96 protein-coding genes and 1 pseudogene (2 of these 97 only partly in view) are annotated in these 113,858 nt (G+C 67.5%); 59 read left to right on the top strand and 38 right to left on the bottom strand.

The features are described 5' to 3' along the window. On the bottom strand, positions 1–1,178 hold the 5' portion of the coding sequence (locus ACSFA5_RS30720; RefSeq protein ID WP_435447833.1) for a pyridoxal-phosphate-dependent aminotransferase family protein. The gene continues 64 nt to the left of window position 1, outside the view; only the first 1,178 of its 1,242 coding nucleotides appear in the window; its start codon is at positions 1,176–1,178; its stop codon lies beyond the left edge, outside the window. Between the two features lie 121 nt (positions 1,179–1,299). Here ACSFA5_RS30720 and ACSFA5_RS30715 point away from each other — a divergent pair, with 121 nt between their 5' ends. From ACSFA5_RS30715 to ACSFA5_RS30690, 6 genes and pseudogenes are all read left to right on the top strand, one after another. Then, entirely contained in the window at positions 1,300–1,995 is a 696-nt protein-coding gene (locus ACSFA5_RS30715) for a GntR family transcriptional regulator (protein ID WP_435447832.1), read from the top strand. 20 nt (positions 1,996–2,015) lie between these two features. Further along, positions 2,016–5,102 carry an FAD-binding and (Fe-S)-binding domain-containing protein gene (locus tag ACSFA5_RS30710; protein ID WP_435447831.1) on the top strand — a complete coding sequence of 1,029 codons (3,087 nt, stop codon included), beginning with the start codon at positions 2,016–2,018 and terminating at the stop codon, positions 5,100–5,102. A gap of 59 nt (positions 5,103–5,161) precedes the next feature. Continuing rightward, entirely contained in the window at positions 5,162–6,403 is a 1,242-nt protein-coding gene (locus ACSFA5_RS30705; RefSeq protein ID WP_435447830.1) for a YbfB/YjiJ family MFS transporter, read from the top strand. Next, positions 6,400–6,936: a methylated-DNA--[protein]-cysteine S-methyltransferase gene (locus tag ACSFA5_RS30700; protein WP_435447829.1), complete on the top strand. Its 537-nt coding sequence runs from the start codon at positions 6,400–6,402 to the stop codon at positions 6,934–6,936. Before ACSFA5_RS30705 ends, ACSFA5_RS30700 begins: the two co-directional genes overlap by 4 nt. A 282-nt stretch (positions 6,937–7,218) precedes the next feature. After that, positions 7,219–11,376, top strand: a pseudogene (locus ACSFA5_RS30695) (ESPR-type extended signal peptide-containing protein); the annotation flags it as partial. Continuing rightward, positions 11,377–12,180, top strand: a complete 804-nt coding sequence (locus ACSFA5_RS30690; protein ID WP_435447958.1) for a YadA-like family protein — start codon at positions 11,377–11,379, stop codon at positions 12,178–12,180. It begins immediately after the preceding pseudogene. Between the two features lie 34 nt (positions 12,181–12,214). Here ACSFA5_RS30690 and ACSFA5_RS30685 read toward each other — a convergent pair whose 3' ends face one another. The 8 genes from ACSFA5_RS30685 to ACSFA5_RS30650 are packed head-to-tail and all read right to left on the bottom strand — an operon-like array spanning position 12,215 to position 20,282. Further along, a complete protein-coding gene (locus tag ACSFA5_RS30685) occupies positions 12,215–13,264 on the bottom strand; it encodes an ABC transporter permease (protein WP_435447828.1) in 1,050 nt (349 codons plus the stop codon). Then, positions 13,261–14,766: a sugar ABC transporter ATP-binding protein gene (locus ACSFA5_RS30680; RefSeq protein ID WP_435447827.1), complete on the bottom strand. Its 1,506-nt coding sequence runs from the start codon at positions 14,764–14,766 to the stop codon at positions 13,261–13,263. Before ACSFA5_RS30680 ends, ACSFA5_RS30685 begins: the two co-directional genes overlap by 4 nt. Before the next feature lie 7 nt (positions 14,767–14,773). Next, the gene (gene torT / locus ACSFA5_RS30675) at positions 14,774–15,856 is read right to left on the bottom strand and encodes a TMAO reductase system periplasmic protein TorT (protein ID WP_435447826.1); all 1,083 of its coding nucleotides are present in this window, start codon (positions 15,854–15,856) and stop codon (positions 14,774–14,776) included. A gap of 54 nt (positions 15,857–15,910) precedes the next feature. Continuing rightward, on the bottom strand, positions 15,911–16,888 hold the full coding sequence (locus ACSFA5_RS30670) for a 5-oxoprolinase subunit C family protein (RefSeq protein ID WP_435447825.1): 978 nt from the start codon (positions 16,886–16,888) through the stop codon (positions 15,911–15,913). Next, positions 16,878–17,789, bottom strand: a complete 912-nt coding sequence (locus tag ACSFA5_RS30665) for a 5-oxoprolinase subunit B family protein (protein WP_435447824.1) — start codon at positions 17,787–17,789, stop codon at positions 16,878–16,880. Before ACSFA5_RS30665 ends, ACSFA5_RS30670 begins: the two co-directional genes overlap by 11 nt. Further along, complete coding sequence (locus tag ACSFA5_RS30660) at positions 17,786–19,201, bottom strand: acetyl-CoA carboxylase biotin carboxylase subunit (protein ID WP_435447823.1); 1,416 nt, start codon at positions 19,199–19,201, stop codon at positions 17,786–17,788. Before ACSFA5_RS30660 ends, ACSFA5_RS30665 begins: the two co-directional genes overlap by 4 nt. A gap of 4 nt (positions 19,202–19,205) precedes the next feature. Further along, positions 19,206–19,454: an acetyl-CoA carboxylase gene (locus ACSFA5_RS30655; RefSeq protein WP_435447822.1), complete on the bottom strand. Its 249-nt coding sequence runs from the start codon at positions 19,452–19,454 to the stop codon at positions 19,206–19,208. A 45-nt stretch (positions 19,455–19,499) separates the two neighbouring features. Next, a complete protein-coding gene (locus ACSFA5_RS30650; protein WP_435447821.1) occupies positions 19,500–20,282 on the bottom strand; it encodes a 5-oxoprolinase subunit PxpA in 783 nt (260 codons plus the stop codon). 239 nt (positions 20,283–20,521) lie between these two features. Between ACSFA5_RS30650 and ACSFA5_RS30645 the strand changes: the two genes are divergently transcribed. Further along, positions 20,522–21,448 (top strand): LysR family transcriptional regulator, encoded by a 927-nt coding sequence (locus ACSFA5_RS30645; RefSeq protein ID WP_435447820.1) that lies wholly within the window; start codon positions 20,522–20,524, stop codon positions 21,446–21,448. 39 nt (positions 21,449–21,487) lie between these two features. On the opposite strand, the gene ACSFA5_RS30640 is transcribed toward ACSFA5_RS30645, so the two are convergent. The 3 genes from ACSFA5_RS30640 to ACSFA5_RS30630 all read right to left on the bottom strand — a co-directional run bounded on the left by ACSFA5_RS30640 (position 21,488) and on the right by ACSFA5_RS30630 (position 25,812). Continuing rightward, positions 21,488–23,428, bottom strand: coding sequence for a hypothetical protein (locus tag ACSFA5_RS30640; RefSeq protein WP_435447819.1), 1,941 nt, complete (start codon positions 23,426–23,428; stop codon positions 21,488–21,490). 169 nt (positions 23,429–23,597) lie between these two features. After that, positions 23,598–24,845, bottom strand: coding sequence for an MFS transporter (locus ACSFA5_RS30635; protein ID WP_435447818.1), 1,248 nt, complete (start codon positions 24,843–24,845; stop codon positions 23,598–23,600). 79 nt (positions 24,846–24,924) lie between these two features. Beyond that, entirely contained in the window at positions 24,925–25,812 is an 888-nt protein-coding gene (locus ACSFA5_RS30630; RefSeq protein ID WP_435447817.1) for a LysR substrate-binding domain-containing protein, read from the bottom strand. 78 nt (positions 25,813–25,890) lie between these two features. On the opposite strand from ACSFA5_RS30630, the gene ACSFA5_RS30625 reads away from it, so the two are divergent. Next, the gene (locus tag ACSFA5_RS30625; RefSeq protein ID WP_435447816.1) at positions 25,891–27,066 is read left to right on the top strand and encodes an MFS transporter; all 1,176 of its coding nucleotides are present in this window, start codon (positions 25,891–25,893) and stop codon (positions 27,064–27,066) included. Next, positions 27,063–27,719, top strand: a complete 657-nt coding sequence (locus ACSFA5_RS30620) for a pyridoxamine 5'-phosphate oxidase family protein (protein ID WP_435447815.1) — start codon at positions 27,063–27,065, stop codon at positions 27,717–27,719. Before ACSFA5_RS30625 ends, ACSFA5_RS30620 begins: the two co-directional genes overlap by 4 nt. 45 nt (positions 27,720–27,764) lie before the next feature. Here ACSFA5_RS30620 and ACSFA5_RS30615 read toward each other — a convergent pair whose 3' ends face one another. From ACSFA5_RS30615 to ACSFA5_RS30605, 3 genes are all read right to left on the bottom strand, one after another. Beyond that, complete coding sequence (locus tag ACSFA5_RS30615) at positions 27,765–27,923, bottom strand: HHHH-motif protein (RefSeq protein ID WP_435447814.1); 159 nt, start codon at positions 27,921–27,923, stop codon at positions 27,765–27,767. A gap of 145 nt (positions 27,924–28,068) precedes the next feature. Further along, positions 28,069–29,367 (bottom strand): MFS transporter, encoded by a 1,299-nt coding sequence (locus ACSFA5_RS30610; RefSeq protein WP_435447813.1) that lies wholly within the window; start codon positions 29,365–29,367, stop codon positions 28,069–28,071. A gap of 75 nt (positions 29,368–29,442) precedes the next feature. After that, positions 29,443–31,302: a M48 family metallopeptidase gene (locus tag ACSFA5_RS30605; protein WP_435447812.1), complete on the bottom strand. Its 1,860-nt coding sequence runs from the start codon at positions 31,300–31,302 to the stop codon at positions 29,443–29,445. Positions 31,303–31,524: 222 nt separating this feature from the next. Here ACSFA5_RS30605 and ACSFA5_RS30600 point away from each other — a divergent pair, with 222 nt between their 5' ends. From ACSFA5_RS30600 to ACSFA5_RS30485, 24 genes are all read left to right on the top strand, one after another. After that, complete coding sequence (locus ACSFA5_RS30600) at positions 31,525–32,322, top strand: SDR family NAD(P)-dependent oxidoreductase (RefSeq protein WP_435447811.1); 798 nt, start codon at positions 31,525–31,527, stop codon at positions 32,320–32,322. A gap of 22 nt (positions 32,323–32,344) precedes the next feature. Next, the gene (locus ACSFA5_RS30595; RefSeq protein ID WP_435447810.1) at positions 32,345–33,202 is read left to right on the top strand and encodes a CmcJ/NvfI family oxidoreductase; all 858 of its coding nucleotides are present in this window, start codon (positions 32,345–32,347) and stop codon (positions 33,200–33,202) included. A gap of 10 nt (positions 33,203–33,212) precedes the next feature. Further along, the gene (locus tag ACSFA5_RS30590; RefSeq protein ID WP_435447809.1) at positions 33,213–34,544 is read left to right on the top strand and encodes an LLM class flavin-dependent oxidoreductase; all 1,332 of its coding nucleotides are present in this window, start codon (positions 33,213–33,215) and stop codon (positions 34,542–34,544) included. Positions 34,545–34,604: 60 nt separating this feature from the next. Continuing rightward, complete coding sequence (locus ACSFA5_RS30585) at positions 34,605–35,819, top strand: multidrug effflux MFS transporter (protein WP_435447808.1); 1,215 nt, start codon at positions 34,605–34,607, stop codon at positions 35,817–35,819. Next, positions 35,819–37,276 carry an MFS transporter gene (locus ACSFA5_RS30580; RefSeq protein WP_435447807.1) on the top strand — a complete coding sequence of 486 codons (1,458 nt, stop codon included), beginning with the start codon at positions 35,819–35,821 and terminating at the stop codon, positions 37,274–37,276. Before ACSFA5_RS30585 ends, ACSFA5_RS30580 begins: the two co-directional genes overlap by 1 nt. Positions 37,277–37,296: 20 nt before the next feature. After that, complete coding sequence (locus tag ACSFA5_RS30575) at positions 37,297–37,998, top strand: paraquat-inducible protein A (protein ID WP_435447806.1); 702 nt, start codon at positions 37,297–37,299, stop codon at positions 37,996–37,998. Continuing rightward, a complete protein-coding gene (locus ACSFA5_RS30570; protein WP_435447805.1) occupies positions 37,995–38,753 on the top strand; it encodes a paraquat-inducible protein A in 759 nt (252 codons plus the stop codon). The genes ACSFA5_RS30575 and ACSFA5_RS30570 overlap by 4 nt, the downstream gene beginning before the upstream one ends. Then, a complete protein-coding gene (locus ACSFA5_RS30565; RefSeq protein ID WP_435447804.1) occupies positions 38,750–40,408 on the top strand; it encodes a PqiB family protein in 1,659 nt (552 codons plus the stop codon). The genes ACSFA5_RS30570 and ACSFA5_RS30565 overlap by 4 nt, the downstream gene beginning before the upstream one ends. Next, positions 40,405–41,031, top strand: coding sequence for a PqiC family protein (locus ACSFA5_RS30560; protein ID WP_435447803.1), 627 nt, complete (start codon positions 40,405–40,407; stop codon positions 41,029–41,031). Before ACSFA5_RS30565 ends, ACSFA5_RS30560 begins: the two co-directional genes overlap by 4 nt. A gap of 406 nt (positions 41,032–41,437) precedes the next feature. Beyond that, positions 41,438–42,064 carry a response regulator gene (locus ACSFA5_RS30555; protein ID WP_435447802.1) on the top strand — a complete coding sequence of 209 codons (627 nt, stop codon included), beginning with the start codon at positions 41,438–41,440 and terminating at the stop codon, positions 42,062–42,064. A gap of 57 nt (positions 42,065–42,121) precedes the next feature. Beyond that, complete coding sequence (locus ACSFA5_RS30550; protein ID WP_435447801.1) at positions 42,122–44,140, top strand: ATP-binding protein; 2,019 nt, start codon at positions 42,122–42,124, stop codon at positions 44,138–44,140. A gap of 339 nt (positions 44,141–44,479) precedes the next feature. Continuing rightward, positions 44,480–45,070, top strand: a complete 591-nt coding sequence (locus tag ACSFA5_RS30545) for a fimbrial protein (protein ID WP_435447800.1) — start codon at positions 44,480–44,482, stop codon at positions 45,068–45,070. A gap of 105 nt (positions 45,071–45,175) precedes the next feature. Next, entirely contained in the window at positions 45,176–45,880 is a 705-nt protein-coding gene (locus tag ACSFA5_RS30540) for a fimbrial biogenesis chaperone (protein ID WP_435447799.1), read from the top strand. Between the two features lie 32 nt (positions 45,881–45,912). Next, the gene (locus ACSFA5_RS30535) at positions 45,913–48,513 is read left to right on the top strand and encodes a fimbria/pilus outer membrane usher protein (protein ID WP_435447798.1); all 2,601 of its coding nucleotides are present in this window, start codon (positions 45,913–45,915) and stop codon (positions 48,511–48,513) included. 55 nt (positions 48,514–48,568) lie between these two features. Continuing rightward, positions 48,569–49,729 carry a fimbrial protein gene (locus tag ACSFA5_RS30530; RefSeq protein ID WP_435447797.1) on the top strand — a complete coding sequence of 387 codons (1,161 nt, stop codon included), beginning with the start codon at positions 48,569–48,571 and terminating at the stop codon, positions 49,727–49,729. Positions 49,730–49,740: 11 nt separating this feature from the next. Further along, on the top strand, positions 49,741–50,511 hold the full coding sequence (locus ACSFA5_RS30525) for a winged helix-turn-helix domain-containing protein (RefSeq protein ID WP_435447796.1): 771 nt from the start codon (positions 49,741–49,743) through the stop codon (positions 50,509–50,511). Next, positions 50,508–51,323: a winged helix-turn-helix domain-containing protein gene (locus tag ACSFA5_RS30520; RefSeq protein ID WP_435447795.1), complete on the top strand. Its 816-nt coding sequence runs from the start codon at positions 50,508–50,510 to the stop codon at positions 51,321–51,323. Before ACSFA5_RS30525 ends, ACSFA5_RS30520 begins: the two co-directional genes overlap by 4 nt. A gap of 23 nt (positions 51,324–51,346) precedes the next feature. Beyond that, positions 51,347–53,188: a hypothetical protein gene (locus tag ACSFA5_RS30515; protein ID WP_435447794.1), complete on the top strand. Its 1,842-nt coding sequence runs from the start codon at positions 51,347–51,349 to the stop codon at positions 53,186–53,188. A gap of 11 nt (positions 53,189–53,199) precedes the next feature. Further along, positions 53,200–53,694 carry a hypothetical protein gene (locus ACSFA5_RS30510; protein ID WP_435447793.1) on the top strand — a complete coding sequence of 165 codons (495 nt, stop codon included), beginning with the start codon at positions 53,200–53,202 and terminating at the stop codon, positions 53,692–53,694. 53 nt (positions 53,695–53,747) lie between these two features. Further along, positions 53,748–54,485, top strand: a complete 738-nt coding sequence (locus ACSFA5_RS30505) for a Crp/Fnr family transcriptional regulator (RefSeq protein ID WP_435447792.1) — start codon at positions 53,748–53,750, stop codon at positions 54,483–54,485. A gap of 193 nt (positions 54,486–54,678) precedes the next feature. Continuing rightward, positions 54,679–56,898 carry a type I secretion system permease/ATPase gene (locus tag ACSFA5_RS30500; protein WP_435447791.1) on the top strand — a complete coding sequence of 740 codons (2,220 nt, stop codon included), beginning with the start codon at positions 54,679–54,681 and terminating at the stop codon, positions 56,896–56,898. Next, positions 56,895–58,367, top strand: a complete 1,473-nt coding sequence (locus tag ACSFA5_RS30495) for an HlyD family type I secretion periplasmic adaptor subunit (RefSeq protein ID WP_435447790.1) — start codon at positions 56,895–56,897, stop codon at positions 58,365–58,367. The genes ACSFA5_RS30500 and ACSFA5_RS30495 overlap by 4 nt, the downstream gene beginning before the upstream one ends. 99 nt (positions 58,368–58,466) lie before the next feature. Next, positions 58,467–61,427 (top strand): calcium-binding protein, encoded by a 2,961-nt coding sequence (locus tag ACSFA5_RS30490; protein ID WP_435447789.1) that lies wholly within the window; start codon positions 58,467–58,469, stop codon positions 61,425–61,427. A 221-nt stretch (positions 61,428–61,648) separates the two neighbouring features. Then, on the top strand, positions 61,649–63,250 hold the full coding sequence (locus tag ACSFA5_RS30485; RefSeq protein WP_435447788.1) for an MFS transporter: 1,602 nt from the start codon (positions 61,649–61,651) through the stop codon (positions 63,248–63,250). A gap of 217 nt (positions 63,251–63,467) precedes the next feature. Here ACSFA5_RS30485 and ACSFA5_RS30480 read toward each other — a convergent pair whose 3' ends face one another. Next, on the bottom strand, positions 63,468–64,001 hold the full coding sequence (locus tag ACSFA5_RS30480) for an HD domain-containing protein (RefSeq protein ID WP_435447787.1): 534 nt from the start codon (positions 63,999–64,001) through the stop codon (positions 63,468–63,470). A 230-nt stretch (positions 64,002–64,231) separates the two neighbouring features. On the opposite strand from ACSFA5_RS30480, the gene ACSFA5_RS30475 reads away from it, so the two are divergent. The 3 genes from ACSFA5_RS30475 (at position 64,232) to ACSFA5_RS30465 (ending at position 68,390) form a co-directional block, all read left to right on the top strand. After that, on the top strand, positions 64,232–64,738 hold the full coding sequence (locus ACSFA5_RS30475; RefSeq protein WP_435447786.1) for a sigma-70 family RNA polymerase sigma factor: 507 nt from the start codon (positions 64,232–64,234) through the stop codon (positions 64,736–64,738). Positions 64,739–64,829: 91 nt separating this feature from the next. Further along, complete coding sequence (locus ACSFA5_RS30470; RefSeq protein WP_435447785.1) at positions 64,830–65,840, top strand: FecR family protein; 1,011 nt, start codon at positions 64,830–64,832, stop codon at positions 65,838–65,840. A 129-nt stretch (positions 65,841–65,969) separates the two neighbouring features. Continuing rightward, a complete protein-coding gene (locus ACSFA5_RS30465) occupies positions 65,970–68,390 on the top strand; it encodes a TonB-dependent siderophore receptor (protein WP_435447784.1) in 2,421 nt (806 codons plus the stop codon). Positions 68,391–68,408: 18 nt separating this feature from the next. Here the strand turns inward: ACSFA5_RS30465 and ACSFA5_RS30460 are convergent, their stop codons facing one another. Then, on the bottom strand, positions 68,409–70,463 hold the full coding sequence (locus ACSFA5_RS30460) for an alpha/beta hydrolase family protein (RefSeq protein ID WP_435447783.1): 2,055 nt from the start codon (positions 70,461–70,463) through the stop codon (positions 68,409–68,411). Positions 70,464–70,550: 87 nt separating this feature from the next. On the opposite strand from ACSFA5_RS30460, the gene ACSFA5_RS30455 reads away from it, so the two are divergent. The 3 genes from ACSFA5_RS30455 (at position 70,551) to ACSFA5_RS30445 (ending at position 72,942) form a co-directional block, all read left to right on the top strand. Continuing rightward, on the top strand, positions 70,551–71,207 hold the full coding sequence (locus tag ACSFA5_RS30455) for a response regulator (RefSeq protein WP_435447782.1): 657 nt from the start codon (positions 70,551–70,553) through the stop codon (positions 71,205–71,207). Continuing rightward, positions 71,204–72,601, top strand: coding sequence for a HAMP domain-containing sensor histidine kinase (locus tag ACSFA5_RS30450; protein ID WP_435447781.1), 1,398 nt, complete (start codon positions 71,204–71,206; stop codon positions 72,599–72,601). Before ACSFA5_RS30455 ends, ACSFA5_RS30450 begins: the two co-directional genes overlap by 4 nt. 131 nt (positions 72,602–72,732) lie before the next feature. Continuing rightward, entirely contained in the window at positions 72,733–72,942 is a 210-nt protein-coding gene (locus tag ACSFA5_RS30445; RefSeq protein WP_435447780.1) for a VOC family protein, read from the top strand. 12 nt (positions 72,943–72,954) lie between these two features. Here ACSFA5_RS30445 and ACSFA5_RS30440 read toward each other — a convergent pair whose 3' ends face one another. The 8 genes from ACSFA5_RS30440 to ACSFA5_RS30405 form a co-directional block, all read right to left on the bottom strand. Further along, positions 72,955–74,379: an MATE family efflux transporter gene (locus ACSFA5_RS30440; protein WP_435447779.1), complete on the bottom strand. Its 1,425-nt coding sequence runs from the start codon at positions 74,377–74,379 to the stop codon at positions 72,955–72,957. Then, positions 74,376–74,957: a DUF2239 family protein gene (locus tag ACSFA5_RS30435; protein WP_435447778.1), complete on the bottom strand. Its 582-nt coding sequence runs from the start codon at positions 74,955–74,957 to the stop codon at positions 74,376–74,378. The genes ACSFA5_RS30440 and ACSFA5_RS30435 overlap by 4 nt, the downstream gene beginning before the upstream one ends. A gap of 61 nt (positions 74,958–75,018) precedes the next feature. Then, positions 75,019–75,462 (bottom strand): MarR family winged helix-turn-helix transcriptional regulator, encoded by a 444-nt coding sequence (locus tag ACSFA5_RS30430; RefSeq protein ID WP_435447777.1) that lies wholly within the window; start codon positions 75,460–75,462, stop codon positions 75,019–75,021. Between the two features lie 5 nt (positions 75,463–75,467). Beyond that, a complete protein-coding gene (locus tag ACSFA5_RS30425; protein ID WP_435447776.1) occupies positions 75,468–75,833 on the bottom strand; it encodes a GIY-YIG nuclease family protein in 366 nt (121 codons plus the stop codon). Positions 75,834–75,893: 60 nt separating this feature from the next. Continuing rightward, positions 75,894–76,400 (bottom strand): hypothetical protein, encoded by a 507-nt coding sequence (locus ACSFA5_RS30420; RefSeq protein WP_435447775.1) that lies wholly within the window; start codon positions 76,398–76,400, stop codon positions 75,894–75,896. 208 nt (positions 76,401–76,608) lie between these two features. Further along, positions 76,609–76,944: a hypothetical protein gene (locus tag ACSFA5_RS30415; protein ID WP_435447774.1), complete on the bottom strand. Its 336-nt coding sequence runs from the start codon at positions 76,942–76,944 to the stop codon at positions 76,609–76,611. A 16-nt stretch (positions 76,945–76,960) separates the two neighbouring features. Continuing rightward, entirely contained in the window at positions 76,961–77,932 is a 972-nt protein-coding gene (locus ACSFA5_RS30410) for a hypothetical protein (protein WP_435447773.1), read from the bottom strand. Positions 77,933–78,008: 76 nt separating this feature from the next. Beyond that, on the bottom strand, positions 78,009–78,698 hold the full coding sequence (locus tag ACSFA5_RS30405; RefSeq protein WP_435447772.1) for a hypothetical protein: 690 nt from the start codon (positions 78,696–78,698) through the stop codon (positions 78,009–78,011). 383 nt (positions 78,699–79,081) lie between these two features. Between ACSFA5_RS30405 and ACSFA5_RS30400 the strand changes: the two genes are divergently transcribed. The 5 genes from ACSFA5_RS30400 to ACSFA5_RS30380 all read left to right on the top strand — a co-directional run bounded on the left by ACSFA5_RS30400 (position 79,082) and on the right by ACSFA5_RS30380 (position 84,749). Beyond that, positions 79,082–79,876: a LuxR C-terminal-related transcriptional regulator gene (locus tag ACSFA5_RS30400; RefSeq protein ID WP_435440231.1), complete on the top strand. Its 795-nt coding sequence runs from the start codon at positions 79,082–79,084 to the stop codon at positions 79,874–79,876. Positions 79,877–79,884: 8 nt separating this feature from the next. Beyond that, positions 79,885–80,862 carry a sensor histidine kinase gene (locus ACSFA5_RS30395; RefSeq protein WP_435447771.1) on the top strand — a complete coding sequence of 326 codons (978 nt, stop codon included), beginning with the start codon at positions 79,885–79,887 and terminating at the stop codon, positions 80,860–80,862. A 79-nt stretch (positions 80,863–80,941) separates the two neighbouring features. After that, positions 80,942–83,317, top strand: a complete 2,376-nt coding sequence (locus tag ACSFA5_RS30390; RefSeq protein ID WP_435447770.1) for a Tex family protein — start codon at positions 80,942–80,944, stop codon at positions 83,315–83,317. An 89-nt stretch (positions 83,318–83,406) separates the two neighbouring features. After that, positions 83,407–83,679 carry a type II toxin-antitoxin system Phd/YefM family antitoxin gene (locus ACSFA5_RS30385; protein ID WP_435447769.1) on the top strand — a complete coding sequence of 91 codons (273 nt, stop codon included), beginning with the start codon at positions 83,407–83,409 and terminating at the stop codon, positions 83,677–83,679. Beyond that, a complete protein-coding gene (locus ACSFA5_RS30380; RefSeq protein ID WP_435447768.1) occupies positions 83,676–84,749 on the top strand; it encodes a patatin-like phospholipase domain-containing protein in 1,074 nt (357 codons plus the stop codon). The genes ACSFA5_RS30385 and ACSFA5_RS30380 overlap by 4 nt, the downstream gene beginning before the upstream one ends. Here ACSFA5_RS30380 and ACSFA5_RS30375 read toward each other — a convergent pair. The 5 genes from ACSFA5_RS30375 to ACSFA5_RS30355 are packed head-to-tail and all read right to left on the bottom strand — an operon-like array spanning position 84,713 to position 91,250. Next, complete coding sequence (locus ACSFA5_RS30375; protein ID WP_435447767.1) at positions 84,713–85,075, bottom strand: hypothetical protein; 363 nt, start codon at positions 85,073–85,075, stop codon at positions 84,713–84,715. The genes ACSFA5_RS30380 and ACSFA5_RS30375 overlap by 37 nt on opposite strands. Continuing rightward, positions 85,072–85,455: a RidA family protein gene (locus tag ACSFA5_RS30370; protein ID WP_435447766.1), complete on the bottom strand. Its 384-nt coding sequence runs from the start codon at positions 85,453–85,455 to the stop codon at positions 85,072–85,074. Before ACSFA5_RS30370 ends, ACSFA5_RS30375 begins: the two co-directional genes overlap by 4 nt. After that, positions 85,452–86,957, bottom strand: coding sequence for an efflux transporter outer membrane subunit (locus ACSFA5_RS30365; protein WP_435447765.1), 1,506 nt, complete (start codon positions 86,955–86,957; stop codon positions 85,452–85,454). Before ACSFA5_RS30365 ends, ACSFA5_RS30370 begins: the two co-directional genes overlap by 4 nt. Positions 86,958–86,977: 20 nt before the next feature. After that, positions 86,978–90,073, bottom strand: coding sequence for an efflux RND transporter permease subunit (locus ACSFA5_RS30360; protein ID WP_435447764.1), 3,096 nt, complete (start codon positions 90,071–90,073; stop codon positions 86,978–86,980). Continuing rightward, positions 90,066–91,250, bottom strand: a complete 1,185-nt coding sequence (locus tag ACSFA5_RS30355; protein WP_435447763.1) for an efflux RND transporter periplasmic adaptor subunit — start codon at positions 91,248–91,250, stop codon at positions 90,066–90,068. Before ACSFA5_RS30355 ends, ACSFA5_RS30360 begins: the two co-directional genes overlap by 8 nt. A gap of 228 nt (positions 91,251–91,478) precedes the next feature. On the opposite strand from ACSFA5_RS30355, the gene ACSFA5_RS30350 reads away from it, so the two are divergent. The 6 genes from ACSFA5_RS30350 (at position 91,479) to ACSFA5_RS30325 (ending at position 97,338) form a co-directional block, all read left to right on the top strand. Next, positions 91,479–92,192, top strand: a complete 714-nt coding sequence (locus tag ACSFA5_RS30350; protein ID WP_435447762.1) for a response regulator transcription factor — start codon at positions 91,479–91,481, stop codon at positions 92,190–92,192. Next, on the top strand, positions 92,185–93,606 hold the full coding sequence (locus ACSFA5_RS30345; protein ID WP_435447761.1) for a sensor histidine kinase: 1,422 nt from the start codon (positions 92,185–92,187) through the stop codon (positions 93,604–93,606). The genes ACSFA5_RS30350 and ACSFA5_RS30345 overlap by 8 nt, the downstream gene beginning before the upstream one ends. Positions 93,607–93,998: 392 nt before the next feature. Next, positions 93,999–94,268 carry a hypothetical protein gene (locus ACSFA5_RS30340; protein WP_435447760.1) on the top strand — a complete coding sequence of 90 codons (270 nt, stop codon included), beginning with the start codon at positions 93,999–94,001 and terminating at the stop codon, positions 94,266–94,268. 115 nt (positions 94,269–94,383) lie between these two features. Further along, positions 94,384–95,364, top strand: coding sequence for a tripartite tricarboxylate transporter substrate binding protein (locus tag ACSFA5_RS30335; protein ID WP_435447759.1), 981 nt, complete (start codon positions 94,384–94,386; stop codon positions 95,362–95,364). Between the two features lie 50 nt (positions 95,365–95,414). Then, positions 95,415–95,714, top strand: coding sequence for a YciI family protein (locus ACSFA5_RS30330; RefSeq protein ID WP_435447758.1), 300 nt, complete (start codon positions 95,415–95,417; stop codon positions 95,712–95,714). A 103-nt stretch (positions 95,715–95,817) separates the two neighbouring features. Next, entirely contained in the window at positions 95,818–97,338 is a 1,521-nt protein-coding gene (locus tag ACSFA5_RS30325; protein WP_435447757.1) for a methyl-accepting chemotaxis protein, read from the top strand. 1 nt (position 97,339) lies between these two features. Here the strand turns inward: ACSFA5_RS30325 and ACSFA5_RS30320 are convergent, their stop codons facing one another. Continuing rightward, entirely contained in the window at positions 97,340–98,476 is a 1,137-nt protein-coding gene (locus ACSFA5_RS30320; RefSeq protein WP_435447756.1) for an iron-containing alcohol dehydrogenase, read from the bottom strand. 133 nt (positions 98,477–98,609) lie between these two features. On the opposite strand from ACSFA5_RS30320, the gene ACSFA5_RS30315 reads away from it, so the two are divergent. After that, positions 98,610–99,533, top strand: a complete 924-nt coding sequence (locus ACSFA5_RS30315; RefSeq protein WP_435447957.1) for an alpha/beta hydrolase — start codon at positions 98,610–98,612, stop codon at positions 99,531–99,533. Positions 99,534–99,600: 67 nt separating this feature from the next. After that, positions 99,601–100,461 (top strand): YbgC/FadM family acyl-CoA thioesterase, encoded by an 861-nt coding sequence (locus ACSFA5_RS30310; protein WP_435447755.1) that lies wholly within the window; start codon positions 99,601–99,603, stop codon positions 100,459–100,461. Between the two features lie 3 nt (positions 100,462–100,464). Here ACSFA5_RS30310 and ACSFA5_RS30305 read toward each other — a convergent pair whose 3' ends face one another. Further along, the gene (locus ACSFA5_RS30305; protein ID WP_435447754.1) at positions 100,465–101,367 is read right to left on the bottom strand and encodes a hypothetical protein; all 903 of its coding nucleotides are present in this window, start codon (positions 101,365–101,367) and stop codon (positions 100,465–100,467) included. A 143-nt stretch (positions 101,368–101,510) separates the two neighbouring features. Then, complete coding sequence (ygfZ, locus tag ACSFA5_RS30300; protein ID WP_435447753.1) at positions 101,511–102,464, bottom strand: CAF17-like 4Fe-4S cluster assembly/insertion protein YgfZ; 954 nt, start codon at positions 102,462–102,464, stop codon at positions 101,511–101,513. Between the two features lie 114 nt (positions 102,465–102,578). On the opposite strand from ygfZ, the gene mltG reads away from it, so the two are divergent. The 6 genes from mltG (at position 102,579) to ACSFA5_RS30270 (ending at position 107,219) form a co-directional block, all read left to right on the top strand. After that, entirely contained in the window at positions 102,579–103,601 is a 1,023-nt protein-coding gene (gene mltG / locus ACSFA5_RS30295; RefSeq protein ID WP_435447752.1) for an endolytic transglycosylase MltG, read from the top strand. Next, complete coding sequence (tmk, locus tag ACSFA5_RS30290; protein WP_435447751.1) at positions 103,598–104,266, top strand: dTMP kinase; 669 nt, start codon at positions 103,598–103,600, stop codon at positions 104,264–104,266. The genes mltG and tmk overlap by 4 nt, the downstream gene beginning before the upstream one ends. Beyond that, on the top strand, positions 104,263–105,276 hold the full coding sequence (locus ACSFA5_RS30285; protein ID WP_435447750.1) for a DNA polymerase III subunit delta': 1,014 nt from the start codon (positions 104,263–104,265) through the stop codon (positions 105,274–105,276). Before tmk ends, ACSFA5_RS30285 begins: the two co-directional genes overlap by 4 nt. Continuing rightward, the gene (locus ACSFA5_RS30280; RefSeq protein ID WP_435447749.1) at positions 105,273–105,653 is read left to right on the top strand and encodes a PilZ domain-containing protein; all 381 of its coding nucleotides are present in this window, start codon (positions 105,273–105,275) and stop codon (positions 105,651–105,653) included. Before ACSFA5_RS30285 ends, ACSFA5_RS30280 begins: the two co-directional genes overlap by 4 nt. Positions 105,654–105,735: 82 nt before the next feature. Continuing rightward, positions 105,736–106,542, top strand: a complete 807-nt coding sequence (locus ACSFA5_RS30275) for a TatD family hydrolase (RefSeq protein ID WP_435447748.1) — start codon at positions 105,736–105,738, stop codon at positions 106,540–106,542. Further along, positions 106,539–107,219 (top strand): ankyrin repeat domain-containing protein, encoded by a 681-nt coding sequence (locus ACSFA5_RS30270; RefSeq protein ID WP_435447747.1) that lies wholly within the window; start codon positions 106,539–106,541, stop codon positions 107,217–107,219. The genes ACSFA5_RS30275 and ACSFA5_RS30270 overlap by 4 nt, the downstream gene beginning before the upstream one ends. A 119-nt stretch (positions 107,220–107,338) precedes the next feature. Here ACSFA5_RS30270 and ACSFA5_RS30265 read toward each other — a convergent pair whose 3' ends face one another. The 5 genes from ACSFA5_RS30265 to ACSFA5_RS30245 form a co-directional block, all read right to left on the bottom strand. Further along, positions 107,339–109,969, bottom strand: a complete 2,631-nt coding sequence (locus tag ACSFA5_RS30265; RefSeq protein WP_435447746.1) for an AAA family ATPase — start codon at positions 109,967–109,969, stop codon at positions 107,339–107,341. Then, positions 109,966–111,090, bottom strand: coding sequence for a metallophosphoesterase family protein (locus tag ACSFA5_RS30260; protein ID WP_435447745.1), 1,125 nt, complete (start codon positions 111,088–111,090; stop codon positions 109,966–109,968). Before ACSFA5_RS30260 ends, ACSFA5_RS30265 begins: the two co-directional genes overlap by 4 nt. 106 nt (positions 111,091–111,196) lie before the next feature. Further along, a complete protein-coding gene (locus ACSFA5_RS30255; RefSeq protein WP_435447744.1) occupies positions 111,197–111,379 on the bottom strand; it encodes a hypothetical protein in 183 nt (60 codons plus the stop codon). A gap of 108 nt (positions 111,380–111,487) precedes the next feature. Continuing rightward, positions 111,488–112,300: a peptidoglycan DD-metalloendopeptidase family protein gene (locus ACSFA5_RS30250; RefSeq protein WP_435447743.1), complete on the bottom strand. Its 813-nt coding sequence runs from the start codon at positions 112,298–112,300 to the stop codon at positions 111,488–111,490. A 101-nt stretch (positions 112,301–112,401) separates the two neighbouring features. Continuing rightward, complete coding sequence (locus tag ACSFA5_RS30245; protein WP_435447742.1) at positions 112,402–113,208, bottom strand: class I SAM-dependent methyltransferase; 807 nt, start codon at positions 113,206–113,208, stop codon at positions 112,402–112,404. 644 nt (positions 113,209–113,852) lie between these two features. On the opposite strand from ACSFA5_RS30245, the gene ACSFA5_RS30240 reads away from it, so the two are divergent. After that, positions 113,853–113,858 carry the 5' end (the start) of an amino acid adenylation domain-containing protein gene (locus ACSFA5_RS30240; RefSeq protein WP_435447741.1) on the top strand. The gene runs 7,350 nt beyond the window's last position, so 6 of the gene's 7,356 nt are visible here — the first part of the coding sequence; its start codon is at positions 113,853–113,855; its stop codon lies off the right edge, out of view.

Here is a 113,858-nt window from a genome sequence, read left to right as displayed (position 1 = left end):
ACGCCGCTGCCGGCCAGCTCGATGCCTGTCAGCTTCATGCCCATCTCGACGCCCGCGACCATGGCCACCAGCGTCAGGTCGTTGCTGTCGCCCAGGTGGCCCATGCGGAACATGCGGCCCTTGAGCTTGCCCAGGCCCGTGCCCAGCGACAGGTCGAAGCGCTGGTGGATCAGTCGGCGCAGCGCATCGGCGTCCACGCCCTCGGGCGTGATCACGCCGGTGAGCACCGGCGAGTACAGGGCAGGGTCGGCGCACTGGATCGGCAGGCCCCAGGCCGTGACCGCCGCGCGCACGCCCGCGGCCCAGCGCTGGTGCCGCGCGAACACGTTGTCCAGCCCTTCGCCGAGCAGCATGTCCAGCGATTCGGACAGGCCGTAGAGCAGGTTGGTGTTGGGCGTGTAGGGCCAGTAGCCGTCCTTGTTCATCTCGACGATCTCGCCCCAGTCCCAGAAGGCGCGCGGCAGCCTGGCGTGCTTGGCGGCTTCGAGAGCGCGCGGCGAGAGCGCGTTGAAGCTGATGCCCGGCGGCAGCATCAGGCCCTTCTGCGAGCCGCTGACGGTCACGTCCACGCCCCATTCGTCGTGCCGGAAATCGGCGCTCGCCAGGCCCGAGATGCTGTCGACCAGCAGCAGGGCAGGGTGGCCCGCCGCGTCGATGGCCTTGCGCACCGAGGCGATGTCGGAGGTAACGCCGGTGGAGGTCTCGTTGTGCACCACGCACACGGCCTTGATCTTCTTTTCGGTGTCCTTGCGCAGGCGCGCCTCGATCAGTTCAGCCTGCACGCCGCGTCGCCAACCGGGCGCGTTCGGCAGTTGCGCGTCGGTGCCGGTGAACGAGAGGAACTCGGTCGACAGGCCCAGGCGCGTGGCCATCTTCTGCCACAGCGAGGCGAAGTGGCCGGTCTCGAACATGAGCACGTGGTCGCCGGGGCTCAGCGTGTTGGCGAGCGCGGCCTCCCACGCACCGGTGCCCGACGCCGGGTAGATCGCGACCGGGTGCTTCGTCTTGAAGATCTCCTTGATGTCGCCCAGCACCTTCAGCCCCAGCGTGCCGAACTCGGGCCCGCGGTGGTCGATGGTGGGCAGGCTCATGGCCCGCAGGATGCGGTCGGGCACCGGGCTCGGGCCCGGAATCTGGAGGAAGTGGCGACCGGTGGGATGGATGTCGAGTTGCAGCATGGACTGTCCTTTCGCTTTTCAGTTTTGCATTCAAAACTTGTTTTTGATTCATGGTTTACCCTTGTTTCATTCGGTTGTGACGCTTCTTTTTTGCATTCAAAATGCAATCGAGGACAAAACCATGACCGCTGAAATCATCGAAATATCCAGGCTCGCCTTGCACGACCAGGTGGCCTCGCGGCTGCGCACCATGCTGGTCGAAGGGCACATCGCGCCCGGCGCCAAGCTCAACGAGCGCGAGCTGTGCCTGCAGCTGCACGTGTCGCGCACGCCGCTGCGCGAAGCCATCAAGCTGCTCGCGGCCGAAGGGCTGGTCGACCTGCTGCCCAACCGCGGCGCGGTGGCGGTGAAGCTCACCGAGGCCGATGTGCTCGACACCTTCGAGGTGCTGGCCATGCTCGAGGGCATGTCGGGCGAGCTGGCCGCCAGGCGCATCACCGACGAAGAGCTGGCCGAGGTGCGCGCGCTGCACTACGAAATGATGGCCTGCTTCTCGCGGCGCGACCTCTCGGGCTACTACCGGCTGAACGCGCGCATCCACACCGCCATCAACGACGCGGCGGCCAACCCGGTGCTGTCGAACACCTACCGCTCCATCAACGCCCGCGTGCAGTCGCTGCGCTTTCGCACCAACCAGAACGAGGCCAAGTGGAAGCACGCGGTGCAGGAGCACGAACAGATGATCGACGCGCTGGCAGCGCGCGACGCCGCCGCCATGCGCAAGGTGCTGGTGGCACACGTGCTGCGCAAGCGCGACACCGTGCTGGAGCTGCTGCGCGCGGGAGAGATCTATCCCCAGGCCACCAAGGCGAACTGACACCCCCCACACCCAACACCATGCGCACAGAGCCCGCCAGCCACATGCAGCCAGCCGGAACCGTTCTTCCGCCCAACGACACCTGCGAGCTGCTCGCGCGCCGCCTGCGATCCGACACGCAGGGCGAGGTGCTGTTCGACGACGCATCGCGCGGGCGCTACGCCACGGACGCGTCGATCTACCAGATCACGCCGGTCGGCGCCTTCGTGCCGACCAGCGAGCGCGACATTGCCACCGCCATCGACATCGCGCGCGACCTGAAGGTGCCGGTGCTCGCGCGCGGCGGCGGCACCAGCCAGTGCGGGCAGACGACCGGCGCGGCGCTGGTCATCGACAACAGCAAGCACTTTCGCCGCGTGCTCGACGTGAACCTGGAAGAGGGCACCGCCACGGTGGAGCCCGGCCTGGTGCTCGACCACCTGAACGCGCAGCTCAAGCCGCACGGCCTGTGGTACCCGGTGGACGTGTCGACCAGCGCGCAGGCCACGCTGGGCGGCATGGCGGGCAACAACTCGTGCGGGTCGCGCTCCATCGCCTACGGGAACATGGTGCACAACGTGCTGGGCGCGAGTGCGTGGCTGTCGAACGGCGAACTGGTCGAGTTCGGCCCTATCGGCCCGACCGGTTCGCTCGGCGTGCGCGCCGCGGGCATCGCGCAGTTCGTGCGCGGGCTGGCGCGCCAGCACCGCGAGCAGATCGCCGAGCACTGGCCCAAGGTGATGCGCCGCGTGGCGGGCTACAACCTGGACATCTTCGACAACCAGAGCGAGCGCCCCTACACCGCCGACGGCAGCGTGAACCTGGCGCACCTGCTCATCGGGTCCGAAGGCACGCTGGCCTACACGCGCAGCCTGAAGCTCAAGCTCGCGCCGCTGCCGCGCGCCAAGGTGCTGGGCATCGTCAACTTCCCGACCTTCCATGCGGCCATGGACGCGGCGCAGCACATCGTCAAGCTCGGGCCGACGGCGGTGGAGCTGGTCGACCGCACCATGATCGAGCTGGCCCTGGCCAACCCGGCCTTCAGGCCCACGGTGGAAACCGCGCTCATCGGCAAGCCGGCGGCCATCCTGCTGGTGGAGTTCTCGGGGGCGGACAAGGCCGCGCTGCTGCCGCAACTCAGGCAACTGGTCGAACTGATGGGCGACCTGGGCCTGCCGGGCAGCGTGGTCGAGATGCCCGACGATGCACGCCAGAAGAACCTGTGGGAGGTGCGCAAGGCCGGCCTGAACATCATGATGAGCCTGAAGGGCGACGGCAAGCCCGTGAGCTTCATCGAAGACTGCGCCGTGCCGCTCGAGCACCTGGCCGAGTACACCGATGCGCTGACCGAAGTCTTCGCCCGGCACGGCAGCCGCGGCACCTGGTACGCGCATGCCTCGGTCGGCACGCTGCACGTGCGCCCGATTCTCGACATGCGGGTGGACGGCGCCACCAAGATGCGCGCCATCGCCGAAGAGGCCAGCGCGCTGGTGCGCAAGTACAAGGGCGCCTTCAGCGGCGAACATGGCGACGGCCTGTGCCGCGGCGAGTGGATCGAATGGCAGTTCGGCCCGGCCGTCAACGAGGCCTTTCGCGCGATCAAGCGCAAGCTCGACCCGATCGGCCTGTTCAACCCCGGCAAGATCATCGACCCGCCGCGCATGGACGACGGCGCGCTGTTCCGCTTTGCGCCGCCCACGGCGCCCAAGCCGTACCGACGCATCGAACTCAAGCCCGTGCTCGACTGGTCGGCCTGGAACGTCAATGCCGACCCGGTGACCGAGGTGACCACCGCGCCCGGCACCGGCGGCGACAGCACCGGCGGCCTGGCCAAGGCCGTGGAGATGTGCAACAACAACGGCCACTGCAGAAAGTTCGACGCCGGCACCATGTGCCCCAGCTACCGCGTGACCCGCGACGAGCAGCACCTGACGCGCGGGCGCGCCAACACGCTGCGCCTGGCGCTGTCCGGCCAGCTGGGCCCCGACGCCTTCACCGGCGAGGCCATGCACGACGCCATGGACCTGTGCGTCGGCTGCAAGGGCTGCAAGCGCGACTGCCCGACGGGCGTGGACATGGCCAAGATGAAGGTCGAGTTCCTGGCCCACTACAAGAAGCGCCACGGCCACACCCTGAAAGACCGGCTGGTGGCCCACCTTCCCGACTACGCGCACAAGGCCAGCCGCGTGCCGTGGCTGCTGAACCTGCGCAACAGCGTGCCCGGCGTGGCATGGCTCGGGGAAAAGCTGCTGGGCTTTTCGGCCAAGCGCTCGCTGCCCGCCTGGCGCAGCGACACCTTCTGGCGCGCCAGGGCCGACGAGCCCGGCCTGTTCGTCGAGCGCGACGTGGCACTGGCCATTGCGCGGCGCGGCGGCAAGGCGGCGGTGCTCTTCGTCGACACCTTCAACGGCACCTTCGAGAGCGAGAACGCCTTCGCCGCCGCGCGCGTGCTGCAGGCCGCCGGCTACGTGCTGCACACGGTCGAGAAGCGTGGCGGGCACCACTGCTGCGGGCGCACCTTCCTGGCCAGCGGCATGGTCGCGCAAGCCAAGCAGAAGGCCGAGGCGCTGATCGATGCGCTGCTGCCGCTCGCGCGGGCCGGCGTGCCCATCGTCGGGCTGGAGCCTTCATGCCTGCTCACGCTGCGCGACGAAACGCTGGCGATGGGCTTCGGAGAAAAGGCCGAGATGGTGGCCAGGCATGCGCTGCTGTTCGAGGAATTCATTGCGCGCGAGATCAAGCTCGGCCGCTTCGCACTGGCGCTGAAGCCTGCGACCCAGCCCATCCTGCTGCACGGCCACTGCCACCAGAAGGCCTTCGGCGCGGTGAGCCCGGTGATGGAGGTGCTCAAGCTCATTCCGGGGGCGCAACCCGAGCTCATCGAGAGCTCATGCTGCGGCATGGCCGGCAGCTTCGGCTACGAGGCCAGCCATTTCGAGGTGTCCATGCAGATGGCGGAGGCCAGCCTGCTGCCGGCCATTCGGAAGCACCCCGACGCCATCGTGGTGGCCGACGGCACCAGCTGCAGGCACCAGATTGAAGATGGCGCGCGGCGCGAGGCGGTGCACGTGGCGGTGCTGCTGGAGCGGCATCTGCTGCACGGCGACCCGGTGGCCGACGCGGCTTGAACGGGGCGCCCTGCGCGACGGCGCAGGGTGCCGCAGAATAGGCGCGCCACCCCGCTCCGATGTCGAACACGTCCACGCCCACCGCCTCCATGAAGTCTTCGCAGCCCACGCTGCGGCTTGCCTTCGCGCTCTCGATGGGCGCGGCGGTGTCGCTGGGCATCACCCGTTTCGCCTACGGCTTGCTGCTGCCGCCGATGCGCGACGACCTGGGCTGGAGCTATGCGCTGGCCGGCGGGATGAACACGGCGAACGCGGTCGGCTACCTGATCGGCGCGTTGATCACCCCGGCGCTCATGCGCCGCTTCGGCGTCACGCGGCTGCTGGTGGTGGGCGCGGTGCTGGCCAGTGTGTTCATGGCGGGCAGCGGCTTCGTCACGGCCGCACCGGCCTTGCTGCTGCAACGCCTGCTGGCCGGCGTGGCGAGCGCCTGGGTGTTCGTCGCGGGCGGCTTGCTGGCGGCGCGGCTCGGCGAGGTCGACGCAAGAAGCGGATCGTCGCGCGGTGGCCTGCTGCTGGGCATCTACTACGGCGGCACCGGCTTCGGCATCCTGCTGTCGGCGCTGCTGGTGCCGCAGGTGCTGAAGGCCGCGTCCGACGTGCCGCACGGCTGGGCCTGGGCGTGGTGGGCGCTGGCCGTGGCCAGCGTCGCGGCGACCTGCCTGCTGGCATGGGCAGGCCGGGCCATGCCCGTCAGCCCGCCGCACACGGCGTCGAGCGCTGCGGCGGGCACCGTGCCACCGGTCGCGCTGCGCCGCTTCGGCTGGGCGCTCGCGGGCTATGCGCTGTTCGGCATGGGCTACATCGGCTACATGACCTTCGTGATCGCGCTGCTGCGCGAGCAGGGCGCCGGCGCCTCGTTCGTCACGCTGTTCTATGCCTTGCTGGGCGTCGCCTGCGTGGCCTCGTCGCGGCTGTGGGCCGGGTTGCTCGACCGCTACCGTGGCGGGCAGCCGCAGGCGCTGCTGAACGGGCTGCTGGGCGTGGCCACGCTGTTGCCGGTGTTGAGTTCGTCCGCGCCGGTGGCGCTGATTTCGGGCGTGCTGTTCGGCGGCGTGTTCCTGTCGGTGGTGGCCTCGACCACCGCGCTGGTGCGCCACAACCTGCCGTCGTCGCGCTGGGCGCAGGGCATCAGCATGTTCACCATCGTCTTCGCGCTCGGGCAGATCGTCGGACCGACGGTCACGGGCTGGATCTCCGACGGACCGGGCGGACTGGCGCGCGGCCTGGTGGCCTCGGCCATCGCGCTGTGGCTCGGTGCGGTGCTGGCGTCGCGCCAGCATGCGCTGCAGGAGGCGCAATGACGGGCTTCGCCTTGTTCGAGACCTCCATCGGCGTGTGCGCCCTGGCGTGGGGACCGCTCGGATTGGTCGGCGTTCAACTGCCCGCGGACGACGGCGAGCCGGCCACCCGCTTGCGCATGAAGCAGCGCTTTCCGGCGCTGAGCGAAGGCCCGCCGAACGAGACGGCGCAGCAAGCCATCGTGGCCATCCAGGGCCTGCTGCAAGGCGTGCACGACGACCTGATGCACATCGCGCTCGACATGCGCGGGATGTCGGCGTTTCACCAGCGCGTCTACGCCATCGCACGTCGCATTCCGCCGGGGCAGACGCGCACCTACGGCGAAATCGCGCAGGAGCTCGGCGACAAGACCCTGTCGCGCGCCGTGGGGCAGGCCATGGGCCACAACCCCTTCGCACCCGTGGTGCCATGCCACCGTGTGCTGGCCGCGGGCAACAAGCCCGGTGGCTTTTCCGCAGGCGGCGGTGCGTTGACCAAGCTGCGCATGCTCGGCATCGAAGGCGCGCGGCCGAACGGAATGGCTTCGCTGTTCTGACACGGATGCAGCAGGCTTCGTGCACGCGCTTTGCCGCAGCCGCTGGCCGTCTGCGTTAGCACTTTCGCACGCACGTTGCCCCTGGCGCGTTGGGCATATACAGTCTGCGCGTTCGGATCTTTGTGTTCGCGGCATCAATTGAGCTGACGATGTGCTCAGGCCGGCACGTGAAGGCCGCGACGTCTAGACAAGGCCGGAGACAACCACCCGACCTGCTTTTCCGGGGAGATCGGCAAGCGCTGACAAAAAGCGCTGTCGTTGTTCGTGAAAAGAGGGTGTGAAATGAACAAGACATTTCGCAGCGCGTGGAATGCGTCACTGGGTGCCTGGGTTGCCGTGCCGGAAACCAGCCTGACGCGAGGCGAGCCCGGCCGCGAGGGCAGGCGTTCATCCTCGCTGTTCGCCGTGTCGGCAGTGGTGTTCGTCGTGATGCAGGCCTGGCCCGAATCGGCATTGGCCAACCTCATCCTGATGGATGCCTCCTGCGCGACGGGCGCCAGTGCGGCGCCCGGGCGGGTCAATCCGGGGGGCACGAGCAACGGTCCCGACGGCAGCGGCTCTCCTGCGGCGGATGGTTCCGGCACCTATTCCACCGTGGCGGGTTGCAATGCCAGCGGCGGCGGTGTGTCGGCGGTCACGGCGTACGGTGCCTTTGCCAGCACCACGGGCATCGGCGGCTCGGCTGTCGGCTTTCTGAGCGTGGCCGGTCGCTGGTCGACGGCCTTCGGGCTGGAGGCATCGGGCAGCGGAATTTCGAGCGTGGCCATGGGATTCGGCAGCAACGCGTCGGCACTCAATTCCGTGGCGATCGGCGGTGCCGGTGGCAACGGAACGACGCCGCTGAGCGTTGCGAACTCGACCACGGCGTCCGGTGCGGGCGCGATCGCCATCGGCGCCAATGCGACCAAGGGCGCGCAGGCCGCGGCGGCGGACGGCATCGCCATCGGAGGCCAGGCCAGCGTCGCTGCCGCAGCCACTTCCGGTATTGCCCTTGGGCGTGGTGCGACGGTAGGCGGTGCCTTCGGCATCGCCCAGGGCGACGGCGTGACCAGCGGCGCGACCGGGCAGAACGTGGCGATCGGCTCGGCCGGCACCACCGCGAACGCCGGCACCGCCGCGGGCGGCGCCGTGGCCGTCGGCCGTGGGCAGAAGGCCACGGGCAACGGCGCGGTCGCCATCGGCGACCCCAACACGTCGAACGGCACGGGCGCCGTGGCCGTGGGCGCAGACAACACCGCCGCCGGCAGCACGGACGGCTCGACCGCCGCCAACGGCGCCGTGGCGATCGGCAATGCCAGCAACGCGATCGGGCAAGGCTCGGTGGCGCTGGGCAACAAATCGAACGCCGCCGCCGCAGGTACCCTTGCCCTGGGCGACGCCGCGACCGCTTCCGCGGCGAATGCGATCGGCCTGGGCACCGGTGCCAATGCGAGTGCGGCGGGTGCGGTTGCCATCGGCAGCGGGGCCGCCGCCGCGTACGCCAACAGCGTTGCACTGGGCGCGGCAAGCCAGACCTCGGCATCTCTGGCGGCGCTGGAGGGCACCGCGGCCTACACGCCGTTCGCGGGCGCGGCCATTGCCGGCGCAACGCCGGCCGGCGAGGTGTCCGTGGGCGCCGGCGGCACCGAGCGCCGGGTCACCCACGTGGCTGCCGGCGGCGCGCCGACGGATGCGGTCAACGTGAGCCAGTTGTCCACGGCCACTGCGTCGTTGTCGACCGGGGTGAGCACCAACGCCAGCGGGATCACGAGCCTGTCCACCGGGCTGAGCACGACGAACAGCAACGTGAGCAGTCTGTCGACCTCGACATCCACGGGTTTGAGCACCGCGACCAGCGGGATCACAAGCCTGTCTACGGGCCTGAGCACGACCGACAGCAATGTGATCAGCTTGTCGACCTCGACCTCGACGGGGTTGAGCACGGCCGCCAGCGGGATCACCAGCTTGTCGACGGGCCTGAGCACCACGAACAGCAACGTGGGCAGCCTGTCTATCGGTGTCAGCACCGCCACCAGCGGGATCACAAGCCTGTCTACGGGGCTGAGCACTGCAACGAGCAGCATCGGGAGCTTGTCGACCTCGACATCCACTGGACTGAGCACGGCCGCCAGCGGGATCACCAGCTTGTCTACGGGGCTGAGCACGACGAACAGCAACGTTAGTAGCTTGTCGACCTCGACCTCGACGGGGCTGAGCACGGCCGCCAGCGGGATCACCAGCTTGTCGACGGGCCTGAGCACGACGACGAGCGGTATCGGCAGTCTATCGACGGGCTTGAGCACGACGAACAGCAATGTCGGGAGCCTGTCGACTTCGACGTCGACCGGGTTGAGTACCGCGGCCAGTGGGATCACAAGTCTGTCGACCGGCTTGAGCACGACCGACAGCAATGTGACCAGCTTGTCGACCTCGACCTCGACGGGGTTGAGCACGACGAACAGCAATGTGGGCAGCCTGTCGACTTCTACCTCGACGGGGCTGAGCACTGCAACGAGCAGCATCGGGAGTTTGTCGACCTCGACATCCACCGGGCTGAGCACCGCGACCAGCGGGATCACGAGCTTGTCGACGGGGCTGAGTACGACAAACAGCAATGTGAGCAGCTTGTCGACTGGTGTCAGCACCGCAACCAGCGGCATTACCAGCTTGTCGACGGGGTTGAGCACGACGAACAGCAACGTGGGCAGTCTGTCTACGGGCCTGAGCACGACGAACAGCAACGTTAGTAGCTTGTCGACCTCGACCTCGACGGGGCTGAGCACTGCAACGAGCAGCATCGGCAGCTTGTCGACTTCGACGTCGACCGGCTTGAGCACTGCCACCAGCGGCGTAGCGAGCCTGTCGACAGGCCTAAGCACCACGAACAGCAACGTGGGCAGTTTGTCTACTGGTGTGAGTACGGCGACCAGCGGTATCGCGAGCTTGTCGACCGGCTTGAGCACGACGGACAGCAATGTGGGCAGCCTGTCGACTTCTACCTCGACAGGGCTGAGCACTGCAACGAGCAGCATCGGCAGCTTGTCGACCTCGACATCCACCGGGCTGAGCACCGCGACCAGCGGGATCACGAGCTTGTCGACGGGGCTGAGTACGACGAACAGCAACGTCGGGAGCCTATCGACCTCGACATCCACTGGACTGAGCACGGCCACCAGCGGGATCACGAGCTTGTCGACTGGTGTGAGCACCGCGACCAGCGGAATAACGAGCCTGTCGACCGGCCTGAGCACCACGAACAGCAATGTGAGCAGTTTGTCGACCGGTGTGAGCACGGCAACCAGCGGGATCACAAGCTTGTCTACGGGCCTGAGCACAACGAACAGCAACGTCGGGAGCCTGTCGACTTCGACGTCGACTGGATTGAATACTGCAACCAGCGGCATCACAAGCTTGTCGACGGGGCTGAGCACGACGAACAGCAACGTGGGCAGTCTGTCGACCGGTGTCAGCACTGCGACCAGTGGCATCACGAGCCTGTCTACGGGCCTGAGCACGACGAACAGCAACGTCGGGAGCCTATCGACCTCGACATCCACTGGACTGAGCACGGCCACCAGCGGAATAACGAGCCTGTCGACAGGCCTCAGCACCACGAACAGCAACGTAGGTAGCTTGTCGACTGGTGTGAGCACCGCAACCAGCGGCATCACCAGCTTGTCGACGGGCCTGAGCACGACGAACAGCAACGTAGGCAGTCTGTCGACCGGTGTCAGCACTGCGACCAGTGGCATCACGAGCTTGTCGACCGGGCTGAGCACGGCCACCAGCGGAGTAACGAGCCTGTCGACAGGCCTCAGCACCACGAACAGCAACGTAGGTAGCTTGTCGACCGGTGTGAGCACAGCGACCAGCGGCATCACCAGCTTGTCGACGGGCCTGAGCACGACGAACAGCAACGTGGGCAGTCTGTCGACCGGTGTCAGCACCGCGACCAGCGGCATCACGAGCATCTCGACCGGCCTGAGCAGCACGAACAGCAGCGTCGGCAGCCTGTCGACCTCGACATCGACGGGCCTGAGCACCGCCACCACCGGCGTCGCAAGCCTCTCCACCGGCCTGAGCACCACCAACAGCGGCCTGAGCAGCCTGTCCACCAGCGTGATCGGTGCGACCACCGGCTACAACAGCCTGTCGACCGGCCTGAGCACGGCCAACGCCAATGTCGGCGACCTGAGCACCACGATCAACAACATCAACACCACGGGTACCAAGTACTTCCATGCCAACTCCACCGCCAGCGATGCGACGGCCAGCGGGCAGGAGGCGGTGGCCATGGGGCCGCAAGCGACGGCCAGCGGCACCAATTCCTTCGCGGCCGGCAGCGGCGCCAAGGCCACGGCCGATGGCGCGGTTGCAGTGGGCTTCGGGGCGCAGGCGACCGGCGCCAATGCGATCGCCATCGGCACGGGCGCATTGGCCACGGGCTCGCAGGCCATCGGCGTGAATGCCCGCGCGGGCGGGGGCGGCGTGGCGCTGGGCGACGGCGCGGACGCCGGTGGCACGCCACTGAGCAAGGCGGCGAACATCGCGCAGGGCACGGCGATCGGCTTCGGCGCGGTGGTGCAGCAGACCGGCGGCGTGGCGCTGGGCGCCAACTCGGTGGCGTCCACTGCTGCGGGCGTGGCCGGCTACGTGCCCGCCAGCGCCACGCCGCAGCAGGCCGCCGCCATTCGCGCGACCTTCAGCACGCAGGCCGCGGTGTCGGTGGGGGACGCGGGCAGCGGGCAGTTCCGCCAGATCACCGGCGTGGCCGCCGGCACGGCCGACAGCGACGCCACCAACGTCGCGCAGCTCAAAGCCACGGCCAACGCGGTGGCGGCCGGCGGCGTGCAGTACGCCACCAACCCGGACGGCTCCATCAACTACAACCAGGTGACGCTGGGCAACGGGCAGGCGCCCAACGGCACGCGCCTGAGCAACGTGGCGCCGGGCGTGCTGCCGAACGACGCGGCCACCGTGGGGCAGGTGGCGAGCGCGCAGAACCAGTTGCAGGGCCAGGTGCGCGACGTCGCCCGCATCGCGTACTCGGGCGTGGCCATGGCCACGGCCATGAGTTCGCTACCGCAGGCCATGACGCCGGGCAAGAACCTGATGTCCGTGGGCGTGGGCTATTACGCGGGCTACAGCGCCCTGGCCGTCGGCTATTCGCTGCGCTCCAGGGACGGCAACTGGGTCTACAAGGTGAACGGCGCCATCAGCGCCCAGCGGTTCAACCTCGGGCTCGCGGTGGGGTACGAGTGGTGATGGCGGGGCTCGCGCGCCCTCGGGCGCGCGGCGTTCAGTGGCTGGCGCGCGCGCCCATGCGGTGGCGCAGCTGGTCGGCCACCACGGCCACGATCAGCAGCACGCCCAGCACCACCATCTGCAGGTAGGAGCCCACGCTGGCCAGGTTCATGCCGTTCTGCACCAGGCCGATGAAGATGGCGCCCATCACCACGTTGGGCACGCGGCCGATGCCCCCGCGCAGGCTCACGCCGGCGATCACGCAGGCCGCGATGGACTCCAGCGCCACCGTGCCGCCCAGGTTGGCCTCGCCGGTTTCCACGCGCGCCGTGAGCAGCAGGCCGCTCACGGCCGCGAGGCCGGCGCACAGCAGGTAGGCCATCAGCAGCACACGGCGGGTGTCGATGCCCGACAGCGCCGCCGCCTTGGCGTTGCCGCCCACCGCCAGCAGGTGCGTGCCGGTGGGCATGCGCGCCATGAGCACGCCCATGCCCGCCACGCACACGGCGGTGACCAGAATCGGTATCGGAATGCCCAGCAGCGTGCCGAAGCCGAACAGCTCGCTGAACGCGCCCGGCATGCCCGACACCGGCACGCCGCCCGTCAGGTACAGCGCAAAGCCGAAGCCGATCGACTGCACGCCCAGCGTCACGATGAACGGCGACACACCGATGAACGCCACGCCGATGCCGTTGACGAGGCCCACCGTCAGCCCGGCGAGCAGCCCGCAGGCGCACCCGGCGATCACCACCACCCAGGTGGCGTCGGGCAAGGCCGCGCCGAGGGCCTGCATGGCCAGCGCGGACACCACCGAGGTAATGGCCATCACCGTGCCCACCGACAGGTCGAAGCCGCCCGTGACCAGCGCCAGCATCTGGCCCATCGACACGAGGATCAGGTACACCGACTGGCGCAGCAGGTTCACCAGGTTCTGCACCGTGAGGAACTGGTCCGACAGCGTGCTGAACACCACGAAGGCGATGAGCAGCATGAAGGGCAGCACGCCCAGCCTCAGGAACAGCTCGCGCAGCAGGCCGAGCGCACGCCCGCCCGGGCCGGAAGGGGTGGTCGCGGCGGCGGCGGAGGCGGTGGAAGACGGGGTCATGGCTTTCTTTCGCTGGAACCGAAAAACAGATTGAGCACGGCGCTCTCGCGAATGCCGTCGCCCTGCAGCTCGCCGGCAATTTCGCCGCGGCACATCACGTAGACGCGGTGGCTCAGGTGCAGGACCTCGGGCAGGTCGGACGAAATCACGACCACCGCCGCGCCGCTTTCGCAGAGCTTCCTGATCACCTGGTACAGCGCGCTGCGCGTGCCGATGTCCACGCCTACCGTGGGCTCGTCGAACACATAGAGCGCGGCCTCGCGTGTCATGCCCTTGCCGAACAGCACCTTCTGCTGGTTGCCGCCCGACAGCAGGCCCACCGGCCGATCGAGGTTGCGCGGCGCGAGTTCCACGCGCTCGGCGGCCACCGTGGAAAGCCGGCGGCCGAGGCGGTTTCTCAGCCAGCCGCCGCGACCGCGCAACGGCCCGTGCACCAGCGGCAGCGTGATGTTGGCGCGCGACGTGAAGCCGAGCACCAGCCCTTCGCCCTTGCGATCGGGTGGCAGGTAGAACAGGCCCTCGTCGAGCAACTGGCGCACCTTGGCGCCCGTGCGCGGCTGGCCCTTGAACAGCACGCAGCCCTCGCTCACCGCGTCGAGCCCGTAGATCGCTCGGAAGAGTTCGGACTTTCCGCACCCGACCAGCCCCGCCAGTCCCACCACTTCGCCGCGCCGCACCGTGAGGCTCGCATTGCGAACGCTGTTGGGCGAACTCAAGCCCTCCACCTGCAGCACCACCTCGCCGGGATTGCTGGCGATGAGCGGATAGATCTGCGAAATGGCGCGCCCGCTCATCAGCTCGATCAGCCGGTCGGCGCTGGTCTCGCGGGCCTGCACCGTCGTGACCTTGCGGCCGTCGCGCAGCACGGTGATGCGGTCGGCAATCTGCGCAATCTCCTGCATGCGGTGCGAGATGTAGACGATGCCCACGCCGCGCGCCTTCAGCCGCGCCACCAACTCGAACAGGCGCTGCGTCTCGGTGTCGGTGAGCGAGGCGGTGGGTTCGTCCAGGATCAGCACCGACACCTCGCCGCGCAGGCCCTTGGCAATTTCCACCATCTGCTGCTGCGCGCGCGACAGGCCGGAGACGGGCGCGTCCACGTCGATGTCGAAGCCCAGGTCGGCCAGCATCGCGAGCGCGCGCCCGCGCACGGCGGTGCGGTCGAGCAGGCCCGCCTTGCGCGGCTCTTCGCCCAGGCTCAGGTTCTGCGCCACCGAGAGCGTGGGCACGAGCGAGAACTCCTGGAACACCGCGCTGATGCCGTGGCGCCGTGCGTCGTGCACGTTCGCCAACCGCACCGGCGCGCCGTGCATGCGAATTTCGCCGGAAGTCGGCACGTTGGCGCCGGCCAGCAGCGAGATCAGCGTGGACTTGCCGGCCCCGTTCTCGCCGAACAGCACGTGCACCTCGCCGGCGCGCAGCTCGAAGTCCACGCCGTCGAGCGCCAGCACGCCCGGATAGCGCTTGCCCAGCCCGACGGTCTGCAACAGAGCCGATGACATGGGGCGCTTACTTGACCTCGAACACCGGCTTGAAGCCCGGCGGCGGCAGGATGTCGTCGAGCTTCACCGTCTTGATGTTGCCGCTGTCGACCACGAAGATCTTCGGGCCCACGTGCTTCACCACGTCCTTGTTCTCGAGCAGGCGCACGGCCTGGTCGACCGCGATGCGGCCTTGCACCACCATCGAGTCGGCAGGCGAGGCCACGATGCGGCCCTTTTGAATGCCGTCGTACACGCCCGGCGTCATGTAGAAGGACAGCACCTGCACCTTCTTGTCCAGGCTGCGCGAGCGCAGGATGCCGGTGGCCGCCTCGGCCGTCACCGCGGTGCCGGCCACGTAGGCGAGGTCGGGGTTGGCCTGCAGCACGTCCTCGACCAGCTTGCTCTGCGCTTCCTTGCCGGTGTCGCCGTACTTGGGGTCGAGCACCACCACGGCGCTGCCCTTGACCGCTTCCATGAAGCCCTTGTGCGCGGCCTCGACCCAGCCGGCGCCGGCCGGGCCGGGGAACCAGCCGACCTTCACCGCAGGCGAGCCGGCCGGGTGCTTCTTCGCGAGGTACTCGCCGGTCGTGTGGCCCATCGTGTAGAACGACACGAGCGACTTGGCCGACAGGTCGGGCGAGCTGATGCCGTTCACCAGGTCGATCACCGGCACCTTCCTGGCGGCCGTGGCCTTGATGACGTTGTTGAGCCCGTCGCCCGAAATCGCGCCGATGATCACCGCGTTTGCGCCGCGCGCCACGCAGTCCTCGATCTGCGAGACCTGCTTGGCCAGGTTGGTGTAGCCGCCCGCGTCGACCACCTGCAGCTTCACGCCCTGGCGCCGGGCCTCCTCGATCACGCCGTAGTCCACGCCCAGCCAGTAGGCGTCCTTCATGTGCGGGAACGACACGCAGATGTCCCACTTCTTCGAGGCCTTGGCCAGCGGCGTGTAGTCGATGGGCTTTTTCGTGCCCTCGGCCGAGAAGGCGGGCTCGGTCGCCTCGGCCTTGTAGGGAAACCAGTCGGCGGCCGAGGCACCGCCGTGCCACAGCAGGGTGGCGCCGAGCGAAGCGGCGATCAGGGAGACGCGCAGGGGCGAGCTGTTCATGAAGAACTCCTAGGTGGGCAACAGTGAAAGAAAAGGAGGAAAGCGGCGGGCGCTTCAGGGCGCGAGCGCGGCCCGCAGGCGGTTCAAGCGTTGTCGTCGCTCGGCGCGCGCTTCCAGCGCCTGGGCCATGTCGACCTGGACGAAGCGCGCCTTGTGGTTGGGCTGCATCTGGGCGATGAGGTCCATGTCCGCGCTGATCACGGTGCCGACCATGGCGTAGCCGCCGCCCGAGACCGCGTCGCGGTGCAGGATGATCGGCTCGCGCCCGCCCGGCACCTGGATCGAGCCGTAGGGGTAGCCCGCATCGACGATGTTCGACGGATCGGCGCCCGCGCCGAAGGGCGGCTTGCGCTCCAGGAACGCCAGCGGCGTGCCGTTCTTGTAGCGGTATCCGATGCGGTCGGCCTCGGAGCCCACGGTCCAGGTGTCGGCGAAGAAGCTGCGCACCGACACCTCCTGCAGCCGGTGAAAGTAGATGCCGGGCAGCACGCGCAGGGCCACTTCCTTCGTCAGCACCGGCAGCAGTTCGGCGCTCGCGGCGCGCCCCGCACGGGCATGGGCCGAGGGCGTGCCCACCGGCAGCCTGTCGCCCGCCAGAAGCTTGCGGCCCTGCAAGCCGCCGAACGCGCCCAGCCCGTAGGTGGAGCGGCTGCCCAGCACCACCGGCACGTCGACGCCGCCGGCCACGGCGATGCACATGCGCGCCCCGAGTTTCATGAAGTCGAAGCCCAGCGTGTCGCCGGCCTGCACCGCGAACGATGCGTTGCGAGGCACTTCTGCGCCGTTGAGCCTGACCTTGGCTTCCGCACCCGTCACGGCCACGATGGCCGGCGCATCGAAGCGCAGTTCGGGCCCGAGCAGCGTGCTCTCGATGACCGCCGCGCCCTCGTCGTTGCCCACCAGCAGGTTGGCCAGCACCAGGCTTTGCTGGTCGAGCGCGCCCGACAGCGGAATGCCCAGGTGGTAGTAGCCGGGTCGGCCCGCGTCCTGCACGCTGGTCGCGAGGCCGGGCTTGAGCACTTCAATCGCCATGGAGCACCTTCAGCAGTTGTCGGTTGTAGCCGTCGGGGTCGGCCAGGAATTCGGCCAGCGAGAACGACACGGGTTCGATGCGCAGCGTGTAGGTTCCGGCGTCCACCTGCGCCACCAGCCGGTCGTACTCGGCGCGGTCGATGGGTTTCCACTTGACGATGTCGCCGGGCCGGAAGAACACCATCAGCTCCTTCAGGTACGACAGGCGCTGCGCCGGGTCGAAGATGGGCGCGGGCGTGACGCCGAACATCTGGTAGCCGCCTGCGCCGCGCACCGAGTAGATGCAGCTGAAGCAGCCGCCGTGGCCCAGCGTGAGCCGCGGCGTGTCGGTGCGCGGGCTCAGGTACTTGGGCACCTGGATCTGCCGCTCGCGCTCGACCATCTGGAAGAGGAAGGGCAGGCCCGCCACGAACCCGACCATCGACACGAACCAAGGCGCGCCCGAGTGCGCGGCGATGAAGGCGTCGACCGAGGCGTGGCCGTTGATGCGCGCGGCGTATTCGATGTCGGTGCTCGCCGGGTCCTGGTGGCGCTCGCGAAAGCGCATGAGCGTTTCGTGCGTCCACGGGTCGTTGTAGAGCACCGGCACCTCGACGATGCGGGTCTGCATGCGCAGGTCGGCATCGCCCAGGCCGGCCTCGATGTCCTTCAGCGCGGCGAGCAGCACGTCGGGCACGATCAGGTCGGGGTCGAAGCGCACGAGGTAGGCCGCGTTGGCGGGGCAGATCTCGGTGACGCCCGCGATCTCGCCCGCGTCCACGCGGCGGCGCAGCTCGTTGCAGATGGCCATGCCCTTGAAGAAGGCGGGCAGCGACATTTCTTCGCTGATCTCGACGAACAGGTGCTCGTCGCCGCCGAAGCTGTAGCGGGCTTGCGCGGGGAGCGTGCTGGGGGCGGTCATGCGGGCACCTTCGGGGTTGTCGCGGCAGCGCCAGGCAGGGGTGCGGCATCGGCCAGCGGGTTCTCCGCGAGCCAGGTTTCCAGAAAGCCGGTGTGGAAGGCGGCCCGGGCAACGTGGGCGTCCTCGCACAGCGCGCGGTGCAGGGCAATCGTGGTGTGGATGCCTTCCACCTCGAGCTCGCCGAGCGCGCGCCGCATGCGGGCGAGCGCGCTGGCGCGGTCGGTGTCGTGCACGATGAGCTTGCCCAGCAGCGAGTCGTAGTAGGCCGGCACGGTGTAGCCGGGGTAGAGCATGGTGTCGAAGCGCACGCCCGGGCCGCCCGGCACCACCAGCTGCGACACCAGCCCCGGGCTGGGCATGAAGTTCTTCGCGGCGTTTTCGGCGTTGATGCGCACCTCGATGGCGGCGCCGTTCAGGCGAATGTCCTCCTGCTTCAGGCGCAGCGGCTGGCCCAGCGCGATGCGCAGCATTTCCTTCACCAGGTCGATGCCGGTGACCATCTCGGTGATCGGGTGCTCCACCTGGATGCGGGTGTTCATCTCGATGAAGAAGAACTCGCGCGTGTCGTCGTCGTACAGGTACTCGAGCGTGCCCGCGCCGCGGTAGGCCACGGCGTTGGCCAGGCGCAGCGCCGACTCGCACAGCGCGGCACGTGTGGCCTCGCTGATGGCGGCCGAGGGCGCCTCTTCCCAGACCTTCTGGCGCCGGCGCTGCAGCGAGCATTCGCGCTCGAAGCAGTGCACCACGCGCTGGCCGTCGCCCAGGATCTGCACCTCGATGTGGCGCGCCTGCCGGATGAAGCGCTCCAGGTACACCTCGCCGTTGCCGAAGGCGGCCAGCGCCTCGGCGGTGGCGGTGGCGAACTGCTGGCGCAGCTCGGTGGCGTCGTTCGCCACGCGAATGCCGCGCCCGCCGCCGCCGGCAGAGGCCTTGATCATGATCGGGTAGCCGATGTCTTTCGCCACCTCGACGGCCGTGTCGGCGTCCGCCACCACGCCCACGCTGCCCGGCACGGTGGGCACGCCGGCCTTCATGGCCGCGGCGCGCGCGGCGGCCTTGTCGCCCATGGTGCGAATGGCGTGCGGCGTGGGGCCGACGAACACCAGGCCTGCGGCCTCGATGCGTTCGGCGAAGGCGGCGTTCTCCGACAGAAAGCCGTAGCCGGGGTGCACCGCGCCGGCACCGCTGTCGGCGGCGGCCTGCAGGATGGCGTCCACGTTCAGGTAGCTCCTGGTGGCGTGCGCAGGGCCGATGCGCAGGGCCTCGTCGGCCATCCGCACGGCCAGGCTCTGCGCGTCGGCGTCGCTGTACACGGCCACCGTTTTCAGGCCGAGCTCTTTCGCGGCGCGGACGATGCGCACCGCGATCTCGCCGCGGTTGGCAACGAGCAGTTTGTCGAATGCGGCGGTCATGGGCTCAGGCGGTCTCGATGACGGCCAGCACCTGGCCGGGGTCGACCGGATCGGCGTTCTCGACCGCGAAGCGCACCAGCCGCCCGGCCGCGTCGGCCGTGACCTCGCTGAACTGCTTCATCACCTCGACCAGGCCCAGCACGTCGCCCACGGCCACCGTGTCGCCCTCGGACTTGAACAGCGGTGCGTCGGGCGCCGAACGGCGGTAGAAGGTGCCCGGCAGCGGGCTCAGGACTTCATGGGTAGCGGACATCTGTGCACTCCTGGAACAACAAGAACGGGAACGAAAGCAGGTAACTCAAGCGGGCGCGGCGGCGGCGGCCAGCCCGGCCACCTCGATGCCGTGGTCGGCCAGCGCGCTGCGCGTGGCCTGCACCAGCGCCAGCGCGCCGGGCGTGTCGCTGTGGATGCAGACCGAATCGAAGCCGATAGCAACATCCTTGCCTTCGACGGTGCGCACCAGGCCTTCGGTGCAGGCGCGCACCACCTTGGCGGCCACCGCGCCGGGGTCGAGCGCGCCGACGCGGCGGGTGAAGACGATGGCGCCGCTCAGGTCGTACTCGCGGTCGGCATAGAACTCGCGAACCACCGGCTGGCCCATGTCGCGCGCCACCTGGAAGGTGAGCGAGGCTTCCATGCAGAACAGGCGCAGCGTGGGCTCGATGCGCTGCAGGGCCGTGACCAGTGCGCGCGACAGCGCCTCGTCGCGCGCCGCATGCATGTAAAGGGCGCCGTGCGGCTTGATGTGCTGCAGCCGCAGGCCTTCGAGCTGTGCGAATTCGCGCAGCGCACCCAGCTGGTAGACCATGTCGTTGACCAGCTCGTCGGCCGGCGCGTGGATGTGGCGGCGCCCGAAGCCCACCAGGTCGCGAAAGCCCGGGTGCGCACCGATGGCCACGCCGTGTTCGCGGGCCAGGGCCACCATCCTGCGCATGATGTTCGGGTCGCCGGCATGGAAGCCGGTGGCAATGTTGGCCGAGCTGATCAGCGGCATCAGCTGCTCGTCGACGCCATCGCCGATGGTCCAGGGGCCGAAGCCTTCGCCCATGTCGGAGTTCAGATCGATCAGCGTTTTCTTCACGGAGCGCAGCCTTTGGTTCGTGGGCACCGCCGAAGGAGCGGTGCAGGACGAAACGAAGATTAGTGAGCCGCCTTCGTGCTGGAAAGCATTGTTTTCAGGCGGCCCGGTATCTGAAAAACAGATGCTGCGATGCGGCGCAAGGGGCGCTACGCTGGAGGAAGTGCGATTTTTCGATATCGGGTTTGCGCCTGTCGTACCCCGCCCGAACGCATTCGGCAATACCCCGACAAGGCTGCACCATGTCCCTGACCCTTCGCCAGCTCAAGTACTTTTCCGCCGTGGCCGAGGCCGGGCGCATTTCGCATGCGGCCCTGCAGCTCAACATCTCGCAGTCGGCCGTGACCACGGCCATCCGCGAGCTGGAGGACATGATGGGCCGGCAGCTGTTCGAGCGGCATCCCCACGGCGTGGAACTCACCAAGGCGGGGCGGCGCTTTCTGAGCCATGCGTATGCGGTGCTGGCCGCGGCCGACGAGGCGCTGCGCATGCCGCACGAGGGCGCGAGCGTCGAGGGCGCCATCACCGTGGCGGCGAGCTACACGGTGCTGGGCTACTTTTTGCCGCACCACCTGCAGCGCTTCGAGCAGCTGCATCCGCAGGTGACGGTGAAGGTGCACGAGGTGGCGCGCGAGGCCATCGAGGAAGGGCTGATCACGCAGCGCTACGACCTGGGCGTGATGCTGACGTCGAACGTGGTGCTGCGCGAGCTGTCGCTCGAAACCTTCTTCGGATCGCCGCGCCGGCTGTGGGTGCCGGCCAAGCATCCGTTGCTCGACAAGGCCGAGGTGACGCTGGCCGACGTGGCGGCCGAGCCCTACATCATGCTCACGGTGGACGAGGCCGCGGCCACCGCGCTGAAGTACTGGAGCAAGACGCCGCTGCAGCCCAGGGTGCGGCTGCGCACCAGCTCGGTGGAGGCGGTGCGCAGCACGGTGGCCAACGGCCTGGGCGTGACGGTGCTGTCGGACATGGTGTACCGGCCCTGGTCGCTGGAGGGCAAGCGCATCGAGACCATCAACCTGCGCGACACGGTGCCGACGATGAACATCGGGCTGGGCTGGAAGCAGGGCATCGAGTTCTCGCCGGCCATGACGGCGTTTCGCGAGTATTTCCGCCAGCAGTTTCTGGAGCCCGCGGCGGCGCGCCAGGTGCGCAGCCGGGGCTGAAGAAAGCGCCCGGCGTTCACCGTGCGCACCGGTCCTGGGTCAGGGCGCGATCTTGCGAATCAGGTTGTTGTTCAGCTCGGCGACATAGAGAACTCCGTTGCCGTCGATCGAGATGCCGGCAGGCCGGTTGAACGACGCGGCCGAGCCGATGCCGTCGGCGTGGCCGGGTTGGCCGCTGCCCGCATAGGTGGTGACGACACCGGCTGGCGTGATCCTGCGGATCAGGTGGTTGTCGCCGTCGGCGACGTAGGCGTTGCCGCTGCTGTCGGACGTGACGTCGAAAGGCGTGCGGAAAGAAGCTGCGGCGCCGGTGCCGTTGGCCGCGCCTGCGCTCGTGCCGCCGGCAAGGGTGGTCACGACGCCCGCGGGGGTGAGCTTGCGGATGAGGCTGTTGTCCCGGTCCGCGATGTAGAGATTGCCGCTGCCGTCGAATGCCAGTCCCATGGGGTAGTAGAAGGTGGCCGCGGCGCCCGTGCCGTCGGCACGGCCGGAGCTGCCGCCGCCCGCCAGCGTGGTCACCACGCCGGCGGGCGTGATCTTGCGAATCGCGTTGTTCTGGGCGTCCGCGACATACAGGTTGTCGCTGCCGTCCAGCGCAAGGCCGCTCGGTCCCCTGAACCTCGCGGCCGCGCCGGTGCCGTCCGCCAGCCCCGGCACCGCGTTGCCGGCCAGCGTGGAGACGAAGCCGGCCGGCGTGATCTTGCGAACCGCGTGGTTCGAGGTGTCGGCGACATACACGTTGCCGGCGCTGTCCACCGCGATGCCGATGGGGTCGTTGAACGTGGCGGTGGCGCCGGGCCCGTCGGCATTGCCGGCGGCCCCGCTGCCGGCGAGGGTGCTGACGACGCCGGCGGGGGTGATCTTGCGGATCTTGCGGTTGCTGTAATCGGCAACGTACACATTGCCGCTGCCGTCGACGGCCGTGCGGAAAGGGTCGTTGAACGAAGCCGCCGTGCCGGTGCCGTCGGCAGCGCCGGGGACGAGCTTGCCCGCCAGCGTGCTGACGACGCCCGCGTTCGCACAGCTGACGCCCACGTTGGCGACATCGGCTGATACGCCGCTGCCGCTGCCGCCGGAAACCGAGCACTCCAGTCCGACCGGTTGCGTGCCCACGGTGACCGCGTAGCTGCCGTTGTAGGCAATCGGCGTGGCAAAGGCGAAGCTGCCGTCGGCGGTGACGGTGAGCGCGTCGCCGCCGTTGTCCAGCAGCGTCACCTGCTTGCCGTTCACCAGGCCGGTCACCGTGCCGCCGATCTTGTAGGTGTGGGTCGAGCAGACGATGCGGATGCTGTCGACGGCGGCCGTCACGTCGGAACCCGTTCCGGTACCGGCCGCCAGCGAGCAGGTCTGGCCGGCCGGCTGCGTGCCCACGGTGATCGAATAGCTGCCCTTGTAGGCCACGGGCGTGGCGAAGCTGAAGCTGCCGTCGGCCTTGACCGCGAGCGCGTCTCCGCCGTTGTTGAGCAGCGTCGCTTGCTGGCCGTTGGCCAGCCCGGCCACCTTGCCGCCGATGCTGAAGCTCTGGGTCGAGCAGACGATGCGGACGTTGTCGATGTTGGCCGTGACCCCCGAGCCCGAGCTGGTGCCGCCCGCCAGGGAGCACGTCTGCCCGGCCGGCTGCGTGCCGATCGTGATCGCGTAGCTGCCGTTGGCGACCACCGGTGTCGCAAAGCCGAAGCTGCCGTTGGCGCTGACAGCAAGTGCGTCACCGCCGTTGTTGAGCAGCGTGACCGCCGCGCCGCCCGCAAGCCCGGACACCGTGCCGGCGATGCTGTAGCTCGCCGGCGAAACGGGTGTGGAAGCCACGGGCGCCGGCTGCGGTGCGACGACCGGGAAAACAGCGGGGGATCCGCCACCACCACCGCCGCCGCCGCAGGCCGCGAGGCCCAGCAGCAGGGTGGCGCCCCATGCGTGCGCGAGAGGCGCAGGCCTCGCGCGGCGTGCGGAAATGGTCGAATCAAGGCCGGTTCGAATTGACATGTCGTTGCTTGCGGCGCGCTGCGCCGGCGGGTTGCTGCTGCACATCCGGCATGCCTTTTCTTCAGCGCCGGTACTTGCAGGCAGACTAGCCGCGCGCACGAATTTGAAACTGAGCGTATCTAAGCGTGTCTCGAAGTTTCCGCGCCTTGCTTGCTGCGGCGTTCCGGCTTCAGGGTGCGCATGCAGTGCTCGAATGCCCGGTCGCGGGTGCCGGCAGCCGGTGCAGCGTCGCGATGCGCGAAGCGAAGATGATCGCGGCCTGCAGCACGAAGCCCGCGAGCGCCAGCAGCAGACAGGCCGGCTCGCCCCACGCGGCACCGACCATGCCGCCCAGCGCCGCGCCCACAGGCCGCGCACCGGTGTTGATCGTCAGGAACACGGCCGACACGCGGCCCAGCATGGACGGCTGCGCCACGCTCTGGCGCAGCGTGGTCGAGGTGATGGTCCACACCATCGGCCCCGCGCCGAACAAAAAGAACGACAGCGCGGCCAGCGCGGCGCTCGGCACCACGAGCGTGGCGGCCATGGTCGCCGCCGCGAACACGGCGACGGCGGGGCCGACCTGTATCGCGCGGCCGAACGGCAGCCGTGCCACCACCCGCGCAGTCAGCAGCGCGCCGACGACCATGCCCGCGCCGTACATCGCCAGCGTGAAGCCGACCGCCTGCGCGCCCAACCCCAACACCCGCACCGCATAAGGCACGTAGCCGGCCTGCAGCACGAACCACGAGACGTTGAAGACCGCGCCAGTCATCAGCATGGGGCGCAGCAGCGCGTGCCGCCAGACGAACTGCGCGCCGTCGCGCAGCTCCACCAGCGGATGCCGGCCGGTGGCGGGTGCGCGCGGCGCTTCGGCCAAGCGCCACAGCAGGCCCACGGCCGCAACCGACAGCACGGCCGCCAGCACGAAGGCGGCGGGCGCGCCCGCCCAGGCCACCAGCGCACCCGCGAGTGCCGGGCCGGCCGTGAACGCCGCGCTGCGCGCCAGTTCCAGCCGCCCGTTGGCCGCTGCCAGCGACTCCCGGTGCACCAGCGAAGGCACCAGCGCGGGCGCGGCGACGCTGAAGCCGACCGTGCCCACGGCACCCAGGAAGCCGAGCACCGCTAGCCAGCCGATGCCCAGCTTCGACGCGAGCAGCAGCGCAAGGAGCACGAGCAGCGACGCGGCCCGCAAGGCCTCGGCCGCCAGCATCAGCGTGCGGCGCGACATGCGGTCCGCGAGCAGGCCCATCGGCATCGAGACCAGCAGGAAAGGCAGCGTCTGCACGGCCGCCAGGAAGCCGATGTCGCCCGGCCCCGCGCCCAGCGCGAGCACCGCGACCAGGGGCACGGCCGCAAGGCTCAGCTGCTCGGCGGACTGGGCCGCGAGGTTGGACCACGCGAGCTGAAGAAAAGAACGCGGCAGGGCGGTGGGCATGCGATGAAGAGGCGTTCGGGAAAATGCCATCTTCAGGTTCCATCTGCATGCGCGCTGGCCGTTTGCGGACCTGCGATGGCTACGTGGCAGCCGCTTGCATTTCCTCGAACCACTCGGCCACGTACGCCGCTTCCGGTGCGGCGTCGGGCGCCAGGCCGTAGTAGTAGCGGTCCAGCGTCATGCGCAGCGCGGGCAGCGGCGACTGCAGGCGGCCCGAGGCCAGGTCGTGCGCCACCAGCGAGGTCGGCGCCAGCGCGATGCCGAGTCCGTCGACCGCGGCCTGCAGCACGAAGTGCAGGTGGTCGAACTGCAGGCGCCCCGCCGGCCTCGCGCGGGGCGCGCCGAACTGCTTCTTCCAGGCGTCCCAGTCGTCCTTGCGCGTCTTGGCCGACAGCAGCACGTGCGAGGCGAGCGCGCGCAGGTCGGCCAGCGGGTGCGCATCGAACAACGCCGGTGCGCCGACGACCATGACTTCGTCTTTCAGGAACGGCCGCAACTTGATGGCGCGTGGCCAGCCGTCGCGCCCGCGGCGCACCGCGATGTCGAAGCTGCCCGTGGCCTGCTCGGGCATGACGGTGCTGGTGACCACCTGCGGCTCGATGTCCGGAAAGCGCTCGACGAACGAGGGCAGGCGCGGAATGAGCCATCGCACGGCAAAGGAAGGGCGCACGTTGATGCGCACCGCGCGGCCCGCGCCTTGCGCCTGCAGGGCGCGCGCCGCCGCGCCGATCTGCGCCAGCGCGGGGTCGACCTCGGCGAAGAACTGCTGCCCTTCCGCGGTCAGCGCGACCTGGCGGACGCGCCTCTCGAACAGCGCGACGCCCAGGAACTCTTCAAGGCTCTTGATCTGCCGGCTGACCGCACTGTGCGTGACATGCAGTTCGAGCGCGGCGCGCGTGAAGCTCAGGTGGCGGGCCGCCGCGGCAAAGGCGCGCACGGCGTTGAGGGGAGGCTGTCGAAGCGGCATGTGTGCAATTTTCTCACGCATGGCGGGCGTTTATGTCGTTTGTCAGCCGAGCGCGGTGCGGCGCACCATCGGGCCTCGATGTCCAGCACCACACCCGGCTCAGCCGCAATTCCCCCGACCCCCACCGACCTGAATTCGCGCCATGCGGCCATGGCGCTGGGCCTTTCGCTGCCCGCCGACGTGGTGCTGTACCTGCTGCTGCCGATGTACGCCAGCCAGTTCGGCGTGACGCTGGCCGAGGCCGGCATGCTGCTCGCGGCCAACCAGCTGGTGCGCATTGCGGGCTACGGCTTCGTGGCGCGGTTCTATGCACGCCACGGCGACCGGCTGACCTGCACCATCGCCGTGCTGGCGGCCGCTGTCTGCGGGGTGGGCTATGCCACGCTGTCGGGTTTCTGGGCGCTGCTGCCGCTGCGGTTGACCTGGGGCCTGTGCTTCGCGGCGCTGAACCTGTCCACCCAGGCGCTGGCCACGGCCGACCCGGTGGGCGCGGCGCAGCGCAACGGCCGTTCGCGCGCCTTCATCGCCATGGGGCCGGTGCTGGCGCTGCCGCTGGGCGCGCTGCTGGCGCACTGGAGCGGGCCGCGCGCCGTCTTCGGCATCCTCGCGGTGTTCTCGCTGCTCGCGTGGTTCGTCACGCGGCGGCTGCCGGCGGCGCCGCATGCGGTGGGCAAGCCCACGCGGCGATTCAAGCGGCCCAACAGCCTGGACAGCTGGTCGTTCATGGAAGGGCTGGCGCTCGACGGGCTCTTCATCGTCGGCCTGTCGTACCTGGGCAAGGACCTGATGCCGGGCGGCGCGGTGATCGTGGCCGGCTTGCTGATGGCGCTGCGCTACCTGGCGGAGATTTTGCTGAGTCCGGTGGGCGGCCACATGGCGGAGCGCTTCGGGGCCGAGCGGCTGCTGGTGTGGCTGTCGCTGGTCACGGCCGTTGCGCTGGTCGGCTTCGGCCTGGGCTGGCTGTGGAGCTGCGCGGCGCTGATCGTGGTGCTGCGCGCCCTGCAACTTCCCTTGCTGCCGCCCATCGTGGCCCGCCGCACGCCCGGCCCCGAGCGGGTGCAGGCGCTGGCGGCGCGCTCGGTGTGGCGCGACATCGGCGCCGGCACCGGGCCGCTGATCGCCGGCCTGCTGCTGCCGGTGGCGTCGCCGCCGTGGATCTACGGCGTGGCCGCGGCGCTGCTGGCGCTGACGGCGCTGGCCTGCGGCTGGAGCGCGTCGCAACCCTCACTCGACATCCAGGAACGAAGCACATGACCCTCTCGCACGTCTCGCACGTCTCGCACGTCTCGCACGCCTCCCATGCCATCGACACCGTGGCCCGGCTCGAAGCCCTGTTCGGCCAGCCCGGCGAGGCCTCGTTGAAGAAGGAGGTGCCGTACCTGCACCCGGCCTACCAGGCGCTGATTGCGGCGTCGCCTTTCGCGGCGCTGGCCACCCTCGGCCCCGGCGGGCTCGATGTGTCGCCCCGCGGCGACCCGCCGGGCTTCGTCGCGGTGCAGGACGAGAAGACGCTGCTCATGCCCGAGCGGCGCGGCAACAACCGCATCGACAGCCTGCGCAACATCGTGGCCGATCCGCGCGTGGCGTTGCTGTTCCTGATTCCCGGGGTGGGCGAAACGCTGCGGGTGAACGGCAGGGCGCAGATCACCGTCGAGCCGGCGCTGCTGGCGCGCTTTGCCATGGAGGGCAAGCCGCCGCAATGCGTGATCCGCATCCGAGTGGACACGGTGTTCTTCCAGTGCGCCCGGGCGATCCAGCGTTCGAAGCTGTGGGCGCCGCTGCCGCCGGATGCGAAGCGCGAGGTGCCCACGCCGGGAGCCATTCTTTCGGCGTTGACCGAGTCCGCGTTCGACGGTGCGACGTATGACCAGGAGTTGCCGGCGAGGCAACGCGCGACCCTGTATTGAAAAAGCCCGCTTGCGCGGGCTCTGCATAGGGTTCTGCCGGGGCGATCAACGCACCCAGTGGCACACGCGGTGGTGATGGCGCGCGTCCCACTTGCACACCTTGTGCGGGCGGTGGTTGGGTGCTGCCGAGGCCATGCTGGGGGCCAGCACGGCAAGGCCGGCGAAAGCGAGGATGCTGGAGAGGATGAGCTGCTTGGTCTTCATGTGGTTCTTTCTAAGCAATGGCATCGAGGGACGAGGGGTGCGTCTTTCAACGGGCGCCCTCGTAGAACGAGCCGAGCCCAGGTTCAGATGACGACCGTTTACAAATTTGCCGCGAAAGATCTCGCTGACGGCCAAGCACTCGGACTCAGGCCCGACCGGCCGCCACGGCCTGCTCGGTGCGCGAGTCGTGCCCGATGATCAGCACCAGCGCGAACGCCACCACCGACAGCAGCGCAAGGAACACCACCGCATAGACGTCGTTGCCCATCCGGTCCTTCAGCGCGCCGAAGATCGTCGGGCCGATGTAGCCGCCCAGGTTGCCGATGGAGTTGATCCAGGCGATGCCTGCCGCCGCCGCGGTGCCGCTCAGGATGGCGGTGGGCAATGTCCAGAAGGTGGGCAGCGCGCTGAAGATGCCGAAGGCGGCCAGCGTCACCGCGGCCATCTTCGGAATCGGCGCACTGGTTTGCGAAGCCAGCACCAGGCCCACGAAGATGCAGGCCAGCGGAATCAGCAGGAACCACTTGCGCTCCTTGCGTGCGTCGGACGCACGCGTCCAGAACAGCATGGCGATGGCGCCGACCAGGTACGGGAAGGCGTTGATGAAGCCGATCTGCACATTGCTCAGCCCGCCGAAGCCCTTGATGATCTGCGGCAGGAAGAAGCTCAGGCCGTACAGCGGCACGGTGATGCCCATGTACACGAAGCCCAGCCCGATCACGCGCAGGTTCAGCAGCGACTGCTTCCACGTGATCTTGTTGATCGACTCGCGGTTGCGGCGCTCCGAATCCAGCGTCTTCTGCAGCCACGTGCGTTCCTCGTCGCTGAGCCACTTGGCGCTTTTCGGGCCGTCGGGCAGGTACGCCAGCACGAAGAAGGTCAGGATCAACGCGGGAATCGCCTCCAGGATGAACAGCCATTGCCAGCCGTGCATGCCGCCCACGCCGTCCATGTTGAGGATGTAGCCCGAGATCGGCGAGCCGATGACGGTCGAGATCGGAATGGCGAACATGAACCAGCCCACGATGCGCGCGCGGTACGCCGCCGGGAACCACAGCGTGATGTAGAAGATCACGCCCGGAAAGAAGCCGGCCTCGGCAATGCCGAGCAGAAAGCGCACGACGTTGAAGCTGGTCGCGCCGCCCACCCAGGCCTGCGCCGCGGACAGGATGCCCCAGCTGAACATGATGCGGGCGATCCAGCGGCGCGCGCCGAAGCGCTCCAGCGCCATGTTGCTCGGCACCTCGAACAGGAAGTACGCCAGAAAGAAGATGCCGGCCGCGCTGCCGAACACGGCGGCGGTGAAACCCAGGTCCTTGGACATGGCCGCGCCGGCAAAGCCGAGGTTCACGCGGTCGAGGTAGGCGATGAAGTAGCTGACCATCAGCAAGGGCAAAAGTCGCCAGCTGATTTTCGAGATGGTTTTCTGTTCGATGGGGTTCACTGCATGTCTCCTGTTATGTAGGGGTTTTGTGGAGCCTGTCCGGTGACAGGTGGGGCGCCTGGAGCGCCGGTTGGATCATGAGGCAGTTTGTTCTTTTTGCTGCGCCCTCATGATCTGGTGCCGCTGCCAGTAGCGGCCGACCGCACCCTTGAAGTTGTCTTTCTGCTTGCCGAGTCCGACCAGCTTGACCTTGGTGGTGCGCGCGCCCAGCAGCCCCTTGTCGTGGTGGGCCACGACCAGCGTGTCGCCGAAGCTGCTGTCCTTGTAGGTCAGGCCTTTCACCTCGTCCCACGGGATCGACGAGCCGCCGTCGGCGCTCGGGCGCAGGCCCTCGTGATTGATCTCGATGTTCCCGCCGCTCTTCAGCGCGAAGGTGACCGGCGGAAAGTGGCGCACCACCACGGCGCGCTCTTCCTCCGTGGCCGGCTCGTAGCGGTAGGCCAGGCTCAGTTCGTGGTCATGGACGAAGCGTTGCTCGTACTCGGCCCACAGGCGCTGCTCGATGGCGACGGCGGTCTCCATGTCGTCGGCCCAGCTGGCCTCGGGCACGGTCGAGACGATGACGCCATAGGCACTTTCAGGCACATGGTGGTCGACATTGCGCATGCGTTCGAGCAGCGGCGGATGGCTGTCGAAAGGGTGGGGCACGTCGGCGGTCTTCATCGTCTCGATGAACGCTTCCGAGCTGGCATAGGGCGGCAGCCCGGAGGCCACGAAGCCCGCGATGCCCAGCGCGCCGTCGTGCTGGCGGTTCTGGGCAAAGAGCTTTCGCTCGACATCGTTGCGGTAGCTGGCGTAGGCCGAGATCTTGATCAGCGACTGCACGATGGCGCTGGGGGCCGTGAGGCTTGCAGCCACGCGGTCGGCCTTGTGCTCGCGCTCGCGGCTGTCGCGCGCCAGCGCGAACTCGAAGATCATCCGGTAGAGGCGCAGCAGGTAGTGCGCCACGATGGTCAGGCCGGCGCTGCGCATGTGCCAGGTGTACAGGTCGAACTGCCGCAGCTTGGGGCCCAGCGCGGCGCTGCTGCGGGTGTCGCCGCCGCCCAGGTGGGCCAGCTCGTGCGCGAGCACCGCGTCAGCTTCGGACTGGTCGAGCACGCGCAAGAGCGGAATGCTCACGAACAGCGTTCGGCCCTGCAGGATGCGTCCGCCGACCTCGCAGCGCGCTTCGGTCACGAAGAAATTGGTGTCGATGCCCGCCACGATCTGGTCGGGCGGCGCGGTCTTCACGCGGCCGGCGAGCTGGCGGATGCGCTCCCACAGGCGCGGCGCATCGGCCTCGGCGATGAGCTCGCCGTCGATCGCGTTGACGGACGGCATCTTCTTGAACAGTGTGTAGACCGCATAGAACACGGCGGCCGCGGCGGCGATGCCGGCAATGGCGATCAGCTTGACGTAGTAGCTCTGCCAGAAGTAGGCGGTGAGCCAGAACGAGAGCCACACCAGCATCGAACTCTGCAGCACCACCTCGACCGCGCTGGAGACCGTCATGAGTCGCCAGCCCGCGACGAAGCTGGCATAGCGCATGCCCCGGTTGGCGAAGGCCAGTGCGCCCAGCACCAGGGCCGCCGCCAGCAGCGCCGCGCCGAGCGCCAGCGTCCACACGGCGGCACGGTCGGCCCAGTGGAACTGCCAGTGCATGGAATAGGGGCTGCACACCTTGTCATGGAAGTTCTTGTCCTCCGGCGCGGTGGCGTCGCAGGCCTTGGAGAGCTCGTGGCTGCGATAGAACTCGGTCGTCTGAGCCTTTTCATCGGCGGAGAGGCGGGCATCGGAGGCAATGCGTTTCTCTATGGCCTGCAGGAACTCGGTGTCCTGCGAGCGCAGCGCGTATTCGGTGAAGACCAGCGTCGCCGCCGGAATGGCGAAGAGCGACACCAAGGTCAGCAGGAACACGCGAAAAAGATCGGCATGGATCGTTCGGGCGATGGCCATGGGTAACTCCTCCTGGAAAGCGATTGCTTGGGGCTGTTGTGGAAGCGGTCCGGCAAGCCGATAGCGTAGCCGCCGTTGGCGCCGAAGCGAAATCGGGTGATGCCGTAAGCCGAAGGGCGGGACGCGTCAAGCGGGCCTTCGCGTCGACCAGTCGTCAAATAAGGTTATCGCTTTTGCATCGTTCCACGCCCCGGGGCGCAGGTATAGCCTTCGCGCTCATCCATGGCTGTCACCTCCGTCACTCCCTCCGCTTCTTCTTCCAGTTCAGCGCCGTCGCCGGTCGCATGGATCGCCGGTGTCGGCGCCAGTGCAGGGCTCGGCGCCGCGCTGGCACGGCGCTTCGCGGCCGAAGGCTTCGTCGTCGCACTGACCGGCCGCACACAGGCGCAGCTCGACACCGTGGTCCGCGAGATCGCGGCGGCCGGCGGGCGCGCACAGGCTTTCGCGGGCGACGTGGCGAGCGAGGCCGAGATCCATGGCATTGCGCAGAAGGTGCGGGCGCTGGGCCCGCTCACCGTGGCCATCTTCAACGCCGCGAGCGCGGTGCGCGCGCCGACGCTGGAGCTCTCGGTCGACCAGTTCACCCAGGCCTGGCGCACCAGCGCGCTGGGCGGTTTCGTGTTCGGGCGCGAGGCGCTGGTCGGCCTGCTGGCCAACGGCTTCGAGCCGGCCGGCGCCGGGCCGCGCGGCACCTTGCTGTTCACCGGCGCCACCGCGGCGCTGCGCGGCAAGCCGCCGTTCGCGGCCTTCGCGGCGGCCAAGGCCGCCCTGCGCTCGCTGAGCCAGAGCCTGGCGCGCGAGTTCGGCCCGCAGGGCATTCATGTGGCGCACGTGGTGATCGACGGCGGCATCGACGGCGAGCGGCTTCGCGCCGGCGCGCCGCAGCGCGTGGCGCAGGCCGGCGACGACGGGCTGCTGCAGCTCGAGGCCATCGCCGAAAGCTACTGGCAGCTGCACGTGCAACACCGCAGCGCATGGACGCAGGAACTCGACCTGCGTCCTTTCAAGGAACCGTTTTGAGAATTCTCGGGAGCCAGTCCGCATGAGCGCCGGATCGAATGGCCAGATGCTGGCCGCCACGCTGCCCTCGGTGGAGGCAGAACTCAACTACCTGAAGGCGGGGCAGGGCCGGCCGGTGAGCTACACCTTCGAGCCGCCGCCCGGCACGCCCTGGGTGACCGGCGAGCTGGAGCCGCGCCGCGTGACCCTTCGCGACGGCCGTCCGCTGGTGGCGCTGAACGAGCTGTCGCTGGACCGCAGCGGTTTCACGCAGATCTCTCACCGCAGCGTGGTGGCCGACTTCTCGCACGACGCCACCATCCGCGACATCTACTACCGCGAGGCCGAGGCCCTGCTGCGCGACGTGACGGGCGCCGAGAAGATCGTGGTGTTCGACCACACGCTGCGCGACAGCGCGCAGGGCTCGCGCCGCACGGCCGACCTGCGCGAACCGGTTCGCCGGGTGCACAACGACCAGACTCCCGCCTCCGCGCTGCGGCGGGTGCGCGACCATCTGCCCGCCGAAGAGGCCGAGGCGCGCCTGAAGCACCGCTTCGCGATCGTGAACCTGTGGCGCCCGCTGGCCACGGTGGAGCAGCTGCCGCTCGCGCTGTGCGACGCGCGTTCCATCGCGAGCGGCGACCTGGTGCCGAGCGACCTGGTCTACCCCGACAAGGTGGGCGAGACGTACTCGTTTACCTGGAACCCGAAGCACAGCTGGTACTGGTTTCCACGGCTGCGACCCGACGAGGCGCTGCTGCTGAAGATCTTCGATTCGCGCGAGGACGTTGCGCGCTTCACGGCGCATACAGCCTTCGAAGACCCGACCGGGGCGCGCGAGGCGCCCGCGCGCCGCAGCATCGAGTTGCGCGCGCTGGTGTTCTGGCCCGCGGGCCAATGAGGGCCGTGCAATGAGTACGGCCAAGCAACTGCGGCTGGGTGCCTTCATGCGCCCCGTGAGCATCCACACCGGCGCCTGGCGCTACCCGGGCGCATGGCCCGACGCCAACTTCAACTTCGCGCACCTGAAGCAACTGGCGCAGACGCTGGAGCGCGGGCGCTTCGACGCCTTCTTCATGGCCGACCACCTCGCGGTGCTGAACATGCCCATGGAGGCGCTGCAGCGCAGCCACACCGTGAGCTCGTTCGAGCCGTTCACGCTGCTGTCGGCGCTGGCGCAGCACACGCGGCACATCGGGCTGGTGGCCACGGCCTCGACCACCTTCGACGAGCCGTTCCACATCGCGCGCCGCTTCGCCTCGCTCGATCATTTGAGCGAAGGCCGTGCGGGCTGGAACATCGTGACCACCTCCAACCCCGACGCGGCGCTGAACTTCGGCCGCGACGACCACATGGAGCACGACGAGCGCTATGCCCGCGCCCGCGAGTTCTACGACGTGGTCACGGGCCTGTGGGACAGCTGGGCCGACGATGCCTTCGAGCGCGACGTGGACAGCGGCCGCTTCTTCGACCCGGCCAGGCTGCATGTGCTGGACCACAAGGGCAAGTACTTGTCGGTGCGCGGGCCGCTGCACATCGCGCGGCCGGTGCAGGGCTGGCCGGTGATCGTGCAGGCCGGCGCCTCGGAAGCCGGGCGCCAGCTCGCGGCCGAGACCGCCGAGGCGGTGTTCGCCGCGCCGGGCACGCTGGCCGCGGCGCGCAGCCTGTATGCGGACATCAAGGGCCGCATGCGCGCGATCGGCCGCGACCCGGACCACCTGAAGATATTGCCGGCCGCCTTCGTCGTGGTCGGCGACACGGTGGAAGAGGCACGCGCCATCCGCGCCAGGCTCGACAGCCTGGTGCACTACGACAGCGCCATCGCCTCGCTGTCGATCGCGCTGGGCCACGATGCCTCGAAGTTCGACCCCGACGGCCCGCTGCCCGAGGTGCCCGAGACCAACGCCAGCCAGAGCAGCCGCGCGCGCGTGGTCGAGCTGGCCCGCGCCGAAGGGCTCACGGTGCGCCAGCTGGCCCAGCGGCTGGGCGGCTACGGCGGCTTGGCCTTCGTCGGCACGGCGCAGACCATTGCCGACGAGATGCAGGAATGGCTGGCCACCGAAGGCAGCGACGGCTTCAACGTGATGTTCCCGTGGCTGCCCGGCGGGCTCGACGCCTTTGTCGACAAGGTGGTGCCCGAGCTGCAGCGCCGCGGCATCTTCCGGCGCGAGTACGAAGGCCGTACGCTGCGCGAGAACCTCGGCTTGCCGCGTCCGGGCAACCGATTCTTCGAACAGAATTAGCGACCCCGGGCTGAGCCCCCACGCCTGCACCGATCGCCGCCGTTGGCGACAATCGGGGCAATGCGTTCTTCTCCTTTCTTCAAGATGGCCCTGCTTCTGGGCCTGCTCTCGGCCATCGGGCCTTTCGCCATCGACATGTACCTGCCGGCCTTGCCGGCCATCGGTCAGAGCCTGCATGCCGACATCGGCGCGGTACAGATGAGCCTCACGGCCTTCTTCCTGTCGCTGGGCGCGGGCCAGCTGCTCTACGGGCCGATTTCCGACATGTTCGGGCGCAAGCCGCCGCTCTACGTGGGGCTGGTGCTGTTCGCGCTCGCGAGCGTGGGCTGTGCCATGGCCACCGACATCCAGACGCTGATCGTGCTGCGCTTCGTGCAGGGCCTGGGCGCCGCCGCCGGCATGGCCATTCCGCGCGCCGTGGTGCGCGACCTGCACACCGGCACCGACGCGGCGCGGCTCATGTCGCTGCTGATGCTGGTGTTCAGCGTGTCGCCGATCCTCGCGCCGCTCGCGGGCAGCGTGGTGATTGCCTTTGCCGGCTGGCGCGGCGTGTTCTGGGCCGTGACCATCGCGGCCGTGGCGGGCCTGGCCATGACGGTGAAGCTGCTCGACGAAACGCGCCCGGCCTCGCAGCGCGTCGAAAGCAGCCTGGGCAGCGCGCTCTCGGCCTACGGGCTGCTGCTGCGCGACCGGCACTACCTCGGGCTGGTGTTCATCGGCAGTTTCGCGATGGCGGGCTTCTTCACCTACCTGGCCAATTCGTCGTTCGTGATGATCGACCACTACGGGCTGTCGCCCGCGCTGTACAGCGTGGCCTTCGGCGTGAACGCGGCGGCGTTCATCGCGGCCTCGCAGTTCACCGGCGCGCTGGGCGAGCGCTACGGACTGGTCAACATCGTCAAGTTCGGCGTGGTGTGCTGCGGGGCGGCCATGGTCGCGATGTTCATCTACTTCGCGGCGGGCGGCGACAGCATCTGGGTGCTGATCGTCCTGTACTTCATCGCCTCGGGCTTCATGGGCCTGGTGATTCCGACCACCGGCGTGCTGGCGCTCGAAATGCACGGTGCCATTGCCGGCACGGCTTCGGCGCTGCTGGGCACGCTGCAGATGCTCACGGGCGCGCTGGCCATGGCGGTGGTGGGTTACTTCACCGACGGGCGCCCCTTGCCGATGGTGGCCGGCATGGCCGCCGGCGCCTTGATTGCAGGCGTGCTGACCTGGTTCACGCTGGGCGGCGTGCGCTCCGAAACCACACGAAGGACACAGCAAGCCTGATGAACACGGCACGCGCAGGCGCCACGCTCCCGGCGACCGAAGACAACCCCAAGTCCAGGCCCGTCGACGGGCTGGCCCAGCCGGAGCGGGCATGGGCCATGCTCGTCATCATCCTCGGGCTGATCGTCGCGGTGCTCGACGGCACCATCGTCAACCTGGCACTGCCGGGCATTGCGCGCGAGCTGCAGGCGAGCCCGTCGCAGGCCATCTGGGTGGTCAACGCCTACCAGATCGCCACGCTGGTGATGCTGCTGCCGCTGGCTTCGCTGGGCGACCTGGTGGGCTACCGGCGCGTGTACCTGGTGGGCATGGCGGTGTTCACGCTGTCGTCGCTGGCGGCCACCTTCGCCAATTCGCTGGGCACGCTGATCGCGGCGCGCGCCTTCCAGGGCCTGGGCGCGGCCGGCATCATGAGCGTGAACGCGGCGCTGGTGCGGCTGGTGTATCCGTCGTCGCAGCTGGGCAAGGGCATGGCGGTCAATTCGCTGGTGGTGGCCACTTCGTCGGTGGCGGGGCCGTCGGTGGCGGCGGCCATCCTGTCGGTGGCGTCGTGGCCCTGGCTCTTCGCCATCAACGTGCCGCTGGGCATCGTCACCTTCGCGCTGGGCATGCGGGCGCTGCCGTTCAACCGCGTGGCGCCGGCGGCGGGCTTGCGGTTCTCGCCGGTCGACGTGACGCTCAACATCCTGATGTTCTCGCTGGTGTTCCTGGGCGTGGACCGCCTGGGCGTGCGCGAAGGACCGGTGCAGGGCGCCGCTGGGTCGCAGGCTTCTGCCTGGGGCATCCTGCTGGCGGGCGTGCTGGTCGGCTTCATTTACCTGCGGCGCCAGCGCACGCAGGCGGTGCCGTTGTTCCCCATCGACCTGCTGCGCATTCCGGTGTTCGCGCTCTCCATGGGCACTTCGGTGGCGGCGTTCTGTGCGCAGATGCTGGCCTACATCGCGCTGCCGTTCCTGCTGCTGGAGGTGTACGGGCGCAGCCACATCGAGGCCGGGCTACTCATCACCGCGTGGCCGCTGGCCATCGTGGTGATGGCGCCGATTGCCGGCAGGCTCATCGGGCGCTACCCCGACGGGCTGCTGGGCGGCATCGGGCTGGCGCTGATGGCCGCGGGGCTGGGCTTGCTGGCGGCGCTGCCGGCGCACCCGGGCAATGCCGACATCGCCTGGCGGATGGCGCTGTGCGGCATGGGCTTCGGGCTGTTCCAGTCGCCCAACAACCACACGATCGTGACCTCGCCGCCGGCGCACCGCAGCGGCGCGGCCAGCGGCATGCTGGGCACGGCCCGGCTGACCGGGCAGACGCTGGGCGCGGTGGTGCTGGCGGCCGTTTTCAGCCTCTGGAGCCCGCATGGCGGCCATGGCCCGGTGGTGGCGCTGGTGCTCGCCGCCAGCTGCGCGGCGGTGGCGGCGGTCTTCAGCACGCTGCGCCTTCGGACGACAAGCCACGGCGCCTGAATGGGTTAGGGTACTCACCAATGATGGAAGTACCTGACACGGTGGTCTGCCCGGGATGCGACGCGCTCTACAGCCGCGCGCCGCTGCATCCGCGCGACGTGGCACGCTGCCCGCGCTGCGGCACGGAGCTCGACCGGCACCCCGGCCAGCAGGAGCGCCGCATCCTTCCACTCACGGTGGCCAGCCTGATCATGTTCGCCATTGCGAACCTGTTTCCCATCGTGGAGATCGAACTGCGCGGCCTGACCAGCCAGACCACGCTGGCCGGCGCCGTGATGGCGCTGAGCGCCGAAGGCATGTCGCTGGTGGCGCTGCTGGTGCTGGCCACGACCATCCTGTTTCCCTTGCTGCAGCTGTGCATCCTGGCTTACCTGCTGGTGCCGTTGAGCCGCGAGCGGCGCCCGGTGGGCTTCGCGCTGCTGGTGCGCTCCATGCAATCGCTGCGGCCCTGGGGAATGATCGAGGTGTTCCTGCTCGGAGTGCTGGTGGCCATCGTCAAGCTCTCCAGCATGGCGACGGTGGTGCCGGGGCCCGCGTTGTGGGCGTTCATGGCGCTGACGGTGCTGCTGACGTCGGTGCTGTCGTTCAACCCGGGCGCGTTCTGGGGCATGACGTTTCGCCCGAAAGGCCACGACCAAGGCGATGAACAAGGTGATCAACAGGGCGATCAACAGGGCGAGGAGGGCAAGCCGCGCACCGAAGAAAACGGTGTGGCGTCATGAAGCTGTTCGCTTTCCTCCACACGCGTGCATATCGTGCATCGCGCGCGCCGCAAGAAACCCAGTACATCGACGACGAAGACGCGCCGGTGCCCACCGCGGCCGCGCTCGGCCTCATGGCCTGCCGGCACTGTGCCGCCGTGTGGCAGGACGCACAGGAGGGCGATGCCTGCGGGCGCTGCGGCACCCGGCTGCACACGCGCAAGCCGCAGAGCCTCACGCGCACCTGGGCCTTTTTGATTGCGGCCTGCGTGATGTACATCCCGGCCAACCTGCTGCCGGTGATGATCACGCGCACGCTGTTCGGCGCGCAGTACGACACCATCCTGAGCGGTGTCATCTATTTCTGGGTGTCGGGCGCCTACGGGCTGGCCGCCATCGTCTTCATCGCGAGCTTCCTGGTGCCGCTGTTCAAGCTGGCGGTGCTTTTCTTGCTTGTGGTGACGGCGCAGCGCGGCAGCACCTGGCGCCGGCACGAGCGGGCCAAGCTGTATCACATCATCGAGATCATCGGCCGCTGGTCGATGCTCGACGTGTTCGTGGTGTCGCTGCTGACAGGGCTGGTGCAGATCCAGGGCTTCGCGGTCATTACCGCGGGCGTGGGCATCGCGGCCTTCGGTTCGGTGGTGGTGCTGACCATGCTGGCCTCGCTGAGCTTCGACCCCAAGCTCACCTGGGACAGCAGGCAGGCACAGGCCGATTTTCAGGACAAGGACAGTGCGCAGGGACATGACAACAAAGACCGGAAACCAGCATGAGTGACGAAGACCGACCCCAGGACAAACCGGCACCGCAGCCGGCGCCTCCCACGCTGCCCAGGCCCCGCGTGGCGCGACGGCGCGAATGGCTGCCCTCGCTGATCTGGCTCATTCCCATCGTGGCGGCGCTGGTCGGCATCACGCTGGTGGCGCGCATCCTGATGGAGCGCGGCCCCGAGGTCGTGCTCACCTTCAAGACCGCCGAGGGCCTGGAGGCCGGCAAGACCGCCGTGAAGTACAAGGACGTGCAGATCGGCCTGGTCACCCACCTGCGGCTGGCGCGCGACCGCTCGCACGTGCGCGTGCTGGTGCAGTTCAACAAGGACGCCGAAGGCTTCACCGCCGACGACTCGCGCTTCTGGGTGGTTCGCCCGCGCCTGGACACCTCGGGCATCTCGGGCCTGAACACCTTGCTGTCGGGTGCCTACATCGGCGCCGACGCGGGCGTGTCGAAGGAAAGCGCGGGCGAGTTCACCGGGCTGGAAGCCCCGCCCATCGTCACGCGCGACGACTCGGGCAAGCAGTTTCTGCTGCGCGCCAACGACACCGGCTCGCTCGACGTGGGCTCGCCGGTGTACTACCGGCGCATCAAGGTCGGCCAGGTGGCTGCCTACGAGCTCGACGGGGACGGGCGCGGCGTGACCATGCGCGTCTTCGTCAATGCGCCCTATGACAAGTTCGTGGGCATGAACACCCGCTTCTGGCAGGCCAGCGGCATCGACGCGCAACTGAGCGCCAGCGGCTTCACGCTGCGCACCCAGTCGCTCGCCACCATCCTGCTGGGCGGCATCGCGTTCCAGGCGCCCGAGGGCGTGATGGGCCCGGTCGCCACGGAAAACGCGTCCTTCGCGCTGGCGCAGGACGAGGCCACCGCCATGAAGGAGCCCGACGGGCCCTCGCAGACCCTGCTGATGTACTTCAACCAGTCGCTGCGCGGCCTCACGCCGGGCGCGCCGGTCGATTTCCGCGGCGTGGTGATCGGCGAGGTCAAGTCGATCGGCGTGGAGTTCGACCGCGCCGAGCGCGAGTTCCGCATGCCGGTGCTGGTACAGGTCTACCCCGACCGGCTGCGCCGCCGCGAAGCGCCGGGGGCAGGGCAGCCCGAGTCGCGCGCCACGCAACAGGAGCGTCTGCGCTTCCTGGCCGAGAAGGGCCTGCGCGCCCAGTTGCGCAACGGCAACCTGCTGACCGGCCAGGTCTATGTGGCGCTCGACTTCTTCCCGAAGGCGGCGGCGGTCAAGGTCGACGTGACGAAGAACCCGATCGAGCTGCCCACCGTGGCCAACAGCCTGGACGAGATCCAGTCGCAGGTGCAGGAAATCGCCACCAAGCTGAACAAGGTGCCGTACGAGCAGATTGCTGCCGACCTGCGCACCACGCTCGCCACGCTGAACAAGACGCTCACCGCCACCGAGCAGACCGTGACCCGCATCAACAACGACGTGACGCCCGAACTGGCTGCCGCCATGAAGGATGTGCGCAAGACCGTCAACACGGCCGAGCGCACGCTGGCCGACGACTCGCCGCTGCAGCAGGACATGCGCCAGACGCTGCGGGAGCTGACGCGCGCCGCGGGCTCGGTGCGCGTGCTGACGGACTATCTGGAGCGCCATCCCGAGTCGCTGCTGCGCGGTAAACCGGACGACAAGAAATGAAGAAGAACCTCGCATTCCTGGCCATTCCCGCGTTGGTGGCCGTGCTGGCCGGCTGCGCCAGCAAGCCCGACAACTACTACACGCTGGCCAGCCCGGTGGCCGCGGCCGACGCCGCACCGTCGACCTTGGGCAGCGCTGCGCCGCTGTACATCGAGCTGGCGCCCGTGGCCGTGCCCGAGCGCTTCGCCCGCCCGCAAATGGTGGTGCGCCGGCCCGAAGGCAGCGTGCAGGTCGAGGTGCTCGAGCAGCACCGCTGGGCCTCGTCGTTCGAGAACGAGTTGCGCGACGCGCTGTCCAGCGGCATCTCTGGGCGGCTCGGCGCGCTCGACGTCACCAAGGGGGGGCGGCAGACCTCGCAGCCGGTGTGGCGCATCGCAGTGCAGCTGCAGCAGTTCGATGCGCTCGACGGTGGCCGCGTGGACGCGAGCTTCAGCTGGACGCTGCGGCGCTCGGACGAGGCGCGTACCGTGGTCTGCCAGATGAATTTCGGCGAAGCCGTGGGCGGGGGGATGGACGCGGTAGCGCAAGGAGCACAACGCGTGACCGCGGCGGCGGCTGCGGCCATGGCGCGCAGCGTGGCTGCGGCGCGGGCGAATCCGTCGGCGAGCGCCTGCGCGACCTGATTCCTGGCCTTTCTGCCTTCCTTTCGGGGGGTGCAGCGGTTGCAGCCGCCGTTGTTGCCCGGGTCGAACCGGATCAATGGCTGCACAGCATTGAAGTCAGTGAAGGGCGGATCGACATCCGCTGTCGTCTTCGGAAGTTTCCGTGTGCAATGCCGGAAAGCGGATTTCGCGATCTACCGATAACTAGGTCAGCATCGCCTCCACAAAATCGGTTGGCGTGCGCCACGTGATTTTTTCTTCCGGGGCTCACGCCCCGAAGATCGACCACGGAGCGTGCACCCAACGACACAGGAACGCCGGCTCTGGCAACAGGCGCCGGCAGGACTAAACTTCTCAAGGTTGCATTCGTTTCATGCCTCATCAGCTTCGTGGTCGGTATCCCATTCACAGAACAAGCGAGGTAGCTATGCGCAAGGCGTTGGTTGTGGACGACCATCCCGTTGTTCGGGCAACCGTAAAAATGGTCCTGAAACAGGAGGGTTTCGACGTCGTGGCCGAGTCCGGGGACGGCGCCGACGCAGTTTCACAGGCCCGCCAGATCGCTCCAGACCTGGTCGTGCTGGACATCTCCATGCCCAAGCTCGACGGGCTGGAAGTGATCCGTCGTATCGTCGATCTGAACCTTTCCACGCGCATTCTGGTGATGACGTCGCTGGAGCCGGGCCTCTACCTCAAGCGCTGCATGAACGCCGGCGCCGCCGGGTTCATATCGAAAATCGATGAACTGGACGACGTGCGTCGGGCTGTCAGGGTCTTGATGTCCGACCATACCTATTTCCCCAATCTGAACCTCGGCTCGGTCCGGCGCGGCGACGCCGAGACGAGTGAGGTCCGGGTCATCGAAAGCCTGTCCGACCGCGAACTGATCGTTTTCAAGCATCTGGCACAGGGATTCAGCAACAAGGAAATCGGCGACGTCATGCTGTTGAGCAACAAGACCATCAGCACCTACAAGACACGCTTGCTCGAGCGCTTCGAGGTCAATTCGGTGGTGTCCTTGTCGGAAATTGCCAAGCGCAACAGCATTGTTTAAAGCAGGCCATTCCGGCTTGGTTGCGTCGATCCGATCAATTCCAACCTAGGAATACCGATGCTTTACTGGTGCATGTTGCTGGCCGGGCTGGTTTCCATTGCCGCCTGGCACGGCGCGGTGCTGCTGTGGCGGCGCCACACCGACAGTCCGGCACGCGCGCTGGCAACGCATGTGGGCAAGATGCGCGCGACGATCGACAGCACGCCGCAGCCGGTTTTCGTGCGCGACATCGAGGGACGACTGGTCGCGTGCAACACCAGTTATCTCAATTTCCTGTCGATGGATCCAGGTTCGTTGCTGGGCAAGAAAATTACCGACAGGAGCGACTTGAGCCCGGAGCATGCCCGGCAATATCACGAGTTCTATTTGAAAGTGATGAAAGAGCGGGTTCCCGAAATCGGCGGCGGCATTCTGGTTGCGCCGTACGGCGGCACGGTGGCAATTTTTCACTGGATATTCCCCTGCTTCGATTTGCGTGGGCGCGCCGTCGGGATCATGGGGGGGTGGATCGATGTCAGCGACCGCCAGAATCTGCTGGATCAACTGAAGGTGTCGCAACAGGACGCGGAGGAAGCCAACAGGGCCAAGACCACCTTCCTGGCCACCATGAGCCATGAAATCCGCACGCCTATGAATGCCGTGCTGGGCATGTTGGAAATGGCTTCCAAGCGCGCGGAGCAGGGCGTTGTCGACCGGGTTTCGCTGGACGTGGCCTCCAGCGCAGCCAATGGACTCGTGGCTTTGCTGGGTGACATTCTCGATATCGCGCGGATCGAATCGGGGCAGCTGACGTTAACGCCCGAAAGAGCCAACCTGCGTGATCTGGCTCAGTCGGTGGCGCGTATTTTCGATGGCGTGGCGCAGCAGAAATTTCTGCAATTGAAGCTCGAGATCGATCCCCGGGCCGATTGCGAGGTGCAGGTCGACTCGTTGCGGCTCAAGCAGATCCTGTCGAACCTGTTGAGCAACGCAATCAAATTCACAGTCAAGGGTGAAGTGCGCTTCTCACTGTGCTGCGTACCGGTGGCGGGCGGTGCTGAAGTCGACTTGACGCTGAATGTGGCCGACTCCGGCATCGGCATTTCCGAGGAGGACCAGGCGCGGTTGTTCAGCCCCTTCACCCAGGTGGGCAGCCACGCCGAATCCATGCGCACGGGTTCGGGGTTGGGCCTGACGATTACCCGCACGCTCTGCGAAATGATGGGCGGGCGATTGACCCTGACGAGTGCCTTGGGCGAAGGAACCAACATCGAGGTGGTCTTGCGGCTGCCGGTGCTTCAAACTCTTGGCGTTTTGGCCATGCCGTCGGTGGAGCCGGTCGCTCGTGCAAAGCGCCTGAATGTGCTGGTGATCGACGACTTTCCAGCCAACCGGCTGCTGCTGTCGCAGCAGTTGAACTACCTGGGCCATGACGTCAGCGATGCAGCGGACGGCGCGCTCGGCCTCAGTGCATGGCGCCAGGCCCGGTTCGACGTCGTCATCACCGACAGCCATATGCCGCACATGAACGGCTACGACCTCGCCCGGGCCATCCGCGACGAAGAGCAGCCAAGAGGTTCCGCACGGTGTGTGATCGTCGGATTGACTGCCAATGCGCAGCCTGAAGAGAAGCAGCGCTGCCTGGACGCCGGCATGGACGATTGCCTTTTCAAGCCCATCAGCCTGCGGGACCTGAGCACGCGGCTGTCCGTGATCGAGCCCTCGACGCAGTCGTTCGAAGCACCGCCGGCTGTCGCGGGGCAGGGGCGCGACATCGACTTGACCTCGCTGCGGCAGTTGGCATGCGGCGACGAGGACTCGGTCAACGCCATCGTCAAGGACCTGGCACGGAGCCTGGACGAGGATCTGCAGCTATTGGCGCGGCACCATGCGGCCATGGACCTGGCAGGGCTGGCCGACCTCGCACATCGCATCAAGGGGGGCGGGCGGATTGTCGGCGCGCAAAACGTGCTGATCGCCTGCGCCCGGCTGGAGGCGGCATGCGCCAATGCCGGGCCTGCACCATTGGCTGCGACTGTCGAAGCGTTGCAACGGGCCATGGCGTCATTGAGAGCGGCGTTGATCGAATTGGGCTGACGCTCGGCCCGCACGGTTCATGGCGAGCAGCGGGCATCACCCACCCTGAGCCGCCTGCGGGCCTGCCAGCGCTGGGCAACGTCGTTGCCGACGGCATTCCGGTCGATGAGGAATTTCTTCCATCGAACCGAACAAGCCCAAACATTGGGAAAAAAGTCCGCTTGTCTAATCGTGACTTTTCGCACTCTTTCTCTATTTAGAGTCGATTTCAGGACGTTTCCGTAGATCCGTCGGAAATTTCCGATCGTTTCGCAGGACCGTTCTCATTGGGTAAATCGGTAAAGAAAAGCATCATTCTTCTCGTGCAAAGCGCACCGCCACGTTGCAAATGCGAGTGGCTTGCTGAGCATTTACCTGACTGATGTTTTTTTAAATCTTTTGAGTTTATTCATGAATCGCAAATTCCTCGCTTTTGCAGCACTGGCTTCTGTTCTCAGCATCAATGCCGCCCATGCTGCCGATGGCACCATCAACTTCACCGGCGAGTTGCTCGCTCAAACCTGCACCAATACGATCAACGGCGGCGTCAGTCCGGCAACAGTCGTTCTGCCAAAGATCAGCGCGGGGGTCCTGGGCGCTGCCGGTGTGGTCGCAGGCGCCACCAACTTCACGATCGAACTGACCAAATGCACGGGCACTGCGACCACCGCTGCTGCATTCTTTGAAGCGGGCACAGGCGTCGACCCGATCACCAAGAACGTACGCAACACCGGCGCGGCCGCCAACGTGCAACTCCAGCTGCTCGACTCCGCAGGCAAGCCGATCAAGGCCGGCGATACCAGCCAGACCGACGGCACCATCGGGACCAAGCGCATGACGCTTGCAGGCGGCGCTGCAGTGCTGCCTTATGCAGTTCAGTACATCGCTACCGGCGTTGCCGGTGCCGGTACGGTGGTCGGCCAGGTCACTTACTCGATCAACTACCAGTAACGGCTGAGCGGCAAGCGCATCCCTGAATCTTTCAGGGGTGTGCTTGCCGCACGGCGAAAGAAGCGTATGCGCGTTCAAAACATCTGGTGTCGATGCATTGTTCTGATGGCCACTCTGTTCGGTTGTGCCCAGGCGATGTCTTCCGTCGTGATTACCGGCACCCGCGTGGTGTACCCCGCCGAGAAAAAAGAAGTCACGGTCAAGCTGAACAACGAGGGCGCCAGGCCGGTGCTGGTTCAGTCCTGGATCGATCAAGGCGACACTGCCTCCACGCCGACCAATTCGTCGGCGCCTTTCGTGATTTCTCCGCCGGTTTCGCGCATCGATCCCGGCAAGGGCCAGAGCTTGCGACTGATGTTCACCGGAGCGCCGTTGGCCGCTGACAAAGAGTCGGTGTTCTGGCTGAACGTGCTGGAAATTCCGGCCAAGCCCGCAGTGGCAGACGATCAGAACGTTCTGCAAATGGCCTTTCGTTCGCGCATCAAGGTGTTCTATCGCCCTGCCAATCTGCCCGGTACACCCACCGCCGCAATTGAAGCCGTGCAGTGGAAGGTCGTGCCAGACCAGAAGGGCGGCTATGCGTTGCAGGCTTTCAACCCGACGGCGTTTCACGTCTCTCAATCGGATCTCGCACTGAGTGCAGGCGGCGAGCGAACGCTCAGCGAGGCAGGAATGGTTCCGCCCGGCGAGACGCGGCTGTTTCCTCTGCCAGGCCTGAAATCGATGCCAGGCGCCGGGGCCGAAGTCGAGTACAGCGCCATCAACGACTACGGCGCGCTGGTCCCGACCCGACAGTTTCTCAAGCCTTAGTCGCGTTCCCCATTCCGCTCTCCGGATAACCCATGATCGCTTTCTCTCGATTTCGCCTCTGGCGAAAGGAGTCCTCCTGCGCCGCGACCTGCCTGTCGATGGGTTGGAAGCAGCCGGCCACGCTCATTTGTGGCGCATTCCTGATGCCTCTGGCCATGGCCGAGGAAGTGCAGTTCAACAACGCCTTCCTTCCTCAGGGATCGAGCGGCATCGACCTGTCGCTGTTCCAGAGCGGCAACCCGGTGATGTCCGGCGAATACCGTGCCGAGATCGTGGTCAACGCGAGCCTCACCGGCCGCCGGGACATCCGCATCGTTTCCGATGAGAAGGGCCGGGACCCGCGCGTGTGCATCGACATCCGCATGCTGGAGTTGATGGGGGTGAACGTTGCGGCGCTGTCGGAAAGCGCGCGGGCCGCATTGGCGGCCGAAGGCCGGTGCCTGGTGATCAGCGAATTGATCGACGGTGCCACCGCCTTTTTTTCGGCCGAAACCCAACAGCTGGACTTGAGCATTCCGCAGTTGGCCATGCGGCGCAACGCCCGTGGCTACGTCAGCCCCGAACTGTGGGACCGCGGCGTCAATTCGGCCATGCTGCGCTACGACTTCAATGGCAACCACAACCGAAGCCGCTCCGGCACCTACGACTCGGCTTACGTCGGCCTGAGTGCTGGCGTCAACGTCGGAGACTGGCGCGTGCGGCACAACGGTTCGCTGAGCTGGCAAAGCCTGTCAGGCAGCACGTACCAAAAAATCAACACCTACGTTCAGCGCGACCTGACCGGCCTGAAGAGCCAGTTGACCGTGGGCGAGGCCAACACCAGCGGCGAGATCTTCGACACCGTGGCCTACAGGGGTGTCGAGATTGCCAGCGATGACCGCATGCTGCCCGATGCATTGCGTGGTTATGCACCGTTGGTGCGCGGCATTGCCCGCACCAACGCTCGCGTCTCCGTGACCCAGGGCGGCAATCTGTTGCTGCAGACCACGGTGTCACCCGGCGCTTTCGTCATCGACGACTTGTACGCCACGGGCTACGGCGGCGATCTGCAGGTGCTGGTGCTCGAAGCCGACGGCACCGAGCAACGCTTCATCGTGCCCTACGCCTCGGTCGCACAGTTGCTGCGTCCCGGCACCTCGCGCTTCAACTTCACCGCCGGCCAGACTCGCAACAACTACATCGACCATCAGGCCAAGTTCGTGCAAGGCGCGTACCAGCTCGGACTGAGCAATTCGCTGACCGGTTTCACGGGTGTGCAGGCCAGCGAAGGGTATGCCGCCTTGCTCGTGGGTGCGGCGTTCGGCACTCCCATCGGCGCCATGGCGCTCGACCTGACGCATGCCCGCACACAACTGGCGGCGGGTGCCGTGCAGGGACAGAGCTTGCGCCTGTCCTACAGCAAGAACATTCAAAGTTCCGGCAGCAACTTCTCGCTGGCTGCCTACCGCTTTTCAACCAGCGGCTATCTCGATTTCAACAATGCCATGCTGTACCGGGACGGCGAAAAGACGGGCTTCAGCACGACAAACTTCGGTCGACCCCGCAATCGCCTGACGCTGACGGTCGACCAAACCCTGGGGAAATGGGGACACCTGTCGTTCAGCGGCTTTACCCAGGATTACTGGAACAAGCCGGAGCGCGATGTGCAGTTCCAGGCGGGTTACAGCAAACAGTTCGGACGCGTGAGCTTTGGCGTCAACCTCAGTCGCAGCCGCACCGGTCGGGGCAGCATGCAAAACACCATGCTGTTCACCATCAACATGCCGCTGGATTTCGGTTCGTCCACCCATACGCCGCAACTGTCGGCGCAGGCGAGCCGCGACGGTTCAGGCAACTACAGCCAGCAAGCGACCGTGAGTGGCAGCGCCGGCGAAGACCGCGAGTACGGCTACAGCCTGACGGCAAGCCGCGACGGTGCGAGCCGTTCGGCCAGCACCTCGGCCAGTGGCCAGTACCAGGGCTCCAAAGCCCGGATCAACGCAAGTCTCAGCCAGGGCAGCGGCTACAGCAGTGTTTCCCTGGGCGGTGGCGGCGCCGTCATCATGCACCCCAACGGCGTGACGCTGACGCCCTACAGCGGCGAAACCATGGCGGTGATCAACGCGCCAGGCGCAGCGGGCGCAAAAATCCCGGGCTACCCAGGCTTGCGACTCGACGGCAAAGGCACGGCGGTTGTCAGCAACCTGCGGCCGTATCAGCTGAACGAAGTCGCCATCGATCCCGAAGGCACCGATCAAGGTGTAGAGCTGCGCGAAACCAGCCAACAGGTTGCGCCACGGGCCGGTGCCGTGGTGATGGTGGACTTCGCCACGGTGAAGGGCAATGCCCTGTTGTTGAACGTGCGCTTGAAAGACCAGAGCCCGCTGCCGTTCGGCGCCACGGTGGTCGATGACGCCGGTAACCCGGTGGGCACGGTCGGGCAGGGCGGGCAGTTGTACGCGCGGGTCAAGGACGGCACGCAGCGCCTGCAACTCAGTTGGGGTGCGCAGGGCGATCAGGCCTGCACCCTGCAAGTGCCGGCTTTCGAAGCGCAAGGCCAGGTGCTCAAGGCCGATGTGCTGTGCCTGGCTGAAACACGGCTGACCGGTACCGGTATGCACAAGGCCGGCGCCAATACAGGTGCTGGGCAATGAAGCTGCCGATCAATGCAATTTTTTCTATGTCGAATGAATCCGCCAAGGTAGCGTCATGAAATTCAGCTGTTCTTTCAGTTCCGCTCTGGTCGGAATTGCGTTGTTCATGACTTCGCAATTGGTGCAGGCCAAACTTACCTGCTTTGCTGCAGAGTCGGCTATTCCTGCGAATTTCACGATGGCACTGCAAGGCGGTGTCATCAGCGTGCCTCGGGATATGCTGGTCGGTGCGCGAATTTTCGTCCAGAGATTCAATCCCGCTGCTGCAGGTATTTCGTACCAATGCAAAACCACGGAGTCACATCCTGATGCAAACTCTCGATTCAAGGTCGAGATTGAGGGCAATCCCGTCGACTTTTTTGGTGAGCCTTTTCAGTACATCGGAAAAGTTTATCCAACAAATATCCCTGGCATTGGGGTAGCTTGGAACGGTGGGCAGGCGGGAGTTACTGGCGTTGGCAAGACCGAGGAACTCGCCCCCGTGCTTCAACCCGGCTGCACTGCGCTAAAGGAGTTCAAACTTGAATCAGGAAGCTGCCGAACTGCCCGGCTTGGATTTCTTGCTCCGTCGATGTCGCTGATCAAGACCGGGCCAGTGGCGGCGGGCACCATTGATTCGAGCAAGCTGGGTGCGCTGGTGATGAGCATGACTGTGGGAGACAGCGACCTCCTTCCCGTCGCCAGATTGAAACTGAGTGGCAGCATCGAAATTGTTTCTGGAACCTGCAAAACGTCGTCCGTCAATGTCGATATGGGAAAACAAAATATTTCTACACTGACCGGTATTGGCTCTGCCACACCGCAGGTCAATTTTACGATCGCACTGACGGACTGTCCGGCGTTTGCAGGCTTTTACCCTGACAGCGGCGTCGCTGCGCCTATATCTTCGGAAAAAGAACTCAACAACGGAATAATCAGCAAAGGCATTCGCAAGGACAACACACTCACGATGCGGGTGGACCCGGTCACAACACCTATTGATGCCGCAAATGGTGTGTTGAGCATAGAAACAGGTGTGGGGATGGCGACGGGCATCGGTGTGCAGCTGCGCGGCCCTGCAGGAGAGCCGCTCGCTTTGTCGCAACCGCTGGCAGTGACCGGCACACTCGCCAAGTCGATCAACATCACCCTTGGCGCTCGCTATTTGCAAACGACAGAAACCGTGACGCCGGGCAAAGCCAATGCGGTCGCGACCTACACGATCATTTATCAGTAGGCGGAAAACACATGTTCGCCAAATGGACGCCATGCAATGTGGCATTGGTAAATGGGGGCTGCGACGGGCGCGTGCAGCTGCGGCAAAGACTCGAGCAGGGCGGTTATGCAACTTCGGTGTTTGCCGATGCCGCTGAACTTCTTGCGTCGCTGAGCCTGGGAAAGCGCTTCGACCTCATCCTGGTGGTGGAAGACGACGCAATGTCATGGTGCCAGCTGTCGGCTGTTTGCCGCGTGCTTTGCGTGCCCGCGCTTCTTTTGACGCGGGAGTCGAGCTGGAAGCCGCAGATGGCCAGGGCGCATGATTTTCTTGCGTCTCCGCTCTTCGACTTCGCACTCCTGGCCTGCGAAGACGCGGAGTTGTACACCCGCATCTACACGCTGCTGCTGCGTGCCGCCGATCGCACCCAGCCGGTTGCACCCGTCGCACGGATCGAACCTGTGCAAGAGGTGGCGGAAGGTGGCTACCGTTTTGTCGATAGCCAGCACACCGTGTTGCACCGGGGAACGGAAATCAAACTCTCGGCGCGCCAGTTCGAGCTCGCATCTGCGTTGTTCCGCAATGTGGAGCGCATGGTGGAAAGCCGATGGCTCTGGGCTTCGCTGTGGAGCGAGCCATTGCCGCACCAGAACATGCGCGCACTCCACGTGTGCGTGGCCTCCGTGCGAAAGAAGCTCGCCCTGTATCCGGAGAACGGATTCACGCTACGTGCCGTCTACAGGCGCGGTTATCAGCTTCGCACGGTCCCGTCGCACGCACTCGCCGAACTGGAGGCGCAATGAACGCTTCATTTTTTCGCACCCCATGCCATGTGGCATTGATCGACAGCTTCGACGTCCAGCGGATCCAGTTGCGCGACAAGCTCGAGCACGCTGGCTGCACGCCGGTGCTGTTCGCAGATGTCTCCGAGCTCCTGACGGTGCTGAGCTGCGGCAAGCGGTTCGATCTCTTGCTGGTGGTCGAAGGTGGCAACTCCGCCTGGCGCCAGTTGTCGGCGGTGTGCGGCGTGATCGGCATGCCTGCGCTTCTTCTTGCAGAGGAGCCCGGCATTGATCGCACGGCCTCGTGGTTCCAGGGCTTTCCAGTTTCCCCACTCTTCGATTTCGCGTCCTTGGACAGCTCGAACGACGAGCTGTACAGCCGCATGTCCAGGCTGCTGCATCGCGCTGGAGAGCGCCGCGCTCCTTTCGGCGAGCTCGAGGAAACGGTTTTCGGTGGATATGCCTTTCACGAGGGCCTGCATTCCGTGCGGCACAACGGCCTCGACATCAGTTTGCAGCCCCGCCAGTTCGAACTTGCGCTCACGCTGTTTCGCAACGTCGGGCGTGTGCTCGAGCGCCAACAGCTATGGGCTTCGTTGTGGGGGGAGCCGTTTCCTCCGCAAGGCGGACGGTCGCTCGATGTGTGCGCCGCCAATGTGCGCAGAAAACTTCAGCTCTGCCCGGAGAACGGATTCACGCTGAACTCCATCTACAGGCGCGGCTATCGGCTGCAGGCGGCGTCGTCGATGAGACCTACGGCACTCGAACCGGCCACCGTCGCCCGGATGCATGCCGGCAGCGCGGCGACTTCTCGCCAGCTTCCCATCGGGTAGTCCCGTACAGCTTGCCCCGGGGCATGAAGCCGGGCGAAAGCCGGCGGTCGACAAGCGTCGGCCGCTGCGACATCGCCCCGGAAGCTGAACCTTGGCACGAGCAAAAGCGACGGTTGGCGGGCATGGCGGTCAAACACAAGCAAAGAGGAAAAGCGGTGACAGCAAGATCGAGAGTTTTCAGGACATTCGCCGCATTGGCGGCGGCGTGTGCGGCCATTTCGCTGGCCGCTTGTGGAGGGGGCGGCGGAGGCGCAGGGGCGGGCGCGGCCGTGCTCCCAGTGATGCCACAGCAGCTGGCCACTGCGCCGCCTGCATCCGTGCCGACGCCGGAGCCACTCCCGACATCCGGACCGATCGCAGCGCCACCCGCGGCGGCGGACCCTGTCGTCGGCACAGTCACGTTGACCGGCAAAGTCACCTACGACTCGGTTCCCAACCGGAATGGCCCGCTTGTCTACGCCGACACGGTTGCCAAACCCGTGCGCGCTGCCTCGGTGGAAATTCTCGACGCCAAGGGCGCGCTGGTGGCGGCGGCCACCACCGACGACAGTGGCATCTACACAGCGGCAGTGCCTGCCAGGACCATGCTCACGGTGCGCGTTCAAGCGCAGCTTCTTCGCAGCGGTGCCGGCGCGAACTGGGACGTGAGCGTACGGGACAACACGACGCAGAACGCCTTGTATTCCATGGAGTCCGCTGAATTCCCTTCGGGCGCCGGTGCGCCCAGGCGCGATCTGCACGCGGCTTCGGGGTGGGGCGGTGCCGGCTACACGGAGCCGCGCGCGGCGGCGCCTTTTGCGGTGATGGACACGGTCTATGCAGCGATGCTGAAGGTCGAGGCCGCCGCACCGGGAACGCGGTTTCCGGCACTGAAGGTTTTCTGGAGCGCCAACAACCTCGGCGCCGTGGGCGACAAGTCGCTCGGGCAGATCGGCACCAGCCACTTCGCCAACATGATCACCGGCGCGGAGATGTATGTGCGTGGCAAGGAAAACGTCGACACCGACGAGTTCGACTCGTCCGTGATCGCGCATGAATGGGGCCACTATTACCAGGCGGCCTTCAGCAGGGACGACTCGATCGGCGGCCGCCATGCGGGCCCGGACCGCGTTGATCGCCGCGTTGCCTTTTCCGAAGGTTGGGGAACAGGCTTTTCGGGCATCGTGCTCGAGCGCAACAACTTCATGGATTCGACCGGGGACAAGCAGGCGCGAGGCGGCGGTTTCGACCTTTCGCGCGGGCCGCAGGACAACCCCGGCTGGTACCGCGAGCTGTCGATCCAGCACATCTTCTGGAGCCTGAATGCGCAGGTCGGCTTCAAGCCGATCCATGACGCCATGACAAGCATGCCGTTCAGGACACATGCGCCGGTCACTTCCATTCATTCCTTCGCGGCCGCATTCAATGCCGTGGCGCCGGACAGCGCACCGGTCCTGGCGGCCTTGCTGCGCACGCAGGGCATCAGCGATGCGCCCAACGATCCTTTCGGCCTGCTGGAAACCAACGCCGGGGGCCTGCCGGAGGTGCCCAACGTCTTGCCGATGCACACCGAGGCGCAGGTGGGCGTTGCCGCCGCGGCATGCGTCTCGAATGTGGCGGGCAGCACGAACAAGCTGGGCAACTACCGCTACCTGCGCTTCACCGCGCCCGCTTCGCGCGAGTACCGGTGGGCGCTGGCGCCGACGACCGAAGGCGCCGATCTCGCCGTCTCTTTCTATCGCGGCGGCGTCGTTCCCGAATGGACCCGCAAAGCACCTGCCCAGCCTTCGGTGACTGTCGCCAACCTGACCGCCGGCTTCGACTACATCGCCGCAGTCCAGGATCGCAACGGCACCTCGGCGTGCTTCAACCTCACCATCCAATAGAAACAACAGCGATGACCAAACTTCGTTCGACCTCCCGTGTCGCGGCTGCCTCGATCGCCGTGCTGCTCGCTGCCGCAACACTGGCGGCGCAAGCGTCCGGCACCACCACGCTGGCACCCCGCAAGCCGCACGACTCCGGTGTCGGCATGACCTACCGGATCGACGCCACGCCGCAGCTCGGGCGCGCGACGCCCGTCGTGCTGCAGTTCGACAGCGTGACGGATGTCGATGGCGCCGCGGTGAGCTTCAGCACCGATCCTGGCCTTTCCATCCAGGGCAATCGCACGCTGGCACTGCCGGCCGGCAAGAAGACCGCTGCCACGGTGTTCCTGGTCAGCGAAAGCGAAGGCCTGTCCTACCTGCACGTGTTCATCACGCAGGGCGGCGGCATGAGCGCCATCTCTGTCCCCATCCAGACCGGGACGACCGCAGCCCTCATGAAGCCGTCGGGCGAGCTCAAGCGAAACGCGCGTGGCGACAAGATCATTTCCATGCCGGCCAGGTAATGGATGCAGATCGGGCATTCATTGCCTCCAGCTTCAGCATGCCGGCAACCAGGATGAAAACGCCTCATGGCGCGCCGGAAAATCTGGCGCTGATCAAACAGGGCTTGGCCGTGACGGCGGTTTTTTCGTCGTGGCCGGACGAACTCCTGGAAAGGTTGTTGCCTGCATCGCGGCTGCGCCGGCATTTGCGTGGCGACTACGTGTACAGCGAAGCGCTGGGCGAGCCGGAAATACTGGCTGTGGTGTCTGGCCACCTCATGGTGAGCCGTGTGGGTTTCGACGGTTCGCAGGTGCCCCTTGCGATTCTTGGGCCGGGGTTCGTCAGCGGCATGTCGCGCGGACTGAATCCGAACGATGAAGCGCTGCATGGCTACCGTGCTCACGACGATGCGGTCGTGGTTCATCTTCCGGCGCGGGTGGTGATTCACGCGCTGGGCTCCGACGCAGCGCTCTGGAAAAACATGGCCCGCGTGCTGTCGAAACAGCATCGCCAGATTTTCACCACCGTGCTGGACCAGTTGACGGGCAACACGCGTCAGCGGCTCGCGGCCGCCATTGGTAGGCTCGCCTGGATCTACGGCGTGGACGACGAGACCCGGAGCCTGCGCCTGCGGCTTTCGCAGGACGACCTCGCGGCCATGCTGCAGGTTACCCGGCGGTCCATCAACAGGGAGATACACACGCTCGAAGACCTGGGCCTGATTCGCTCGGAATACAACGGAGTGACCGTTCTCGACTTGCAGGCGCTGCGCAAGCTGGGCCGCAATGTGGCCGCGGAGGCCGATGCCTGAATCCTGCTGCGGATTGCCACGGCGCGCGGCGCTTCAGCAGGCGCTATGAAATCTGGAAACACCATCTTCATGGGAAAAGGAATGCGATGATTTTTGTCTGGCCAGGGTTGAATTTTCTTGGCGTGCATGTCGTGCGGGTCACTGTTGCGGTGGTCACATTCGTGCCAAAGCGTCTGCTCGGCCGGGGCCGCCTGTGCTGAGTGCACAGACGGATGCGCCCGAGGGGGCAAAAGGAGCAGAGTCACCTTCCAGGTTGGCGATAGCGTCTCTGTCGGCGCTATGCACCATTGCCCGCTTTCACCAGGTTGCAGCCGATGCGTCGCTGCTGGCGCACCAGCTGGGCCTGACGCCTTCAGAGCCGATAGACATCGCCACGCTGCTGCGCGCAGCCAAGCACCTCGGCCTCAAGGCCAAATCCTCTCGCACCACACCTGAGCGCCTGTCTTTGACTCCGCTGCCTGCGCTGGCCGTGCTGCGCAACGACGACGGCAGCGAGCGCTTCGTCATCCTCGCCCAGTGCGATGCGCAACGCATCCTGCTGCAAGACCCCGCTGCAGAAACCGCCCGCCCCGTCATCGAACCCCTGGACGTCTTCGCTGCGCATTGGACCGGCGAACTCATCCTCATCACCTGCCGCGCCAGCCTGGCGGGCGAACTCGCCAAGTTCGACTTTTCCTGGTTCATTCCCAGCCTCGTCAAGCACCGCAAGTTGCTGGGCGAAGTGCTTTTCATCTCCTTCATCCTGCAGCTCTTCGCGCTGGTCAGTCCGCTGTTCTTCCAAGTGGTCATGGACAAGGTGCTGGTACACCGCGGTGTGACCACACTGGACGTCCTCGTCATCGGCCTCGTGGTCGTCGTCGTCTTCGAGTCGTTGCTCAACGGCTTGCGCAGCTACGTCTTCAGCCACACCACCAACCGCATCGACGTCGAACTCGGCGCGCGGCTGTTCCGTCACCTCGTGCAGTTGCCTCTCGCCTACTTCCAGGCCCGGCGCGTCGGCGATTCGGTCGCCCGCGTGCGTGAACTAGAGAGCATCCGCAGCTTCCTGACAGGCAATGCCCTCACGGTGCTACTGGACGTCGTCTTTTCCATCGTCTTCGTGGCCGTCATGCTGTTCTACAGCGCGCCACTCACCTTGATCGTGCTTGTCAGCATGCCGCTGTACTTTGGCCTGAGTCTGGCGGTGGTGCCCATCCTGCGCCGTCGCCTGGACGAGAAGTTCGCCCGCGGAGCAGAGAACCAGGCCATGCTGGTGGAAACCGTCAGCGCCATCCAGACCGTCAAGGCCACAGCACTCGAGCCCGCCTTCGGGCGCCGCTGGGACAACCAGCTCGCGGCTTACGTCTCGGCCAGCTTCAGAACCCAGAACCTCGCCAGCTGGGCGCACGAGGGCGTCAACCTCATCGGCAAGCTCGTCAACGCCGCCACCCTCTGGTATGGCGCGCACCTGGTCATGAACAACGAACTGACGGTCGGTCAGTTCGTCGCCTTCAACATGTTCGCCCAGCGTGTGAGCCAGCCCATCATGCGCATGGCCCAGCTGTGGACCGACTTCCAGCAGACCGGGATATCCATGGCACGCCTGGGCGACATTCTCAACACCCGCACTGAAGTCGCGCCCAGTACCGCGGCCCAACTCCCGGCGCTAAAGGGCCGCGTCACGCTGGACAACCTGAGCTTCCGCTACCGCCCCGAAGCAGCCCCTGTGCTCAACAGCGTCAGCTTGGACGTGCGCCCCGGCGAAGTCATCGGCATCGTCGGGCGCTCGGGCTCCGGCAAGAGCACGCTGACCAAGCTCGTACAGCGTCTCTACACCCCTGAGCAAGGGCGGCTGCTGGTCGACGGCATCGACATCAGCCTGATCGATGCGGCGCAACTGCGAAGACAGGTGGGCGTCGTGCTGCAGGAGAACACCCTGTTCAACCGCAGCGTGCGCGAGAACATCGCCATCGTCGATCCGGCGGCTCCGCTAGAAGCGATCATCCACGCGGCCCGGCTTGCTGGCGCGCATGAGTTCATCAGCGAGCTGCCCGAGGGCTATGACACCATGGTCGGCGAGCAGGGCGTCGGCCTCTCGGGCGGGCAGCGCCAGCGGATCGCCATAGCCCGCGCGCTCTTCACGCACCCGCGCATCCTGATCTTCGACGAGGCCACCAGTGCGCTGGACTACGAGAGCGAGTCCATCGTGCAACGCAACATGGCGCACATCTGCAAGGGGCGCACCGTCTTCATCATTGCCCACCGGCTGAGCGCCGTGCGGCGTGCCGACCGGATCATCGTGATGGACAAGGGCCGAATTGTCGAAGGCGGCACGCACGAAGTCCTTTTGAAGCGACCCAAGGGGATCTATGCGCACCTGTGGGCGATGCAGGATGGAAGGCTTCCCAACGAAGAGGCAGGAGCAACGGCATGACAGAAGTCTCTGGCACCGCACCTGCTGCCAACGCCCCCAGCGTTCGTCATCCGGTTCTTGAGTTGCTCGGGCGCTACCGCGCGATCTTCATGGCGGCCTGGAAGCACCGCCACGAACTGGCCGGCCCCAGGCGCCTGTCCGACGAAGCGGCTTTCCTGCCAGCGGCCCTGAGCCTGCAGGACACGCCCGTGCATCCGGCGCCGAGGCGGCTGGCCTATGCGTTGATCGCGCTGTTCCTCATTGCCTTGACATGGTCCATCTTCGGGCAGATCGACATCGTCGCCGTGGCGCCCGGCAAGATCATCGTGAGCGAGCGCACCAAGGTCATCCAGCCGCTGGAGGTGAGCGTGGTCAAGCGGGTGCTGGTAAGGGATGGAGACCATGTGGAGGCCGGACAGGCATTGGTCGAACTTGATTCCACCAGTGCGAATGCGGACAAGAACAGCGTCGACGAGCAGTTGAAGTCGATGCAGTCGGAGGTGCTGCGCACACGAGCGTTGCTTCAGGCGCTGAGCTCGCAAGGCGCAGCCCGCACGCCGGAACTGGGCAAGCGCATTCCCACCGGCTGGACGGACGGCGACATCGGCGCAACGCAAGCCCAGTTGGGCGATGAGTGGAGCGAAATCACAGCCAAGCTCGCGAAGGCCGCCTCTGAGATCAACCGTCGCCAGGCCGAGATCGCGACCGTGCGCGAGATGGTCACCAAGCTGGAAACCACGGTACCGATTGCGAAGCAGCGAGAGGCCGATTTTCATCAACTGGCCAACCATGGGTTCATGTCGAGCCATGCGAACCAGGACCGTACGCGAGAGCGCATCGAACTCGAGCGCGACCTGGCAACTCAGCGCGCCCGGCTCGCCGAAGCCAATGCCACCTTGCGCGACAGCGAGAACACCCTAGCTGCCTACATCGCAGAGACCAAGCACAGCCTGAGGACGCGGGAAGCGGCGGCTGAACTCAAACGTCAGCAAGGCACGCAGGATCAAGCCAAGGCCGGCCTGCGCGAGAGCCTCACCACATTGAAGGCCCCGGTGGCAGGCACGGTGCAACAACTGGCCGCGCACACAGAAGGCGGCGTGGTTACGCAAGCGCAGCCTCTGATGGTCATCGTGCCCGACGGCGCGCAAGTGACCGCCGAGGTGACGCTGGACAACAAGGACATCGGCTTCGTCAACACCCGCCAGCAAGCCACGATCAAGCTGGAGACCTTTCCGTATACGCGTTACGGCACGGTCAGCGCGACCGTCAGGACGATCACGGCAGATGCAGTGAACGACGAGAAGCGCGGAGCGATCTTCCCGGTGACGCTGAACCTGGGGGCGACAACTATCGACGTGGATGGCAAGGCGATCAAGCTATCCCCGGGGATGAACCTTACGGCGGAGATCAAGACGGGCAAGCGGCGAATCATCGAATTCCTGTTGAGCCCGGTGCAAAGAGCAGCGAGCGAGAGCTTGCGAGAACGATAGCTCGCAAGCGATCTGGATCAAAAAATGAAAGGAGGAATTACTTCGAATCAAACTGAGTTTTAGTGCGCTTAATCAAACTTACAGGGATAGGAATAAATCGTGAATAAAAACGGAAAATCTATTGAAACGGGTGAGTCGTCTGGTGACTTCGCTCAGAAGTTCTTTGGCACTGACGGTGACGATTACTTGGTAGGTGGGAAAGGCAACGATCTTCTGATCGGCGGGGCCGGAAATGACGAGCTGTCGGGCGGACTTGCCGGCGAAGTAAGCAAGGACGTTATGGAGGGCGGCCTTGGCGACGACCGGGCTTATGCCGACTGGGATGGGAGCCCTGCAGTTGCTACCGGGGTGAGCGAGTGGGAAGCGGAGCGCGACTTTCAATACGCCTTTGACTACCCCGTTGAGGCAGCCGCTGCTGCCGTAGCCGCCGCCGCAGCAGCCGCTGCAAAGGCCAAAGTCGAAGGGGAAGACACCTTTCGGTATCGTTCGGGCGACGGAAATGACCGTCTCGTCGGCATCGAAACTCTGGAACTGCTCAACCTGAATCCGGATGAGGTGCGGCCTTCCAGCGAAACGGGTATTGAGATCGTGTCGACAGGACAGATTATTTCGGCCGATGGGGCTCTGGACAAGATCAAGTTCGCTGACGGCACCGTTTGGGGGAAAAAGGAGATGCTCGCGGCACTGAACGTCGACGAGACCCTCACGGGCACAGACGGGGACGATGTGATCAACGGCTATGCAGGCAATGACACGCTCGAAGGCGCGTTGGGCAACGACACATTGCGCGGCGGTAGTGGCGACGATACCTATGTCTACTACGCAGGCGACGGTAACGACCGAATCGTCGATGGCAACGGCAACGACGGGTTGGACCTGAGAAGGCTGGACGCCACAGACGTGACGCTGAACGCGACCGCGCAGGGTAATCTGGAGCTGCAGATCAAGGAAACCGGCGAGCGCATCATCATCGGGACCTCCGGCACAGGTGCGCAGATCGACCGCATCGACTTCTTCCAGGACGGCTCGTCCTGGGGCGCGGCGGAGTTCAACGCCGTGATGAGCAAAGACATGGTCTTTTCAGGCACCGACGGCCATGACCACTTGATGGGCTGGCGAGGCAACGACACGCTGTTGGGCGGCGGCGGCGATGATCTTCTGGACGGAGGAGAAGGCAACGACACATTGATCGGTGGATTGGGCAACGACCGCTTGAATGGCAGTTTGGGCCAGGACATCATGGAAGGCGGATTGGGCGACGACATGGCTGTCAGTAACGGGGCAGGCACCTATCGTTACCGTTCAGGCGACGGCAATGACACGATCAAAGGTGTCAAGACCTTGGAACTGTTGGACCTGAATCCGGTCGACGTGCGCTTTATGGGCGAACTCGGGCAGGACCGGTTGCAGGCGATCAAAGTGCTGAAGACAGGGCAGACCATTTCAGACGACGCAATCTCGCCGAGCGGATGGGAAGAATGGATCGAGGCGAAACAGGCAGGGCGCCCCCAGCCGGGGGATTGGGCGTACGTGCCCCGTAGGCTGGACACTTTCGTAGACAGCATCAAATTTGCCAACGGCACCGTGTGGGGCAAGAACGAGATGATCAAGGCCATGAACGCCAACGAAAATCTGGCGGGCACGAAAGGTAACGATCTGATCGAAGGCTTTGGCGGCAACGACACCATTGACGGCGGCAAGGGCAACGACACCTTGCGCGGCGGGAGCGGCGACGACACCTATGTCTACCTTCCAGGCGACGGTAACGACCAAATCATCGATGGCACAGGCAATGACACCTTGAAGCTGGCGAGATTCAAAGTCACAGATGTCCTGCTGAACGCTACCGGGCAGGGCAACCTGGAGCTGCAAATCAAGTCAAGCGGGGAGTGCATCACCATCGGGACATCCACGGGGGGGGCGCAGGTCGACCGCATCGTCTTTTCCAATGGCTCGTGGGGCGAGAAGGAGTTCAACGCCGCGACGAGCAAAGGTGCGGTCTTTTCGGGTACTGAAGGTCGCGACTCCTTGACCGGTTGGCAGGGTAACGACACCCTGGACGGCCGTGGTGGGAACGATGATTTGTCGGGCAGGGACGGCAACGACACCTTGGACGGCGGACAAGGCAACGACACTTTGCGCGGTGACGCGGGCAACGACACCCTGACAGGCGGAGCAGGCGACGATGAGATGTACGGCGGAGGGGGCGACGACACCTACCGCTACCTTCAAGGTGACGGCAACGATCGCATCGACGATGGCAGCGGCTACGACACTTTGGAGCTGATAGGTGTCAAAGCCGCAGACGTCGCGCTGAACGCCACTCTGCAGGGCGATCTGGAGTTGCAGCTTCATGCAACAGGGGCGCGCATCACGATGGGGACTGTCCATAGGGGGGCGCAAGTCGATCGCATCGCCTTCTCCGATGGCTCGTCTTGGGGCATGACGGAGTTCGATGCCGCGATGAGCAAAGACATGGTCTTTTCCGGCACGGACCGCTCCGACAACTCTACCGGCTGGCGGGGAAACGACACACTGAACGGCGGAGCAGGCGACGACACCTTGAACGGTGAGGCAGGCAACGACTCCCTGTCCGGCGGACAAGGCAAAGACGTCTTGTACGGTGGGGCAGGCAACGACACCCTGATTGGCGGAGATGGCAGAGACTTGTTGGCGGGTGGGAGTGGAGACGACACTTACCTCTTTTCCACCGGTTGGGGGAGTGACTCGCTTTATGAAGGCAGCAGCGCCGCGGACGGCAACGACACCCTCAAGTTCGGCGCCGGCATTTCGGCCGAGCAACTCTGGTTTCGAATGGTTGGACTCGATCTGGAAATCTCTGCCATCGGAACGCAAGATCGAATCTCCATTGAAAGATGGGCTTACAACAAATCGGTTGAACAGTTCACCACCAGCGATGGCAAGACATTGAAGGTCAATGACGTACAAAACCTCGTGCAGGCGATGGCTGCCTTCTCGCCGCCAGCGGCGGGCCAGACTTCCTTGTCCGCCAGCCAGCACAACAGCCTTGACTCGGTGATCGCCGCAAACTGGCATTGACAACGCCAGACTGAGAAGCGATCGCTGCGCGGAGTGGCCAAGCGATGGCGCCGCGCGCGATCTGAGTGTTTGTCTTTCTCCCTTCGCCTCTGGGGGAGGGCCGGGGTGGGGGCACGACAGCGCTGAAACAAGCTCGGCGTATCGTTGGAGGCCTGCCCCCATCCCAACCTTCCCCCAAAGGGGGAAGGAGCAAGGCAGGAATTCCTCACCAAGGAGCCCCCATGGCACAGATCGGCAAGGCGCCCTGCGACGACACGCTGATCCTGCATGGCTCGCGCACCGGGGAGGGCGCATGCCCCGAGGCCTCCAAACCCTGGGTGCTCGCCGCGGCCATCGCGGGCTCCAGCATGGCCTTCATCGACGGCACCGTCGTCAATGTCGCGCTGCCGGCCATCCAGGCCGACCTGCACGCGACCGCTTTCCAGGTGCAATGGGTGGTCGAGTCGTATGCCTTGCTGCTCGCGGCGCTGCTGCTGGTGGGAGGCGCGCTGGGCGACCATTTTGGGCGGCGACGCATCTTCGCGATCGGCATCGGCGTCTTCGCTGTGTCGTCCGTGGGTTGCGCGCTCTCGACCAGCGTGCAGCAACTCATCGCAGCGCGGGCGGTGCAAGGTATCGGGGGGGCGCTGCTGGTGCCGGGCAGCCTGGCGCTCATCAGCGCGTCGTTTCCAGAGAATGAGCGCGGCAAGGCCATCGGCACCTGGTCGGGCTTCAGCGGCATCACCGCGGCGGTGGGGCCGGTGCTTGGCGGTTTCCTGGTCGATCACTTTTCCTGGACCTGGGCCTTCCTCATCAACGTGCCGATGGCGCTGGGCGTGCTGTGGATCGTCTGGCGCCATGTGCCCGAGAGCCGGGGCGCCTCGGCCCGCGGCGGGCTCGATGCATGGGGTGCGCTGCTGGCGACGGCCGGGCTGGGCGGCATCGTGTACGCCTTCATCGAGGCGCCTGCGCAGGGTTGGCGTTCGCCGTCGGTGCTTGCCGCACTGGCCGTCGGGGTGGCGGGCAGCGTCGGCTTCTTCGCCGCAGAGCGCAAGGTGCGCTCGCCGATGCTGCCTCTGGCGCTGCTGCGCATCGGCAACTTCAGCGGCGCCAACCTGCTGACGCTGCTGCTGTATGCGGCGCTGGGCGGCGCGCTGTATTTTCTTCCGCTCAACCTGATTCAGGTGCAGGGCTACTCGGCCACGGTGGCGGGCGCAGCGCTGTTGCCGTTCATCTTCATCATGTTCGCGCTCTCGGGCTGGGCCGGGCAACTGGTCGACCGCTTCGGGCCGCGCATGCCGCTGGTGGTGGGGCCGTCCATTGCCGCCGTCGGCTTCGCGCTGTTCGCGGTGCCGGGCGTGGGCGCGAGCTACTGGAGCGGCTTCTTGCCGGCCGTGGTGGTGCTGGGCTTCGGCATGACGGTGACGGTGGCGCCCTTGACCACCACGGTCATGAACGCCGTCGGGCCTGAGCTTGCGGGCGTGGCCTCGGGCGTGAACAACGCGGTGTCGCGCGCGGCGGCGGTCTTGGCGATCGCGGTGTTCGGCGCGATCATGGCCTGGGCGTTCGACATGGCGCTGGCCGGCCACCTGCGCGGCATGGGCGCGTCGGCGCAGGTGACGGCGTTCCTCGAAGGCGAGCGCAGCAAACTGGCCGGCGCAGGGGTGCCGCCGGGCGTGGACGCCGCCACCGCCGCGGCGCTCAAGCGCGCGGTGGCCGAGTCTTTCGTGGCGGGGTTCCGGTGGGTGATGCTGCTGGGCGCCGGTCTGGCCGTGCTGAGCGCGGCGAGCGCGTGGCTGATGATCCGGGGCCGCCCTGCTGAGGGAGGCCCGGGCAACACATGAAGAGACGACATGCCGGTGCAGGAAGAGCAACGCGTCGATGTGCTGATCGTCGGCGCGGGCCTCTTCTTATGGACGCTCGAAAACGACCTGACCTGTGCGCAGGGATGCCGGCTGCTCAACCACATGGAGAAGCACGGCTGGGCGCAATGCGCGCCGCGCAACGCCGACCCCGCGCGGGTGCCGCAACCGTGGCCGGATCTTTCCTCGGGCGCGCAGCTCAAGCCGGCGCGTGAGCGGGGGAGAGCAGCGCGTCGAGTTCCGCCCACAGCGGATCGCATTGCCCCGCGCGGTACGCCGCCGCCCGGAAGGTCGGGTGTTCGCCGTGGTACGTGTCCCAGAGCGTGCGGTGCCCGTCCGCCACGCAGGCCCGTACATTGGCCAGCCGGTCGGCGGCCTTGACCACCAGGGCCAGTTCCTCGTCGCCCGTCACCTTCGCGAGCGCCGCATAGGTCTTGGCCTTGCGTTCCTTGCGGGTGGTGCCGGGTGCATCGGTCAGCAGCGCCACGCAACGCGCGACAAGGTCGCCGAAGCGCGACTGCACTTCAGGCACCGTGGCGTCGGTGTCCTCGACCACGTCGTGCAGGTAGCCGATGACCTGGGCCGCCTCGCCGTAGGGCTGCAGCAGGGCGACGACAGCGTCCAGGTGATGCACATAGGGGTGCGGGCCGTACTGCTGGTCGCCGTGCATGGCGATGGCGTAATGGCGGGCGGCAGTGAGGCCGGGTGTGGGTGTGCTGGTTGAAAGGGTCATGCGGCGTTGTCCTTGGGCTCGTTTCATTCTGCTTGTGCGCGCGGTGCGCGAAAGGCGGCCACGGCGCATCGGCGATGTCGGCGGTGGCGCTGCCGAGATGCCGCGAAGGTGCCGCGAAGCCGCAGATAATCGGCGCTTCCCGTCTTTTGTATCGCATCAGGTCAGCCACGCCGTGTCGAAGCCAACCTGCCTCTGGACTTCGATCCACCCTGTTCGGGTGTGCTGCGCCTGTGTTCGAACGCTATTACCGCGAACTGCTGAGCTTTCTCTCCCGCAAGGTGTCGGACCGCGCCACCGCGGCCGACCTGGCGCAGGAGAGCTACGCCCGCGTGTACGAGGCGCAGCGCACCGGCAGCGTGGTGCGCGACCCGCGCGCCTTGCTCTACCGCACCGCCCGCAACCTGGTCACCGACCACCATCGCCGCACCAGCGTGCGTGCCGGGGAGGGCACGGCCTCGAACGAGGAGCCCGTCGAGCTCGACGACTTCATCGGGCCCGAGACCTTCGAGCCCGACACCATCCTCGCGTCCGGCCAGGGCCTGGCGGCCATGGTCGAGACCATCGACAGGCTGCCCCCGCGCTGCCGCGAAGCCTTCGTGCTCTACAAGTTCGACGGCCTCTCGTACGCCGAGGTGGCCGAGCGCATGGGCGTCTCGGTGCGCACGGTGGAGATGCAGCTGCGCATTGCCATGGAGGCATGCTGGGCGTGCCTGGAGCGCACGAACGGACCCCGATGAACAAGAGGACGGAAGCGGCAACGCGCGAGCGATGCGATACAGGGTTTTGCAGCGCTCGCGCGTCTACATCGATAGGAGAGCTCGCCGAGCCATGACCCCACCCTTGCCACCGCCGGAAGATGCATCGCGCCTGCGACAGGACGTGCTGGAGTGGTTCGTGCGCCGCCACCGCGAGGCATGGCGCGCGTCGGACGAGCGCGAGTTCCAGGCCTGGCTCGGTGCCGACCCGCGGCATGGCGAGGCGTACAGCCAATGGGAATCGCGCTGGGAGGCGCTCGACGCCATTTCGCCCGAGACCGTCGCCACCTGGCGCAGCGGCTTCGCCGGCAACCGGGCGGCGCCCACGCGCCGCGGCTTCCTGCGCCCGGCCCTTGCCATGGCGGCCGCGGGCATGGCCGTGGGCGGCGGCTACCTTGGCTGGAGCCACCTGCAGGCCCAGCCCGTGTTCGAACAGGCGTTCGCGACGCGGCGCGGGCAGCAGCTCGACGTGCCGCTGCCCGACGGCACCCGACTGCGGCTGGACACCGCCACCCGGATCGAGATCCGGCTTTTTCGCGATCGCCGCGAGGTGACGCTGCTCGACGGCCAGGCCGTGTTCGCGGTGCAGTCCGATGCGGGCCGCCCGTTCGACGTGCTGGCCGGGCCGCTGCGGGTGCGCGTGGTCGGCACGCGCTTCGCCGTGCGGTACACGCCGGGCATCGCGGGCGCCGACGGGGCGCGGGTGTCGGTCGACGAGGGCAAGGTGCACGTCATGCGCAAGGAGGCTGCGAAGGACGGCGTTTTCCTCGTCGCCGGGCAGCAGGTGGAAAGCGATGCGCTGGGCGTGCTGGCGGCGGTGTCGTCCGTTCCGGGCGAAGGCATCGCGCCCTGGCGCGAGCACCGGCTGAGCTTCGTGGACACGCCGCTGTGGCGCGCGCTCGCCGAACTGGAGCGCTACGGCAGCACGGGGCTGGTGGTGAAAGACCCGGTCGTGGCGGCGCTGCGCCTGAGCGGCACCTTCGATCCGCGTGACGCGCGCACGCTGCGGCGCGCCTTGCCGAGCGCCTTGCCGGTGCGCCTGAAGGATGCGGGCTCGGTCGCCGAGATCGTCTCGATCCCTTAGCCGGCAGCCCGGCAGCCCGGCCGCGACGGCGGCGAAGTATTTTTTTGCGGGGGCTACGGGATTTCCGGTGCCTCGTGCGTCAGCCCAGATAGGAACCACTTGCATTCACTACCTGGAAGACGCTTTTTCATGAACCGCTTGAAGACGACGCCGGCGCCGCTGGCCCTGGCCATTGCGCTGGCCCTGGCGAGCTCGCCGATGCTGACCCTGGCCCAGACGCAGGGGGCGCCTCGACAGATCAGCATCGCCGCGCAACCGCTGGCCGAGGCATTGAACGATTGGGCGCGGCAAACGCGCATCCAGCTTGTTGTGCAGCAGAGCCTGGTGGCGGGCAAGACCGCGCCGGCCATCTCGGGCAGCCTCACGCCGCGCCAGGCGCTCGACCGGCTGCTGGCCGGCAGCGGCCTGGCTGCCACCATGCAGGGCAATGCCGCGGTCATCAAGCCCGCGCCGGCTGCAACGGGGGCAACGGGCGCATCCACCTTGCCGGCGGTCACGGTGACGGCCGGTGGTGAAGAAAGCGCCACCGGCCGCGTGCAGGGCTACGTCGCCAGGCGCAGCGCCACCGGCACCAAGACCGACACGCCCATTGTCGAAACGCCGCAGTCGATCTCGGTCATCACGGCCGACCGCATCGAGGCCATCGGTGCCACCAACCTCAAGGACGCACTGGGCTACACGCCGGGCGTGTCGACCACCACCTACGGCGCCGACTCGCGCTACGACTGGATCTCGCTGCGCGGCTTCGACGCCTATTCGCCGGGCTTCTACCTCGACGGCCTGCCGCTGCGCAACAACAGCACCTGGGGCGTGTGGCGCACCGAGAACTACGGCGCCGAGCGCATCGAGTTGCTGCGCGGTCCGTCGTCGGTGCTGTACGGCATGAGCGGGCCGGGCGGGGTGGTGAACGTGGTCAGCAAGCGTCCGACGGCAGAGCCCGTGCGCGAGCTGCAACTGCAGGTGGGCGACCACAACCGCAAGCAGGTGGCGGGTGACTTCTCGGGCGCGCTGGACGCCGAGGGCAAGGTGCTCTACCGCATCACCGGCGTGCTGCGCGACGCGCAATTGCCCGCCGCAGGCGAGCCCGACGACCACACGTACATCGCGCCCTCGCTCACCTGGAAGCCGTCGAGCGACACCACGCTCACGCTGCTGTCGCAGTTCACCCGCACGCGCAGCGGCGTGTACACCCGCGCGCGGCCGAAGGTCGGTTCGCTGGAGCCGACCGCGATCGGCACCTACATTCCCTCGACGCTGTTCGTGGGCGAGCCCGGCTTCGATCGCTTCAACCAGGACCAGGAAATGGTCGGCTACCAGTTCGAGCACCGCATCGACGACACCTGGACCGTGCGGCAGAACGCGCGCTATGCGCACCAGAAGCTCGACTACAAGGGCACGCAGCTGTCCGGCTTCGCCACCGTGAACCCCGACCTCCCGAGCGACCCGGCCAACTTCCAGCTGCTCAGGCGCAGCGTGTTCGGCAGCCGCGAGAACATCGGCGCGGTGGCGCTCGACAACCAGGCGCAGGCCGACTTCCGCTGGGGCGACACGCAGCACAAGGTGCTGGTCGGGCTCGACTACCAGCGCACGCGCATCGACCAGTTCACCTTCAGCGGCGGCAGCGCGTCGCAGCTGAACGCCTACGCGCCCGTCTACGGCGGGCCGATCCGCGTGCCCGAGCCGTACTTCAACGGCATCACCCGCCTGACGCAGACCGGCGTGTACCTGCAGGACCAGGTCAAGTGGGGCGACCGCTGGACGCTGACGCTCGGCGGGCGCTACGACAGCGCCGACAGCACCATCGACAGCCGCCTGGACGGCTCGCGCCAGCGCATTCGCGACCACAAGTTCACCAGCCGCGCGGGCCTGGTCTACCTGCACCCGAGCGGCTGGGCGCCGTACGTGAGCTACTCCGAGTCGTTCGCGCCGACGGGCGTCATCGACCCGGTCTCGGGCGATCCGTTCAAGCCCGAGAGCGGCAAGCAGTACGAGGCGGGCGTGCGCTACCAGCCGCCCGGTCGCAAGGCGCTCTACAGCGCGGCCGTGTTCGACCTGCGCCGCAAGAACTACATCAGCTACGACGGCGACTTCCTGCCCAAGCAGACCGGCGAGATCTCGGTGCGCGGCCTGGAGCTCGAGGCCACCACCGAGCTGGTGGCGCGCCTGAACCTCACGGCCTCGTACAGCTACACGCCGCGCGCGGTCGTCACGGCCAGCGCCAACCCGAGCGAAATCGGCAAGCAGGCCACGGCCGTGCCGCGCCACCGGCTGTCGGTGTGGGCGGACTACCGTTTCGCCAACCGCGTGAAGGTGGGCCTGGGCGCGCGCTACACAGGCTCGAACCGCGGCGACGGCGAGTCGGTGGCGCCGAACCGGGTGCCGGCCTCGACCGTGTTCGACGCCATGGTCGGCTACGACATCGACCGCTGGAGCCTGGCGCTGAACCTGCGCAACCTCACCAACAAGACCTACATCGCGAACTGCGGCTACGGCAACTGCTACTACGGCTATCCGCGCACGGCGGTGGCGACGGCCACCTACCGCTGGTAGGCCGGGGCCGCGCAGCGGCTACTGCTGCCGCGGCATCAGCTCGTAGAAGTCGAAGCCGTTGCTGCGCCCGCCCAGGCAGGCGGCCAGGGTGTCTTCGATCCTGCGCGACTGCGCGAGCCGGTTGCGCCACTTGCGCACGCTGTGGCCTTCGTCGGGGAAACCCATGAACTCGACCGGCCGACCGAGCCTGCGCAGTTCGGCGACCACGTCGTCGGAGTCCTGGCGCAGCACGCGCACGTCGTTGCCGCCGTGAATCACCAGCAGCGGCGCGGTGATGCGGTCGATCTGCGAGATGGGCGAGTCCGCGAGCATCTTCGCGCGCTCTTCGGGCTGGTTCACGTCGCCGTAGAACAGGGCGAAGTAGTGGCGGTTGCGCCAGAACGGCGGCCAGTTCTCGATCACGCGCGGCCAGTTGGCCACGCCCACCATGTCGACGCCGCAGCGGTAGTCGTGCCGCTTTTGAATCAGCTGGGCCAGCACCGAATACCCGCCGAAGCTCGCGCCCAGCACCGCCATGCGTTGGGGGTCGGCCACGCCCTGGTCGATGGCCCACTGCACGGCCTCCGCGATGTCGCGCTGCACGCGGTCGTTGGTCTGGCGAGCGCCGGCCATCATGAAGGCGCGGCCGTAGCCGGTCGATCCGCGGTAGTTCACGTTGAGCACCGCATAGCCGCGGTTGGCCAGCATCTGCGTGCCGTTGTAGCTGGCGGACCGCCAGCGGTCGCGTGTCCACGGGCCGCCATGGATGTCGACCACCAGCGGCGCAGGGCCTTGCACGCCGCGCGGCCGCACGAGGTAGCCGTGCACCGTCAGCCCGTCGGAGGCCTTGAACGAGAAGGGCTCCATGGGCGAGAAGATGTCGCCGGTGGGCGGGCGGGGCGGCGTCAGGCGCTGCACCTGCTGCGTGCCCCGGTCCCAGAGCAGCTCGACGTTCTCGTTCTCCGTGACGGCGCCGATCACGAGGCGCTGCCGGTCTTCGGCCATGCCCCACGGGCGTGCGATGACGGGTTCTTCCGTCAGCCATCCGCGCTGGCGCGCCCTCTTCACGGCGTCGGACACATCGTTTTCCAGCGCGGGCTCGAGGTAGTCGATGCGTGGCTTGCCGGCTTCCGAAACGTAGGCGAGCGGACCGCCTTGCTGCGGAGGAAACACGCCGAAGTCCAGGTCGACCTCGGCGTTCTCGGCCAGCACCTTCTCGTTGCCGGTGGCAAGGTCGGCCTCGACCAGCACCACCTTGTCGCGCAAGATGTTGGTCAGCGCCCAGAGCTTGCCCGCAGCGCGGTCGATGCGCTGCGGCCAGTAGCTGTCGAAGGCCTGCACCGTCTTGAACGCGCGCCAGCTGCCGTCGGCCTGCCGCAGCTCCAGCAACAGGTCGGAGCCGTCGACCTCGCCGAGCTGCCGCATGCGGCCCGAGAGCTCGCGCTGTGTGTCGATGAACCAGCCGATCACGCGGCTGCCGGGTTCGCTGCGCGCCACCTCCTGCACGGTGCGCGTGCGGGCATCGGCCTCGAACAGGTCCATGCTGGAGCGCTCGCGCTGGTTGTTCGCGAAGAAGAACCGCGCGCTGCCCGGCGCGCCGGCCCCCACGTAGGTGGAACGGACGCCAGCGCCGGGCATGACGGCCCACGGCTTGGCGCCCGGCGATTGCGTGTCGAGCACGAAGATTTGCGTGTTCTCGTCGCCGGTGAAGTCCTTCAGGTAGGCGATGTGGCGGCTGTCGCGCAGCCATGTGTAGGGCCGCGCCAGCGTTCCGGTGGCAAAAGTGCGCGTGCCCTTGCCGCCGGGTTCGCCCGCATCGGCCGTGCTGCGCACGCCCAGGCCCACGTCGGTGCCCACCGTCTGTACCGACAGCAGCGATTGCCCGTCGGGCGACAGCACATGGCCGTTGACGACATCGATGTCCGCCACGAAGCGCCGCATGGGCACCAGCGGCGGCAGGGCGTCGTTCTTCTGCGCGGCCACCAGCGCCGGATGCGTGGGCGCGGTGGCGCAGGCGCCGAGCAGGGCGAGGACGCCCGCGGCAAGCGCCATGGCGACAAGGCGCTGGCGAAGTGTTCTTTGCGTGCTTCTCATGTCTGCGGGTCCCTTCCTTGTGTGACCGGATTCTGTGCCGCCCGACCTTTGGCAATGCCAAAGGTCGGCTCCCGCACAATCGCGCCCGTGCACATCCTGTTGATCGAAGACGACCTCGACCTCGGCCGCGCCCTGCAGGCCGCGCTGAAGGTCGACGGCCTGAGCAGCGAGTGGCGCCGGCGTGCCGCCGATGCGCCCCGCGTGCCCGACGCCGCTGTGTTCGACTGCGTGCTGCTCGACCTGTCGCTGCCCGACGGCAGCGGCTTCGACCTGCTGGCGCGCTGGCGCCGCGAAGGCAGCGCGCTGCCGGTGATCGTCATCACGGCGCGCTCGGCGGTGGAAGACCGGCTGGCCGGGCTCGACGGCGGCGCCGACGATTTCGTCATCAAGCCCTTTGCCACGGCCGAGCTCATCTCGCGCATCCGCGCGGTGCTGCGCCGCTCGGCGCGCCAGGCGAGCGAAGCCTGGGCACTGGGTCCGTTGACCATCGAGCCGCGGCGCCATGCGGCCTCGCTGCACGGCGAGCCGCTGGACCTGTCGCCGCGCGAGTTCCAGCTGCTGCTGGAGCTGGCGCGCGAGCCGGGCGCGGTGGTCGCCAAGGGCGTGCTGGCGCAAAGGCTGGAGCCGCTGGGCGAACCGCTGGACTTCGCGGCGGTGGAGGTGCATGTGTCCAACCTGCGGCGCAAGATCGGCAGCGCCATGGTGCACACCGTGCGCGGCGTGGGCTACATGCTGGCGTCATGACGACGGCGCTCGCCATGCTTCGGCACTGGGTTCGGCCGACCATCGGCCAGCGGGTGCTGCTGGCGCTGCTCGCGGCGTTCTTCCTGGTGTGGGCGATGCTGGTGCTGTACTTCTACATCCAGTTCCGCCAGCAACTGGCCGTCGACCAGGGGCTGAAGAAGTTCGGCCGCGCGCTCACCGCGTCGCTGCTCGAAGTGAAGGGCGAGGCCGAGGCCGTGACGGTCATGAAAGCCGCCGCCACGCAGTTCGACACGCTGCGCATCAGCGGCAACCCGGGCGGCAGCATGCTCATGCAGCTGCGCGACCGGCGCGACGGACGGTCGATCTACACCTCGCCGAACATCGGTGCGAGGCAGCTCGAAGGCCCGCTGGCGCAGGTCATCGAGGCCGACCTCGAGGGCTCGCCGTACTGGGTGTACGGCAGCGACGCGGGCCGGTGGACGCTGCACCTGGCGGAGCCGCCGATCACCGGCGCGTGGGTCGTCGAGCGCAACGCGGGCCGGGTGTTGCCGCACCTGCTGCTGGCGTTCCCGCTGGTGCTGCTGCCGGTCTGGTTCGCCGTGCGGCACGGCCTGCGGCCGCTGCAGCAACTGGCCGACCGCATCGCCCGGCGCGGCAAGACCGACCTGTCGCCCATCGGCTTCGATCCGCCCTATGCGGAACTGAAGCCGCTCACCGCCGCGCTGGAGCGCATGCTGCAGCAGCTGCGCGACAAGGTGGCGCAGGAGCGCGCCTTCGTGCACGACGCGGCGCACGAGCTGCGCACGCCGATGGCCGTCATCGCCGCGCAGGCGCATGCGCTGGCGGGCGCCGGCACCCTGCAGGAGCGCGAGAGCGCGAGGCACCACCTTGAGCAAGCCATCGCCCGTGCGTCGCACCTCACGCAGCAGCTGCTCGACCTGGCCTTGCTCGACGGTGCGCAGGGCGCCGCGCCGAAGCGCATCGACCTGGCGCAGTTCACGCGGCAACTCCTTGCGCAGGCGGTGCCGCAGGCCATGGCGCGCGGCATCGAGCTGACCTTCGACGCGCCCGACAGCCTGGACACCGACATCGACGTGCCGGCCTTCCAGTCGGTGCTGGAGAACCTGCTGCACAACGCCATCCGCTATGTGCAGGACGGGGCGCAGGTGGCCGTCACGCTGCGCACCGAACCCGAGGGGCTGATGCTCTGCGTGGCCGATGACGGGCCCGGCATTCCTGCCGCGGAACGCACGCGGGTGTTCGAGCGCTTCTATCGCGGCGCGAGTGGCGTCGCACAAGAGGCGAGCGGTTCGGGCCTGGGGCTGGCCATCGTCAGCCAGGCGGTGCATCGCATGGGTGGGCAGGTGGCGATCGTGGCCGGGCTGTCGGCGCACCGGGGCGTCGGGTTTCGGGTGCTGCTGCCCGCGGCTTAGCGAAGGCTGGCCCGCAGGTGCCGCACCAGCGCCTGCGAACTTCCCATTGACAGGCTTCGCACCGGTTGACACGGGCGGCAACCGGTCCGATATTGAACTTGTCGGTTCATCGTCAACGCAAAGGAAACCCGATGCAGAAAATCGTTCCCTGCCTCTGGTTCGACGGCAACGGCGAGGAGGCGGTGAAGTTCTACAGCGCCATCTTTCCCGACGCGCGCGTGACCGACACGCTGCTCTGGGGCCATGCCAACCCCGCCAAGGCCGCCCGCGCGATGCAGGCGATGATGAAAATGGTCAAGCTCGACATCGCCGAAGTGCAGAAGGCCTTCGACGGGGCTTGAGCTTTCTGGTGGCTACACCAGCCGGCGGATCGCCTTCTTGCGCCACACCAGCTGGTAGTACCCGGTCTGCAGCAGCAGCATCGCGCCGAAGGTGGCGGGGTAGGCGATCCAGATGCCGTCCAGCCCCATGCGATGGCTCATCACGTAGGCGACCGGCACTTCGACGCACAGGATGCAGACGATGGAAATCAGCGTGGGCACCAGCACCGAGCCGCTGGCCCGCATGATCCCCGACAAGGCCGAGGCCATGCCGAACATCACCAGGCTCCACAGCATGATGTGCAGCAGCGTCTGCGCAATTTCGATGACCGGCGCGCTGGTGATGAAGAAGGCCATCAGGTGGCGCGAAAACAGGTAGCCCAGCAGCACCAGGCTGCCCGTGAGCACCAGGTTCATCAGCAGCGCGGTCTTCGCGATGGCGCCCAGCCGGTCGGCCCGGCCCGCCCCGATGGCCTGCGCCCCGAGGATCGACGCGGTGATGGCAATCGAGATGGCCGGGAATTGCACGTACGCCACCACCTGGTTCACCGCGCCGTAGGCCGCCGTGGCGCTGGAGCCGTAGCTGTTGACCATCGACAGCAGCACCACCTCGGCCAGTGCCACCACGATCATCTGCACGCCCGTGGGCACGCCGATCTTGAGCACCGCCTTCAGCAACTGCGGCTGGATGCGCAGGTTGCGAAAGAACTCCGCGTCGGGCGCGAGCGGGCTCTTGCGCTGGCGCAGCCGAAAGCCCAGCCACAGGGTTGCGACCACGAAGGCCACCACCGTGGCCCAGGCCCCGCTGGCCACGCCGAGCTGAGGCAGGCCGCCCCAGCCGCGAATGAGCGCGGGCGTCACCACCAGCCCGACCACCGTCGAGATGACCAGCGTGAACAGCGGCGTGACGGTGTCGCCCACGCCGCGCAGCATGGCGGTGGACATCAGGAACACGAACAGGCCCGGCATGGCGATGAGCATGATGCGGGCGTAGCGCGTGGAGTCGGCCAGCACGTCGGGCGGCGTGCCCAGCATGGCGAGCATCGGCGTGGTGAAGACACCGCCGAACACCGCGATCAGCAGGCCCATCAGGATGCCCACCGACAGCGTGGTGCCGGCCACGGCCTTGACCTTGGCGACGTCGCGCGCGCCCCAGGCCTGCCCGATGAGCACCGAGGCGCCCGCGCCCAGGCCGATGACGAAGGCGATGAAGAAGAACATCACCGGGAAGAAGCTCGACACCGCCGCCAGCGCGCCCACGCCCAGCATCTGCCCCACGTAGATGTTGTTCAGCGTGCCCGACAGCGACTGCAGGATGTTGCTGAGCAGCATCGGTGCCAGGAAGAAAAGAAAGACCTTCCACAGCGGGCGCGACGCATTGAGGGGCGACACGGGCACGCCTTTCAGGCCGCTCTGGCCGGCAATGCTGCTGCCGGTGGCTTCGGTTGTTGTTCTCATGAAGGGGTGTTCCAGCCGGCGGCCGAGAGTTTTTGCAGGTGGACGCGCAGGTCGGCGGGCCAGGGTTCGATCAGGGTGTCGAAGCGCTGCGCCTCGCCGGCGAACAGCGCGCGGGTGGCTTCCTCGAAGCCGGGCAGGTTGCCCGCGATGGCGGTCATGAAGCGGTAGGCGGCTTCGCGCGCGGCACGCACGGTGTCGCGCTCGGCGTGCACGTGGCGCGCGTCTTCGACCAGCTTGCGCAAGGCGACCGACGCACCGCCGGGCTGGCGGCCCAGCCAGTCCCAGTGGCGCGGCAACAGCGTGACCTCGCGCGCAACCACGCCGAGCTTGGGCCGGCCGACGCCGCGCGGGGCGTCGTCGCGGTGGGGCGGTGCCGCGGAGGTGCCGGACGCCGGCCGCTCGTGCAGGTCGTGCGGATCGAGGTCCATTTGCTCGCCGGTCTGGTCGTCGAATGCGAGGTACGGTCCGGGGTCGTCGCGGCGGCGCAGTTGCTCGATCACTTCGGACTTGCTGCCCTGTGCAACGCGCTGGAAGCCGAAGAACACGGTCAGGTTGAGAGGGGGGGTGTCTGGTGACATTCGGGTTTTTGTCTCCCGGTGTTCGGGCGAAACGAGGTACGTAATCTACCCGCTGCAGCGATCAGGCGTGCAGCGCGTTGTCGCCGCACAGGGCCCGCAGAACCTGCCGGGCCCCCTGCAGGCGCTCTGCGGCGATCGGCCGCAAGGCTTCCCTGCAGTGCGCCTCGACGGTGGCGACCGCACCCTGCACCAACTGCCGGCCGCCGGGGCGCAGGGCCGCGTGGCGTCGCGGGTCCGCGCCGGGGCCGGCCACGCGTTCGGCCAGGCCGGTCTTCTCGAGCAGCACCATCCGGCGGATCAGCGCGGACATCGGCAGGCCCAGGGTGTGCGCGAGCCTGTCCAGGGGCAGGCGAGTGTCGTGCGCGCCCAGCAGCAGGTGGAGGAGGGTGAAGTCGCTGAAGTTCAAGCCGTGGAACGCGCCGAGGTCTTGGTCGAGCCGCAGATCGAGCTGGGCGTGGGCACGGCGCAGGGTCAGGCAGAAGTCGAGTGCGTCGATGTCATTCATCGCGTTCATGGCGTGTTGTAGCCCTGCGCGCCGAAGCACTGCAATTCTTCCTGCCAGAGCGCCAGGAGCTTTTCGAGCTCGGCGGCGCGGTCGAAGGCCGGGTCTTCCGGGCGCTCCTTGACCCGGTCGATCACTTCGAAGGCGAAGGCATCGGCGCCGTGTGCGAGCCAGTCGCCCTGCAGGGTCTTGTTGCGGTGCGAACGCAGGTTGAGCTCGAAGCGCGCGCGGTTCATGGCGCCTTCCACGTCGAGGCTGCCGGACACGTAGACGCGGCCGTCGGGTCGGTGGCGCACGGCGAACACGCCAGCCGGTCGCACGTTGTCCTTGTAGTGGCGTGTGAGGGCGCGTCGGGTTTCGGAGGAAAGGTTCATGCGGCAAATATTACCCGGGCAAAATTAAATACGTAATATACCCGGGTAAAAATAAGCCGCTCAACTTTCCCGCAAGCGGCGCCAACCGCGCGCGATGCGCCGGTTGATCGCCCGCACCATCCGCCACGGACGACTCTGGTGCACGAGCGCCAGCACCTGGTCCTTCCATGCCTTCCAGCGCGGGTACCAGCGGGCGAACCAGGGAATGCGCATCAGCGGTCCTTCGACCAGCTGGAAGATCCGCGCGACGAGTGCCGTGCCCACCAGCTTGGCCAGCACCAGCACGGTCAGCGCGGTGGCGGCGTGCCCGCTGCCGAACAGAAAGAGCGCCAGCACCTTGACCGGCAGCAGCAACACCACCGGCACGAAGAACGCCAGCAGCGCGCCCCAGGGCGGCAGGCGTCGCAGGCGGTCTTCGAGGGAAGCCCAGAAGGGAAGGCGGGACAGCCGCGCCACGAGCGCCGCCAGCGGCTCCCATCCCCATTCCTCGAAGAGCAGCAGGGGGATGACGAGTGCCGTGGCAAGGGCGCGGAGAAGACCGCGCAGGAAGCGCGCGAAGGAAGTCATGCGCGAAGGGTACGGCAACACGCGCCCGCAGGCGCGCGTATCCGCGGCACTGCGCCCGCAGGGGCGCGTATCCGAGGCACTGCGCCCGCAGGGGCGCGTATCCGAGGCACTGCGCCCGCAGGGGCGCGTATCCGAGGCACCGCGCCCGCAGGGGCGCGTATCCGAGGCACCGCGCCCGGAAGCACGTGCGCCCCGCGGCGCGCGTGCGCTATTTCTGGGCCGGCACGAAGAACAGGTACTCGCCGCGTCCGAGCTCCGGCGTGACCTCGTAGCCCGCGCACAGGTCGGTCGCGCACTGGATGATGACCACGCGCGGCCAGATCGTCCCCGAGGTCGGGTAGCCCGGCATGTACTGCGGCACGTGCCACACGCCCAGGTCGCCGACCGGCTCGGCGTTGTCGGTGCCTCTGGCGTTCTGCAAGCCGCTGCCCATGGGCATCCGCTCGATGCGCAGCACGTAGGTGGGGGGCGGAGCGGCCGCTGCGGCCGTTGCCAGGGTCGCCAGGCAACAGGCTGCCGTCCACGAAAGCAGGGTCCTGGTCATCTTGGACTCCCGGCGGTCATTGCGGGTAGTCCGTCGACCGCGGCGCGGCCGCCATGTCGCCGACCCCATCGCCCAGGAGGCGGGCGGCGCGGATGGCGGCAACGTCGGTCGGGTCGATGGCCGTCAGCGTGGCGCTGGCGACCGGCATCATCCTCACCTCAGCGACCTGCGTCGCGGCGGCGGCCACCGGCTGCGGTGCGGGCGCCGTGTCGGCGATGGGCGCAGGCGGCGCGGGCAACGGTGCCGTCGCGGGCACGGGGGCCGGCAGGGCGACCGGTTCGGGTGGCGCGATGGCGGCCACGGGCTGCTGCACAGGTTGCGGTGCCTGCGCCGCCGGGGCCGGGGGAGCGATCGGCGCCACCGGGGCCGGAGCCAGGGGAGCCATCGGCGCCACGGGGGTCGCCGCCACCGGTCGCGGGGCCGAGGGGGGCGCACCCGCCGACGAGGCCTGCGGACCGTAGGCGCCCACGCGCTCGTCCGCGCTCATCGACTGCGGGCACTTGGTGCCCGTCATCTCCAGCGCGGCCTGGGCTGCCGCGTCCATGCAGTCCATGGCGAGCGACGCGGCCTTCATGCCCTTGTTCCAGAGCTCGCGGCTCATCTTCAGGCGCTTGCAATGTTCGTCCGTCCAGGTGGTGCCGAAGCTCAGTCCGATGCCCGGGCCGTTCGCGCTCGCGCTGGTGCTGCCCATGCAGGTGTCGTTGCTGGTGGTCAGGTTGGGCCCGTTGACGGACGGCACGTTCTTGATCGTGTAGCTGCCCTGGTAATCGATGGTGCTCGTCGTGGCACCGGTGTTGTTGACGTTCTGCGTGCTGTTCAGCGTGGAGTTCACGGTGCCGGGGCTGGAGAACGTCACCGCCTGGTTGTTGCCCTGGGCCGACGTGGAGGCCGTGCTGGACGCCCCGTTGTTCGCGCCGCCGTTGTTGGTCGTTTGCGCCATGGCCGCCGCGGACACCGTCAGCAACGCAAAGAGAATCAGCTTCTTCATTTTTCGTCTCCTTTGATGACCGGGGAGGGGCGGGGCCCCTCCCCATTTCTGGTTCGACAACCGCTGTGCGTGCCGCTCAGGGAGCCGATGCCGCGGCGCCGGAGATCGCGATGCCGCCGGTGCCGCCACCGTTGCTGAAGGTGCCTGCGTTGCCGAAGTGGAAGTTGCTCACGCCGGTGGAGCCGCCGGTCGAACCTGCCGTGGCCGAGGTCGTGGTGCCGTTGACGAACCCGTTGACCGCGCCCGACGAGGCGTTGTAGCTCGACGTGGTGCCCGAGGTGCGCGTGACCACGGCCAGGCCGCCGCCAGGACCTGCTGCCGTCATGGCGGTGTTGTTGGTGAGGGAGCCGGCGGAGCCGCCTGCACCGCCGCTTACGCCATTGGCGCCGCCGGCTGCGTAGTTGGCGTTGGCGGCCGAGCCTGCGTTGGCGGAAGCATTGGCGCCACCCGCAGCGGCACCGTTGCCCGTCGTCATGGCCATGCTGGCCACGGTGCCCGTGGTGGTGGCGGCACCGTGCGCCGTTGCGCCCCCGATGGCGAAGCCCGGAATGGCGAATGCGCCGCCCGTGGCGCCGGCGTTGGCCGCCGAGCTGGAATTGGCCGCGTTGTAGCTCAATGCGCTGCCCGTTCCGGAGCTGGCGGCCGACGAACCTGCCGAGCTGGAGGAACCTGTCGTCGTGCTGGTGGCCGCGATGGCCGAGCTGCCCGTTGCCGAAGCAACGCCGCCGACCAGAACCACTGCGATGGCGATGAGAGTCTTCTTCATGATGCTGCCTCTATAGGTGTGTTGAAACAAACCTGATCAACCGGACCATCCGGCCATCAGCTACTGGTCAGTGCCGCGGAAAAAGATGCTTCCGTGACGACCGAGGTGCAGTTTCTGCGTCCGTTTGCCAACGAAAAATGCCCCAGGCTGGGTAATGCGAGGCTATGGCGAAAGGAGTGCCTGGAGCGGTTGCGGACCGTCACAGGAAACCGCTTCCCCACGCGGCAAGAGATGTAAAAACTACAACTTTGGTTGGACATACAGAGCGAGTCGCAACAAAATGCAACCGAAGTAATCAAAAAAGCTGAAAGTCAAAATCTGAGTAGAAATGAATTAACTTTTGGTCACGAACACGGTGTTCTCGTTGTTACAAAGGGGCTGGAATGGAAAGCGAAATCGACAATTCGTTGACAGACGTCGGAGCCAGGGGAACTAAATACTCCAATCCTGGACAGTTCGGTGGGTTGCTCTCGCCGTCCGCGGACACCCTTCCCTGGCCGGACTTTCTGACCGGCCAGCAAACCAAACCGGTACGTGTTCTCCTGGTCGACGACGACCCCTTCGTGCGGCGCGTCATTGCCCAGGAATTGCTGGGCGACCTGCGCATCCAGCTCGAAGGGCAGGCCGGCACGCTGCGCGAAGGACGCCGCCTGCTGCTGCAGCACGAGTTCGACGTGCTGATGGTGGACATCCGCCTCGGAGACGGCAGCGGATTCGAGCTCATCGAGGAGGCCAAGCGGCACCGCAGCGCGGCCGAGATCATCGTCATCTCTGCGCTCGAGGACGAGCCGCAGGTGCTGCATGCCTTCGAGCTCGGCGCGTCGGGCTACCTGGTCAAGAACGCGTGGTTCCAGAGCTATGCGCAGGCCGTGCTGCAGGTGGTCAACGGCGGGGCCGCCATCACGCCGCGGCTGGCGCGCCGGCTGCTCGTGCACCTCGACCACAAGCGCTCGAATGTCAACCCGGTGCGCCCGCCGGACAGCAAGGCGACGTTATCGGCGCGGGAGCGCGAAGTGTTGCGACTTGTAGCCACGGGATATGTGACCGAAGAGATCGCACTTCAGCTGACCATCAGCGCACAGACGGTTAACGCGCACGTCAAGAACATCTACCGCAAGCTGCACGCCCACACCCGGGCGCAAGCGGTGAGCTTCGCGTCTCACCGCGGTCTTTTGTAGGCCATGAGATGTTCACGCAGCAGGTCCTTTCCCTCCCGCACTTTCTGGAAGACCAGTACGTGTGGCTGTCGATCGGAACCTGGGCCGTGCTGCTGATCTGGCTGCGCCACCGCGCCTCGCGCCGGCGCGTGCTGATGTGGGCCGGCCTGGCCGGAGCGCTGCACCTGACGCCGGTGGCGGCGCAGGTGATCCGGGGCAACGCGGCCATCAACGTCATGGCGCATGACATGCCGCTCGCGTTCTGGACGCTGCAGGCCGTCAACCTGGTGGTGCTGACCGCGGTCGTCGGCATCGGGTATTTCTCGCTGCGCCGCGTCGCGCAGGGGCGCCAGTGGCGGGCGGTGATGGCCGAGCGCCGGCGCATCGCCAACGACCTGCACGACGGCGTCGGCTCCCGGCTGGTGGCCCTGCTGGCCAGCCAGGACCCGAAGGCCGCCCGCTCCGACGGGCTGTCGATGGCGCTGCAGGCCTGCCTGCTCGAACTGCAGATGACCGTGGACGACCTGGACGACCAGACCCATGCCACCGTGCTCGAACGGCTGGGGCACCTGCGCTACCGGCTGCGGCCCGCGTTCGAACGCATGGGCATCACGCTCGACTGGAACATCGCCCCCGACGCCCTGGAATGCACGGTGCGGCCCGACACGGCAACGCAGGTCTGCCGGGTCGTGCAGGAAGCCCTGTCCAACGCGCTGCGCCATTCCCGCGCGACCCGCGTCGAGTTGCGCGTCAGCCCGCAGGACCGTGCGCGCTCGCTGGTGCTCGAAGTGCGCGACAACGGACGCGGCCTGGACACGCCGGCCGGCGCGCCGGGGAGCCTGGGCAAGGGCCTGCGCAGCATGCGGTCGCGGGCCGATGCCATCGGCGGCGAGCTGGCTGTCATGGACCTTGATCCGCATGGCCTGTGCGTGAGGCTGGTCGTGCCGTGCCAGGCGTCGTCGAGCGAGCCGCACAGCGTGCTGCCCGAAGCCGAAAGCATGCTGTAACACGCGCGCCGGGCCACCCGGGCGGGGTGCGGGCGCGCCTATGGCAAACTCCCGCGCTTTGCCAGGGACGCGCTCAAGCATGCAGAAAATCATTCGCCAGCTCGCCGCCGAAATCAAGGTCGGCGAGCATCAGGTGAAGGCCGCCGTCGAACTGCTCGACGGAGGCGCCACGGTTCCATTCATCGCCCGCTACCGCAAGGAAGTCACCGACGGCCTGGACGACATCCAGCTGCGCGAGCTGGAAGCCCGCCTTTCCTACCTGCGCGAACTCGAAGACCGCCGCGGCGCGGTGCTCAAGGCCATCGACGAGCAAGGCAAGCTCACCCCCGAACTGCGCGCCGCGATCGAATTCGCGCCGACCAAGCAGGAGCTCGAAGACCTGTACCTGCCCTTCAAGCAGAAGCGCCGCACCAAGGGCCAGATTGCCCGCGAATTCGGCATCGAACCCCTGGCCGACAAACTGCTCGCCGACCCCACGCTGGACCCCGCCGCCCAGGCCCAGGCCTTCCTGAAGCCCGCCACCACGCTGGACGACGGCAAGCCGGGCCCCGATTTCTCGACCGTGCCGCTGGTGCTCGACGGTGTGCGCGACATCCTTTCCGAGCGCTGGGCCGAAGACGCCGCGTTGGTGCAGGGCCTGCGCGAGTGGCTCTGGAGCGAAGGCCTGCTGAAGTCGAGCCTGATGTCCGGCAAGGACGAAAACAACGCCGACATCGCCAAGTTCCGCGACTATTTCGAATACGACGAGCCCATCGGCCGCGTGCCGTCGCACCGCGCGCTGGCCGTGTTCCGCGGCCGCGCGCTCGACATCCTCGACGCCAAGCTGGTGCTGCCCGTGGAGCCCGAGCCGGGCAAGCCCAGCATCGCCGAAGGCCGCATCGCGCTGCACCTGGGCTGGAGCCACTCGGCGCGAGCCTCCGACGACCTGCTGCGCAAGTGCGTGGCCTGGACCTGGCGCGTGAAGCTGGCGCTGTCGACCGAGCGCGACCTGTTCACCCGCCTGCGCGAAGACGCCGAAAAAGTCGCCATCAAGGTGTTCGCCGACAACCTGCGCGACCTGCTGCTGGCCGCGCCCGCCGGTCCGCGCGTGGTGATGGGGCTCGACCCCGGCATCCGCACCGGCGTGAAGGTGGCCGTGGTCGACGCGACCGGCAAGCTGGTCGAGACCGCCACCGTGTTCCCGCACGAGCCGCGCAAGGACTGGGAAGGCTCGCTGCACACGCTGGGCAAGCTGTGCGCCAAGCACGGCGTGAACCTGATCGCCATCGGCAACGGCACCGCCAGCCGCGAAACCGACAAGCTCGCCGCCGACCTCATCAAGCTGCTCGAAAAAATGGCCGCACAGGCCGGCGCGCCTGAAATGAAGGTCGACAAGGTCGTGGTGAGCGAGGCCGGCGCATCCGTCTACTCCGCCAGCGAATTCGCCTCGCAGGAAATGCCCGACGTGGACGTGAGCCTGCGCGGCGCCGCCTCCATCGCGCGCCGCCTGCAGGACCCGCTGGCCGAACTCGTGAAGATCGATCCCAAGAGCATCGGCGTGGGCCAGTACCAGCACGACGTGAACCAGAGCGAACTCGCGCGCACCCTGCAAACCGTGGTCGAAGACTGCGTGAACTCGGTGGGCGTGGACCTGAACACCGCCAGCGTGCCTTTGCTGTCGCGCGTGTCGGGCCTGTCGGGCAGCGTGGCCAAGGCGGTGGTGCGCTGGCGCGAAGCCAACGGCGCGTTCTCCACCCGCAAGCAATTGCTGGACGTGAGCGGCTTCGGCCCCAAGGCCTTCGAGCAGAGCGCGGGTTTCCTGCGCATCCGCGGCGGCGCCGACCCGCTGGACATCACCGGCGTGCACCCTGAAACCTATCCGCTGGTCGAGCAGATCATCGTGAAGACCGGCAAGCCCATCGCCGAGCTGATGGGCCGCGCCGACATGCTCAAGACGCTGAAGCCCGAGCTGTTCGCCAACGAGAAGTTCGGCGTCATCACGGTCAAGGACATCCTGGGTGAGCTCGAAAAGCCCGGCCGCGACCCGCGCCCCGACTTTAAGGTGGCGCGCTTCAACGACGGCGTGGACGACATCAAGGACCTGGTCGAGGGCATGATCCTCGAGGGCACCGTGAGCAACGTGGCCCAGTTCGGCGCCTTCATCGACCTGGGCGTGCACCAGGACGGCCTGGTGCACGTGAGCCAGCTCAGCCACAAGTTCGTGACCGACGCGCGCGAGGTCGTCAAGACCGGCGACATCGTCAAGGTCAAGGTGATGGAAGTGGACGTGGCGCGCAAGCGCATCGGGCTGTCGATGAAGCTGGACGCAGCCCCCGCAAGGCGCGACGGTCCGCGCGACAACCGCTTCGAAGGAGCGGGGCGTGGCCAGCAGCAGCAAGGGCGGCGCGACAGCTCGCCGCAGCCGGCGGGGCAGATGGCGAGTGCGTTTGCCAAGTTGCAGGGGTTGCGCAAGTAGCAGAGCGGGTTGCGGCATCGGGGCTCGATGCCGCAGGCAGGCCGCACTACCGTTGAACCGTCACAAACCCATCTGATAGATCGACTGCCATGAAATCCTGGTCAGTGCGAAATGCGAAAGCGCAGTTCAATGAGATGCTGGACGCATGCCGGATTGAAGGCCCGCAGGCCTTGAGCAATCGTGGCGCCGTCGTCGCTGTGCTTGTACCAGCTGGCGAATGTGAACAACTTCAGGCAAGGCCCAAGACATCGCTCAAGGACCTGCTGCTTTCAGAGGGCGCTCGCACCGAATTTCTCGTTCCTGCCAGAGGTGTTGCGTGTGAGGGCCGCGCTGTGGGGGCTTTGAAGTCGGCCCGGCCATGAAAGCCCTGCGCATCTACGCCGGCCCCGCGGCCCGCAAGCACATCGAACAGCACGGCCTGCGCCCGCAGGACGTGCGCACCGTGCCCGGCGCGGCGGGCGGCCCCAAGGGCCTGATCCTCGGGCCGCTGGACCGGTTCATCTTCGGGCGCTGGCTCGCGCAGTCGAGCCAGCCGGTGCACCTGGTGGGCGCCTCCATCGGCGCGTGGCGGCTTTCGACGGCCTGCCTGTCCGACCCCGAGGCGGCGTTTCGGCGCTTCGAGCACGACTACGTGCACCAGCAGTTCGACGTGCCTTCGGGGCAGAAGCGGCTCAGCCCGCGGCAGCTCAGCGACCAGTTCGCGCAGGGACTCGAAGCCTTCTACGGCGGCCGCATCGGCGAGGTGCTGAACCACCCGCGCTACCGCCTGCACGTGGTGACCTCGCGCGGGCGCCACATCCTCGGGCGCGAGGGCAGGGCGCGCACGCCGGTCGGCTACCTGGGGGCCTTTGCCACCAACAGCCTGCACCGCAAGAGCCTGGGCGCGTGGTTGGAGCGCTGCGTGTTCTCCACGCCGGGTGCGGCCCTGCCTTTCGGCACGCGCGACCTGCGCACGCGCCAGCATGCGCTGAGCGAGGCCAACTTCAACCTGGTGCTGCAGGCCTCGTGTTCCATTCCGTTCCTGCTGGCGGCGGTGCACGACATTCCGGGCGCGCCGCGCGGCGCCTATTGGGACGGCGGCATCACCGACTACCACCTGCACCTGGACTACCAGCCCGCCGACGACGGCATCGTGCTGTACCCGCACTTCCAGCAGGCGGTGGTGCCGGGCTGGCTCGACAAGGGGCTGCGCTGGCGCCACAAGTCCACCGGCTTTCTCGACCGCATGGTGGTGCTGGCGCCCGACCCCGAGTGGGTGAGCTCGCTGCCCCACGGCAAGCTGCCCGACCGCAAGGACTTCATCCACTTCGCCCACGACACGCCGGCGCGCATCGCGGCCTGGGGACAGGCCACGCGCGAGGCGCAGCGCCTGTCCGACGAGTTCGAGGGCTGGCTTCAGCGCGACGGCGTGCCCGAACTGCTGCCGCTCTGAACCACCAGCGGCGCGGCGCAATCGAGGATGTTCACATGCACGGCATCGCCCACCGCGGGCACGGCGCCCGCGGGCAGGCGGCCCGTGCCCAGCGAGCGGGTGTGCACGCCGCCGTTGCGGTAGCGCACGACGGCATACGGAGCGGTGCCGTCGCCGGGCGAGCCGCAGTCGCGGTCGACGGTGCCCGCCAGGTCGGCGGCCCGGCCCACCGCAACGACCTGGGCGGCCCGCCAGCCGGCGGAATGATCGAAGGAGTGCGCGTCAAGCGCCGTGCAGCCGCCCAGCGCCAGCGCCCACAGCACGGCGGCCCGGCCGGCGGACCTCACGGCACAGCTCCCGTCGCTGGCCCGACGGCCGCCGTGGCCTGGATCTCGACGCGGTACTCCGAATCGATGAGCTTTGCGCCCACCGTGGCGCGTGCGGGCGTGTGGCCCTGGGGCACCCATTCGTCCCACACCGAGTTCATGGCCGCGTAGTCGCCCACCGTGCGCAGGTAGATCGTCACGCTCACCAGGTCCTTGCGGGTCGCGCCCTGGGTGGCGAGCATGTCGTCGATGTGGTGCAGGATCTCGCGCGTCTGCCCCGTGATGTCCAGCGACGGGTTCTCCGCCACCTGGCCGGAGAGGTACAGCAGGCGGGCGCTGCCCAGGTCGACGGTCACCATCTCGCTGAAGCGGGGGCCCATTTCGTGGCGAAGGATGTTCATGGCTGTGCCGGTTTTGGTGTGTGGGAGGAATCGGCGAGCTGCGCCGGCGCTGCGTTCCACCAGCCGCCGCCCAGTGCCTGGAAGAGGGCGGCCGCGTCCGTCAGCCGCAGCGCGCGTGCCTGCACCAGGTTGAGCTGCGCCTGCTGCTGGGCCTGCTGCGCCACGCGCAGCGACAGCGCGCTGGCGTCGCCCAGCCGCACCTGCATGCGCGTGCGCGCCAGGCTTTGCGACGCGGTGCGCTCCGCCTTCACGGCGGCCTGCAGCGTGCGTGTGTCGGCGTCGATCGCTTCGAGCGTGTTGGCCACGTCCTGGAACGCGCCGAGCACGGTGGCGCGGTACTGCGCGGCGGCCTGGTCGAACGCGGCGCGCGCGGCGGCCTCCTTGTGCTTGAGCGCGCCGCCGTCGAACACCGGCTGCGTCACGCTGGCCGCCAGCGTCCAGAACAGCGACGACGACTTGAACAGCTGCGACAGCGTGTACGCCGACGAGCCGTAGTTGACGCCCAGTGTCACGTTGGGCAGCCGGGCCGCCACGGCCACGCCGATGGCGGCGCTCGCGGCCTGCAGCTGTGCTTCGGCGGCGCGCACGTCGGGCCGGTGCTCCACCAGCGTGGACGGCAGCGTCAGCGGCAGTTCGGCGGGCAGTTGCAAGGCATCGAGCTCGAAATGCGCCGCCACGCCTTCACTGGGGTAGCGGCCCGCCAGCGTGGCGAGCAGGTTGCGCTGCTGCGCCAGTTGCTTGTCCAGCGGCGGCAGCGTGGCCTCGGTGGCGGCCAGCGAGGCCTCTTGGGCGTCGACGTCGGCCAGCGCCACCTGGCCCAGCGCCTGCTGCTTGCGGTAGGCCTGCAGCACCTCTTTCTGGTCCGCGATGATGGCCTGCGTGGCGCGCTGCTGGGCGCGCAGCGACGCCTCGGTGATCGCCGCGGCCACCACGTTGCTGCTGAGCGAGAGCTTTGCGGCCAGGGTCTGAAAGCGCTGCTGATCGGTCTGCGCCTGCGCGCCCTCGACCTGCCGGCGCGTGGCGCCGAACACGTCGGGCGTGTACGACACGGTCACCTGCGCCGTGTGCAGCGTGTAAAGGTTGGCGTTGGATGCCACCGGGCTCGCGACCGCACCGGCCACGCGCTGCCGCGTGGGCGAATAGCCCACCGCCACGCTGGGCCAGAAGGCGGCGCGGTCGGCGGCCTCGTTCTCCTGCGCCACGCGCAGCGCGGCGTCGGCGGCCTCGATGTTCGGGTTGCCAGCCAGGCTTTGCACGATCAGCGCGTTCAGCGGCTCCGAGCGAAAGGCCTGCCACCACTGGGCCGGCACGTCGAGGTCGGGCGACAGGCGGGACAAGGGCACGCCCTCGGCCTGCGTGGACTCGGGGGACGCGGCCGCGTACCCGCTCGGCAGATTCAGCGGCGGCCGCACATAGTCGGGCCCGACCGCGCAACCGCCCAGCAGCGCCATCGCTCCCGCCATCGCTGCAGCCATGGGGGTTGCAAGACTTGTCTTCTTCATGGTGTCTGTCTCCTGCGTCTTCACCGGTCACGCCGGGAGCGCGCACCCCAGCCCTTGCGCTCGAAGAAGCGTTCGAGCGCGAAAAACAGCGTCGGCAAAATGAACAGCGTCAGCAGCGTCGACACCACCAGCCCGCCCACCACCACCGTGGCCAGCCCGCGCTGCACGTCGGTGCCCACGCCGGTGGCCAGCGCAGCCGGCAGCATGCCGACCGAGGCCACCGTGGCCGTCATCAGCACCGGGCGCAGCCGCTCGGCCGCGCCTTCGAGCACCGACTCCTGCAGCGCCAGCCCCTCGCCGCGCACCCGGCGAAAGTTCGCGACCATGATGATCCCGTTCTGTATCGACACGCCGAACAGCGCGATGAAGCCGACTGCAGTTGCCACGTTCAGCGTTTCGCCCGCCAGGTGCACCGCGATCAACCCGCCCAGCGTGGCCATCGGCACCACGCCCAAAATGAGCGCCACCTGCCGGATCTTGCCGAACTGGAAGAACAGCAGCACCGCCATGATGCAGACCACGATGGCCAGCGAAATGCCCAGGCGCGACTGCGCGCGCTGCTGGTTCTCGAACTGGCCGGCCCACTGCAGCCTGAACTTCGCCGGATCGAACTTCACTTCCTTGGCGATGCGCTCGCGGGCTTCCTCGAGGTACGACGCCAGGTCGCGGTCGCGGTTGTCCACGCGCACAGTGATCTGACGCTCGTTCATCTCGTGCGAGATGGTGCTTTCGCCGGTCTGCAGCCGGATGTCGGCCACCTGCGACAGCGGCACCTTGGCGCCGCTGGAGCTGTTGAGCAGCAGCGCGCCGATGGCCTCGGTGTTGCCCTTGGCGCTCCTGGGCATCTTCACCGACACGTTGTAGGTCCGGTTGCCTGCGTACACCGTGATCACTGGCGCGCCGCCGATGCCGGTCTGGATGAGGTTGGCCACGTCGTTCGCGTTCACGCCGAAGCGCGCCGCCGCCTCGCGGTTGAGCTCGATCACCACCTGCGGAATCGGCGGCTCCTGGAACAACGACGCCGACGCCGTGCCGCGCACCGTGCCCAGCAGCTCGACGATCTGGTTGCCGATGCGACGGCTCTCCTTCAGGTCGTCGCCGTAGATGCGCAGCACCAGCGGGCTGTGCGCGCCGCCCACGGCGTCGTTCACGCCGTCGATGATCGGCTGGCTGATGCCCACGTCGAAGCCCGGCATGCGCGCGAAGCGCTCGGTGAGCATGCGCACGAAGGCGGCCTTGTTCACGCCCGCCGGCCATTCGCTGTAGGGCTTGAGGCCCACCGGCACTTCCATGTGCGAGGGCGTCCACGGGTCGGTGCCGTCGTCGTTGCGGCCCAGCTGCGTCACCACGTAGGACACCTCGGGGTACTCGAGCAGCACGTGGCGCAGTTCGGTCGCCATCTCGCTGGCCTTGTCCAGCGACAGGCCCGAGGGCAGCTGCACCTGCAGCCACAGCGCGCCTTCGTCGATGTCGGGCAAGAACTCGCGCCCGGCGGTGGCGCCCAGCACCACCACCGCGGCCAGCGCCACCGCGCTCACGGCGTAGGCGATGGACGGCGTGTTCAGCAGCCGGCCGAGCACGCGGCGGTACGCGCCCGTGAGCCACACCAGCGGCTTGTTGACGAAGGGCTTGCTGGGCTTGCGAAGCGCGACGTAGGCCAGGCTCGGAATGAGCGTCAGCGCGCACAGCAGGGCGCCCACCAGCGCATAGCCCACCGTGAAGGCCATCGGCTTGAACAGCTTGCCTTCCGCGCGCTCGAAGGCGAACAGCGGAAAGTACGCCGTGATGATGATCAGCGTGGCGAAGAAGATCGGTCCCGACACATGGCTCACCGTCTCCAGGATGTTGCCTTCGGTGAGCGTGGCGTTGGGTTCTTCCTCGCGTCGGCGAAGAATGGCTTCCATCACCACGATGGCACCGTCCACGATGATGCCGAAGTCGATCGCCCCCAGCGAAAACAGGTTGGCCGGCATGCGCGTGAAGTGCATCACGATGAACACCGTGACCAGCGACATCGGAATGGCCACGGCCGCCACCACCGCGCTGCGCGGGCTGCCCAGGAAAAGAATGAGCACGAAGCACACCAGCGCCATGCCTTCGAGCACCGTGTGCGTCACCTTGTCGACCGTGAGCTTCACCAGGTCGTCGCGGTCGATGTAGGGCACGATCTTCACGCCCATGGGCGCCAGCTCGGCCTGCAGCGCGTCGATTTTCTGGTGCACGCCTTCGAGCACGCGCGAAGGGTTTTCGTACTTGAGCATCAGCACGATGCCCTCGATGGTGTCGGGGTTGGTGTCCTTGCCCAGAATGCCGCCGCGTTCCTGGTGGCCGAACTGCAGCTGCCCCAGGTCGCGAACCAGCACCGGCGAGCCGCCGCTCTGCGCCACCACCACCGTGCCCAGGTCGTCCAGCGTGTGGATCTGGCCGATGCCGCGCACCACGTAGCTCTGGTCGCCGCGCGCAATGCGCCCGCCGCCGGCGTTGGCGCTGTTGTTGTTGATGGCCGTGACCACGTCGTTCAGCACCAGCCCGTATTTCTGCAGGCGCGCCGGGTCCAGCTCCAGCTGGAACTCCTTGGTGAAGCCGCCGAAGTTGTTGATGTCCACCACGCCGGCCACCTGCTTGAGCGCGGGAATCACCTTCCAGCGCTGCAGCTCCGACAGCTCCATCAGGTTCTTGGTGTCCGACTCCAGCGTGTAGCGGTAGATTTCGCCCGCCGGTCCGGCCACCGGCCCCAGGCCCGGCTGCGCGCCCGAAGGCAGCGTGACCTGCCCGATGCGCTCGGTCACGCGCTGGCGCGCGAAGTAGTCGTCGGTGCCGTCCTTGAAGCTCAGGTTGATCAGCGACAGCCCGAAGGTGCTGCTCGAGCGTATCGACGCCAGTCCCGGCGTGTTGCTCAGCGCGCGTTCCAGCGGCGTGGTGATCTGCTGCTCGATCTCTTCCGCGGCCAGGCCGTTGACCTGCGTGGTGACCTGCACCGTCACGTCGCCGAGGTCCGGGTAGGCCTCGACCGTCATCTGCGTCCACGACCAGGCGCCGAACAGCACCAGCGCGATCGACATCGCCCAGGCCAGGTGCCTGCGGCGAAAGAACTGGGTGATGATGAGATTAATCATTCAGCAGCACACCGCCACGCACCACCACGCGCTCGCCCGCGGCCAGGCCGCTGCGGATGCGCACGCTGTCGCCGTCTTCGCGGCCCAGCTCCACCATGCGGCGCACGAAGGTCCACGGTTCGGCCTCCACGAACACGCTCACGCTGTCGTTGTTCATCAGCAGCGCCGAAGCCGGCACCTGCGCCTGCGCCGCCTGCGGCACGCCGAGCACGGCGGTGGCATACATGTTGGGCTTGAACAGGCCCTCGGGGTTGGCGAACACGATGCGCGCGCGGGCGCGGCGCGTGTCCGCGTCCAGCACCGCGCTCACGAAGCCCACCTTGCCGCTGAAGCTGCGCCCCGGGTAGGCCGCCAGCGTGACCACCGCGTTCTGCCCCGGCGCCACCGAGCCCACCGCGCTCTCGGGCACGTTCACCGTGACCCAGACCGAATCGAGGTTCGACACGGTCATCAGCACCGCGTTGGCGTCGTTCAGGTTGGCGCCCGGGGCGGCGTTCAGGGCCGTCACGGTGCCGGCCATGGGCGCGACGATCTTCAGCACCTGTCCGGCCTGCGCGGACTGCGCTCCTTGCGCTCCTTGCGTGTTGCCGCCGTCGGCTCCCAGGCTGCGCAGTCGCGACTCGCTGCGGCGAAGTTCGGCGGTCTGCTGCACGACGCTGCTCTGCGCGGCCTCCACGTCCTTGGCCGCGTTGGAGCCGGCCTCGTTCACGCCGCGCGCACGCACCAGCGCGCGCTGCGCCAGGTCGAGCGCGTCGCGAGCCTTTTGCGCGTCGGCCACGGCCTGCGCCAGGTCGGGCGCGCTCAGGGTGGCCAGCACCTGGCCGCGCTTCACCGTGTCGCCCAGGCGCACTTTCAACTCGATCAGCTTGCCCGTCAGCGGCGGCAGGATGTTGACGGTGTTCGCCGGATTGGCCTCCACCGTGGCCGGCAGGCTCACGTCGTGCGGCGAGGTCTGCTGGCCCACCGTGGCCACCAGCAGCCGGTCGCGCAGCGGGGAGCCGGCCGGCACGCTCAGGCGATTGCCCTGGCGCACGAGCATCGGCGCGGGGGCGGCGGCCACCGCGGTGGCGGCATGGGCCGTGTGGTCGAACGCGTCGACGCACAGGGCCGCGCAGGTCAGCACACCGAAAAAGATGCGGGCGGTGGTGACCTGGTACAGGGATTTTTTCTTCTTCATCTCGGGCGTCCCTCTCGAGCGGGCGGTTGAGCAGCTGGACAGGCGCGCCGTGCACGGAATGCCTTCCCGTGCCCTCGATCCGCTCCCGTCCCCTGCGGGGGAGGATAGGAAAACGAGGCTGAAGAAGCTCCCAAGAAATCCTGAAGATTTCTTCAGGATCGGCCGGTGCAGCCGGTGCCGCATGTGGGAAACGGCCTGCAGTCAGGAAGACGCGGCATGATCCGCACCATGAGAATTCTGCTGATCGAAGACGACCGCAAGGCCGCGCGGCTGCTCGCGCGCGGGCTGCAGGAAGAGGGCTTCGTGGTCGACGTGGCGCACACGGCCGAAGAGGGCGACGAGGAGGCCTTCGTCATTGCCTACGACCTGATCGTGCTCGACTGGATGCTGCCCGGCAAGGACGGCCTCACGCTGTGCCGCGACCTGCGCCAGCGCGGCTGCAAGACCCCCGTGCTGATGCTCACCGCCCGCGACGCGCTGAGCGACCGCGTGGCCGGCCTGAACACCGGCGCCGACGACTACCTGACCAAGCCCTTCGCCTTCGACGAACTGCTGGCGCGTGTGCGCGCCTTGCTGCGCCGCTCGGAGATCATGCGGCCCGTGGTGTTGGCGCTGGCCGACCTGAGCCTGGACCCCATGAGCCAGCGCGTGCAGCGCGGCGGCATGGTGCTGGAGCTGACGCACAAGGAGTTCGCCATCCTTCAGATATTGCTGCGCCACGTGGGCGAGGTGGTGAGCCGCTCGCGCCTGGCCGAGCAGGTGTGGAAGGACGACCTGATCGCCATCGACAACCTGATCGACGTGCACATCGGCAACCTGCGCCGCAAGGTCGATGCGCCGCCGCACGTGCCGCTGATCCAGACAGTGCGCGGGCGCGGCTTCAGGCTGGCCGTGGCCGACGAGAACAGCGGCGGCCCCGGCAGCCTGGCCGGGCATGCTTAGCTTTCGCAAGCGGCTGGCGCTGGCCCACGTCAGCGTGATCGTGGTGGTGATGGCCATCGCTGCCTTCGGCTCGTACCTGGTGTTCTCGCGCAACGTGCACCGCGAGCTCGACGCGGCGCTGCTCGCGCTGGCCGAAACCGAAATGGGCATGCTGCTGTCGGCCGGCGAGGGCGACACCGTCATCGTGCACGAGGCCCCGCCCGGGCCCGGTGCGCCGTCGTTCGTGCGGCTCGACCGGCTGGTGCAGATCGTCGATGCCGAGGGGCGCGTGCTGGCGCGCAGCGCCAACCTCGGCGAGGCGCAGTTGCCCATTCCCCCTGTGCTGCGCGAGCGGCTCGCCGCGGGCGAGACCGTGTTCGAAACGCTCAACGGCTTCGGCGAGGAACCCACGCGCATGGTGTCGGTGCCCCTGCCCGACGGTGCGGCAGGCAAGGGAGCCCTGCTGGCCGTGCAGGTGGCAGGCTCGCTGGACGACGTGAACCGCACCGTGGCCATGGCCAGCGTGCTGTTCGTCATTCTGGGCGGTGCGTTGCTGCTGGCACTGGGCGCGGCGGGCGCGTTGATCACCCGGCGCGCCTTCGGCGCCATCGACGATGTGGTGCAGCAGGCGCACCGCATCGGCGATGCGAACCTGGGCGAGCGGCTGCCGCACCCGGGCACGAACGACGAGATCGGCCGGCTGGTCGACACCCTCAACGCCATGCTGGCGCGCATCGAGCACGGCATGGAGGCGCAGCGGCGCTTCACGTCCGACGCCTCGCACGAGCTGCGCTCGCCGCTGTCGCGCCTGCGCACCGAGCTGGAGCTGGCCCTGCGCCGGCCGCGCGAGCCGGCGGCGTATGTGGAAACGCTGCATTCCTCGCTGGAGGAGGTGGAGTCGCTCACGCTGCTGGTCGAAGAGCTGCTGGTGCTGGCCCGGCTCGACGCGGGGCAGGAGCGCGACGCGGCGGAGACGGTGTCGTTGAACGTGCTCGCGGAAGAGGCCGTTCGGCGGCTGGAGCCGATGGCCAGGGAGCGGCGGCTGGAACTGCTGCTGGAGCCTGCACCGCCCGTGGCCGCGCGGGTGGCACGCGGCGCGGCGAGCCTGGCGCTGGCCAACCTGCTGGACAACGCGCTCAAGTTCTCGCCGGCCGGCACCACGGTGCGCGTGAGCCTGCGCGCGGACGTGGAGGCGAACGAGGCCGTCATCAGCGTTTCGGACCGCGGGCCCGGTATTCGCGGCGACGAACTCCCGCACCTGTTCGAGCGCTTCTACCGCGGTGCCACCGCGCGCTCGGACGAGAAGACGCCGGGCCTCGGGTTGGGCCTGGCGCTGTCGCAGGCCGTGGTGCATGCGCACGGCGGGCGCATCGAGGCGGCGAACGAAAGCAGCGGTGGTGCGCGCTTCGACATGAGCTTGCCGTTGGCGCGTTGAGCTTGCTTCGTTGCTGAGAGCGTTTTTTCAGGGGTTCTTGTTCAGAGCTCTTGTTTCACACGCTGGCACAGCGCCCATGGAGCCTGCGCGCGGCGCATTTCATAAGCTGCATTTGTTGGCGGTTGCCTAGACTTTCGTGCCGCGTGGAACGGCTACTTCGGTGGGCTCTTCTCTAAAGTGAATGCCCCTGTCACTCAACAACCCAACAAGGGAACAAGGAAGGCGCAACACACACAGCCACTGAGACGTTTGAAGGCTGCTTGCCTCGCGGCAGGTCGTCGGTGCGAAAGCAGCGATGCGTATGCGAGGTATCAAAGGCGACGGCCGGGGTGCAGGAACACCCCGGCCGTCTGACCAAATCAGTGCAACCACCTCAAAGGAGACGCACAAAAATGGCTACCAAGACTATAGCCCGGCCACCCACGCCCGGCACTTCCGAAGACAACGCCCAAGACCCGGCGGATCGTCTCGAAAACACCCTCGCTCAACTCGAAGCCCTTCTGTGGGTCTGCCACGGGGAAGACATCGATTGGTGCAGCGGCAGCGGGCCTCGGCAACTGGACAACCTGCTTTGGCTTGCGGCTGAACTGGCGCGCAAGGCTGGAGAACTGTTTCAGATGAGCGAGAAGGCGCGACGCGGAACGCGTGAGACCGGCAGTTAGCGGCCGGTCAACCGCCCAAAGCACAACGCAGGGGCAAACCCTGACCGCCTCCCCAACGCGGCACTTCGAGAATGGACCGATCCATTCCGGAACAACGAAGAGGGGTTCGCACCACATGTCTCACGCCACGCTGTCTCGCCGCAAGTTCACGCTCGCCACTGCCGCCGCGAGCCTTGCCTTGCCCTCCTTTGCGCAGACCGCGTGGCCCGGCAAGCCGATTCGCATCGTGGTGCCGTACACGCCCGGCGGGTTCACCGACCAGATGGCGCGGCTGGTGCAGATCGGCCTGCAGACGCGCCTGGGCCAGCCCGTGCTGATCGACAACAAGCCCGGCGCCAACAGCCTCATCGGCGTGGATGCGATCGCCAAGGCGCCGCCCGACGGCAGCACCTTCGGCGTCGTCATTGCCGCCTACGCGGCCAACACCACGCTGTACCCCAAGCTGCCCTACGACCCGCGCAAGGACCTCACCGGCGTGTCGCTGATGGGCGTGTCGCCGCTGCTGGCCGCGGTGAACGTCGACGCGCCGTTCAAGACGGCGCGCGAGCTCATCGACTTCGCGCGCGCGAACCCCGGCAAGGTGAGCTTCGGGTCGTCGGGCAACGGCTCGGCCGCGCACCTGACCACCGAGCTGTGGAAGTCGCTCACGCAGACCTACATGATCCACATCCCGTACCGTGGCGCCGTGCCCGCGCTCACCGACCTGATGGGCGGGCAGATCCAGCTGTTCTTCGATGCGCCCACCGGGCTCATCAACCAGGCCAAGGCGGGCAAGGTGCGGCTGATCGGCGTGGCGGGCGACAAGCGCCTGGCGGCCGTGCCCGACGTGCCCACCTTCATCGAACAGGGCTTCGCGGGCTTCACCGGCAGCACCTGGGCGGGCATGCTGGCGCCGGCGGGCACGCCGCGCGACATCGTCAGGCGCATGTCCGACGAAGTGGCGCGCATCGTCAAGAGCGACGACACGCGCGCAAAGCTCGACGCCATGGGCACCATTCCGGCGGGCAGCACGCCCGAAGAGTTCGACGCCTTCATCACGGCGGAGACGGCCAAGTGGGGCAAAGTCATTCGCACGGCCGGGGTCAAGGCGGAGTAGGTCTCGGCGAGCGCCCGGTGGCTGGCACGGCAGGTGCTTGCCCTGCCGCCATGAAGCACTTCATCGTCGAAATCAGCTACCTCGTGCCGCTGGCGCGCATCCAGGAATCGGTGCCCGCGCACCGCGCCTACCTTCAACTCGGCTACGACGCCGGCCTGCTCTTGTGTTCGGGGCCCAAGGTGCCCGCGACCGGCGGCTTCCTGCTGGCCCGCGCCGCATCGCTGGAGGCCTTGCAGGCCTTCTTCGCCGAAGACCCGTTCAGCACCGAGCGGCTGGCCAGCTTCACGTTCAGCGAGTTCAACCCCGTCAAGCGCCAGGGCTGGGCCGAAGCCTGGTTCAGCGAAAGCTGACGTGTAAAGACTGCTTGCTTGGTTGCACACAGGGCTCAAGGTTCCGGCAGCGCTGCCGATAGACAGAAATACCTCACTTCCTTTCTGCCCAGCGCCACCCTTCATGAAGCTCCGAACCCGAATCCTCTTCCTGTGCGCGGCGGCATTGCTCGGCATGGTCGTGCTGGCCTCCGTCTCGCTGTCGACACTGCGCCAATCGATGATGAAGGAACGTACGGCGCAGCTCTCCACGCTGGTGGTACTGGCCAACTCCTCCCTCGAACGCCTGTACGAGCAGGAAAAGTCGGGCGAACTCACGCGCGACCAGGCGCAGAAAGAGGCGAAGAAGCTCATCGGCAGCCTGCGCAAGGACGAGCTCTACTTCTTCGTGCGCGGCTACACCAACGACGTCAACTACGTGCACCCCAACCCCAAGCGCGTGGGCATCGTGGACGCCAAGGGCGGCAAGGAAGCCGGCGAGCGCTACCGCGCCGCGCTGGCGGGAAAGACGGTCGCCACGCTCACGGCCTACGGCACCCGCCCCGGGGCGAAGGAAGAGGTGCAGAAGCTCTACGCCATCGTCAAGTTCGAGCCCTGGGACTGGATCGTCGGCTTCGGCGACTACATCGACGACATCGACACCGCCTTCTGGCGCAACACGGTGATCCTGCTGGCCATCGGCGGCGTGCTCATGGTGGTCGTGGGCGGCATGGCCTGGGGCATGGCGCGCAACCTGTACCGCCAGCTCGGCGGCGAGCCCGGCTACGCCTCCGAGGTGGTGCGCCGGATCGGCGCGGGCGACCTGGGCGTCGAGGTGCGGCTGCGCCCGGGCGACACCGCAAGCCTGCTGCACGCGATGCACCAGATGCAGCGCAGCCTGGCCGGCACGGTGGCCGAGATTCGCGGCTCCACCGACACCATCGCCACGGCCAGCGGCCAGATCGCCTCGGGCAACCTCGACCTGTCTTCACGCACCGAGGAACAGGCCAGCTCGCTGGAGCAGACCGCTGCGTCGATGGAAGAACTCACCTCCACCGTGAAGCAGAACGCCGACAACGCGCGCCAGGCCAACCAGCTGGCCGTGTCGGCCTCCGAGGTCGCGGTGCGCGGCGGCAACGTGGTCGGGCAGGTGGTGGACACCATGGGCTCGATCAACGCGTCGTCGAAAAAGATCGTCGACATCATCGGCGTGATCGACGGCATCGCGTTCCAGACGAACATCCTGGCGCTGAACGCCGCAGTGGAAGCGGCGCGTGCCGGCGAGCAGGGCCGCGGCTTCGCGGTGGTGGCCTCGGAAGTGCGCAACCTGGCGCAGCGATCGGCCGGCGCGGCCAAGGAAATCAAGACGCTGATCGGCGACTCGGTCGAGAAGGTCGGCACGGGCAGCGAGCAGGTGGCCGAGGCCGGCAAGACCATGCAGGAAATCGTGGCCAGCGTGCGCCGGGTGACTGACATCATGGGCGAGATCATGGCCGCGAGCCAGGAGCAGACCACCGGCATCGAGCAGATCAACCAGGCCATCAGCCAGATGGACCAGGCCACGCAGCAGAACGCCGCGCTGGTCGAGCAAGCCGCGGCGGCCGCCGGTTCGCTGCAGGAACAGGCCGGCAGCCTGGTTCACGCAGTGAGCGTGTTCAAGGTCTGAGCTACATCGAGGCTTCGAGCATGGCCGTGTAGTCGTCGCGCGAGGCCAGCCGCGGGTTGGTCTTGTGGCAATGGTCGGCCATGGCGCCGTCGATGATCTTCTCGAACATCGCGGGCGTGACACCCACTTCGGCCAGGCCCTTGGGCAGTCCGAGCCGCGCATTCATGTCGCGGATGGCGTCGCCCAGGTCGCCCGCCGAATCCAGGTGCATGGCCTGCGCCATGCGCTGCAGGCGTTGCTCTTTCTGCACCGACTCGGCACCCGCGTTGAAGTGGATCACCGCAGGCAGGAAGAGGGCGTTGAGCGTGCCGTGGTGCAGGCGCGGATCGACCCCGCCCAGGCTGTGGCTCAGCGAATGCACGCAGCCCAGGCCCTTCTGGAAGGCCATGGCGCCCTGCATCGACGCGCTCATGAGGTTCAGGCGCGCCTCGCGGTCGCTGCCGTCTTTGGTCGCGCGTTCGATGTGGCCCCACGCGCGCTCCAGCCCGTCCAGGCCGATGCCGTCGGCCGGCGGGTTGAAGGCGGCCGACATGAAGGTTTCCATGCAGTGCGCAATGGCGTCCATGCCGGTGGCGGCCGTGAGCCGGGGCGGCAGGCCCAGCGTGAGCTCGGGGTCGCAGATGGCGGCCTTGGGCATCAGGAACCAGCTGTGAAAGCCCAGCTTTCGGTGGTCGTCCACGATGACGATGGCGCCGCGCGCCACCTCGCTGCCCGTGCCGCTGGTGGTGGGCACCGCGATCAGCGGCACCGCGCGCTCGGTGATCTTCGGCGAGCCGCCTTCGATGGTGGCGTAGGTCTTGAGCGGGCCTTCGTGCGTGGCCGCGATGGCCACGCCCTTGGCGCAGTCGATGGCCGAGCCGCCGCCCACCGCAACGAGGCCGTCGCAACGTCCGCTGCGGTACAGCTCGACGGCGGCGCGCACGGCGGCTTCGGTCGGGTTGGAGGGCGTCTGGTCGAACACCGACACCTCAAGATCGGCGATGGCGTCGAGCGCTTTCTGCAGCACGCCGGCCGCGCGCACGCCGGCATCGGTCACGATGAGCGGGCGGTGGATGCCGATGCGCGCGCATTCGCTGGACAGCAGCCGGATGGCGCCGAATTCGAACTGGATCTGGGTGAGGTATTGGATGAGGGCCATGGGTGTGCGGATGCTCCGGGCGGTACGATTGCCGACCAGCCAAATCTAACAAGAGCGAACCGTCTTGCCCACGAAAGAAACCCTTGCCGCTGTCGCGCCCGGAACACCGCAGACCTCACGCCTCACGCCGAAGATGGCCAGCGTGGTCGAGCGCATGGCGCGTGCCGGCCACCCACCGCTCGACCAACTGACGCCCGAGGAGGCCAAGGCCTCGTACGAAAAAGGCGCGGGCGTGCTCGAGGTGCCCAAGCCCGAGCTGGCGCGCATCGAAGACTTCGCCATTGCCGCGCGCGACGGCTTCGCGATGCCGGCACGGCTGTACGCGCCGTCTTTGCCGTCCGCCGGGGTGCTGCCCGCGCTGATGTACTTTCATGGCGGCGGCTTCACGGTCGGCAACATCCGCACGCACGACACGCTGTGCCGCGTGCTGAGCCACAAGAGCGGTTGCGCGGTGGTGTCGGTGGACTACCGGCTCGCGCCGGCCCACAAGTTCCCGACCGCGTCGAACGACGCGTGGGACGCCTTCCAGTTCATTGCCGGCAAGGGCGCGGACCTGGGCCTCGACCCGGCAAGGCTGGCGGTCGGCGGCGACAGCGCGGGCGGCACGCTCGCGGCCGTGTGCGCAATTCTTGCGCGCGACGCGGGCCTGCCGCTGGCGCTGCAGATGCTGATCTACCCGGGCACCGCCGCGCACCAGGACACGGCCTCGCACGCGCGCCAAGCCGAGGGCCCGCTGCTGACGAAGGCCATGATCGATTTCTTCTTCGCGCAGTACGTTCGCACGCGCGCCGACCGCGACGACTGGCGCTTTGCGCCGCTGCTGGCCGACGACGTCGAAGGCGTGGCGCCGGCCTGGATCGCGCTGGCCGAATGCGATCCGGTGGTCGACGAAGGCATCGCCTATGCCGACAAGCTGCGCGCCGCGGGCGTGCCGGTCGACCTGGAGATCTATCGCGGCGTGATCCACGAGTTCATCAAGATGGGCCGGGCGATTCCCGAGGCGCTGCAGGCGCAGGACGACGCGGCTCGGGCGCTGCGCGAGGCCTTGCAGCCTTGAGCGCGGCTGCCGCGTTCCAACTGCGGCTGCCGTTCCAAAATTTTCAAGACCTTTCCGGAGACAAAGAATGCAACGCAGCGATTTCCGTTTTTTTCACCGCCTGCGCGTGCGCTGGGCCGAAGTCGACATGCAGAAGATCGTGTTCAACGCGCACTACCTGATGTATTTCGACACCGCCATCTCGGACTACTGGCGCGCGCTGGCGCTGCCGTACGAAGAGGCGATGCAGTCGCTGGGCGGCGACCTGTACGTGCGCAAGGCGACCATCGACTTTCGCGGCTCCGCGCGCATGGACGACATGCTCGACGTGGGCATGCGCTGCGTGCGCGTCGGCACGTCGTCGATGGTGTTCGAGGGCGGGCTGTTCCGCCAGGACCAGTTTCTGGTCGGCTGCGAGCTGGTCTATGTGTTCGCCGACCCGGCCACGCAGACATCGAAGCCGGTGCCGCAGGTGCTGCGCGACGTGCTCACAGGCTACGAGGCCGGCGAGACGATGCGCACCGTGGAGACGGGCGAATGGGCCGCGCTGGGCGAAGGCGCGGGGGCGTTGCGGCGCGCCGTGTTCATCGAGGAGCAGAACATTCCCGAATCGCTGGAGTGGGACGCGCACGACCCGGTGGTGCTGCATGCGGTGGCGCGCAACCGGCTGGGCCAGGTCATTGCCACGGGCCGGCTGCTGCACGCGGAAGACGGCGTGTCGCACATCGGGCGCATGGCGGTGCACCGCAACCTGCGCAGCGGCGGACATGGCGCGGCCGTGGTGCGGGTGCTCGAAGAGGCCGCGCAGGCACGCGGCGACCGCGAGGTGGCGCTGAACGCGCAGCGCAGCGCCGAGCGCTTCTATGCGCGGCTCGGCTATGCGGTGCACGGCGAAGGCTTCGAGGAAGCCGGCATCCCGCACATCGAGATGCGCCGCGCCCTGCGCTGAGCGTCAGTCGCGCGGCGGCGGGTCGGGCACGTAGCCCGCGTCGGAACCCGGGAACGCCGACGGGCCTGCCGGGCGCGGCCAACGTGGCGAAGGCGGCGAAGGCGGCACCGGAATCACGCCCGCCGCCACGAGGTTCTCGCGGCTGTCGTAGCGGATGCGCACCACCTCGTCGGGCGACGACTGCGCGCGCTCGAAGGTGGTCTTGCCGACGTAAGAGGTTTCGCGGCGGCCGTGCGCGGTGCCCAGGCTCGGGCTGGGCGCTGGCTGGCGGGCCATGCTGCCGGCGGGGGCCTCGGCGGCAGCGGCACTGTCGGCCGGCGCCGCTTTTGCACGCGCATCACCCATCGACGACGACTCGCTGCGCCGCTCGCGGTCACCGTATTCGTCGCGCCGCGGATACGGCGTGACGACGGGCGGCGGTTCCGGCATGCGCTCGCGGAACAGCGCGACGCCGATCACGCCCACGTCGTCGGGGCGGCCGGTGCGGCTGGCGTAGGAGTTGCCGGCCGCGGCGAACTCGAAGGCCGCGATCTGCGAATCGCTCTTGCGCCAGCCGGTGATGTCGCTGCGTTCGCGCGGGCCGTACACGTAGCCGTTCTGCCCGACGCCTGCGGTCTCGCCGGTGACGACGTTCACGCCGTCCACCGACATCACGGCCATGACGCGCTCGCCCATCGCATTGCGCGCCCGGATGGCATAACGCGCGCCGGGGCGCCCGGCCACCCAGTAGTCGCCGCGGTGGCGGTAGAGGGGCAGCTCGGCGCCGGTGCCTCGGTCGACCACGCTGATCTGCATGAGCGAGCCGATGCGTACCGAGGGCTGGCTCTGCGCCCAGGCCGGGAGGGCCGCGGCCGCAGCCATGGCGCCGAGTGCGGCCAGGGCGGTGGAAAAGAATCTGCGCTGCATGGGTCTTCCTTGCCGGGAGTGGATCGATGCAGGCTTCTACGGCGCAGCATCGGCGGCGGGGTTAAACGGCAGGCAAAAAAATGGCGATATCAATTCGATAGCGCCATTCGCAGAGTGAGCGCCCGTTTCCGGGCGAAATTGCCTTAAATATCTTCGAGCAGGGCGTACGGCAGCGGCTCGACGGTGAGCGCCGGGCCGCTCGCCGAGCCGGCACGCAGGCCACCGGCTTCGAGGGCCGATATCTGCATCGAGATGAGGGCGGCCCAGCCACCGCCGGGCGCCGAAGCGGCTTGCGCCACGGTGCCCACGGGCTGCTCGGCGTCGCCGGCGGCAAACACGTCCTGGCCGGCGGCCAAGGGTGCATCGGCCTGAACGAGGTAGGTGCGGCGCTTCAGGGTGCCGCGGAACTGGCTGCGCGCCACCACTTCCTGGCCGGGGTAGCAGCCCTTCTTGAAGTTGACGCCGCCCACCGATTCGTAATTGATCATCTGCGGCACGAAGGCCTCGACGACCGGCGTGGTCAGCGTGACGATGCCGCTGCGCACCTCGCTCCATTGCCACAGTTCGGCGTCGAGCGGGGCGCCCACGGGGGCTGCATGGCCGGCCGGCGCGATCCACAGGGCGCGCGGAATGCGGTCGGCCGGGTACAGCGAGACCACGCTCACGGCGTCGCCCACGGCCGTGCGCTTGCCGGGCAGGGCGGCGGCGGCGAGGCCGTTGGCGGTCAGCGCGGTGCCGGCCAGGCCGTACAACGCGAACTGCTCGGTGGCGTCGGTCAGCTTCACCTTGGCGCGCAGCACGAACATCGACAGGCGCTTGAGCGTCGCGGCCAGGATGTCGCGGCTGCACACCAGCAGAACCAGCTCGGGTTGCGGCTTGATGCCGATGAAACTTGCGATCACACGGCCCTTGGCGGTGCACAGCGCCGCCAGCCGGGCGTCGGCGCCGTCGAGCAGCGAGAAGTCCTGCGTGAGCTGGCCGTGCAGGAAGCTGGCGGCGTCGGGGCCCTCTGCACGGATCACCCCGAGCTGGCCCGAGGCGGCCGAGGGGCTGGACAGGGAGAGGGCGGCAACGCCATTGAGAACGACTGTGGTCATCGCTGAATTATCATGGCCGGGCCTGTTCCTTCGGTACGGCAGGGACTCCCGCTCCGCGGCCCGCCGGGCCACGCTTTTTCTTTCGTGTTCCCCATCTTTTCTCGTATCGGACTCGTGCGCAGCTTCTTCCTCACGCTCTTCCTGCTCGCCGCCCTGGTCGCTCTTGCGCTCGGCGGTGCCGGCCTCTGGTGGGTGCACCAGCCGCTCAAGCTGCCGGCGCCCAGCGTCGACCTGTCCGTGGAACCCGGCACCACGCCGCGCGGCATTGCGCAGGCCGTGGCCGACACGGGCGTCGACGTGCAGCCGCAGTTGCTCTACCTGTGGTTCCGCGTGTCGGGCCAGGACCGCCAGATGCGCGCCGGCAGCTACGAACTGGAGCGCGGCGTCACGCCCAAGCTGCTGCTCAACGTGCTGGTGCGCGGCGAGGAAGCCACGCGCAGCGTGGTGCTGGTCGAGGGCTGGAACATCCGCCAGGTGCGCGCCGCGCTCGCCAAGGCCGACCAGCTCAAGCCCGACAGCGTCGACCTGACCGACGAGGCACTCATGACCAAGCTGGGCAAGCCCGGAGTGCACCCGGAAGGGCGCTTTTTTCCGGACACCTACACCTACTCGAAGGGCTCGACCGACGTCGCCCTGTTGCAGCGCGCGATGCGGGCCATGGACAAGAAGCTCGAGGCCGCGTGGGCCGCGCGCGCCTCCGACCTGCCACTGAAATCGGCCGACGAGGCCCTTGTTCTGGCCAGCATTGTCGAAAAGGAGACAGGCAAGGCGAATGACCGGGCGCAAATCGCCTCGGTCTTCACCAACCGCCTGCGCATCGGCATGCCGCTGCAGACCGACCCGACCGTCATCTACGGCATGGGCACCGGCTTCGACGGCAACCTGCGCAAGAAAGACCTGCAGACCGATACGCCCTGGAACACCTACACGCGCGGCGGCCTGCCGCCCACGCCGATCTCGATGCCCGGCAAGGCGGCGCTGCTGGCGGCCGTGCAGCCGGCGCAAAGCAAATCGCTGTATTTCGTTTCTCGCGGCGACGGCACCAGCCAGTTCAGCAGCTCGCTCGACGATCACAACCGCGCGGTCAACCGCTACCAGCGCGGCGGCGGCGATGCCAAGCCCAAGGCCACGCAATGAGTGACAACGGTCCCGGTCTTTTCCTGACGCTGGAAGGCATCGACGGCGCGGGCAAGTCCAGCCACCTCGACGCGCTGGAAGCGCTGTTCAGGGCGCAGGGCCGCGCGGTCGTGCGCACGCGCGAGCCCGGCGGCACGCCGCTGGCCGAAACGCTGCGCGGCCTGATCCTCGAGCAACCGATGGACCCGCTGACCGAGTCGCTGCTGGTGTTCGCCGCACGGCGCGACCACGTCGTGCAGGTCATCGAGCCGGCGCTGCTGCGCGGCGACGTGGTGCTGTGCGACCGGTTCACCGACGCCACCTTCGCCTACCAGGGCGCGGGGCGCGGTTTCGACGAACGTGTGTTGTCGGCGCTGGAGCAATGGGTGCAGGCGGGCAGGGCGGGGCAGGCTGCCTCGGCGCTGCTGCAGCCGCACATCACGCTGTGGTTCGACCTGGCGCCGCAGATCGCGGCGCAACGGCTGGCCGGCGCGCGCGTGCCCGACAAGTTCGAGGCCCAGCCGGTCGAGTTCTTCAGCCGCGTCGCGCTGGGCTATGCGGCCCGCGCGGCGGCCGATGCACAGCGCTTCGTTCGCATCGACGCCAGCCAGGCGCGTGACCAGGTCTGGCAGCAGGTCGAGACGGCGCTGCTGGCGCGCGGCGTGCTGGCCGGGGTTGCCCGATGAGCGCGCCCGTGTTGTCTCCCTGGCTGCGCCGTCCGCTCACCGAACTGCTGCGCCAGCGCGGCCATGCCTGGCTGCTGCAAGGCCCTTCGGGCATTGGCCAGTACGAGCTGGCCCTGGCGCTGGCCTCCGCCTGGCTGTGCGAACAGCCGACGCCCGAGGGCACCGCCTGCGGTCATTGCGCCAGCTGCCACGCCATCGAGGTGCGCACGCACGCCGACCTGTGCGTGCTGATGCCCGAGGTGGCCATGCAGGAGCTCGCCTGGCCGCTCGACGAAAAGGCGCAATCGGACATCGACGACAAGAAGCGCAAGGCCAGCCGCGAGATCCGCGTCGAGGCGATGCGCGACGCGGTCGGCTTCGCCCAGCGCACCAGCGCACGCGGGCGCGGCAAGGTGGTGCTGGTGTACCCGGCCGAGCGCATGAACAACATCACCGCCAACGCGCTGCTGAAGACGCTCGAAGAGCCGGTCGGCGACGTGCGCTTCGTGCTGGCGACGGAAGCCGCGTGGCAGCTGCTGCCCACCATTCGCAGCCGCTGCCTCGGGTTCACGCTGCCGTGGCCCGAGACCGCCGAGGCCGAGGCCTGGCTCGCCGCGCAGAACGTGCCCGCCGCCGATGCGGCCGCGCTGCTGCGCGCCGCCGGTGGCCGGCCCAGCGACGCCTTGCGGCTGGCGCGCTCGGGCCAGTCGCCCAAGGCGTGGTCCTTGCTTCCGAAAGCCGTGACGCGCGGCGACGTGGGGGCACTGTCAGATCACGCACCGGCGCAGGCGGTCGGTGCGCTGCAAAAGCTCTGCCATGACCTGATGGCGGTCGGCAACGGTGCCGAACCCCGGTTCTTCGAGGCGGCCGACCTGCCGGCCGCGCCGTCGCGGCTGGCGCTGGCGCGCTGGTCGAAGTCGCTGGCGAGTGCCGCCCGAACCGCCGAGCACCCCTTCAATGCGGGCCTGATGCTGGAAGCGCTTGTGAGCGAAGCGCGAACCACCCTAAACTCTGCCGCTCGCCGCCCATGAACCAACCTGTAGTCCCCGCAGCCCCCGCCCCGTCGCCTGCCCGGCCGAGCGTGATTCAGCTCGCCATCAAGGAAAAGGGCGCGCTGTATGCGGCGTACATCCCGTTGTTCGCGGAGGGCGGCATCTTCATTCCGACCGCGCGCGAATACCGGCTCGGCGACGACGTCTACGTGCTGCTCACGCTGCCCGAAGACCCGCAGCGCTATCCGGTGGCCGGCAAGGTCGCCTGGATCACGCCGCAGCGCGCGGCCGGCAACCGGGCGCCCGGCGTGGGCATCCGCTTTCCGTCGGACGAGAAATCGCGCCAGCTGAAGGCGCGCATCGAGGCCGCGCTCGGCGGCTCGATGGCCTCCGACCGCCCGACACAAACCATTTGAGCGTTTCGCCGTCCTTGTGACGCGGAACTCCGCAGGCGGCGCCATCTCCCACAGGAGCGAGCGTCGAAGCTCGCCATTTCCGATGTTCACAGACTCCCACTGCCACCTCACCTTTCCCGAGTTCGCGGACCAGATGCCGCAGATCCGCGCCGCCATGGCCGCCGCGCAGGTCGACCGGGCGCTCTGCATCTGCACCAAGCTCGAGGAGTTCGACGACGTGCAGGCGCTGGCCGCCAGCTACGACAACTTCTGGGCCAGCGTGGGCGTGCACCCCGACAACGAGGACATCGCCGAGCCCAGCGTCGAAGACCTGGTGCGGCTCGCGGCCCGGCCCCGCGTGGTGGCCATCGGCGAAACCGGCCTCGACTACTACCAGATGGAAGAACGCAAGGGCGGTCGCAGCATTTCCGACATGGAATGGCAGCGCGACCGCTTCCGCGTGCACATTCGCGCCGCGCAGCAAACGCGCAAGCCGCTGATCATCCACACGCGCGAAGCCTCGGCGGACACGCTGGCGATTTTGAAAGAGGAGGGCGAGGACGCCTCTTCCGGCGCGGCGGGCGGTGTTTTCCATTGCTTCACCGAAACCGCCGAGGTGGCGCGTGCCGCCCTCGACCTGGGTTTCTACATTTCGTTTTCCGGCATCCTGACCTTCAAGAAGGCCCAGGATCTGCGCGACGTGGCCGCTTTCGTGCCGCTCGATCGCATGCTGATCGAAACCGACAGCCCCTACCTGGCGCCCGTGCCGTACCGCGGCAAGACCAACAATCCGTCGTATGTGCCTTTTGTGGCGCAACAGATCGCCGAACTCAGAAACATGCCCGTGGAAGCCGTTGCGAAGGCCACGAGCGACAACTTCGAAACATTGTTCAGGGACGTCAAATCATGAAAAATTACTTTAAGAATTCGATATATCTCCTTGTCGTTGCTGCATCTTTTGTAGCACACGCAGGTTCGTTCGAGGACTTCTTCCGGGCCGTGCGCGGCGACAACGGCAGCGGGGTGCGCACCCTGCTGCAGCGCGGTTTCGACCCGAACACACTCGACGAGCATGGCCAGACCGGCCTGATGATTGCGCTGCGCGAGCCTTCGCCCAAGGTCATCCAGGTGCTGGTCGAGTCGCCGCAGACGAATGTGGACCTGGCCAACGCCAAGGGCGAAACGCCGCTGATGCTGGCTGCGATCAAAGGCCAGCAGGACCTTGTCACGCAGTTGCTCAAGCGCGACGCGGCCGTCAACAAGACCGGCTGGACGCCGCTGCACTACGCGGCCACCAGCGGTCAACTGACCATCATGAAGGTGCTGCTCGACAACTACGCCTTCATCGACGCGCAATCGCCCAACGGCTCCACGCCGCTGATGATGGCGGCGATGTACGGATCGGGCGAAGCCGTGAAGCTGCTGCTGGCCGAAGGAGCGGACACCACGATGAAGAACCAGCTCGGCATGACGGCGGTCGATTTCGCGAACAAGGCGGGCCGCGCGGAAGCCGCGTCGTTGATCACGGCGGCTGCCGCGGCAAGGGCGAATACACCCAAGGCGGTGCCGAAGGATGGGAAATGGTGAGTTCGGGGTGCCTTCAAGGGCCTTTGTTTAATTCACACAATGTGCATTATGTTAAATAATAGATGGATGAAGTTGGCCAGATAAGCCGACCAGCCTTCCCCCTGGAAGGCTGTGAATCCCTACGGAATGCTCCTCGCCACCACCCCCAGGTCGCGCCAGGCCTCCGGATGACAGCTCAGGATCAGGATCTGGTGCCGCGTTGCCGCGTCGTACAGCACGCGCTTCATCTGTCCCAGGCGCTCTTCGTCGGTGTGCACCAGCGCGTCGTCCAGGATGAGCAAGGTCGGCTTGTGCGCCTCCTTCAGCAAGTCCGAATAAGCAAGGCGCGCCACGACGCCCATCTGTTCCCGCGCACCGACGCTGAGCTCTTCGAAAGCGCCGCTTTGCACGCCACGCACGCCATGCCGCGTGATGCGGCCCGGTGACAGGTCATCGCCGACTTCGACCTGCGCACCGGGAAACAGAATCTGCAGGTAGTGGTCAAGGTGCTTCTGCAAGGGTGCCCGCAGCCGACGCGCCAGCGCCGATCGCTTCTCGCGCAACAGCTTCAGCAGGTGGTCCAGCGCCTTGGCGTGGCGCTCGAGTTCGGTGCAGCGCCGCGTGGCGTGCTCGAGTTCGCGCTGCTTTTCCGACGCGATCTCTTCCTGGCCCAGCGCGCCTTTCGTTTCCAGTTCGACCTCGAGCCGCGTGATCTCGTTGGCCCGGGTGCCGTGCGCCGCTTCGGCCTGCTTGACGCTGCGCTCCAGCCGTTCCACGTCCTGCGCAAGCACCGGCAGGTTGACCGTCTGCAACTGCAGCGCGAGTTCGCTGGCCTTCTGCTCGATGGCAGATTGCTGCGCGAGCGCATCGGTCAAGGCCTCGCCGGCTTCGCGCTTGCGGCCGGCACGCATCGGGTCGGCCAGCGTCGTTCTGACTGCCGCCAGCTCGTCTTCGGCGGCCTTGACCTGTTCGCGCGCATGGCCAGCCTGCACCTTGGCCTCGTTGAGCGCCGAGGAGGCCGCCTCCAGCGCCGTGCGGGCAGCGCCCTCCTCCGACTCGGCCTGCCCGGCCGACGGCACCGGCGTGTCGGGTGCGGCGGGCATCGCCTGCAGCACCTCCTTTGCCTCGGCCAGCCGGGCTTCGCGCAACGCGACATCGGCGGCCAGTGCGCCCAGGCCCTTGGGCGCCAGCGCCGACAGCACGGCCTCCGCTGCATTGGCTTCGCCCTTTCGCAAGGCGTGCAGCCGCACGCGTTCCTCGGCGGCGGCCACGCTGTCCGCGCGCAGGGCTTGCAACTGCGTGGCCAGTTCGTCGCGGGCCCGGTCGCGCTCGACGCCCAGGCTGTCCAGGTCGGTGCCGCCCGGCAGCACCGTGATGCGCCCGACGCCTTCGATGTCGATCTCGGTCCGCGCAATGACGGTCTGGCGCGCCGAACCCGCCACGTCGACGCCGCCCACCCGAACCCGGGCGCCGGGCTGCAGATCGAACGCCAGCGCGGTCGACACCGCATCGAGCCGGGCCTGGGCCGTGCGCAGCAGGTCCGCGCTGCGGTGCAGGCGCTTCAGCTCGCCGTCGGGCACGGCCAGCGCGTGTGCGTCGGCCTGCAGGCGGGTGACTTTCTCCTGTTCGCCCTTGGCCTTGTCGAGGCTGTGCGCCAGCGCAGCAAGCTGCTCGGCCAGGCTGTCGGCCGTCTTTTGCTGCGCGATGCGCGACGCGGCCTGCCGCGCCAGCCGCAAGGTGTGGCGCGCGCCCGCATCCGCCTGCGCCGCGGCCGCATGGCGCGGCTCCCAGGCCTTCAGCTCGCCCAGTGCCTTCTCCAGGCCTTCCTTCACCGCCTGCAGGTTCTTTTCGCGCTGGCCGACGGTGGCTTCCTCGCGCTCCATCGCCTGCAGCTGCGTGCGCCACGAGCCCACCTGCGCCACGATCGGCTTGAGCGCCGCGTCCTGCGCCGCCTTGCGCTCGGCCAGGCCCTTGCCGTCGTTCAGCCGCTGCTGTGCCACGGCGAGCTGCTCGCGCAGCGCCACCCACGGCCGCGCCGCGTCGTCGCGCTGATGCTCCCGGCGCAGGCCCGACAGCCGATCGACACCCGCGCGATAGGCCTCGATGTCGGCATGCAGCCGGGCCAGCTCGGCCTCGAGCTCTGCGCGCAGTTTGAGCGCGTCCGCGAACGCGCCGCGCGGCGCGCCGCCGGCGGGCGTGAGCAGCTCGTTTCGCTCGGTCTCCACGGCTTTCAGCACGGCATCGCCGTGGCTGGAGGCCAGCTCGCCCAGCGATTCGCCGAGCGCGTTGCGCAGGTGGTCGCTGGCAAAGCCGACGGCGTTCGCAATGTCGTGCGAGGTGCCCTGCCTGATCCACAGCAGCCCCGGAATGCCCATGTGCTCCGGCGTGCTGGCGCCCTTGCCCGGAAAACGAAAGCCCAGCAGCGCCGCCAGGTGGTCTTCCGCCACGGCGCCGTCCATCGCCTTGCCGTCGATGACGAGTTCGCAGCGCTTCTTGCCGAGGAAGGCCTTGGTGAGCCTGCAGGGCTTGCCGTCGAGCTCGAAGTCGAGTTCCACCGTGGGCGTCGCCGAGCTTTCGCCCCAGGGCCTCAGGTGCTCGACCGCGCTGGACCGATGGCGCTCGAAGAACGCGGCGCGTATCGCCTCGGCGATGGTCGATTTGCCCGACTCGTTGGGCGCCGTGAACAGATTGAGCCCGTCCGTGAAGCCGTCGATTTCCAGCGGTGCGCGAAACAGCTTGAAGTTCTCGATGCGAAGGCGTTGCAGCTTCATGCGGCGGCCCCCGTGCGCGCACCTTGCGCGTCGAGGATGCGGGCCAGCGTGAGCAAGGCATCGCGGGCCAGTTCAGCTTCGGCGTCGCCTTGTTGCGCGCGCAGTTCCAGCAGCGCTTCACCGACGAACCCGTCGGCGTGCAGTGCCTGGATGTCTTCTTCCGTCGGCTCCAGCCGCAGGGCCTCGCCGTCCCACACCAATGCGCGGGCGCGGGCGCGCGCCGCATCGAGCGCGGCGCTCAGCCTGGCATGTCCGCCCAGGTCGCAGGTGCCCTGCGCACGCAGTTGAAGCACGTCGCCGCTGTCGACCGAAGCCAGCTTTTCAACCAGCGCGTCGACGTCGGACGCCACCGTGAGCCGCGGCTCCAGCTGCTGCCAGCCGAACTGGCCTGTGCGGATGGTTTCGACCTCCGGCACCGCCCCGACGCCCGCAATCGACACCCGCAGCGCCTGCCCCGAATCGTTGGCCCGGAAGCGGTCGGTCTCGGGCGTGCCCGCGTACCAGGTGCGCTCGTCGATCTGCCGCGTGCCGTGCCAGTCGCCCAGCGCGAGGTAGTCCAGACCGGCCTCCCCTGCCCGCCCCGCGGCAATCGGGTTGGCCGAATCGATGTCCTCGGACAGGATGCCCTGCACGCAACCGTGCGCCAGCCCGATGCGGGGCAACCCGCCGTCGCTGGGCGCCGCGGCAAACCAGTCGGTGAGGTCGCCATAGGTGTGGCGCTGCGTGAGCGGCGCGGGCAACAGCACGAACTTGCCGGCCACGGTGTGCGGCTTCGGCTCGAGGCAGCACACGACGTTCGGCGGTATCGCGCCCAGGCGCTGCGCACGGCGCCAGACCGATTCGCTGAGCGCCGAGTCGTGGTTGCCCGGAATCAGCAGCCACGGCCCGCTGAAGCCCTGCATGGCATTGAACATCCGCCGGATGGTCTTGTCGGACACGGTCTGCAGGTCGAACACGTCGCCCGCGACCAGCACGGCGTCGACCTTGCGTTCGGCCGCGATGCCGGCCAGCCGCTCGACCACCTTGAAGCGCGCCTCGAACAGCGCCGCGGCGTCGTCGGGCTCGAACTGCGAGAACACGCGGCCGATCTGCCAGTCCGCGGTATGGAGCAAAGAAATCATGCGTGGCCCTCCCTTTGCCTCTCGCGTCTTCTCGAAACAGCGAGCATCTTAGAGGGCCCGAGACCGTCACCCGCGGCGCCCGCCAGCATGGCGGTGCGCCGGCCTGTCAGCTCCGGGGTGCGGCCCCCGACGCGCACTCTTCCACCAGCGCGGCCGATTGCGTGACCTGCTCGGCGATCTGGTCCCTCATCGGCTGCCAGCTGCGGCTGAAGGGCGCCAGCAGGAACCATTGCGTCGTCAACGCCAAGCCGACGCCGCCAATGACAAACATCCAGTGCGTGAGTTCCATATAGCCCCCTTCTGACAGATCGAGGGCGAGAGTCTGCGCATTTCGCGGCCCTTGCGATATCACCAATTCGGGGGATATCTTTCGTCAGATGCGCCGGGGCCGCGACGTTCAGCGTGCCGTCAGGTACTGCCGCGGATCGACCGCGTTGCCGCGGTAGCGGATCTCGAAATGCAGCTTGCTCTTGCCGCCGTCGCTGCCGGCGCCGCCGATGTCCGCGATCTTCTGGCCCCGCTCCACGCGCTGCCCCTGCTTGACCATCACCGTGCGCAGGTTGGTATAGACCGACATGTACGAGCCGCCGTGGTCGACCATGACCACGCTGCCGTAGCCGCGCAGCATTTCCGTCACCGCGACCTTGCCCGCGCCGATCGACACCACCGCATCGCCCGGGTCGGCTGCGATGTCGATGCCTTTGTTGCTCGAGCCGTTGAAGCCCGCGGTCACCTGGCCCGGCGCGGGCCAGCCCCAGTCGGCGCGGCGGGATGCGGGCGGCGCGGCGGGTTCGGGCTCCCTGGCTTCCCGCGTCCGGGGCGGCCTTGCGCGTTCGCTGCCGGCGCCTTTTGCAGGTGGCGGTGCATCGGACGACACGCCCGCTGGCGCGCCCCCGGGCGGAACCACGCGCAGCACCTGCCCTGCCTCGAGCTTGTCGGGGTCCTGCAGGTTGCTCCAGCGCGCGATGTCGCCGGCCGAGCGACCGGTTTTCGACGCGATGCGGTACAGCGTGTCGCCCGGTTGCACCACGTACTCGCCGGGGCCCGCCACCGGCATCTTCGGCGACGTGGAGCAAGCCGCCAGCATCAATGCGGCGGCGAGCGCGATGCCCGCTCGCCAGTGCCGGCCCGTCCCGTGTGTCTTGTGCGCCCCACCGCTGCCTGTACCTGTGCCCGTGTCTGTATGGCTCGTCCCTGCTGTCACAACCACTGCTGAAGTCCTTGCTGGATGACCTGGATGGCGCGTCCCGTCTTGCGGGGCGCGTTCGAAGAATCCGGGGAGGCTACCAGCAGTCGCAGGCCGTCAGTCCGTCACCCCACGGCCGGGGCGTGGGCCGCCTTGTCCGCGGCCCCCTTGCGCGCGATGCACATCAGCGACAGCGCGCTGGCCGACGCGCCCGGATCGCGGCCCGACAGCGCATTGCCCACGCGGTATTTCCAGTGCGCGGGGCCGACCTGGCCCCTGAGCGCATCGGCACCGATCTGGTGGTTGTGCGGATGCACGCTGACCTGGAAGCCCAGCGGCTCCAGCGTCGACTTGAAGAATTCCCGGGTCACGCCGTCGCCCGGTCGGTGATGCACTTCGGTCTTCAGTCCCCATGACTGCTGGTTGCCGGTCTTGTGAAAACCGTGGCGCGTCATGCGGTAGATCCACAGCCGCGCGTCCCACATGAACTTGGCCAGCCCCTTGTAGTCCCAAGCGGTCAGCTGCGGGTCGTGGTCGGTGATCAACAGCCCGCCGGGCTTGACCAGCCGCGCGCCCTCCCGCAGCACCGCGTCCATGTCGTCGCAATGATGCAGCGAGGCATTGATGGCCACGATGTCCGCCACGCCGGCGCGAAACGGCGTGTGCGCCGCATCGGCCAGCACCGCCGTATAGCCCAGGCGCGAGGCCAGCTCCAGCGAACCCGCGGCCACGTCCACGCCGATCAGCAATTCGGGCTTGCCGCCCAGCGTGGCAAAGATGTTGCCCGGTCCGCATCCCAGGTCGATCACCGTCTTGCCGGTCCAGTCGCCGCCGGCGGCGAGCCAGCGGCTCCTGAAATGCGCGTCCCGATGGCAGAAGTCCAGGTACTCCTGCGCCCACCCCAAATTGCCGAAATAAGTGGCATTGGCCATCAGCGCTTCGGACTTGTTCGCTATATCCGATTCAAAGTAGAGATTAGAGCGCTGAAGAACTACGTCGGGTAATAGGATGTCGTCGAGCATTTTTATCCTCTATTGGATTGAATTCTTAAAAACGCCGCCCTGCCCGAAGTCTTTGCCGTTTTCCTGTCTTGTAAAGCGGTTTTTTATCCAGTTACAGAATTCTCAATTTGATAACTGCCCTGTTCATGGGCGATGTTTCATTTTGCGGGCACCACGCTCGTGCGTTTTACGCATGACTCCCAGTGAAACGCACGCACCAACCTCGTTATGTATGCAAACCATTGGGTAAGCCTGGTTTGCTCGCTTCTGCCCTGTGTATCTCCCCATGAGTACCCCGCCTCGGACGGCCCTTTCAGCACCTTGAAGCAACCGGAGTGACTGCTCTCTTTGGCTGAAACTCGCATCAGTTACCTTGTACGTGACAGTTCGGGTAGTACGTTTTAGAAATAACTTTGTCTGAATGTAACGTAGACCTAAAGACCACACTTTGCCTGAACCAAAGCTCCTAGGATTGCGTCAAGAAAAAGAGGTAGATCAATTTCTCAGGGCCAATTGAATGGGCGACATTTTCGCGCATCCGATTAATTCCATCGTATTTCTTATCCGGTGATTACATGGAA

Source organism: Variovorax monticola (assembly GCF_051216855.1).
In the GTDB taxonomy this organism is placed as follows: Bacteria; Pseudomonadota; Gammaproteobacteria; order Burkholderiales; family Burkholderiaceae_C; genus Variovorax.
The sequence above is the reverse complement of the archived record's forward strand: the minus strand, read 5'-3'. Positions and strand labels throughout refer to the sequence as shown.

Excerpts from the sequence above, each read along its gene's own strand:
- ACSFA5_RS30670 (WP_435447825.1), bottom strand. The coding sequence starts at position 16,888 with ATGGCGATTGAAGTGCTCAAGCCCGGCCTCGCGACCAGCGTGCAGGAC.
- ACSFA5_RS30280 (WP_435447749.1), top strand. The coding sequence starts at position 105,273 with ATGAACCAACCTGTAGTCCCCGCAGCCCCCGCCCCGTCGCCTGCCCGG.
- ACSFA5_RS30705 (WP_435447830.1), top strand. The coding sequence starts at position 5,162 with ATGTCGAACACGTCCACGCCCACCGCCTCCATGAAGTCTTCGCAGCCC.
- ACSFA5_RS30345 (WP_435447761.1), top strand. The coding sequence starts at position 92,185 with ATGCTTAGCTTTCGCAAGCGGCTGGCGCTGGCCCACGTCAGCGTGATC.
- ACSFA5_RS30570 (WP_435447805.1), top strand. The coding sequence starts at position 37,995 with ATGAAGCTGTTCGCTTTCCTCCACACGCGTGCATATCGTGCATCGCGC.
- tmk (WP_435447751.1), top strand. The coding sequence starts at position 103,598 with ATGAGTGACAACGGTCCCGGTCTTTTCCTGACGCTGGAAGGCATCGAC.
- ACSFA5_RS30620 (WP_435447815.1), top strand. The coding sequence starts at position 27,063 with ATGACCCTCTCGCACGTCTCGCACGTCTCGCACGTCTCGCACGCCTCC.
- ACSFA5_RS30440 (WP_435447779.1), bottom strand. The coding sequence starts at position 74,379 with ATGAGAACAACAACCGAAGCCACCGGCAGCAGCATTGCCGGCCAGAGC.
- ACSFA5_RS30660 (WP_435447823.1), bottom strand. The coding sequence starts at position 19,201 with ATGACCGCCGCATTCGACAAACTGCTCGTTGCCAACCGCGGCGAGATC.
- ACSFA5_RS30640 (WP_435447819.1), bottom strand. The coding sequence starts at position 23,428 with ATGTCAATTCGAACCGGCCTTGATTCGACCATTTCCGCACGCCGCGCG.
- ACSFA5_RS30420 (WP_435447775.1), bottom strand. The coding sequence starts at position 76,400 with ATGACTTCCTTCGCGCGCTTCCTGCGCGGTCTTCTCCGCGCCCTTGCC.
- ACSFA5_RS30600 (WP_435447811.1), top strand. The coding sequence starts at position 31,525 with ATGGCTGTCACCTCCGTCACTCCCTCCGCTTCTTCTTCCAGTTCAGCG.
- ACSFA5_RS30410 (WP_435447773.1), bottom strand. The coding sequence starts at position 77,932 with ATGAAGAAGCTGATTCTCTTTGCGTTGCTGACGGTGTCCGCGGCGGCC.
- ACSFA5_RS30685 (WP_435447828.1), bottom strand. The coding sequence starts at position 13,264 with ATGACCCCGTCTTCCACCGCCTCCGCCGCCGCCGCGACCACCCCTTCC.
- ygfZ (WP_435447753.1), bottom strand. The coding sequence starts at position 102,464 with ATGACCACAGTCGTTCTCAATGGCGTTGCCGCCCTCTCCCTGTCCAGC.
- ACSFA5_RS30400 (WP_435440231.1), top strand. The coding sequence starts at position 79,082 with ATGGAAAGCGAAATCGACAATTCGTTGACAGACGTCGGAGCCAGGGGA.
- ACSFA5_RS30355 (WP_435447763.1), bottom strand. The coding sequence starts at position 91,250 with ATGAAGAAGAAAAAATCCCTGTACCAGGTCACCACCGCCCGCATCTTT.
- ACSFA5_RS30330 (WP_435447758.1), top strand. The coding sequence starts at position 95,415 with ATGAAGCACTTCATCGTCGAAATCAGCTACCTCGTGCCGCTGGCGCGC.
- ACSFA5_RS30405 (WP_435447772.1), bottom strand. The coding sequence starts at position 78,698 with ATGAAGAAGACTCTCATCGCCATCGCAGTGGTTCTGGTCGGCGGCGTT.
- ACSFA5_RS30390 (WP_435447770.1), top strand. The coding sequence starts at position 80,942 with ATGCAGAAAATCATTCGCCAGCTCGCCGCCGAAATCAAGGTCGGCGAG.
- ACSFA5_RS30590 (WP_435447809.1), top strand. The coding sequence starts at position 33,213 with ATGAGTACGGCCAAGCAACTGCGGCTGGGTGCCTTCATGCGCCCCGTG.
- ACSFA5_RS30575 (WP_435447806.1), top strand. The coding sequence starts at position 37,297 with ATGATGGAAGTACCTGACACGGTGGTCTGCCCGGGATGCGACGCGCTC.
- ACSFA5_RS30615 (WP_435447814.1), bottom strand. The coding sequence starts at position 27,923 with ATGAAGACCAAGCAGCTCATCCTCTCCAGCATCCTCGCTTTCGCCGGC.
- ACSFA5_RS30495 (WP_435447790.1), top strand. The coding sequence starts at position 56,895 with ATGACAGAAGTCTCTGGCACCGCACCTGCTGCCAACGCCCCCAGCGTT.
- ACSFA5_RS30540 (WP_435447799.1), top strand. The coding sequence starts at position 45,176 with ATGGCCACTCTGTTCGGTTGTGCCCAGGCGATGTCTTCCGTCGTGATT.
- ACSFA5_RS30480 (WP_435447787.1), bottom strand. The coding sequence starts at position 64,001 with ATGACCCTTTCAACCAGCACACCCACACCCGGCCTCACTGCCGCCCGC.
- ACSFA5_RS30465 (WP_435447784.1), top strand. The coding sequence starts at position 65,970 with ATGAACCGCTTGAAGACGACGCCGGCGCCGCTGGCCCTGGCCATTGCG.
- ACSFA5_RS30415 (WP_435447774.1), bottom strand. The coding sequence starts at position 76,944 with ATGACCAGGACCCTGCTTTCGTGGACGGCAGCCTGTTGCCTGGCGACC.
- ACSFA5_RS30625 (WP_435447816.1), top strand. The coding sequence starts at position 25,891 with ATGTCCAGCACCACACCCGGCTCAGCCGCAATTCCCCCGACCCCCACC.
- ACSFA5_RS30665 (WP_435447824.1), bottom strand. The coding sequence starts at position 17,789 with ATGACCGCCCCCAGCACGCTCCCCGCGCAAGCCCGCTACAGCTTCGGC.
- ACSFA5_RS30515 (WP_435447794.1), top strand. The coding sequence starts at position 51,347 with ATGAAGCCGGGCGAAAGCCGGCGGTCGACAAGCGTCGGCCGCTGCGAC.
- ACSFA5_RS30520 (WP_435447795.1), top strand. The coding sequence starts at position 50,508 with ATGAACGCTTCATTTTTTCGCACCCCATGCCATGTGGCATTGATCGAC.
- ACSFA5_RS30360 (WP_435447764.1), bottom strand. The coding sequence starts at position 90,073 with ATGATTAATCTCATCATCACCCAGTTCTTTCGCCGCAGGCACCTGGCC.
- ACSFA5_RS30365 (WP_435447765.1), bottom strand. The coding sequence starts at position 86,957 with ATGAAGAAGACAAGTCTTGCAACCCCCATGGCTGCAGCGATGGCGGGA.
- ACSFA5_RS30530 (WP_435447797.1), top strand. The coding sequence starts at position 48,569 with ATGAAATTCAGCTGTTCTTTCAGTTCCGCTCTGGTCGGAATTGCGTTG.
- ACSFA5_RS30310 (WP_435447755.1), top strand. The coding sequence starts at position 99,601 with ATGCAACGCAGCGATTTCCGTTTTTTTCACCGCCTGCGCGTGCGCTGG.
- ACSFA5_RS30385 (WP_435447769.1), top strand. The coding sequence starts at position 83,407 with ATGAAATCCTGGTCAGTGCGAAATGCGAAAGCGCAGTTCAATGAGATG.
- ACSFA5_RS30580 (WP_435447807.1), top strand. The coding sequence starts at position 35,819 with ATGAACACGGCACGCGCAGGCGCCACGCTCCCGGCGACCGAAGACAAC.
- ACSFA5_RS30700 (WP_435447829.1), top strand. The coding sequence starts at position 6,400 with ATGACGGGCTTCGCCTTGTTCGAGACCTCCATCGGCGTGTGCGCCCTG.
- ACSFA5_RS30470 (WP_435447785.1), top strand. The coding sequence starts at position 64,830 with ATGACCCCACCCTTGCCACCGCCGGAAGATGCATCGCGCCTGCGACAG.
- ACSFA5_RS30395 (WP_435447771.1), top strand. The coding sequence starts at position 79,885 with ATGTTCACGCAGCAGGTCCTTTCCCTCCCGCACTTTCTGGAAGACCAG.
- ACSFA5_RS30525 (WP_435447796.1), top strand. The coding sequence starts at position 49,741 with ATGTTCGCCAAATGGACGCCATGCAATGTGGCATTGGTAAATGGGGGC.
- torT (WP_435447826.1), bottom strand. The coding sequence starts at position 15,856 with ATGAACAGCTCGCCCCTGCGCGTCTCCCTGATCGCCGCTTCGCTCGGC.
- ACSFA5_RS30485 (WP_435447788.1), top strand. The coding sequence starts at position 61,649 with ATGGCACAGATCGGCAAGGCGCCCTGCGACGACACGCTGATCCTGCAT.
- ACSFA5_RS30450 (WP_435447781.1), top strand. The coding sequence starts at position 71,204 with ATGACGACGGCGCTCGCCATGCTTCGGCACTGGGTTCGGCCGACCATC.
- ACSFA5_RS30380 (WP_435447768.1), top strand. The coding sequence starts at position 83,676 with ATGAAAGCCCTGCGCATCTACGCCGGCCCCGCGGCCCGCAAGCACATC.
- ACSFA5_RS30715 (WP_435447832.1), top strand. The coding sequence starts at position 1,300 with ATGACCGCTGAAATCATCGAAATATCCAGGCTCGCCTTGCACGACCAG.
- ACSFA5_RS30645 (WP_435447820.1), top strand. The coding sequence starts at position 20,522 with ATGTCCCTGACCCTTCGCCAGCTCAAGTACTTTTCCGCCGTGGCCGAG.
- ACSFA5_RS30435 (WP_435447778.1), bottom strand. The coding sequence starts at position 74,957 with ATGTCACCAGACACCCCCCCTCTCAACCTGACCGTGTTCTTCGGCTTC.
- ACSFA5_RS30710 (WP_435447831.1), top strand. The coding sequence starts at position 2,016 with ATGCGCACAGAGCCCGCCAGCCACATGCAGCCAGCCGGAACCGTTCTT.
- ACSFA5_RS30275 (WP_435447748.1), top strand. The coding sequence starts at position 105,736 with ATGTTCACAGACTCCCACTGCCACCTCACCTTTCCCGAGTTCGCGGAC.
- ACSFA5_RS30505 (WP_435447792.1), top strand. The coding sequence starts at position 53,748 with ATGAAAACGCCTCATGGCGCGCCGGAAAATCTGGCGCTGATCAAACAG.
- ACSFA5_RS30285 (WP_435447750.1), top strand. The coding sequence starts at position 104,263 with ATGAGCGCGCCCGTGTTGTCTCCCTGGCTGCGCCGTCCGCTCACCGAA.
- ACSFA5_RS30245 (WP_435447742.1), bottom strand. The coding sequence starts at position 113,208 with ATGGCCAATGCCACTTATTTCGGCAATTTGGGGTGGGCGCAGGAGTAC.
- ACSFA5_RS30265 (WP_435447746.1), bottom strand. The coding sequence starts at position 109,969 with ATGAAGCTGCAACGCCTTCGCATCGAGAACTTCAAGCTGTTTCGCGCA.
- ACSFA5_RS30585 (WP_435447808.1), top strand. The coding sequence starts at position 34,605 with ATGCGTTCTTCTCCTTTCTTCAAGATGGCCCTGCTTCTGGGCCTGCTC.
- ACSFA5_RS30680 (WP_435447827.1), bottom strand. The coding sequence starts at position 14,766 with ATGTCATCGGCTCTGTTGCAGACCGTCGGGCTGGGCAAGCGCTATCCG.
- ACSFA5_RS30595 (WP_435447810.1), top strand. The coding sequence starts at position 32,345 with ATGAGCGCCGGATCGAATGGCCAGATGCTGGCCGCCACGCTGCCCTCG.
- ACSFA5_RS30305 (WP_435447754.1), bottom strand. The coding sequence starts at position 101,367 with ATGCAGCGCAGATTCTTTTCCACCGCCCTGGCCGCACTCGGCGCCATG.
- ACSFA5_RS30350 (WP_435447762.1), top strand. The coding sequence starts at position 91,479 with ATGAGAATTCTGCTGATCGAAGACGACCGCAAGGCCGCGCGGCTGCTC.
- ACSFA5_RS30635 (WP_435447818.1), bottom strand. The coding sequence starts at position 24,845 with ATGCCCACCGCCCTGCCGCGTTCTTTTCTTCAGCTCGCGTGGTCCAAC.
- ACSFA5_RS30555 (WP_435447802.1), top strand. The coding sequence starts at position 41,438 with ATGCGCAAGGCGTTGGTTGTGGACGACCATCCCGTTGTTCGGGCAACC.
- ACSFA5_RS30655 (WP_435447822.1), bottom strand. The coding sequence starts at position 19,454 with ATGTCCGCTACCCATGAAGTCCTGAGCCCGCTGCCGGGCACCTTCTAC.
- ACSFA5_RS30630 (WP_435447817.1), bottom strand. The coding sequence starts at position 25,812 with ATGCCGCTTCGACAGCCTCCCCTCAACGCCGTGCGCGCCTTTGCCGCG.
- ACSFA5_RS30605 (WP_435447812.1), bottom strand. The coding sequence starts at position 31,302 with ATGGCCATCGCCCGAACGATCCATGCCGATCTTTTTCGCGTGTTCCTG.
- ACSFA5_RS30325 (WP_435447757.1), top strand. The coding sequence starts at position 95,818 with ATGAAGCTCCGAACCCGAATCCTCTTCCTGTGCGCGGCGGCATTGCTC.
- ACSFA5_RS30370 (WP_435447766.1), bottom strand. The coding sequence starts at position 85,455 with ATGAACATCCTTCGCCACGAAATGGGCCCCCGCTTCAGCGAGATGGTG.
- ACSFA5_RS30315 (WP_435447957.1), top strand. The coding sequence starts at position 98,610 with ATGGCCAGCGTGGTCGAGCGCATGGCGCGTGCCGGCCACCCACCGCTC.
- ACSFA5_RS30340 (WP_435447760.1), top strand. The coding sequence starts at position 93,999 with ATGGCTACCAAGACTATAGCCCGGCCACCCACGCCCGGCACTTCCGAA.
- ACSFA5_RS30550 (WP_435447801.1), top strand. The coding sequence starts at position 42,122 with ATGCTTTACTGGTGCATGTTGCTGGCCGGGCTGGTTTCCATTGCCGCC.
- ACSFA5_RS30445 (WP_435447780.1), top strand. The coding sequence starts at position 72,733 with ATGCAGAAAATCGTTCCCTGCCTCTGGTTCGACGGCAACGGCGAGGAG.
- ACSFA5_RS30460 (WP_435447783.1), bottom strand. The coding sequence starts at position 70,463 with ATGAGAAGCACGCAAAGAACACTTCGCCAGCGCCTTGTCGCCATGGCG.
- ACSFA5_RS30255 (WP_435447744.1), bottom strand. The coding sequence starts at position 111,379 with ATGGAACTCACGCACTGGATGTTTGTCATTGGCGGCGTCGGCTTGGCG.
- ACSFA5_RS30425 (WP_435447776.1), bottom strand. The coding sequence starts at position 75,833 with ATGAACCTTTCCTCCGAAACCCGACGCGCCCTCACACGCCACTACAAG.
- ACSFA5_RS30560 (WP_435447803.1), top strand. The coding sequence starts at position 40,405 with ATGAAGAAGAACCTCGCATTCCTGGCCATTCCCGCGTTGGTGGCCGTG.
- ACSFA5_RS30270 (WP_435447747.1), top strand. The coding sequence starts at position 106,539 with ATGAAAAATTACTTTAAGAATTCGATATATCTCCTTGTCGTTGCTGCA.
- ACSFA5_RS30335 (WP_435447759.1), top strand. The coding sequence starts at position 94,384 with ATGTCTCACGCCACGCTGTCTCGCCGCAAGTTCACGCTCGCCACTGCC.
- ACSFA5_RS30510 (WP_435447793.1), top strand. The coding sequence starts at position 53,200 with ATGACCAAACTTCGTTCGACCTCCCGTGTCGCGGCTGCCTCGATCGCC.
- ACSFA5_RS30535 (WP_435447798.1), top strand. The coding sequence starts at position 45,913 with ATGATCGCTTTCTCTCGATTTCGCCTCTGGCGAAAGGAGTCCTCCTGC.
- ACSFA5_RS30320 (WP_435447756.1), bottom strand. The coding sequence starts at position 98,476 with ATGGCCCTCATCCAATACCTCACCCAGATCCAGTTCGAATTCGGCGCC.
- ACSFA5_RS30260 (WP_435447745.1), bottom strand. The coding sequence starts at position 111,090 with ATGATTTCTTTGCTCCATACCGCGGACTGGCAGATCGGCCGCGTGTTC.
- ACSFA5_RS30430 (WP_435447777.1), bottom strand. The coding sequence starts at position 75,462 with ATGAATGACATCGACGCACTCGACTTCTGCCTGACCCTGCGCCGTGCC.
- ACSFA5_RS30565 (WP_435447804.1), top strand. The coding sequence starts at position 38,750 with ATGAGTGACGAAGACCGACCCCAGGACAAACCGGCACCGCAGCCGGCG.